This window comes from Nocardia sp. Root136, assembly GCF_001427185.1.
In the GTDB taxonomy this organism is placed as follows: Bacteria; Actinomycetota; Actinomycetes; order Mycobacteriales; family Mycobacteriaceae; genus Nocardia; species Nocardia salmonicida.
This window is the reverse complement of the sequence record NZ_LMFE01000009.1, coordinates 226,982-342,324: the sequence shown is the minus strand read 5'-3', so window position 1 is coordinate 342,324 and position 115,343 is coordinate 226,982. Positions and strand designations below refer to the sequence as shown.

The following is a 115,343-nucleotide window of genomic DNA, read 5'->3' as shown; positions in this document are numbered from 1 at the left end:
GTGTTGTTCACCATCGACGGGCGCGACCGGTGGGTGCGGGTCGATCGGGCCTCGACCATGCCGGTGTCGAACGACCCGAACGCACCGACCTGGGCATCGCTGATCCTCGAGGCGTACGCGGCCGCGGTGATCGCCGCCGACGAGCCGACGCTGCCCGGTTATCCCGAACCAGTGACTCCGCCCGCGATGGCGATTCCCGCCGCGCTCGCCGTGCCGTGGGCCGACGTGTCGGGTCGGCGCTGGGTGTTCCGACCTGGGACGAAGGTCGCGGTGCGGCGGGACCCGGCGACCGATCAGCTCATGATGCGCTCGCCCGGCGCTGACGAGCAGTGGCAACCGGCCGCCGAGGAAGCCTTCACCGAAGCGGTCCCCGTCCTGCGCACGGTCGACACTCCGCTGTTCGGGCCGACCATCGACGCGGCCGACGTGCGACAGGGCCGGGCAGGCACCTGCTATCTGCTCGCCGACCTGATCAGCCTCGCGAACACCAACCCGCAGTGGATTGCCCGCATGATCACCGAACTGCCCGATAACGCCGGGTTCGCGGTGCGATTCACCGAACCGGACGGATCAACCACGACAATCGTCGTCGACCGGCAGTTCTACACCTTCGTCGACGCCAACGGCACCGAGTCGGCCTACGCCGCGACCGATCGCGCGCTGTGGCCGGCGGTCATCGAGAAGGCGTGGGCGGTCTACCGGGGCGCCGGGCACGGCTACGCGGGCATCTATGGCGGTCAGCCGGGCGCCGCCGCCGCTGCCTTGCGACCGCCACAACCGGTCGGTGAGCGCACGGGCCGGGCGCAAACGATCCGCGCCGTCGACGACCACTACTTCGCCCATCCGATGACCATGAGCCTCGACGCGCTGACCGACCTGCTCGGCGACCATGACGCGGCGCGCGCGATCCTGGGATGGGAATCGGACTGGCGGACAATGCTTCCCACCCAGCCGGAGCTGGCGACATCGGCGGGATTCGTCGCATTCCTCGGCGAGCGGTTGGCCGAGCACCAGGTGTCCGGCATCGTGCTCGCCACGCTCGCGCGGGCGATGGACAACTGGGAATCGACTGCTCCACAAAAAGATTCGGTGCTCACTCGATGGGTTGGCGATCGGATAGCTGCCCTCTTCGCACCTTCCGATACTCGACTCGTCCCCGGCGACACCCGGTTCCTCGACGCCGACGCGGTCCTGCACTCCGGCGACATTCTCACCGTGCAGACCAAGCCGATCCCGGTCGGCCAGGAGCGCCTGCTCGGCTGGTTGCGCGGATCGCACGCGTACGCGGTCGCCGGTGTGACCGTCGAGGACATCGACGGCACACCGGTGGTCACCTATGTGCGGCTGATCGACCCGCACGACGGTGCCGCGATCGAGGTCAGGGCGGCCTACTTCAACAGTTTCCGCGCGATCGGCTCGGCCGGCTCGCGGACCGCGTTCGTCATGGGCGCCGACGACGCGCCGATCCCGCCGACCTACCCACCGGCCACCGGTCTCACCGCGACAACCCCGACACCCGGGACGGCGTTCCCGCGACTCACCGCGGCGCAGCGTGACGCCTACCGAATCGTCGTCGGCGCCGACGGATTGCTGCGCCGAGCCGGCGACAAAGGACTTTTCGACACCACCTGGGGCGCCCGGCCGGGCGAGGGGCGAACCACGACGGGCAACGCGCAGTGGCATCAGGACCCGGCGAACCGGCGGGCGCTGTTCGTGGTCGACGTCTTCGGCTCGATGTACGCCGTGCCCGAGTCCGCGCAATCGGGCCCGCACCGGATCACCCACGCCTCGCTGCTCGACGGCGGGGCCGCCGTGGCAGCGGCCGAGATCGAGGTGCTCGCGGGCAAGGTGCGCACGCTCGTCGATCGCGGTGGCGAATACGCCGCGGACCCGACGATGAACGCGCGATTCCTCGTCGACGATCTCTCCGCCTCCTTCCGCCGGACCACCGACCCCGACCACTTCGCGCACCTGCGGCCGCGTCCCGGTGTCGCGTCGGAGGACGAAGCGGTGGGCCTGCCGAAGGTGACCGGCGATGACCAGCTTGCCGTCGTGGCGGCGGCGATCACCGCACCCGTCGTGGTCGACCCGCCGGTCGCACTCGTACCAACCGGGACCGTGACGTACGCGCCGGCGCGCCGGGTCGCGCTGCTCGGCCGTCGTGTCATCGCACCGGCGACCACCCTGCTCACCGACACCGGTGTCGAACTGCGCCCGATCTCCGGTGGCCTGTTCAACCATGTGCCGGGCGAGGCGACGATCCGGCAGGCCGCTGGTCACGCCTGGCGCTGGGTGAGTGGCGCGAACGGAACCGGGTGGGTGGCCGAAACAGCGCTGTCCGCCGCCGGTTTCGAATTGCGGGCCGACATCGGCAGATTCGCGCAGCTCGTCGATGTGACCCCCGCCACCGGGGGAGTCATGCGGGTGTACGCGGCCGAAAGGTTGCGGGTCAGTTGGCTCGACGCGTCGTCGCTGTGGGTCGAACGCCCGAACGGGGTGAGCTTTGTGCTCACGCCGGCCGAAGCGGCAAGGCACGGCCTCGCTCCGGTATCGGCGCTGACCGGCATGCTCTTCGCGCCGACCGGACCGAACGTGGCCGACCTGCCGGACCTGCCCGACTCGGCGCCCCTGCGTCAGCTGCGCCGACTCATCGCCGATCCGGCGGGCCGGCGAGCCATTGTCGCGATGGTGCGTCACGTGGGCGACGAGATCGATGTGCACCTGATGGTCGACGGCAGCCCGACCTGGGTCCGGGTGCCACGTGCGACCGACCTGCCTGCGCCGTCGTGGGCGGACTCCTGGCACGGTGTCCCCGCGTGGGCCGCCGCGATTCTCGAAGCGCATGCGGCGACCAATGGTCAGCGCGAGGACGAGGCGCTCGCCTTCTCCGACGCGGAAGTCGCCATCGGCACCAACCGGCCGCTACCGAGCTACCCCGACCCTGCCCGCTATCGAACTATTTCCAACCGAATCACACAGTGGCAAAACGATATTCGTGATGCCGGTGTGCGCGCCGAGACCACGACGGATAGCGACGCGCCGACGATTCCCGCCCAGCCGGTTGCCCGGCCGAGGGTATGGGACGAGGAAGGCACCCCTGCCGTCAACCACCGCGCCGCCATGGAACCGACACCGCTCGCCCTGGTCGGTGCCCGACAGTTCGACGCGGGGGAGCAGGTGCTACTCGGCGACGCGACGCACCACCACTACACCGTCCGGATCAACGCGACCGGGTCAGCGATCGAGGTTGTCGACCACAACGATGTCGCCGTCGCGATCGGCTCCGAGGGGATCGACGGCTTCCTCCGCCTGCGGGCACTCACCGTCGCCTGGGTCGCGAACCCTCGCTACGACACCGAATCGAGCGCTGACGAGGACTCCTCGCTCGACGAGACCAGCGTCGCACCCACCGCGCCCCCGCCCATCCCACGCGCAACAAGGCCGAACCCGCTCACCGGGTGGCGAGAGACGCAGGTGCTCGCCCTCGCCGGGACTTCGGTTCACTCCGCGGCGGATTCGCCCTTCGTCGCGGGCGCGATGTCCAGCCGACTGGTCAGTGCGGCAACAGGTATTACCGTCCATGCGGCGGCCGGGCCGACCACGCATGTGCTGCCGGGGACAAGGACCGAGCCGCCGGCGCAGTTGCCGGTCTCGATGCCGACCGCCGTGGTGAGTGCGCCACGGGGGCGCCTTGTCGTCAGCACCGAGTCGGGGGCGCTCGCCACGATCGACGTCGGCAAGTCCATCCCGGTCAGCCAGACGTGGACCGATCTGCAGGGTACCTGGTACGAAATCGAGTCTTTTCCAGGATATTTCGCCACGATCTCCGCCTCGATGCTCGCCGCGGCGTTCACCGAGAACAACCGAGGCGGTAAACGCTTACTGCGGGCGAAGGTGGACGGGCTCGTTGTAGCGACGGTCGAGGGCGCCGCGCATCTGGCTCCCGGCTCACGAATTCCGTTGCGGCTCAACCCAACTGACCCCAACGTGTTCGAGATCGACCCCGGCGACGGTCGATGGCTGCGCTCGAGGAACCCGTTCCCGCTCAATATCGGGTCCGCGCGCGCGACGGGACCACTCTTCGCCATCGATGGCCGCGTGCTGCCGACCGATGTCAAGCAGGGCGCGGTCGGCGACTGCTATCTCATGTCCGCCCTGATCAACCTCGCGACACACAGTCCGGACATGATCGCGGACATGGTCACCGAGACCGTCGGCGCCGACGGCGCGCGGACCTTCTCGGTGCGGTTCAACGACCCCGAGCAGGGGTGGGTGTGGGTCAAGGTCGACGACACCTTCTACACCGACAACGCGGGCGCGATGAAGTACGCCGCGCACACCTCGGGTCAGCCGCTGTGGCCCGCGGTGATCGAGAAGGCGTGGGCCGCTTACCACGGCCGCGACCACGGGTATCACGGCGCCGAGGTCGGCCTGCCGGGTGCGACCGCGGGGAAGTTGCGGCCGAGCACTATCGTCGGCGAGTCCGGCCGTGCCCAACCGACGCGCAGTGTCGATGAGATGGTTTTCGCCTGGCCGTTGCAGTTCGACCAGGACCTGCTCGCCGAGCTGATCGGCGACCATGATGTGGCGCACTGGCTGCTCGCGTCGGCGCAGGCGCCGTCGTCGACGAACACGACCGTGCCCTTGCTCGACCGGGTGCGCGCGGCGGCTGCGGCCGCCGTCACGGCAGTCACCGAAGTGATTGCACGCGAGGGACTTTCGCAGACCATCACGCTGACAGCAGCCGAGGTGACGGACCTTTTCGATGCCGCCGGCCTCACTCGTATCGTCACCTCGGCTCAGACCGCATGGCAGGCCGATCCGCACGGCCACACCACCTTCGCGGCTTTCGTCGCCGACTACCTGGACACCGCGCTGACAGCGCTCGAAGACCAAGTCCGTGCATGGCGTTCGGGCAGGACGATGCGCGACATAACAGTGGCCCGCTGGCTCGGCAAACGCGCCCAATACCTGATCGAGCGAGGCGACACTGTCACCGCGAACACCAAATCCACGCTGCCCCGCAACCCGATAGCGAATACGTTGTTCCCCAAGCACGCGTATTCCGTGGTGCGCGTTGTGTGGTCGGGTGGTGTCGAGCGTAGTGGGTCGCCGACGGGGCTTGTCGTTGTCGACCCCTACTCGCCCGCCACGCAACTGACCATCCCGCTCGCGAACCTCAACCTGTTCTCGGCAATGAGCTCATCGGGGCCGGGCACGCACGGCGCGTTCGGCGTGACACCGCAGCTCACGGCGCCGATGGCCGAACCGGTCGCGAACTGGGATTCCGACAGCGATTCGAGCTGGCACGCGGGCCCGATCGGCGGATTCGACAACTACGCCGTCCATTCCGAGATCGGCTCGGTCTATTCCCTCGACGAGGTCACCGAACCAAGCCTTCCTCTGCCACTACCGATCGGTCCGATCGCACTCGCGCCGATCGGCACGTGGACGAGCGCCACCTTGACCCCGACGGCGCGCACAGTCCACCTGTCGGCCCCGCTTTCGGTCACCACGATGCCGAGGCAGGAACCTTTCGGCCTCGCCACGATCACCGTGACCGAGCTGGTCGAGCTGCCGGCGGGCACGTCGGTGCTGCTCAGCCCTGATCCCGAGAACGCCGGCCAGCTGCTGGTCGCCAGTGATACCCAGGTGTACGTGCTGCCGACCGCGCAGGCGTCGACGGGCCTGCTCCGATCGGTCGGGGGCCTCATCACCGCACCCCAGGGCGCGCGAGCTGAGGATCTGGAGCCGTTCCGGCGCAGCGCGGCCCTGCGCGCGCTCGGGTTGACCGAGGCCATCGAGCAGTTGGCCGAGTTGGCCGATCAGCCGGCGCACCTTCTGAATTCGATGATCCAGTCCTTCGACGACGGCAGCATCTACGTTCTGCTCTCGGTGTCGGGCCGGGCCACCTGGGTGCGGGTCGATGGCATGACCGGACTGCCGATCGACCTGCCGCTCTCCGCCCCGATCTGGCCACTGCTCTTCCTGCACGCCCAACAGCTGGCCGACATGGACTCGGCGAGTGCAGCCGTATTCGACAATGCCGTCGCCTGGCGGTCACTGCGCGCGGCCACCGACCACGGATCCGACCTCACCCAACTGTTCGCCGAGGTACCGTCACCAGGTCCGCGGCACACCGTCACCCTCGGAACCACGAACGCGCCGGTCCCGCCCGAGCGAACCGAGGACGTGGACGAGCTCCCCGGTATCTTGCCCGACAATGACCCGGCCGATATGACGATGTCGGACGACGCCGTAGCCGACCTGCGGGTCGTCATCGGGCCGGATGGACTGCTGTACCGGGCAACCGACGGCACCCTGCTCGACACCACAGCCGATCTCGGCGGACGCGCGCGGATGGTGATGGACCCACGCGCCAACATCTACGTCTCGGGAATCTCGGCGGCGACGGTCACGGTGACCCCCGCGACGATCCTGCGCGGTGAGGCCGCGGCGGCGGTGGCCGAAATCGAGGTCGTCGCGGGAGCGTTGCGCCTGATGGCCGACGATTCGACCGAATACGGCAGGCCGGTCCCGAGGATCAACGACAGCTCGCTGCACTACCTCATTACCGAGCTCGGTCTTGTGGTCAGCGACGATTTCGTGCAGATCGGGGGACACTCGACCGTCGTCGCCCATGACACCAACGGCCAGGTGACGACCGTGCCTGCGGGCATGCTCACCATCCCGGCGGCGGGTCTGACCTTCGTCTCGGCAGGCCGGTCGGTGTCGTTCGCGGGTGGGGCGATCGTCGCGGTCCGGCTCGATCAGGCCCGCCCGGGCGAGGTGGCGCTCGCCGAGCCGACCGGCGCGTGGCATTGGGTCGGTGCCGACCTGCTCGTGGCCAACCGTCTGCCGGTGCTCGGGCTGGTCGAGGTCGACAACCCGCTGTTCGGGGCAACGGGGCGTCCGCGACCGGGCGATGTCGTCCAGGGCGCGGCCGGAACCTGCGCGGTCCTCGCCGTGCTGATCGGCGTCGCGCAGACACATCCGGAAATGATCGAGCGCATGATCCGCGTCGAAGGTGACGGCTACGCGGTCCGATTCTTCGACAACGGGCAGGAGAAACCGACGAGCCACCGCGAGGTCTGGGTTGCGGTCGATCGGAATTTCTACACCTTCAACGGCACGTCGGCCTATGCCGCGCACCGGCAGGGGCATCCGCTGTGGCCCGCGCTGATCGAGAAGGCATGGGCGCTCTATCAAGGAAAGGAACGCGGATACGCCGGGGTCTACGGCAACGACGAACAGCGGGTAGCCGGCGCGATCTGGCCACGGACCGTGATCGGACGCTGGACGGGCCGTGCGCAGGGAGTGCAAGCGGTCGGTGATCCGTCCTTCGCCCATCCCATGACCCTCGGCGTCGACGCGCTCACCGAGCTCCTCGGCAACGCCGCTCTCGCACGCCGGATCGCCGGGTTCGAGAACCGGTGGTCGGGATGGACCGATTCGTGGCGCGACGCGAGTAGCTGGAAACGCGCGACGGACGAACTCGCGCGGTTGCGCGCCGATCAGTCGGTCACCGACCCCACCCTCGCTCTCACCGCGTGGTTGAAGACGCAGAACGCGTCGACGTGGACCGGGTTGTCCGCGATGCTCGTTTCCGCCCTCGGCGTCGAGGCAGTGAGCACCATGGGCGCTGGTTTGACCAAGGCCGAACGCGCCGCGTTGGTCGAGCAGCTCGGTGCTGCCGAATTCGCCGCCATCACACCGGCACTCGAACCGCTGCGGATCGCGATGGAGCAGTGGGCCTCGACCGACCCGTTGACCGACACGGTGATCGCGCGCTGGGTCGGCGAGCGGATCGCCCGCCTGCTCAGCCACGGCGACACTGTCACCCTCAGCACCCGCGCGACCGCGCCGGGGCTCGACTACCTGCCGCACACGATGCTCCGCGGCCACCACGCGCACACCGTCGTCGGCGTCGAACGCGACGCTGTCACCGGCGAGGTGGTCGCGGTGTTGCTCGCTGATCCACACGGTTCGCGCGGGGTGCACCCGGGCGCGATCGTCGTGCCACTGCGTCATCTCAATCAATTCGCGCGACTCGCCTCGGCGGGAACGGGCACGCGCGCCGCCTACGGCAAGGACGCGCCACGCGTTCAAGAGATCATGACCTACGCGCCGGCCAAGGGCGTCGGGCCGGACAAACGCGGTGCCGACGATGAGCCGACACCGGAGCCGTCGGCGAAACGTCAGCGCGGCATCGAACTTCCGTCCTGGCACGAGAGCGCGCGCTTCGACCTCGGTCTGGCCGCGCGGCTCGCCACACCGGCCGAGGTGCTGGCCGGGCATTTCCCGGCCGGTACCCAGATCGCGTTCGGCACCGGAAACAGCTATCTGGTCGCCACCTCGCAACCCGAGGGGATTGTGCTGCGGTCGCGACTCGACCCGACGCCGGTCACGCTGCCACTCGACGAGTTCGTCGCGTTGCTCGACGTCGACGGCCAGGAATTCGTCGTTGTCGGTGATACCGAACCGGTGGGTTGGGGTCAGACCGGCACCGATATCGGGCCCGATGTCTGGGGCCCAGACGGCATTCCCGGCGGCCGTGGCGATGTCGGCGCCCTCGTCTCGCTCGGCGCCATGACGGTGAATCAGCGCGTGTTCCTACGCACTCAGCAGTTGCGCGCGATCGAGGTCGACGCCGACGGTGACTGCTTCTATCGCGCTGTCGTGCGTGCCATGCCGGCGCACCTGCGTCCGGCCGGTGATGAAGCCATCGCCATCACCGCGTTGCGGCAGCGGCTCGCCGAGGTGGCCCGCACCTCGCTGCGAGCCCTGCCCCAGGGGGAGAACTACACCGACGCTGACGTCGAGCGCATCGCCGTCGATCTCGCCACCCCCGGACGGTGGGCCGTCGACGCGGGCGACCTCGCGCCGATCCTGGTAGCCATCGCCTACGACATGCGGGTATTCGTAGTCACCGAGCAGGGCGTGCCACGGCAAGCCCATCAGCAGGACAGCGTCGGGGTAGCCGGGCTGTGGTTGTTGCGCACCGGCGAGAACCATTACCGCAATCTCGTCCGTGAGAGCCAGTCCTTCATCATCCCGAATATCATCGAGATGACCGATGATTCGAGTGACGACGATGTCGAGATGGCGAGCCGGTCCACTCAGCGCGGCGATGCGCCGTTCTCCGTGGCCGATGCCCCCGCTGACACCGCGCCGGCCGCAATCGACGACACGGCGTCGGCCGCGATCGATGAAGCCGCATCGGCGATCGATGACACCGCGTCGACCGCGACCGACGACACCGCCTCATCGGTTGGCGAGGACATCGGACCCGTCCTGGTCCGAGCGACGTCGACCACGTTCCCCCACCTCGCCGACCGCGCCGACGCCCGCGTGGTCGTCGGCGCGGACGGGCTCTTGCGCTACACGACGACCGGCGATCTCGTCGACACGACGGCAGCGCCTACGGGGTGGTTGCCGATCGTCACCGACCGGCTCTCGGTGACCTTCGTGCCAACCCTCGAACAAGCCGGGGATGCCTCACATGCCGCCCTGCTCGACGGCGGCGCGGCGAACGCGGCCGCCGAGATCATGGTCGACAAGGGCGTTCTGGTCGCGCTCTCGGATCGTGGCGGCGAATACCCGATCACGGCCGAGCACAATGACGCGCTGCTCGCCGAATTGCGCAGGGCCGGCCTGCGGCTGGCCGACGATTTCGAACAACTCACCCCCGATCCGGCAGACCCGTCCTTCGACGTCGACCGCACGCGACCGCCGACTGACCCCGACCCCGTGCGTGCCACCGGCCCACGCTCACGAGTCACGTTCTCGCGCTTCGCGCTCGCCACCATCGACGGCGTCGCCCTGCGCCCACACCAGGACGGCTCGCTCACCCACGAGCCGGGCCCGACCTCACGACGCCTCGTCGACGGCGCCGAGCAGGTGTTCGTGCGTGGCGCGCGCGGTTCGGGCTGGGTGTGGCTCAACTCCTTGCGCGCCAACGGATATCACACAGATCCCGAGGGCACGGTCCTGCACCGCACGGTCGAGCTGCCGGTGAACAGCCCCGAGACCGGGCCGACCGTGCTCACCCTGCGTGGATCCGACCTTGTCACGATCGAGGCGACCCCGCACTACGAAGCTGATGAGCCCTACCTCCGGCTGACCCACGTGGGGCGCGACTGGCTCGTCCGGCTCGATCTGTGCGAGATGTTCGGGCTGCGCGCACCCAACTATCTGCGTGGCCGACCATGGAATACCGACGGCCCGGTCGCCGCCGACCTGGACGACCTGCCCTACTCGCCCGACCTGGCCGCCCTGCGCGCCCTGGTCGAGCAGGACCCGGTGGCGATCCGGCGCATGGTTCGACCCGACTACGACACCATGACCTACGACGTCCACCTGCTCGTCGACGGCGTCGCGCGCTGGCTTCGCGTCGAACGCCTGACCAGCCTGCCCTGGACCGACGAAGACGCCGTGATCTGGCCCGCGATCGTCCTCGAAGCCATGGCCGCGGCTGCCGCGCTCACCCGAGAAGCCGGAAATGGCAACAACTTCGGGCTCGTCGCGCCGGTGCAGGCGCCGCCGCGGCCAGTGGTTCCCGCGGCGGCGATGCCCATCCGCTCACGGGCCGGGGTCGTGGGCGAGCGCTTCCCGCTGATGTTGGCACCCCCGCTACCGGCACCGATCGCCAACCCCGTTGTCTACCCATCGGGCCGTGGTCCGCTGCCCGACATCCGCGTTCCCTCGATGCCGATCGTGTGGGAGGGCAACGCCTATGTCGCGTTGTCGAACGCGCAGGTGGTCACCGACCGCGGCCAGGTGCTGCGACCGATGGACGATGAGACCTTCGGTCACAACGAAGGCCAAGACGCCTCGCACACCGGGCCCGACGGAACGTGGCTCTATGTCACCGGTGCGAACGGGTCGGGTTGGGTCCGCGAGGACGACCTCTACGACGCGGGCTTCACCAGTTACTCGCCCGAGAATCAGGAATTCCAGCGCCGCTGGCTGCCGGCAGGCGCGCCCGACGGCTTCGACGACGGCGATGCGATCTACCTCGACCCCACCGCGCGCCACCCAACCCAGCCCGACCAACTCCTCGTGCACCGACCGGAGAACCACGAGCTGGCCCGCCAGGCGGCGTTCTGGGTCGACGCGCACGACGCGGCCCGCGCGGGCCTCTACCGACCGCGCCCGCTGACCGGCCCGCTGTGGCACGCGAACGGCCCATCGGTCGAGGACCTCATCGAATTCCCCGCAACACCAGCGGTCGCCGCGCTGCGCGAGCTGGTCGGCACCGATCCCGCCGCGATTCGCGCGATGATCCGGGTGACCGACGCGACCGACACGTCGCCGACTCGGATCGACGTGCTGCTCGCGGTACAGGGTGGGCCGCGCTGGGTGCGGGTCGAGCCGTACTACGACGGCGAACTCGAATGGCCGAGCACCCAGGCCAGCTGGCCCCTGCTCATCCTGTTGGCCAACCGCGCCGCCACCGACTACATGGTCGACCAGGCGGACGCGAGCCGCGCCGAGGACGGCGGCACCGAAGTGTTCTGGAACGGCCGCACCGAGATCATCGACGGCGTCGACCACTACGACGTCCGCGACCCGGCCGACCCCCGCACACGACGTCTGGTCGATGATGTGTGGCTCGCCGAGTTCAACGCGCGTTTGGTCGAGGAGACCGCACTGCCCGACTACGCCGCTACCGGCAACGATCAACTCCAGCTCGCCGGTGCGCCCGTCTACGCGTCGGGCGTGATCCCCGCTGGACCGCTGTGGCTGACCGCGAGCGACGTCGACCCGGCCGACCCGGTGATCGACCTGTCGACGGTGCTGGTCGATGGGGCGTGGCGGCTCGGCCATCCGCTGTGGGGGTCGAGCGGGCCGCTCCCGCTGGCGCGCACCGGTCAGGAGGGCGCGGTGTTCGCCGAGCACCGCGACGCCGCCGCGCAACTCAGCGCGCTCGCGGCCGAGAGGCCGGAGATCATCAGGGCCTCGCTGCGGGAAACCCCGGACAACCGGGCGACCGACACCGTCGAGGTCCGCCTGGTAGTCGACGGGCGGCCTCGCTGGGTTCGGGTCAATCGAGTGAGCGGGCAGTGGCCGATCGCCCTGTCGACGTCCTCGACCCCGACCCCCGTGTGGGCGCATTTCGTCATCGCCGCGCAGGCGGCGGTGTTGCGCATGGAATTACCTGTGGCACAACCGATTACGAATATCGTTTCCCTGGCCGGGTATTCCGGCTCCGCTGTGCTGAGTCACGCGTGGCTCGCCGAACACCACGACCTCGTCCAGCCGCAGGCCGATGTCGCGCCTCCGAGCTATCGCCCCGACCACGTCGGCTCGTCGTCGCCGCATCGCGCGCCGACTCAGGTCGGCCTCGGCGTCGCGCGCGGCGAGCTGTACAACGGATCGACGCCGCGACCGACCGATGTCCGACAAGGCGGGGTCGCCGACTGCTACCTCCTGGCCAACCTCATCGGCCTCGCCGAGGACAACCCGACCCTGATCACCGACATGATCACCGAGGACCGCACCGACGGCGAGCGCACCTTCACCGTCCGCTTTCACGATCCACGCACGGGCGGCCCGACCTGGGTCACCGTCGACGACACCTTCCCCGTCGACGCCGACGGCCAGATGATCTATGCCGCGCACGACGAGCACACGCCGCTGTGGGCGGCCGTGATCGAGAAGGCGTGGGCCCAGTTGCGCGGCGACGGGCGCGGTTACGCGGGCATCGCCATGGGCGCGCTCGGCGATGCCGCCGAGTGGTTGCGGCCACCGTTCGCCGAAGGCGCGGGCGGACGGCTTCAGCCGACCAGGGCGATCGACGCGCCCCTCGCGGCCACGGCCCTGCACCTCGATCTCGATACCATGACCGAGCTCATCGGCAGCGCCGGCGTCGCGCGCATCGTGGCGAACTGGTCGACCGGCACACTCGCCGAGCTGACGGTGATCCGTGACGCGGCTGCGGTGGGCGCGGTGCTCGACGCGGCGATGGGCGCTGTCGTGACCGGCGTGACCGAAGCGATGCGCACGCGGGATCTGGCACCCGACGCCATCACCGGGCTCGATCGGGCCGCGCTCATCGAACTGTTCGGCGACGAGGCGGTCGCCGAGGCCATCGCCGAGCTCCTCCCGGTCTGGTCGACGCACCCGCGTGCCAACGACCTCCCGACGTTCGCCGCCTTACTGTCCGAGCGATGGGGTGCGGCGACCGCGAAGCTGGTCGCCGAGCTGGCCGCGTGGGAGTCGACCGAGGCGCTGAGCGCCGATCCGACCAAGCGCTGGCTCGCCGACCGCATCGACTACCTGCTCGACCGTGGTGACACGGTCAACCTCGGCACCAAAGCCGTTCTCCCCGAAAAGCTCGCGAACGAACTCGGGCTGCGCCCCGCGCACGGTTATTCGGTCGCCGCGGTGTTGCGAACCGGTGGTCGGCACAGCGAGCCGGTCGCCATTGTCCTGCGCGACCCCCTCGGCGGATCCGAGATCACCGTCGCGATGGACCGCGCGAACCTGTTCAGTGTGCTCGGGACGGCGGGCCCGGGCACTCTCGCCGCTTTCGGGTCCACGCCCGCACTCGGCGCACCCGCCCCGATCCAGGTCGGCTCGATCGCCGCCCGCCTGAGTCGAGCGCTCCGCCGACTACGCCCGGCCCCCGTCCAGGTTTCCGCTGAAGCGGAACTGGCCCAGCATGATTCGCGACGCTTCGGCTTCCGTCGCTGGTGGCGACGGTCGACGCGCAGCACCCAACCGATAGTGGCCGCGCCGCACACCGAACCGACAAGCGGCGCTCAACCGGTTGCCGACACCGTCGCGATTCAACCCGCACCGACAACGCAGTCGGCGATCCCGTTGGTCATCGACGGTTCGGTCCCGCTCACCCGACACGACCCGGACACCACCGAGGTGCTCGACACCGGTGTCGTGGCAACCACCCCGACCACCCCGGCGACCGATTGGATCACCGCCTACGACCTCGACGGCCTCGCCCGTGGTCTCGCCGGGGAATTCCCCATCGCGGCGGTCGGCATCTGGGCGCTCAACCGGCACCTCGCCGAACGCTGGGGCTGGCTCAGGCCAACCGCTGTGCCCACGCAGGCACCAGGTCTCGGGATGAGCATCGCCGCGGCGATCGGCGGCCACGAACTCCTCGCCGTGATCAACAGTCCCTATCCGGTCTCGGCTGTGCGCAAGTGGGCCGCCCGACAGGACATCGCCGAGCTGAAACATGCTGTGCGCGGCCTTCTTCAGGCGGTCGAGCGCGGCGAATTCGGTCCGTCGGCAGCGAACACAGCACCGGCGTCCGCGCTGCGCGCACTCGCCGCGAACCCTGTCCCACAGGCGCTGTTGAGCGACACGATGGTGACCGAATTGGCCGCGTGGCTGGGTCGACAGACGGCGGGTGAGATCGCCACCGCCGTGAAGAGCCGAGTGCGCGGCACGCGGACGCGAGTGCTCGCCCCCGGTGCGAACTCCGCGCCGATGGACGGCGCGCTCGCGCATCCGAGCGCCCGGCAAGCCACCCGCACCGAAGCGCTCGTCAACGAGATCGGTATCGCGGTCGCCGACCTCGACCAGCTCGTCGGCACACCTGAGTGGCTCGCCCGCATCCCCGAACCCCTCGACCTCGACGGGCTCGCGCGTGCGGTGACCGGCAACTACCCGGTCGGTTCCGTCGCGGCGTGGGCTGTGCGCCGATACCTGTGGGAATGGGCGAGTTGGGCCGCCGACAAGGCACTAGGCCGCACGGCCGCCGACCCCGGCATCGGCGCGCTCGCCATCGAGCGGATCGGCGGCCCCGAGTTGTCCGCCGCTGTGAATGGACCGACCCCGGTGAGCTCGGTACGGGACTGGGCGGGCGCGCAGGACCCCGCGACGCTGCGGCGGAAGGTGTCGGGCTTCCTGGCCGACGTGGAGGCGGGAACCTTCGCCTTCCCGGTGTCCGACCATTCACTCACCGAACGGGCGCTGCGTTACGTCTCGGCGCACGACCTGTCGAAAGCGCTACTGAGCGACACGGTTTTCCTGAAATCGGCTGCGTGGGTGACTCGCCGACTCGCCACGGAATTCGGCGCCGGGCCGACCGTGTTCGGGCCTCGCCCGCGGCACGCCGGGGTGCAGCACGACGGGGCGGTCAACCGAACGGTGGTCCCAGCCACCGTCGTCGCGAACCCGCCGGTCACCGAAACCCCAAGGACCCCGATCCTCGCCGAATACGATATCGACGGCCTCGCGAAGGCGCTGTTCAGTGACTACCCGGTGAGTTCCGTCGCGTCGTGGGCCTTGTGGCAGTACGGAAAGTACTTGGCACAGTGGGCTTTTGCGGACAACGCCATACCAGTGGACGAATCGCTCTCGTCAAGAGTGGTTCTCGTCGAACTCATCCGTCGCGTCGGCGGCGATGACCTGCTCGCCGCGCTCGCCGGTCAGCACCCGGTGACCGACGTTCGCGACTGGGCGCTGCGCCAAGACGTGACGACCCTGCGCACCCGGCTTGCCGCCGTACTGCGTGCGGTACGCACCGGTGAATTCGCTCTGCCGACCGGCGTGCCAACCGAACTCGCGGCAGCGGTCGCCGGACACCAGATCACCAAAGCCCTGGTCAGCCCGCTCCCGGTCACTCGCCTCGCGGGCTTCGTCGTCGGCCAGGTCACCAAGGAACTCGGCGGCTCTATCTGGCGTCGAGTTTTCGGCGGCGCGAGCAGCCCGACCACCGACGGCAGCAGGCCCCATCCGGCGGCGACCGTCGCGAACACTGCGCGAACGAGATCGCGACACACCGTGCACCGTGAGCAGTGGGGCGAACACGTCACCGTCGAGATCATCGAGCACGACGACCCGGTAATGCCGCCCGCGCGCACGATGCCGGGACAGTTCGCGCAAGCGAGTCAGCGGGTGTTCGCCAATCCTGTGTTCGACGATGTCATCGGTCCCGCCGATGTGCGACCGGGCCCGCCCGGCCGGTCCGCACTGCTCAGGGCACTGCAGGACGCGGCAGCCACGCGACCCGACCAGGTCAGGGAGCTGATCACCGTCCTCGGCGGCGACACCTTCGAAGTTCGGTTCATCGCCGCCGACGGCACCGCTGAGTACATCACCGTCAACCGCGCCTTCCACACTGAACCCACGACAGGTGAGCCCCTCTACGCCGCCATCGACGACGACCAACCCCTGTGGGCCGCCATCATCGAGAAAGCATGGGCGAGCTACCTCGGCAGCTACGCCGCCGCCTACGACGCGGAAACCACCGTCGACCCCGCGACCGCGCTCGGCCTGGCATGAGCATCCACATCCCACCCGACCTGCGCTGGCTCGGTTGGCTCGTCGGCGTCGACCCGCCCCTCGGCGACGAGGACGTGCTCTTCCACATGGGCCGAGCCTGGCACCACGCCGCGAAGGAGATTGCCGCGCAGGTAGATCCGTTGACCCAGGTGCGGCGGACCGCTAGCGGTTCCTACCGCAGCGGGGCGGGTGCCCAAACCATCGACGCGCTGTTCACCGCCTTGCTCGACGGCGACAGCTCGCTGGCCGACCTGGCCGCGAGCTTCGACGAAGTCGGCAATGCCGCTTTCGATTTCGGCACCACCGTGCAAGCGACCAAACTGATGATGATCGTCTCCTACGCGCTGCTGCTCGCCGAGATCACCTGGGCGTGGATGTTCCCGCCGACCGCGCCCGCGCTCGAGGCGGCCGCTGTCTCGGGTACGCGGTCGAGTCTGCGCGCGCTCGAGGACGCGGTGGTCGGCCGGATCGAGCAGGCGATCCTGAAGGCGGTCGGCGCGGCCGGGCAACGGGCGTGGACCAAACTCGTGGTCAAGAATCTGGCGACCTACACCGTCAAGGCGAGCGTGTCCGGCGGGCAGGCGCTGATCATCGACGGATTGGTGCAGGGCGGACAGCTCGCGGCAGGCACCCGCCGCCACTTCGACGGCAATCAGGCGGCGCTCTCGCTCGGGTCGTCCATGCTCGGCGGCGTGTTCGGGCGCGCCGCCGGACATTGGGGCGGAATCGGTTTCGACGCGTCGATCGGGCGGTTGACCAATGGGCTCGGACCCGTCGCCGGGGTCGCGCGCGGTGTGGCGATCGGTGCGTTCGCCGGTGAGGTGAGCACGCTCGGCGGTGCGATGGCCACGGCGCTGAACACCGGCGACTGGCCGGGCGCGTTCAGCGGGAGCGGGTTCGCGGCCTCGCTGGTCGGCGGCGGGGTGCGCGGCGGGGTCGCCGGTGGCGCGCGCGGGCTGTTCCAGCTGAATCGGGTGCCGAAGGGATCGGCCGCCACCGGCTTCCTCCGGCATTTTCAGCTCGACGCCGAAGGCAACGTGTACGTGCCGGCGAACAGACTGGCCGCTGTGGGTGGTGCACCACGCGAACCCATTCCGAAACCGGCCCCGGTCGCTCGCCCGTCGGGTGCCGCCGATGCCGATCCGGCCACTCGCCAACGCGCGGCGCGCGCCTTCGATCGACAAGACGCTGCCAACCTGCGCGACCACAACCGGCAGGTACGCGAAGCCCAACCCCGGCTGCGCGGCACCGCCGACCCCACGGCCCCTGACCAACAACGTGCCCGCGCACTCGGTCGCCCCGACGCTGACCAGGCAGACGATCGGCAGCCGCCATGGGCGCGCCGGATGGGCGACCGCGCGCACGCCATGCACGAGCGCGCCGAGTCGACCCAGCAGCGCGCCGACCAGTGGCAGGCCCGCGCCGACACCGCCCAGCAGCGCGCGACCGTCCAACAGACACGCGCCGCGACCGAGCACGCGAACGTGGTACAGGCTCGGTCCGCGAGCGGCAACGCCGAGGCCCGAGTTCGGTCAGCGGAAGCGGAATTCACGCGCGTTCGAGAGGAATCGACGCCGAACCCGCAACGTCTCGCGGCGACCGAGCAGGCACTGGCCCGAGCCCGTACCTCGCACACCGAAGCGGTGCACGAGCTCGTGACCGCCCGCGAACGGGCGAGCACGCACCAGATCCGCGCCGACGAACACCAGACCAAAGCCGACGACCTGCAACGCAAGGCCGACGGCGCGCAAACCCGCGCCGTCGAGGTCCGCATGGTCCGCGTCGACCGCGACGCGATCGACCGCAAGGCCGACAGCGAGGCCCGCAAGGTCACCCAACCCGGCACCGACGAGAACACCTGGTGGAAGCGCGCGCTGATGCGCAGCGAACGCATCGGCAAGGAGTACGGACAGGGCGGCGAGGGCACCGACCGCTACCAGAGCAAAGGCACCGACCTACGCGGCAAGACCCGCTCCAAAATCGACAAACATCACAACGAACCCATCCCCACATACCACGCCCCCACCGCCCCACCCCCCGACGCCTGGGACCAACCAACCCCCACTCCCACAACCCCGCCCGACCCCGGCGACCCCAGCGAACCCCGCCGACCTGGCGACCCACGCGCACCCGGCGACCCGAGACTGCCTGGCGACCCACGACTGCCCGGCGACCCGCGCGAGCCGGGTGACCGAAGGCTGCCGGGTGACCCCAGGTTCGCAGGTGACCCGCGCGAGCCGCACGACCGGAGGCTGCCGGGTGACCCCAGGTTCGCAGGTGACCCGCGCGAGCCGCACGACCCGCGGCTGCCGGGTGACTCGCGGCTGCCGGGTGACTCGCGGCTGCCTGGCGATCCTGCGTGACCCGGTGATTCTGAGGTCCGGACATCTGACTGCGCATCCCGTTATGAGGTGAAGCGAAATACGTTCTGAACCAACAGAATTAGCATATCGAGACGCGAGTTAACGGAATGTTTCCGTGGTGGCGGCTCGGGTGTTCGAACCTGGCCGACCGTGCCGACCACAATCAACTCCGCACACACCGTGACGGAGGGGGAAACCGATGGTGCAGCGCATCATTGTCGACTCGACAAGCGAATTGCACGCGGCGGCGACGGCCATGGATGAGGTGGCGGCGGCGGTTGGCGACGCGGTGAATACCCTGATTCGCACCCTGTCCGTGGCGGGGGATCCGTTCGCGGTCAACGACAGTGGCGCTACGGCACCCGAGGTGGTGAGTGGGTCGTCGGACAACCCGCCATGGGGCACCGACTCCTACGGTAAGTCCTTCGCCACGGGCGCCAACGGCTATGTGGGGATGCGAACGAATCTGCTGCAGGGCGGCCTCGATGTAGCGCGCACCCTCGCCGAGTTCGCCCACGGCATGCACCGCGCGGCAGGGGGCCTCGAGGCGACCGAGGAAGACTCGCGCGCCGGCTTCCGCTGAGCGCGCTCACATGCTGATCGGTCCCGCCATCGACAACTCGGCGAACGCGCCCGCGACATCGTGCCCGGGGTCGGCGAAGCACCTCTCGACCAGCTCGCGAGTCACCGTGCCCGCTTCGGCCGCCGCGATCACGTCGAGCATCGCGGCGCGCGGCGGCTGCGCCGCATCGGGATAGGCAACCGCGCACATCACCTCGGCGACATCGGCGACCGTCCACACCCCTGGTACGGCCGCGCTCACCGCGGCCGCACCGGGCGACTGCCCGCGATACCAGCTCCCGCCCTCCCACCAGTAGCAAAACGAGAGCAGTCCCGTACTCGCGCGCGGATTGAGGACCTGATCGGTCACCCACGCGGGCGCACCCGCGTACAGATCGGGATAGGGCGTGCCATCGTTGTAGGCGGCATCGAGCTCGGGCGCGTTCCACACCCCGCCCGAGAGCACCGCCCGTCGACCGGGCAGCACGTGCAGCGTCGACCCGCTGCGACCGGCCCCTTCGAAGACCCCGAGCGCAGGCAGGATTCGCGGCCCGTACTCCGACCCGACTGCCACGAACGCGGCCGCGATAGTGGCCCACCGCGCGAAGAACATCCCGAGCGGCGGGAACTCGTCCGGCACCGAGACAGCTGGCCGCTCAGCAGCATCAGCGGCGGCCCGCGCACTGCGTAGCTGCCACGTGTTGTGGAATACATAGGCCGACAACCACACTGGTACACGCGAGCGTGGATGGGTGTGCAGGTCGAACAGATACGCCTCGGGGGTGAACAGGTGCTCGGGCGGAAACGGCTCATCACCGTGGTCGTAGTCGACCTCGTACTCACCGGCGACGCCGGCCGTCAACGCGACCCGCCACCACGGCCCTCGCTCCTCGCCGGCCGACTGCTCCCGTAGCCTCCGTGCCGCCTCCAGCATCGCCGCCGAAGCGTCGATACTGGTGTGCCTTTCCTCGGCGTCGAAGTAGCTCACCGACCCGACCGCGGCGACAACGGTGATCGCGAAAGACGCGGTAAACCGTTGCCAGCCAACGGGACCCGGCTCACCGATCGCCTCGATCAACGCGAGGGCGGGATCGGTCGGCACGATCGCCGACGTCAGCGCGAACCCGATGTCGGGCGACTCGGCCCCCTGCTGTGCGAACTCAACCATCGGCATGTGCCCTTCTCGCGCTCAACGCCGGTCACACCGGCGGCAATTGACAGACCTGCACGAGCTCACGCCCGTGGGTGCGCGAGACCAGAAGTCCCCGTCCAGGCGGATGTTGGGCCGGTCGCACGTCACCGAGAATCACGCCCTCGTCCTTGGGTGTGCTCATCAGGAAGCCGTCGACGGACATGTCCTTCAACGGGCCGAGCACCGGATCATAGAGCGCGCGCGAGGCACCACCGGCCCGGCGGGCGATGATCAGGTGGAGGCCGATGTCGCGAGCCTGGGGGAGGAGGTCGACCAGGGGCAGCAGCGGGTTGTTCGACGCGATCATGTCGTAGTCATCGACGATCACATACACCTCGGGCCCCGTCCACCAACTGCGATCGCGCAATTGCGCGGGCGTGATGTCGGTACCCGGCATGCGCTGGGAGACGAACCCGGCGACTTCCTTCATGGTCGGCACCGAGGTCTGTGCCGAGGTCGAGTACCCGGCCAGGTGCGGGCCCTCGATCGCCCCGAGCATGGTCCTGCGGTAGTCGACCAGGATCACCCGCGCCTCGTCGGGCTGCGAGTTGGCAACGATGCCCTGCGCGATATTGCGCAGCAGGGTCGTCTTCCCGCAGCCGATATCGCCGAAGACGAGCAGATGCGGCTGTTGCTCGAAGTCGAGCACCACCGGGGTCAGTTCGGACTCACCGAGCCCGATCACGATCCGCCGATGGTCCAGGCCGATGCCGTGTGCCTCGACCTCGGCGAGGACCTGCCCACGGTCGAGCTCGAGGGGCAGCTGCCGCACCGCCGGCGCGCGTCGATCGCCGTAGAACTCGGTCAACTCGCGTTTGGCGGTCGCGACGCCCTCGGACAGGCTCGCCGGATCGACCACACTGTCGAGGCGGGGCAAGGCGATGAGCATGTGCAACTTGTCCTTGGTCATGCCCCGGCCCGGCCGGTTCATCGGCACTCCGACCGCGGCCCTGCGGTCCATGTCCGAATCCGACGGATCACCTAGGCGCAGTTCGATTCTGGTGCCGATCTGGTCCTTGACCCCGGGCCGGATCTCGGCCCACCGGTTCGCGCCGAGCATGAGGTGAATTCCGTAGGAGAGTCCGCGCGCGGCGAGCGCGAGGACCTGCGACTCGAGCATGTCGAAGTCCTCGCGGAACGCGGCCCAGCCGTCGATGACAAGGAACACGTCACCGAAGAGGTCGGCGGAGAGGGGATGGGCCTGACGTTCCTCGGCGGGCGATTCGGCCAATTGCGCGGCGAGTCTACGGAAGTCGCGCATGTTCTCGATGCCGAGGTCTAGGAAGCGACGTTCGCGCTGGCGCAGCAGCGTCGAAAGTTCGGCGACGGTGCGTCGCACCCGGTCGCCCTCCAACCGACCCGCCGCCGACCCGACCTGCGGCAGTCCGGCCAGTGCCGACAGAGTGCCGCCACCGAAGTCGAGGCAATAGAACTGCACCTGTTCAGGTGTGTGCGTCGCCGCGGCGGCCATGATGATGGTGCGCAAAGTGGTCGACTTGCCCGACTGCGGTCCGCCGACCACCGCGACGTTGCCCTGCGCGCCCGCCAGGTCGATGGTCAGCACATCGCGTTTCTGCTCATAGGGCTTGTCGACGATGCCGATGGGTAGCCACAGATTCCCATGGCGATTGCCCTGGTCACGCCAATCCTGTTCGGGCAGCATCATGTCCACGCTCGGCGAGATGTCGAGCGGTGGCAACCACACCTCGTGCGCGGGTCGGCCGTGCCCGGTCAGCCGTTCGACGACGACCTGCAGCAGTGAGCGTTCCTGCTGCGGCGCGGTGGCAGGCTCCGCACCGAGCAATTCGGAAAGATCGGGGAGCTCGACGGGCACTGGGTCGCGGGAGACCGCACGGGCCTGCGCCGGTGCGGCGGTGAACAGGCCGACCTCGCCGGCGGCCGTCGTCGCGCCTCGGCGGCTTCCGTCGCCGGCCACCGGTGGCACATAGGTGCCCGATACGTATGTCGCGTTGAACCGCAACGGATCTGACGCGTCGCTCTTGAGGTAGCCGGCGCCTGGTTGACCGGGCAGGTGGTAGGCGTCGGTGATCCCGAGCACCTGCCGTGACTCGCCGGCCGAGAAGGTCCGCAGGCCGATCCGATAGGACAGGTGCGAGTCGAGCCCACGCAGCCGGTTCTCCTCGAGCCGCTGCGAAGCGAGCAGCAGATGCACCCGCAGCGACCGGCCCAGGCGCCCGATCATCACGAACAGTTCGGCGAAATCAGGCTTCTGCGAGAGCAATTCGGAGAATTCGTCGACGATGATGAACAGCGCGGGCAGTGGGTCGAGCTGAGCGCCGTTGGTCCGGGCCTTCTCGTACTCGGTCACGTTCGCGAAATTGCCCGCCGCCCTGAGCAATTCCTGGCGACGATTCAGCTCACCGGCCAACGCGTCGCGCATGCGGTCGACCATGGAGAGTTCTTCCTCGAGGTTGGTGATCACCGCCGAGACGTGGGGGAGCGGGTCGAGGCCGAGGAAGGTCGCGCCGCCCTTGAAGTCGACGAGAACGAGATTGAGCAGGTCGGGCGAATGGGTGGTCACCATCGAAAGCACCAGTGTGCGGAGGAATTCCGACTTGCCGGAACCGGTCGCGCCGATGCAGAGCCCGTGCGGGCCCATGCCGTTCTCGGCCGACTCCTTGATATCGATATCGACCGGCGTGCCATCCAGGGTGACCCCGATCGGCACTCGCAACCGCTCGCGCGCCGAGCGCGGTCGCCACGCCGCGTCCGGTTCGATCGTCGCCGCGTCGGCGACGCCCAGCAACGTCATCAAGCCGGGGTCGCCGCTGGTCTCCTCGCCGAGGTTGACGATCTGCGCCGTCGTGGCGATCCGGTAACGTGCCATCGTCCGCCCGAAAGTCGCCGCCACCTCGTGCGATACCCGGTCCGGCCCGGCGAAGTTCTCCACCGAGCCGCCGGTGCGCGCGCCGATCCGCTCAGCGCCGACCACCAGCTGCAGGCCGCGCCGCACCGCGAGCCCGGTTTGCGGGGCGGTCAGGTCGAGCACGGTCACCGAGTCGAGTCCGGCGTCGCTGATAGTGCGTTCCGAACTGCTCACGTAGCCGTCGTCGATCACCACGACCACATGCAACCGGCCGGGTGTCGGCGCGGCGTTGCGCAGGAATCGGCCACGCTCGAGCAACTCCTCCGACAGTGCCGTCTCCAGCTCGGAAAGCGACTGGTACAGCATCCGACTCGTGCCATGGCCGTCGGTATCACGTGGATGTTGCAGATGTGGAAGCCATTTCGTCCACCGCCACGCCTGCCCATCGGGTTCGGCCGTGGCGATCGCGAAGATCATCGAGTCGGGGCCGTGGAAAGTGGCGAGCTCCATCAGGATCGAGCGAACGAGCGCTCTGCCATGTTCGCGGTCGCCTTCGATGTTGATCGCCGGGAACGCTCGCAGGGAGATCGCCGTCGGCAAGTCGTGCACGACCGAGTGGGTACGGACGAACCGTCGCAGCGCCACCGTCGCGACCGGCTCGAGATCCTCGAGCGGGCCGGTCTCCGGCCTGGCCAGTTTGGTCGCGACGCGGTGGCTGCCGACACCGACCCGGACGTGTCCGAAGTCGGGATCGGTCGGTCTGCGCTCCCACATGCGCCGGGTACCGACAAGGGCGCCCAGGTCGGCCGGATGCGGGTGACTCCACATCAGCGCCTCGCGCTGCGCGACCCCGGTGCCGCGCACATCGCGGCGCAGTTGGTCGAGGTAGCGGAAGTAGTCCTTGCGCTCCTCGTTGAGCTCGGCCGCCTTCTTGCCGCCGCCGCCGGTACGCCCCGCGAACATGCCGACCATCGACATCAGCATCATCATCGGAAACATCATCGTAAGCGGGTTGGTGAGCATCGCCTTGCCGCTCATCGTGAACATCAACCCCATCATGCCCACCATGGCGACCACCATCACCAGCGGCAGAAGCCGCTGCCACAGGGGTGCTGGGATCGGCGCGGTGATCTCCGGCGGTGCGTTGAGCACCACTTCACCGCCCGGCGGCCGCGGTGGGGCGATGCGGGCGAGTCGAATGAAACCTTGTGTACTCATCGCTGTTCCTTAGTCGTCGCCTGGCAGCACCAGCGGCGCGCGCTGTCTGCGCCGGAAGGGAATCGAGAATGCGAGCACGAGCGCGAGGACCGTCAGGCACGCGGTCGCGCCGCCGATGCTGATCCGGCGCGGCCACGGACTCGCCGGGACGGTCAGGGTCGGGCCCGCTATTGCCTTGGCCGACAAGGGGTTTACGTTTACGGCCGGTAGCACGGCGGTGAGCGCGGCGACCGGGTCGATCATGCCGGCGCCAGTGCGCGCGTCATGGCCGTTGCCTGGCGCGTGCGCGGTCGCGACAATGCGTTCCATCACCTGTCCCGCGCTCAGCCAGGGAAAACGCGCACGCACCAACGCGGCGAGCCCGGCGACGTAGGCGCTGGAGAAACTGGTGCCCGAGACCGGCGCGATCCGACCGTCGGCCTGAGGTGTGCCGTTGACCAGGCCGGTACCCCCCGGTGTCGGATCGAGCGACATCAGGTTGCTGCCCGGCGCGGCGACCGAGATCCACGGCCCGTACAGGGTGAACGGTGATGGCGACCCGTCGAGCTCGACCGAACCGACCGACAACACATACGGCGCGAACCACGCGGGTGTCGCGATCGTGCGTACCGAGTTCCAGCCCGCCGTCCCGTTCTGTTCCTTGCACGCCCCCTGCGATTGCAGATTGCCCGCTGCCGCGACAACAACGACATCGTGGTCGTAGGCGTATTTCAATGCCGCGCCGAGAGCACCGTCGACCGGACTCGTCCCGGCCGATTGACACGACACCTCGGAGATATTGATCACCGTCGCACCGGAACCGACCGCGTGCACGACCGCGTTGGCGAGCGTGGTGACCGTCCCGTACCCACCGGCTGACATGCCACCGGGCTGGTCGTTGGCGGCATAGCTGTTCTTGCCCTGATAGGCGAGGCTGGTCTGGCGGATCGCGAGCACGGTCGCGGCCGGTGCGACGCCGACGAACCCGTCGCCCCCGTCGGGCGCGGGGTGCGCGGCGATGATCCCGGCGACCAGGGTTCCGTGCCCGTCGCAGTCGGCCGTTCCGTCGGAATCGGCGACGTAGTCGCCTGCGGAGTCGACCCGCAGGCGCGGATGTCGGTTGACCCCGGTGTCGATCACCGCGATGACCTGTCCTTCACCACGACTGAACGCGTGCGCGTCAGCGAGCCCGAGCGCCTTCTGCGCCGGTGGCACGCCGACCGGCTGATGCCCGGTCCAGTTCGGCTGCGAACACAGCAGTCGCTGCTGGGCCGGCTCGGGCGGCGCGACGGGAGCGCTGGGGATCAACGCGCCCGGGTCGACAACGGGTGGTTCGATCGCCGCCGCCTCGCCCGCCTGGATCGTCGTCAGCGCCACCGCGACAACGATCGCCCTGAGCGCCTTACCCATTGCGGGCCATCGCGTAGATATCGATGATCCAGAAGACGAGCGGCCCGATCAGGCAGATCATCAAGTACTCCAACAACTCAGCGGCCCGCTGCACCACCGGGGAAATCTCCAGATTGGGTCCGGCCACTCCGATGAGCATCGCCAAGGCGGCGACAACGAGCAGCGCGCCCGCCATGAGCAGCGCTGAGTCTTGCAGACCGATACCGAAGAGCACAGTGGGCACGATCAGCGCGACACACCCGCCGAGCACCATGACCGCAGCCTGCGTCAGATCCGAGAACGCCCGCCCGCGCCTGGCGAGCACGATCCCGACCGCGACTGCCAAAAGTCCTGTCTGCCAGAGATGTTCGGTCGCCGAGGCGACGACCATGATCGTCGAGAACACCGTCGCGACGACGATGCCGACCACCATCCCGGTCTGATAGTCATTGGCGAGTCGCGACCGCTCGCCGAGTCCCGCGGCCGACGGAATCGCCGTCGCGCCGATCGCGCCGATGCCCTCGATGGTCGGTCGCGGTTCGTGATCGCGCGGATCGATCACCCCACCGGCGGTCGGCACCGGCGGCACCGGCAATCGCGCCGCCGCCACCGCCATGCGGGGCACGAGGGTGATCCCGAGCAGCGCGAAGAAGATAACGCCCGCAGCCACTTTCGCCGGTGCTACCGACCACACCGTCGAAACACCGGTCGCCGCGGTACCGAACGACGCGAAGGTGATGACCGAGGTGAACATGGTCGGCCGCACCGCGAGCAGCCGCATCGTGATCACCGACAGCAGTACGACCGCGGCGCAGCCGAGCAGCACATGCGCCGCTCCGAGGGGGCCGGGGACAAGCGCGACGGCCCCCGTCCCCGCGAGCGCGAGCCCGCAGAAGGCGAGCACGGTCGCGGGCAGAGTCGCCGCGTAGAAGCGCGCGACAAGGCCGGCACCGACCAGGGTCAGCAATCCCACGCTCAGCCCGCTCACACCCGCGACGACGCCGAGCCCGTCCCCGGCGGCGACAAGTAGGAGCAGGCACGCACCGAGCACCGCCCCGATCGTGCCGGCGAGCCCGACCCGACCGGCCGTCGCGGCGGTCCAGCTGGCGAAGGCGTTGTCGGTCAGGCGGGCGACCGCGTCGATGACATCGTCGAAAAGTGCCGGCGCCTCGACCGAATCGACCGCACGCAGCACGAGCAGGTCGCCGTCGAACACCTCGGCCTCGGTCAGCGTGCGGACCGGGTCGATCGCGGTGTGACCGAGCCGCGACAGCGTCCAGTGCTGCGCGGCGAGCGGTCCGTCTTCCTCGTTCTCCGACAGGTCGGGATTGCGCGAGGCAACCAGATCGACAACGTCGGGAATGAAATTGGCGATCGGGACCGTCGCAGGCAGCACCACATCGACCTGGGTGTTTCCGCCGATGATCGAGACCCGGCACAGTTGCGGCTCGATCGCCGTTGACTCCATCACGTGACGACTCCCGAATTCCCTGGTTACGACGTTCGGACCGTAGCAACGCACAGTTGGCGCGGCAGGTCGCGACGGAGGTGTTCGTCTCGTCGTAACCGTCGACCAGAGCGCGACATGCGGTTTCGTAAAAAGTGTCGGCCGTGGCACGTGAACTGCCGATGAACCCGGGGTGGTTGAGATCAGCGTGCAGGTGCCACCGGCCGGTACTGGGGCTAGGTTCGCGTGCATGTCAGCGATTCGGCAAGCACAACAGATCTTCGACGCGGGCGTCCTCTCGCTCGGTCTGCCTGTCGATGGGCAGCAGGCCGCCAAGAACCTCGACTACGCCAAGGTCGCCTTCCGGCGGGCGACCGAACTCGACCCCGACATGTGCGACGCCTGGCTCGGCCGGGTAGCGGCCGGCGAAATGACCCAGGAAACCCTGCGCCACCTGCACCGCACCTCGACCACCTCCCTCCTGCGCGAGCAGCGTCGCCTCGGCCTCCCGCCGCGCCAACTCGCCGGTCGGTTCCACATCGGCCAGTTCATCGACTACCCGGTGGCCGGCCTCACCGAAATCTGGCTCGCGCAAGCGATGCGGCTCATCGACGACAAGGAGTTCGACGAGGCCGAGGAACTGCTCACCGAACTGGACAAGCGCCGCGCCGCCCTCGCCGATGATCCCGATCGCGTCGTCGACGACCGGGTCTGCGCCTACGCGCGCGGCGTCCTGTATTTCACCGCCCAACTGTGGCCCGATGTGATGGCCGTGCTCGCCGGCTCGGCCGAATGGCAAGACCAGTACATGGCCGCCGGCGCGCACGTCATGGTCGGCACCGCCTGCGCGCACCTCGGCCTGTTCGGTGAGGCGACGCGCCGCCTCGAACTGGCCGAACGCGGCCCGATCCCGTCCGCCCGTACCGCCGCGATGTATTGCCGGGGGCTGGCGCTGCGCGAACAGGGCAATGAGGACGAGGCGCGCGCCCTGTTCGAGACGGTGTACACCCAGGTCCCCGGCTTCGCCGCGAACGCCCAGGCGATGTCGGACCCCAAGTTCCGCATCCTGGTCACCAACCGCGAGCAGATCGAGGCGCGAACCAACCGCTGGGACCCCGCATCGGCGCCCTCGCTCGAGGAAGCAGCCGAAGAGGAACAGCACCACAGAGCCGAGACGATCCTGGCGTCCGCCCGCGCTGAATTGACCGCGCAAATCGGTCTCGCCGCGGTGAAAGTACAGGTCGCCAAGCTGCAATCGTCGGCGACCATGGCCAAGATCCGCGCCGACAAGGGCCTCAACAGCATGCCGCGCGGCCAGCACCTGGCCTTCACCGGCCCGCCGGGCACCGGCAAGACGACCATCGCCCGCGTCGTCGCCAAGATCTACTGCGGCCTCGGCCTTCTCAAAACCGACAAGGTCGTCGAAGCCAAACGCGCCGACTTCGTCGGTCAGCACCTCGGCTCGACCGCCATCAAAGCCAACGCGCTCATCGACTCGGCGATGGACGGCGTCTTGTTCGTCGACGAGGCATACACCCTGATCCAAAGCGGTCTCTCCGGCGGTGACGCGTTCGGTCGCGAAGCTGTCGACACATTGCTGGCCCGCATGGAAAACGATCGCGACCGCCTGGTGGTGATCATCGCGGGCTACGACGGCGAGATCGACCGGTTCCTCGCCAGCAACGACGGCCTGGCTTCCCGCTTCGCCAAACGCGTCAAATTCGACTCCTACTCACCTGACGAGCTCTGCGAAATCGGCCGCTTCATCGCCAACAAACGCGACTCGACCACCTCCGACGACGCCATCGACCTCCTACGCACCGCGTGCACCGACCTCTACACCGCCGAGGACACCGATCAAAGCGGCCTACCCCGCCGCGGCATCGACCTCGCGGGCAACGGCCGCTTCATCCGCAACATCATCGAAGCGGCTGAGGAAGAACGCGAATACCGTCTAGCCATGAACGAGTCCCTCGACCCGTACGCCCTGGACGAGGCAACCCTCATGCGCATCGAAGCCGAAGACATGCGCAAAGCCCTGGAAATAGTCCTTGCCACCCTCACCGCCTGCTAACCGTCCCTACAGACCCCGAACGGGCTGTGGCCCCCGCCAATTCCAGGCGGTCGAAGCTGACGAGCAGAATGATTCGTACGTGGATGCCGGCAACGGGTTGCCGCGCAGGACGGCAGGATTACCTTCATCGGTTGTACAAGGACACGTGACTGTAGTCGGAGGTTGCACGGGGGTTGGATCTGTACCACTTCAAGGCGGTGGTCAATCCCGCACTGGCTGCGGGTAGCCAGCATCCTTGCCTCTACATCGATGAGCTTGCGCCAGAAGCCTGGGATCGGTTGGACAACTGGCGGGCACACTGTCTCGAGTTGAGTCGGACTTGCCCGCAGCGGAGACCTCGATCGCGTCAGGGACATGTACCTGTTGTTCACCACTGCCCGCCGCGATCCGGGGTGGCGCTCAACTGCGGGCCACCCCCGCCGCGGGTGCCTGCCGTGCCCGGGTTGACGCCGATCGCGAGATACCACCGGCGCGACCACACATCGAGTGCTTGCCAGATCTGGCCATGCCGGTGCTACTGATCACCGGCGCCGACGATGTGGAGTACTTTCGCGTCATCGCCTAGAGCGTTGCGGCGATGGTTCCCGACGTTCGCTGTCCAGCCAGGATCGCGACGACAGCTGAGTCGACCGGGTGTTGGTCGGGGCGCTTCGGGAGCGGTCGCGATGATGGCTATGGCGACTGCATCTTGGCGCCCCCGAGGGCGTCTTGGCTATGTGCCCCATGATCACCTTGTACCACCCGATGGCGGTATCCTGGAGGGTCGCGGCCCACACGGTCGGACGTGGGTCACGGACGGGTCTTCCAGTCGAGCGGACGAGGGGCTTGGTCGTTTCTCATCCTGCCGCCCGAAGGCCCGTCCCCTTCGGCTCACCCCTTCGCCAGCGTCAGCAACATCATGACCCGCAACAGTTAGCCAGCCGTTTTCGCGACTGCCGCCCTGTGAAGGCCCACAAGAACCGACCGACGCGAGCAGGTCTGGCGTCGCTGCGCCGGTCGGACGTTTGGTGCTCAGTCGAGCTTGGGGTCCGGAGTAGGGCTCTGGTGTGGCCGTGACGAGCTGGATGTGCTTGGAGGCGATGCTGTCGGTCGGTGACAGCTGGTAGGAGTCCACTGGGGTCGGTGCCGTGTGCGTGCAACAGGCACCGCGAGTCGCGGCTGCGGGAGACGTTTACGCTCGCTGCCCACAGTCGTTGAGCTTCCCTGTTCGGGGCCGGTGCGGCAACGAGTTCTTTTGCCTGTGCCGACGTCCGGTGCTTGCCGAGTGCGGCTTTCAACATTGCGACCGTCCAAGAACGTTCGCTGTCGGGATCGGCGAGGATGGTTTGCTGTGCTCGCTGAACATCCATACCGGTATCGATCCCATGTCATCGATGCAGTTCAGGGCATTGGCGAACAAGTCGTTGCGCGACAATACATTCGACATCGGGTCGATGTATGCGGCCAGGATGCCTCGGGCCTGGAGGCGCTAGAGGTTGACCGCCAATGAGGGATCGGCTCGCACGCAGGCTCGCAGGTAGGTACGAACTTCCGCTGCCGGTCAGGCGACGAACGCGAGCCAGTAGAAGACCCAGCAGGACACCGCGGTCAAGGTCATGTCGATCGCCGCGACCTTGGCCCACCGCCGGTGCCACGCGGCGTGCGCGCCCGGGTGCGGCGGATTGCCGAAATTGCGCACCGCCCGCACGATCACCACCGGCCACAACAGCACCGAGGTGACCGCGAACACCAGGTGGATCACCAGCGATATCCACACCGCGGTGGACGCCGTGCCGCCCACGACTCCCGCGGAGCGCTCCTGCCAGCCATTGAAGCGCACATCCAGCTCGAACAGCACGACGGCAACCAGCAGCGCGACACCCAGCCCGAGCTGGACTCCGCGGTGCAGCCGGAACCGCCGGCCGACCTTGACCTGGTACACACTCCATCCGAGGGCGAGCACCACCAGCACCATCAACGTCACCATCATGTCCATCGAGAACGATGCCCTCGTGCCGAGGAAGCCGTCGATCCCACTAAAGTCGTTCATCGAAGTAACTCCGTGTCGTCGGGTGCGCGGCGCAGATCTGACCAGGTTCGGGCCGCACACGAACCCATCTTGGAGACAGGGTGTCTCTAAGAGCTCGACGGCACGTTAGCACGCACCCGAACTGGAACAGACACGGGGAAAGGAAGCAGCCGAAGTCCATGCCCAAGATCAATGCGGACAGCGTCCGCGCGCATCGCGCCCAAGTACTCGCGGCGCTGATCGACAGCGCCGAATTCCTCCTGACCCAGGACAGCGGCACCACCCTGACCGCCGGCGCGGTGGCGGCCCGCGCGGGAATCGCCCGCAACAGCATCTACCGCTACGTCGACTCGATCGACGATCTGATCGAGATGGTGGCCACCCGCGGCTTTCCGCGTTGGACGGGCGCGGTCCGCGACGCGGTCGAGGCCGCGCCGACACCGGCCGCAGGCGTGGTGGCGTACGTGCGCGCCAACGTCGAGCAGGCCGTCGACGGGGATCATGCCTGGCGCACCGCGCTCTCGCGGATGAACCTCTCGGCGCCCGCGCGGGCGAGGGTGATCGCACTGCACACCGAACTGGCCGACCTCCTGCGCGTGGAGCTGTCCGCAGCGGCGGTGACGAATCCCGCCTTGGTGACGGCGTCGCTACAGGCGCTGGTCGACGCGTGCGTGCGCCGGGTCGACGCGGGAGACGACCCGGCCGCGGTCATCGACTACGCGGGCCGCGTCGCCACGATCCTCGTCAGCGAGGCAACGGCCGCACCGTAGCCGACTGCGCATGCAGGCGGTTGAAGGTCGACGCGGGTCGGGCTTAGGGCTGCTAACAGGTTCTGGCAGGTAACGACGAGTTCTGTTGTAGTGCAGGATATTGCGTCGTGGCAGCGCCGTGGATCATGGACGACCAGCTGTGGTCAGTGATCGAACCGCTACTACCGGTCAAGGCGGCGGGAACACCGGGACCGGCACGGATGAACGATCGGCTTGTCCTGCAAGGGATCTTGTTCGTGCTGATCACCGGCATCGGGTGAGAGGATCTGCCCCGAGAACTGGGATTCGGGTCCGGGATGACCTGCTGGCGTCGGCTACGCGACTGGCAGGCCGCCGGGGTATTCGAGGCCATGTACACCATGATCTCGCGCACTACCACCGCGCGGGATTGATCGATTTCGACCGCGTCATTCCCGACGGCTCGCACGTGCGGGCCAAAAAGGGGCGCCGACACCGGCCCAGCCCGGTCGACCGCCGCAAAACATCACATCCCATATCTGCTTGGTAAGCTGGGAATTCTGGAAAGAGAGCTGAATCCAGATAGCCCCGCTATTCGCAGTTTTGGGAGACAGTTGGAGCATTCCGGGATTCTCGATATTGAAACGATGAGTGAATTGCGGACAACTCGTGCGATGCGGAATCGTATTGTGCACGGCCAAGAAAATTCTTACTCGCTCGCCGATATCGAGAATGCGACAGATCGGCTGGCTGACTTTACGACACGCCTCGTTCAACAAGTTGATGGGCGAAGGCCGCCGGAAGACACAGGAGAGCCCGAAGCTGATTCAGATGCGGAGCTCTAACTGAGGAAGGAGCAGTTGAATGTCTCCTTTTTGGTATCGGCTGGTACCGCATCTCTACACCATGTTCAGCCCGGATCTCCGGACAACTGGAACCCGCGACAGGTGGTGGCCTGTCGAAATCCCGTCAACCCGACACTGAAACCACTCTGACCTCGGGTGGAGGGCTTTCTGTGCCCGGAAACTTGGCGTGTTCTGCCCGATATGGTCGTGAGCAGTTCGCGGCACTGGTCGGAGTTCGGCAGCGCGTCGGTGCGGATGCGCACGGCCAGCTTCTCTGTGTCACTCCCTGCAGTGCGGCCACCACAGCCACGGTCGGGTCGAGCTGTCCCTGACCGTGAAGTAGCCACCGCGCTTCGATCCGCGCGAGGGCGCCTTCTACCGCGGGGCGATGAGGGTGGTCATCGTGGGGCGGTAGGGGAAATCCGCGACTGAGCACTGATTCGGCGAGAGGTGTGCGGCGGTCATTCTGGAGTCCGTTCGATCGACCGACGAACGGCTTTCACTACCTGAGAAGGGTTGGACCGCAATGCTTCACGACGCCGCGTTCTTGCTCGCCGACCCCGACTACTTCCAGCCCGTCGAGCGCACCGATCCTGGTCGGCGATATGCCCCCACAGTGCCACCGGCTGGGTGGGCGCGGGGGGAATCGGGGGTGTGGACCTATTGGCTGCCGCCCGAGGTTGTACTGCCTGATCAGGGCTGGAAGGTTCACGTCTCCAGTTCGCTGGACAACACCCATCTGGTGTTGGACGTCGTCGCGGGTGTGTGTGGCGAGCTCGGGGTGCCGTTCAAGCATCTGACCGGGCGGACCTTCTTCGGGTGGTTGCACAGCAAGCACGGCAGTCGGGTGCAGAGCGGGAAATTCTGTGCGCTCTATCCGCCGACACCGCAGTGTGCGCACGAGGTGCTGGTGCGGCTGGAGCGGGAACTCGCCGGCATCGCCGGACCGTATGTGCTGACCGACCGCCGGTTCGGGAGCTCACAGTGTGTGTCCTATCGGTTCGGTGCGTTCCGCCCGAGCTATCGGCTGCAGGCCGACGGTTCCACGTTGCCCACGTTGCGGGGTGTCGACGGTACGGAGGTCCCCGACGAGCGACGTCCCGAATTCTTTTTGCCTGCCGGGGTGGTGGATCCGTTCGCGTCGTCGCCGGAGCCGCTCGACGAGGAGCCCGAGGTCAGCTTTCACGGTTACACCTTCGAGGCGGTGCTGCGCCACAGCAATGCGGGCGGCGCCTATCGGGCCCGTGATCTGGAGGGGGCAGCCTGTTTCGTCAAGGAGGCCCGCGGCCACAACGGCTACGTAGGCGTGCAGGATGCGCGGCGACGTCTCGAGCAGGAGTACCTGACGTTGCGCGCGCTGCACGCGGCGGCGCCCGGACTGGCGCCGCGACCCGTCGAGTTGTTCACCGAGTGGGAGCACACCTACCTCGTCACCGAGTTCGTGCCGGGCCGCACGCTCACCAGCTGGATGGTCGCCACGACACCGCTGATCCACGCGGGCGCGAACGCGACGACGATCGCCGCCTACTACCAGCGGTGCCGCCATATTCTCGACCAGGTCACCGCGCAGATCGCCACCTTGCACCGGCTCGGCTACGCCTTCGTCGACATCAGCCCGGGCAACGTGCTCGTCGCCGACGACGACACCGTGCGGCTGATCGACGTGGAAGCTGTTCAGCGACTGGATCATCCACTCGGACTCCTGTCCACCCCGGGCTTCATGCCGCCGGAGTTGCGAACGACCGCGGGGCGCTCGAAGGCCGACCCACGCTATGTCGATTCCTATGGGTTGGCCGCGCTCGCGCAGATGCTCATCTTCCCGATGCACGAAGTGGCCGAGCGGTCACCGCAGTGCTTGGACCATCTCCTCGCCGATCTCACTGAACTGGCGGCACCACCGCGGCAGCTGTGGGACGCGGTAGTGCGCTATCGGGGCAGCGAACACGGGCCGAGTCTGCCGGATCCGGGTGCTGTACGGGCCGACCCCGTTGCCGCGCTGCACTGGCTGCGCGACCGCACCGCTGATGCGCTGGTTCAGACGTCCGATCTGTATCCCTTCGGGCCGGAGGGACACAGGACCAATACGCGCGGTATCGCCCACGGTACGGCAGGCGTGCTGCACGCATTGCGACTGGCGGGATGCGCCATCGACCCGGCGGTGGTCACGCGATTGCGCGATGAATCCCTGGCCGCCCGCGGCGACACCTGCCCCGGCCTGCTGTTCGGCAATGCCGGAATCGCCTGGGTCCTCGACGATCTCGGTGAACGCGAGGCAGGCTTGGCCTTGCTCGCTGCCGCGAGCGAGCATCGATTGAGTACCGAATCTGCCACTTGGGGCGGAGGTGCGGCCGGTGTTGCCATGGCGCACTTGGCGTTTCACCATCGAACCGGCGACTTCGCCCACCTCGAACACGCCCACCGACTGCTGAGCGGGTTGCCCGAGGATCTGGTTCCCCTGCTGGGCGCCGACAATGCTTCCGGGCTGGTGCACGGTAGACCCGGTGTCGCGTTGGCGCTGTACTACCTGGCCGCGTTCACCGGCGAGCAGCACCACTTCGAGCGCGGCCTGCGGTTGCTGCGCGACGAACTCGTCCATGCGGAGCCGATCCCGTTGGACGCCCTGGGTTTTCGCGCCTCGGAGCGCGACCTCCGCGTGATGCCCTACCTCGCATCCGGGAGCGCAGGCTATGCGCAGGTGCTCGCTCGGTATCTGAACAACTACGACGAGCCGGAGCTGGCGGACAGCTTGCGCGGTTGCCTGCGAGCGCTGAGTATCCGCTTCACGGCCGCTCCTGGACTCTTCCATGGGCAAGCGGGAATGGCTCTGGTACAAGCGGATTCGGCATTTCGAGCCGACCTCTCGGCCGGTGCGGTGTCGCGATTGACCGCACTGTTCAAATACGCGATCCCCGGCGAGACCGGCGTGCGCTGGCTCGGCGGACACGGTCAACGACTCAGTGCCGACCTGGCGACCGGATCCGCGGGTGTCCTACTGGCCCTGCACCACGCCCTGACCGGCTTCCCTGATCCGTTGTTCACCCTCGACGCGGCCGTGCCTGCACCAGTAGCCCAGCCCGTCGAGCGGTAGACGACCACCAGACCACACACCCCACCACATCCCAGAGGAGGTGAACATCATGATCCAGATCCTGAAGCTGCAGGCCGAGACCGCCAAGAACGACGGCGAAGACGCCGGCTGGAGCACCCTCAGCATGGCCAACTGCACCAACGGCCACGAAATGCAGTGAGCCCCGGACGATCCGAATACACCTGAAGGGAGGTGATCACCATGGTCGAGATCTTGAAGCTGCAAGCCGCGACCGCCAAGAACGAGGGCGAGGACGGCGGCTGGAGCACCTGGAGTGTCCAGAACTGCACCAATGTTCACGAAATGTAGTGAGCACCAGTAATTCGAAGGGAGGTGAACACCATGACCCAGATCCTGAAACTGCAGGCCGAGACCGCCAAGAACGACGGCGAGGACGCCGGCTGGAGCACCCTCAGCATGCAGAACTGCACCAACGCCGTCGAGGCGTAGAGGCACGAAACATCCACTGGGCGCGGGCCTTCCAAGGCCCGCGCCCAGTGATTCTCCGTTATCCGGCAAGGAACCGACCATGGGCGATCTACTCTCGACACGACAGATTTCGGATCTGCGGCGCTATACCGTCGCCCAGGTCGCCTCGACCTTCGGAAGCGCGCTGACCAGCACCACGGTCTCCGTTACCGCTGTCGCTGTCCTCGGTGCAGGGCCGCGCGAGGTGTCATTGGTGGTCGCCGCGTCGGCGATGCCGCCACTGGTACTCGGACCTTTCGCCGGCGTCCTGCTCGACCGAGTGAGCCGGCCACGAAGGTTGCTGATCGTCGCTGATCTGATCGCGGCTTCGGCGATCGCGGTCTGTGCGGTGGCGGCGTTCGCTCGCGTACTGACCGTGACCACTCTGATCGGTCTGTCCCTGACGCTCGGGGTGACCGGGGTTGCGCGAGCGGGACTGTACTTTTCGCACTTGAGCACCCTCGGTGTGCGGGATCTGAGCACCACACGAGCACGACTGCAATCGAATTCGCTGCTCGCGCGCTCGGCCGGGGCCTCGGTGGCGGGGCCGTTGCTCACCGCCGTCGGCGCGGCGGTGATGTTCAGCTGCGATGTGCTGACGTATCTGTTCAGCGCCTTTTGCCTCGCGGGCCTGTCGACACCCGATCACCGGGAGACCGCTCAACGAGGCGGCATCGCCCGCGAATTCGCCGATGGGGTCCGTGTGCTGCGCGACTCGAAGGTGCTGGCCGCTTTGGCGCTGTATCTGCTGATCGGCGGCGCGGCGTCCGGCGGTGTGGCTGCCATGCGTGCGGTGTTCCTGCTCAACGACATGCGAATCCCGGTATCCGCGTACGGTATTCCCGCTGTCGCCGCCACCTTGTCCGCGGCTCTCGGCGCGCTTGCGGCACCACGCATCCTCGCTGCCGGGATCTCGGCCGACCGAGTGCTGCGAGCGACCGTTCTCGCCGCGGCGGCCTGCGCGCTCGCGTTACCCCTGACCACCGGTTCATTCCCGCTCGCCCTGCTGATCGTGTGCGCGAGTACCGCACTGCCGACGTTCTTCGGCGCGATCATGAACATCGCCCTGATCACGGTGATGGGCACCGACGTGGGTGACCGCTACTTCGCGCGCGTGGGGGCACTGCTCGGCACCGGCACCACCGCGGCCAACCTGGCGGGCGCGCTACTCGGCGGCGTGCTGGGCGAACACTTCGGCGTCCGCACAGGGATCTGGGTGTTCGTTCTCGCCGACCTGTTGGCCGCCGTCGCCTTCGCTTCGGTGTTCGCCCGGCGTCACCGTGCAGCCTCTGCGAGTTCGCGCACGCAGATGGCGAAGGCATAGCCCCGAATACCCTGTCGTGGGACACTTCTGCCCATGACAGCACGCACTTTCGTAGTCGTGTACGCAGTGGACGAAGGTGGCGCCACCGGCCTGCCGGTCGGCCGGGCGACTCTGCTCGAGCGGGAATTCGCCCTCGCGCACCCGCCGTTGGCCGCGTGCCTCGCTGAGCGAGAAACGCCACTGCGGCTCGGAGTGTTCAGCGCGGCGCACGAATACGGCGAAGTGGTCGATGTCTCGGCGACGATTGTCGTGCCGGAAGCGCCGGACATCGTGCTGCTCCAACTGGCCGAAATCTCGGCGGCACCGCCACGCGGGGTTCCGGTCACTCTCGGTGAGATCGACGGCGGGCTGGCCGAACCGAGTCGCGACGACGTCATCGCGGCCGTGCGCAAGGTACTCACCGAGGTCGCCGCCGCGACCCCGCCGCCGGCGATGTCTATCGGCAACCCACTGACCTGGGTATGGAAGCTCCTTGGCGGTGGCTGAACTCGGCCCCGAGACCACACGGCTACGCCGCCTCGCCGACGTCGCACTGGTCGTCGCTGTCGGTGGTATCGATCTGGCGGCGTGGGGTGGCGATCGTCAGCTCATCGGCGGCGGTTCGCTACCGTTGTGGGTGGTGCCGACCGCGGCTGTCCTGCTGTGTACGACGCTGCTGGCGCGCGGACGTTTTCCGATCGCGGTGTGGGCGGTGGCCTGGGGATTCACCGCGGTGAATTTCGTTGTGCCGACGTATTTCCCGGTCGGTTATCTGCTCGTCGCCACTTTCGCGGCTGCCTGCCGGGTGTCCGCGTCCGCGGCTCGACTGATCCTCGCCGGGTCCGCGCTCTCGCTCGGACTGTTCACCTATCACAACGGGCTGGCCGGAGCCGCTGGGCCGGAGCTGAGTCACTACCTCGTCGCCGGAACGATGTGGGCATTGGCACTCGGTGTCGTGTGGGGTGTGGGCCGCCTGCTCTATCTGCGCGAGCACCGCGCGCTGGCGACGCAGGCGCGCCTGGCCGCCGAGGCCGAGGCCGCATTGGCGGCGCAACGGCTGCGGCTGGCGCACGAGCTGCACGACAGCCTGTCCGGTGCGGTGGCCGCGATGATCCTGCACGCCGCGGCCGCCCGCGCGTTCACCCCCGACGGTCATCCGAAGGTAGCCGAAGCCTTGGCGGTTATCGAACGAGCAGGGACACAGGCGATGGGCGAACTACACGACCTGCTCGGACTGTTGCGCGCCCCCATCGACGTCTCGCGCGCGGCGCACTCCCGTGGCAGCGCACCGGCCACACTCGAGAGCCTGATCGAGCTGAATCGCGCCGGTGGGCTGCGTATTCGCCTCGACACCGATGGCACCCGTCCACCGAACGTCGACCCCGACATCGACCTGGCGGCCTACCGGCTCGTGCAGGAATCGCTGACCAACGTCGCCAAACACGCCGGCGCCGGTGCGACCGTCGATATCAGCATCGGCTGGCATCGCACCAGTGTGACCGTCGCGGTGCGCAGTACGGGCGGGGACGGCCCCGTCCCGCAGGTCGATCGACTGTCCACTCACCAGGGCTTGGCCGGGCTGACTCAACGATTGCAAACACTTAGTGGCACCGTCGAATACGGCCCAGACGGCACCGGCTGGTCCGTGGTCTCGGAGATACCGTTGAGCCCCACCGCAATCCAGGAGAGCGCCTCGTGACGATCAGTGTGATCATCGCCGAAGACGAAGCCCTGGTGCGCGCCGGTGTCGTATTGCTACTCGGCGGCATCTCCGACATCGAGGTGGTGGGTGAGGCAAGTGACGGCACCACGGCGATCGAACTCGCCGCGGCAGTCCAGCCCGATGTGGTTCTGATGGACCTGCGCATGCCGGGGACCGATGGAATCAGCGCCACCCGAAAAATCTGCGAATCCATCGACGCACCAGCAGTTCTCGTGCTCACTACCTTCAACGAACAGCAGGCTGTGCAACAAGCCCTCGCCGCGGGTGCCAGCGGATTTCTCCTCAAGCACGCGGCACCCGCAGACCTCGCCGAGGCGATTCGCGCCTGCGCCGCGGGGGAAGGCTGGCTCGATCCCGCCGTGGTCAGCGGCGTCCTGACCGCACTGAGATCGGCTACCCCGCCTACCTCCGCTACACCAGGAACCGTGGCCGGGCTGACCAACCGGGAGCGTGAGGTGCTGGTGTTGATGGCGATGGGATACGCGAATGCCGAGATCAGCGCTCGTTTGTTCATCAGCGAAGCCACCACCCGCACCCACGTCTCCCACGTCATCGCCAAAACCGGTTCTCGCGACCGCACCCAGGCGGTGGTGCTCGCCTACCGCAGCGGCCTGATGTGCTGAGGCGGGGCGGGAGTCCGCCCGGATGCGCTGTCAGTTGAGCTGGGGCGAAAGAAGCTGTCCGCGAAGGTCTCTAGCCGGGAAACGCTGCGGCTGGTGCCCCGGACTCGCTGAAGCATCCACATCTTTGGTCCCCAGTGCCGCTGCCACGGTAGCCAGCGACGCGAGGGTCGCGATGGATGCTCCGGCCATCGCGAGATAGCCGCCGGCGAGCGTGATCTGATCCCACGACAAGATCATTGTCGCGATGAAGGCGATCGTCACGACGGCGTCGATCGCGACGACTCCCACGATCCATCCCCCCTCGCCGACCTCGCGGCTGCCCCACGCCGTGACGAACGCGGCGACGAGGCACAGTGCTCCGATGAGGTACAACATCGGGGTCGACAGGCCGTCGTCGAGTTTCCAGATGTCTGCCGCGAGCGCGAATGACGCTATGCCGGAAGCTGCGTTCGCCGCCGCGGCGACCTGGATGACACTTCGGTTCAACAACGGCGGCCTGCTCGCGGTGTTGCTCGGGCTCTGTTCCTTGGTGGACATACGAGGCTCCTGATCAGTAGGAGAAACGGAGGTTCGCGGTCGTGACCGGTCGTGGGTTTCGTGCGGGAGTGGTTCAGGACAGGGTGGCTGTTCACGTGGCGATGCGGTCGGCGATCGCCGAGCTATGGCTTTCCGGTGCGCGCCATGCCCCGGAAACACCTGAGCGGAGCCGCGAATGAGTGATCCGCGGCCCCGCTCAGGGGCGCGGTTATGCCTGTTGCGGTGAAGGCTCCGGCTCGGCGATGGCCTCGGCGATCGGTGTCGAAACGGTCGGACCCATCGGAAGCGCGGCCAGGACTACGGGGATGCACCCGATGGCGCTGAACCAGAACACCGTTTGCAGTCCGTCGAGCCAGCCGGTGGTGACCGACGTGGTGATCGCGGCGAAGGCCGCGATGCCCAGGCCACCGCCCATCTGGCGCGCGGTGGTGCTCATGCCGTAGCCAGAGGCGAACTTCTCCTCCGGCACCGAGGTCGCGGCGGCGCTGGACACTGCCGTCATCACCAGGCCGATGCCGAGGCCGAGAAGCAGGCCGACCGGGAACCACACCGCCCAGAAGCGCGGCGTTTCATCGAGCAGGAGCGCGAACAGAACCGCCGAGACGCCGAAGCAGATGGTGCCCGCGATTGTCGCGAGGCGCGCGATGTCGGGGTGCTTGGACTTGCCGACGATGGCCGCACCGACCGCCGCGGTGAAGGCGCCGGGAGTGTTGGCCAGACCGGTTTCCCAGACGGAGTAGTCCCAGATGAGCAGGGTCCACAGCGGGGTCGCCAGCAGCCAGGCGAACATCACGATGCCGAACAGGAAGGAGACGGCGCTCGCCGAGGCGAAGGTGCGATTGCGCCACAGGTCGACCTCGAAGGTCGGCACCGGCGTGCGCATCGAGCGCAGGATGCCCAGTGCGAGGAGCACGAGCCCGCCGATGGTGCAGCCGAGGAAGGCCGGACTGGTCCAACCCCATGAGCCGCCCTGGGTCAACCCGACTACGGCCGCGCCGACGCCGACCGCGACCAGGATGGCGCCGATCGGATCGGGCCGTACCGAGGAGGGAACCTTGATCTCGGGCAGCCAGGCGCGGCCCGCGATCAGGGCGAAGATTCCGACGGGGACGTTGATGAGGAAGATGGCGGGCCAATCGAAGGCCGACACCAGGAAGCCGCCGACCGCGGGACCGAACGCCGCGGACACCGATGCGGCGCCTGCCCACGCCGCGACCGCCGCGACCCGCTTCTCCGGCGGATACGCGCCGAGAACCAGGCCGAGCGCGGCGGGAATCATGCCACCCGCCGCCATACCTTGCAGTGCGCGAGCGCCGATGAGAACTTCGATGGTCGGCGCCGCGGCGCACAACGCGGACGCGACGGTGAACCCGAGCAGCGACCACAGGAACACTGTCTTGCGGCCGATCAGGTCGGCATAGCGGCCGACCGGGGTGAGTACCGCCGCGAAGAACACGGCGTAGCCGCTCACCACCCAGGACAGCGTGGAGAGCGACGTGTCCGAGAAGTCCTCGGCGATGCTGCGGAACGCGACGTTCACCACGGACATGTCGAGGAACGCGACAAAGGTGGCCAGCGCGGTGATCAGTAGAACGCGACGGGGCTCCACCGCGGACGGCGCTTCGGTCGTGGTCTTGTCGGTCATCGTTTACCTGTCCGATCGTCGCACCGTCCGCGCGGGTGCGCGGTGGAGGGGAAAACGTTCATGACGACCTCTCAGTCTTATGTTGAACCGAACGTTCGTACGCATCCATTAACGCACGGGCACCCTGGACATGCAAGAGATGTTGGCTCGGCCGCCGCAAGGTGCTCTAACTGGCCGCACGATTGTTCGGCTATCGTGGGTGATGGGTACGCCACGACAAACGGGCGTATCGGACTTTTGTCAGGAAAGGAGTTCGGGTCGATGAGCGATATCCAGACCGCGCGTGGGCAGGACACCCGCCGTGCCATCCTGCGAGAAGCGGTCCAGGTCGGTGCGGTCGAGGGGCTGGACCGGCTCACGATCGGGCGTCTGGCAACCTCGCTGGGTGCCAGCAAGAGCGGCGTTTTCGGGCTCTTCGGTTCCAAGGAGGAATTGCAGCTGGCGGCGATCGAGGAGGCGAAGGCCGAGTTCATCGCGTCGGTGATCAGCCCCGCGTTGCGCCAGCCGTCCGGCCTCGTCCGGTTGCGCACCCTCTGCGATGCGTGGATCGACCATCTCAACGAGGACATCGGTTCGGGTGGCGCGTGTTTCTTCCTGTCGGTCGGCGCGGAATACGGCGCACGGCCGGGACGGGTACGCGACGCGATCGTGGCGGTCTGGCAGCAGTGGCACGAGTTTCACCGCCAGACCGTGATCGAGGCCAAGCAACTGGGTGAGATCTCGGCCGAGACCGACCCGGCCCAGCTGGCGTTCGAACTGGCCGCGATCGAGCGTGCTGCCGCGTCCGACATGATCTTGCTCGGCGACCCGGACGTCTTCGATCGGGCGCGCGCCACAATGCTGCGGTTGCTGCGTGAATGCGCCACCGGCGGGGAACGCGCGCCGGCCCTGATCGGCTAAGCGGTGTTGGCCTGCTGCGGAATATGGGCCGCGAGCGCCTTGACGGCTTCGGCGGCGAGTACGGCGTGGCCCGACATGTTGAAGTGGATCCGGTCGTTGCTCATCACGTCGGGGCGATGCCCGACCGAGTGATGCCACAGGTCGATGAGGATCGCGTCGTGCTCGGCGGCGATGCCGCGCACCAGTTCGTTGAGCCGCGCCAAGCTGCTCCGAAAGCGCACCATCGCCGCGTCGGGAAAAGCGTCGGCCAGGGTCATTGTCATCGTCTGCGCGCCGATGCTCTTGCCTGCCTCGAACAGTTCGGTGAGATTGGCCGCGATCGCGGCGTAGTCCGGGGTCTCGGCCATCAGGTCGTTGCCGCCGCACGAGATCATCACCAGATCGGGCTTGAACGCCACCATCAGGTCTTTCTGCTCCTCGACGACCTGACGTGAAGTTGCCCACGGGGTGCCGAGGTTCATGTAGTTGATCGGACCGACCGCCATCGCCAACGTATCGGCCATCCGGGCGAACGATGTCAGCCTGCGGTAGCCCCTATAGGGTGCGCCGAGACCTATCGCGGTGCTGTCGCCGATGACGGCGAGCCGCCGCCACGGGGCACCGTCGAGCATCGCCGCGGCGCTGGCGTCGTCGATGCAGTCGGGGTCGGTCTCTTCTGTCCAAGTCTGCGAGGTCATTTCCGGCCCTATCTCCCCTTGGCGTCCGATGGCGATCTTCTGTCCTCTGAACGAACGATCGTTCTTATTTACGCACGCAATGTGGGGGCCGTCAAGTCGTCACGCCGAGACGAACGCTACCCCGGTAGACGGCAGGTAGCCATCCGAACGGTTGTGCGGCAAGTAGGGGATTAGCTAGGGGTTCCAGCGAGTGCTGGGTCCGTTGACGATGGGTGATGTTGGCCGCCGGAGTAATCGACGGCGAACACGCCAGCCGGAGTGCGATCCACGCGAAGTCGCGTCGGAATCGGCGAACCGCGAATCACATCGTTCATCGGAGGAAACGCGCAATGGCGACCGAAGAGGAGCTTCGGGCATACCTGAAGCGAGCCGCAATCGACTTGCATCGCACCCGGCAGCGTCTGCAGGAGGTGGAAAACCGGTCGAGCGAGCCCATCGCTGTGATCGGCATGGGTTGCCGGTATCCCGGCGGCGTCAAATCTGCCGAGGACCTGTGGCAGATGGTTGCCGACGGGCGTGACGTGATCTCGGAGTTTCCGACCGATCGCGGTTGGGACGTCGACGGTCTCTATCACCCCGACCCCGACCACGAAGGGACGTCGTACTCTTCGCACGGCGGCTTCCTGGACAGCGCTGCCGATTTCGACGCTGCCTTCTTCGGTATCAGCCCGCGTGAAGCGCTGGCGATGGAACCGCAGCAGCGGCACATGCTCGAAGTCGCCTGGGAGGCGCTCGAACGCGCGGGCATTGACCCGAATACTTTGCGCGGCACCGATACCGGTGTGTTCGCGGGCATCATCGAGGTCGAATACGGCCCGACCATCATGGAAGACCGCAGTGGTCTGGCGGGCTGGTTGCTGATCGGCCGGACCTCCAGCGTCGCGTCGGGCCGAGTGGCGTACTCACTCGGCCTCGAGGGCCCCGCGGTCTCGCTGGACACCGCGTGCTCGTCGTCGCTGGTGGCGATTCATCAGGCAGCGAATTCGCTGCGGTCGGGCGAATGTTCGTTGGCACTGGCCGGCGGCGCGACGATCATGCCGACGCCGGAGGCGTTCATCGCCTTCTCCCGTCAGCGCGTGATCTCGGCGGACGGGCGGGCCAAGGCGTTCGCGGCCGCCGCCGACGGCACCACCTGGTCCGAAGGTGTCGGACTGCTTGTCCTGGAACGACTCTCGGACGCGCAGAAGAACGGCCACCCCGTCCTGGCCGTGTTGCGCGGCTCCGCGGTGAACCAGGACGGTGCGTCCAACGGTCTGACCGCACCGAACGGCCCGTCGCAGCGGCGGGTCATCGAAGCCGCGCTGCGCAACGCCAAGATTCCGGCGTCCGGCGTCGATGTCGTCGAGGCGCACGGCACCGGTACCCCACTGGGTGACCCGATCGAGGCGAACGCGCTGCTGGCCACCTACGGCCAGGACCGCACGACGCCGCTGCTGCTCGGCTCGATCAAGTCGAACATCGGGCACAGTAGTGCCGCGGCCGGTGTGGCCGGCGCGATCAAGATGATCATGGCGATGCGGCACGGGACGGTGCCGCCGACCCTGCACGTCGACGAGCCGTCGCACCAGGTCGACTGGGACGCGGGCGCGGTGGAACTGGTGACCGAGGCCACGCAGTGGCCCGAGGTCGACCGTCCGCGCCGGGCGGCGGTGTCCGCCTTCGGTATCAGCGGCACCAACTCGCACGTCATCTTCGAACAGGCGCCCGCGCCCACCACCGAGGCGAGCGGGCCCGAGGAAACCGGTGTCCAGGTCGAGCCCGCGGCGACGGCATGGGTCGTCTCCGCGGCCACCGCGCCCGCGCTGTCGGATCAGATCGCCCGGTTGAGCACCTTCCTCGACGATCATCCTGAACATTCGCCCGCCGACATCGGGTATTCGCTGGCCACCCAGCGAGCCAGGTTCGCTCATCGCGCGGTGGTGCTCGGTAGCACCCGCGAGGAACTGATCGCGGCGCTGAAGACGGCCGGTGCGATTGTCGAAGACGCCGCGACGGCCGATTCCGGGGCCAACGTCGCGGTCGGTGTGGCGGGCAGCTCGGCCAAGACCGCAGTGATGTTCCCCGGCCAGGGCGCGCAACGCGTCGGCATGGGACGCGCGCTGTACGAGCGGTATCCGGTGTATGCCGACGCCTTCGACGAGGTGTGCGCGCGGCTCGACCCCGCACTGGGGCGGTCGCTGCGCGAGGTCGTCTTCGCCGAGCCCGACACCGACGCGGCGGCGCTGCTCGACCACACCGCCTTCACCCAGGCCGCGTTGTTCGCCGTCGAGGTGGCGCTGTTCCGGCTGGCCGAGAGTTTCGGTGTGCGACCGGATCTGGTGCTCGGACACTCGATCGGCGAGATCTCGGCAGCCCATGTCGCCGGCGTGCTGTCGCTGGACGACGCGGCCACCCTGGTCGCCGCGCGTGGCCGACTCATGCAGGCACTGCCCGAGGGTGGCGCGATGCTGTCGGTGCGCGCGGACGAGCAGACGGTGCTGCCACTGCTGTCCGGCCGCGAGAGCAACGTGGCCATCGCCGCGATCAACAGCCCGTCGGCGCTGACGATCTCGGGGGTGGCCGAGGTCGTCGACGACATCGCGGCAGAGCTGCGCTCGCTCGGGCACACGGTCAAACCGCTGCGGGTGAGCCATGCGTTCCACTCGCCGCTCATGGAGCCGATGCTCGCCGAGTTCGCCGCGGTCGCCGCGTCACTCACCTACCAGCGGCCGGCTATCCCGATCATCTCCAATGTCACCGGTGCGGTCGCCGAGCCCGAGCAGCTGTGCACCCCGGAATACTGGGTGCGCCATGTCCGCGAGGCGGTCCGCTTCGCCGACGGCGTGCGCGCCGCGCATGATTTCGGCGCGACGGTGTTCCTCGAGGTCGGCCCCGGCGCGAGTTCGACCACCCTGGTCGACGAGGTGCTCAACGACGGTGTCGACGAGGCAGTCGCCGTGGCGACCTCATTGCTGAGACCCAAGCACGACGAGCCGATCGCGTTCTACGCGGGTCTGGCCGCCGCGCACGCTGCGGGCACCGCGGTCGACTGGACGCAGGGTATCGATGTGCGCGCGGTCGCGCAGGTCGACCTGCCGACTTACGCGTTCCAGCACCGGCGTTACTGGCTGGACAAGCCGACCGGGACCGGCGATGTCGCCGGTGTCGGCCTCGGCGTGGTCGATCACCCGCTGCTCGGCGCGAAGATCACGCAGGCGAGCGGCGGCGACGATGTGCTGGTGACCGGTCTGTTGTCGACTCGGGCCCAGCCGTGGCTGGCCGATCACGTGGTCGGCGGCTCGATCCTGGTGCCGGGCACCGCGTTCGTGGAGATCGCCCTGCTGGCGGGTGGCCAGGTCGGTGTCCCTCGGATCGGTGAACTGGTGCTGCAGGCGCCGCTGGTGTTGCCAGAGCGGGGCGGTGTCGAGGTGCAGGCCGTCGTCGGTGGTTCCGGCGACGATCGGCCCATCACCATCTACTCGCGGCCACAGCAGCTCGACGACGAGGGTGAGCAGGCGGAGTGGACAGTGCACGCCACCGGCTCGCTGGTCGTCGATGATGTCCCCGCGGTCGTGACGGCGGAGCTGGCCACCTGGCCCGTGTCCGGCGCCACCGCGGTCGAGATCGGTGATCCCTACGCCGAACTCGCCGACGCGGGCTATGGCTACGGCCCGGTGTTCCAGGGTCTGCGCGCCGTCTGGCGACGCGGCGAGGAATTGTTCGCCGAGGTGGAACTGCCGGAGCAGGCGCGCGGCGCGGCAGGAGCCTTCGGGATCCACCCGGCGCTGCTCGACGCGGCGTTGCACGCGATGGCCGTCGCCGGGGGCGATACCGACGGCGACCAGATCCGGTTGCCGTTCGCGTGGGAGGGCGTCACCCTGCACGCGGTCGGCGCCACGGCGGTGCGCGTTCGACTCGCCGCCACCGGCACGGATCGGATGTCGATCACCGCGGTCGACGCGGCGGGCGCACCGGTCGTCACGGTGGACGGACTGTCGCTGCGGGCAATGTCACGTGACGCGCTCGGCGGGTCCACGAAGGCAGCGGCTGCCGAGGGTCTGTACGCCCTCACCTGGGTGCCGCAGCCGGTGATCGAAGCGGCACAGGGGAACTGGGAGCCCTACGCCGACGTCGAGAACGAGTACGAAGAGGTGGTCACCACCGGCAGCGACAAGGCCGTGGTGCTGCGCTTCGGCAGCGACACCGCCGAAGTGCCCGGCCCGGACGCGGTGCGCACCACGGTGACCACGGTGCTGCGGCGGGTACAGGACGTGCTCGCCGACGAGCGCAACGCCGACGCCACCCTCGTGGTGGTCACCAGCCACGCGGTCTCGATCGAAGGAGCCGAGGCGATCGGCGACCTTGCGGTGGCACCGGTGTGGGGCTTGCTGCGCAGCGCACAGGCCGAGCAGCCCGACCGCATCCAGCTCGTCGACGTCGACGACGCGGACGACTACCGCGCCGCCGTCGCCGCGACGCTCGGCGGTTCCGAGGGGCAGGTCGCGTTCCGGCGCGGCGTGCCGCACGTCCCCCGCCTCGCCCGTCCCGGCGCGGACAGCGCGGCCGGGTCCGCCCTGGTCGGGACCCAACCATGGCTGCTGACCTCGCTCGGCAAGGGCACGCTGCACGGCGACAACATCGTGCTGGTCGAGAGTTCCGACAGCGAGCCCTTGCAGCCGGGTGAGGTGCGGGTGCAACTGCGTGCCTCCGGCATGAACTTCCGCGACGTGCTGATCGTGCTCGGCATGTACCCGGATCCGGACGCGCCGATCGGCGGTGAAGGCGCGGGCATCATCGTCGACGTCGCCGCCGATGTCACCGAGTTCGCCATCGGCGACAAGGTGATGGGCCTGTTCTCCGGGCTCGGTTCCACCGTCGTTTCCGATCAGCGCATGGTGGCCGCGATGCCCGAAGGGTGGACCTACGCGCAAGCGGCGGCCGTTCCCGCGGTCTTCGGTACCGCCTACTACTCGCTGGTCGACCTGGCCGGCGTGCAGGCAGGGGAGTCGCTGCTCATCCACGCCGCCACCGGTGGTGTCGGTATGGCGGCGACCCAGCTGGCCAGGCACCTCGGGCTCGAGGTCTACGCGACGGCCAGCGAGCCGAAGTGGAAGACCCTGCGCGAGATCGGCTACGACGACGCCCACATCGGAAACTCGCGCACCCTCGACTTCGAGCAGAAGTTCTTGGCCGCGACCGACGGGCGCGGCGTGGACGTGGTGCTCGACTCGCTGGCAGGCGATTTCGTCGACGCGTCCCTGCGGCTGCTGCCGCGCGGCGGTCGGTTCATCGAGATGGGCCAGACCGACGTGCGTGATCCGGAGAAGATAGCGCAGGAGTATCCCGGTGTCGCCTACCGCGGATTCGTGCTGATGGAAGCCGGCCCCGACCGGCTGCACGAGATCCTCACCGAACTGGTGGCGCTGTTCGCTAGCGGTGCGCTGCAGCCACTTCCGGTCACCACCTGGGATGTGCGCCGGGCACCGGAGGCGTTCCGCTTCCTCAGCCAGGCCAGGCACGTCGGCAAGAACGTGCTGACGATTCCGGCCCTGCTCGATCCCGAAGGCACGGTGCTCGTCACCGGCGGTACGGGCGTGCTCGGCGGGGAGATCGCTCGCCACCTGGTGCAGGCCAGGGGCATGCGTCACCTGGTGCTGACCAGCCGCAGTGGTTCGGCGGCGGCGGGTGCGAGCGAGCTGCGCGAGGAATTGATCGCGCTCGGTGCCGAAGTCGAGATCGCCGCGTGTGATGTCGCCGACCGCGACGCACTGGCAGCGCTGCTGGCCGACATCCCGCAGGCACACCCGCTGACCGCGGTCGTGCACACGGCGGGCGTGACCGACGACGCGGTGTTCGGGGCACAGACCCCGAAGAGCCTGGAGACCGCGCTGCGGCCGAAGGTCGATGCCGCGTGGAACCTCCACGAGGCCACCCAGGATCTGGCGTTGGCGGAGTTCGTGCTCTATTCCTCGGTAGCCGGTGTGCTCGGTGGTCCGGGTCAGGCGAACTACGCCGCGGCCAACGTCTACCTCGACGCGCTGGCCCAGCACCGGCAGCGACTCGGATTGCCCGCGGCCTCGATCGCGTGGGGACTGTGGGCGCAGGCCAGCGGCATCACCGCCGAACTGTCGGACATCGACCGGGCACGCATGCGTCGCGACGGCATGATCGGCATCGACACCACCGACGGTGTGGTCATGTTCGACAACGCGCTGTCGATGGGTGCGGCGCTCACAGTGGCCGCGCGACTCGATCTCGCGGCGATCAGGGCCGCGGGTGCCGACGACCCGACGCTGTTGCCACCGCCGCTGCGTGGTCTGCTGCGGGCCGCACCTCGGCGTGCCGGTGGTGGCGCGGGGGAGGCGGGCGAGTCCTCGTCGCTGGCGAAGAGCCTGCTCGCGATGAGTCCGGTGGATCAGGAGCGCACGATGCTCAACCTGATCAGGCTGCATGCCGCCGCGGTGCTCGGGCACGATTCGCCCGACGAGATCGGGCCCGGCCAGGCGTTCACCGACCTCGGCTTCGACTCCCTCGGCGCGGTGGAGTTCCGTAACCGACTCAAGTCGGCGACCGGGCTCAAACTGACCACGACGGTGGTGTTCGACTACCCGACGCCGGCCATCCTGGCGCAGTACATGTGCGAGGAGATCGTCCCGGCCGACGCGGCCGCGGCGCGCATCCTCGCCGAGATCGACACCGTCGCTTCGGGTTTCGCGGCAGCGGCACTGAGCAGTGCCGAACGGGTGGACATCGCCGACCGCCTCGACGAGCTCCTTCGCGCGGTGCGGGGCGAGGAAGACGATGCCGTGATCTCCGAACTCGGCAGCGCCGCCGACGACGAACTGTTCGAGTTCTTCGACAACGACCCCGCGAGCCTGGGGTAGGTCGGCCGCCGCCGCATCCCGGGCACCGCAGCGGGCGGCGGCGGCACAGTTCGTCATTTCATCCCTGACCCGGCGCCGTCGAAGAGACGGCGCCGGGTCGTCAGAAAGGAAATACCTACCTCATGCGAATGCGACATCATGGTGCCGCCGGAGTGATGCGCACTGCACCGGGAGTGCGGCGTCGACGGCTGACAGTGCCCGGAACTCTCCTGATGTCCGCGTTGGCGGTCGTCGCCCACGTTGTGGCGTCACCGATCGCCGGTGCGAAGCCGGGGGTGCCGGTCGCGAGCGACCGGTGTACCGCCGAACAGCGCACGGAGTCGCTGCGAGCCGACCAGCAGCGCGTGTTCGACCTGCTCGGTCCGCTGCGGACGCTGAACGGCCCGGAGGACCTGGTGCCGCTGGCGGCCGCGGGCACCTACGGTCCCGACTCGCACGGCTGGGTGCAGTACGAGCGGATGGGTGTGGCGCTGCTCGACCTGAACCAGGCGCTGCAGATCATCGGCAAGCAGATGCCCGGCATGAACCCCGGCCGCGACACCGTGGTCAGCGGCAAGCCCGCGGGGTTGTTCTATCGCTCCCGACAGACCGGCTTCGACTACCACGACGCCGTGACGCCGGCGTTCCCGTACGACCTGGTCGGCTGGTTCTACGCCGGTGTCTACACCCCCGGTGAGACCCCGAACGAGGTGGGACTGTGCATGTTCCGCGGCGACTGGGCCTTCCATGAGCGTGGCGTGCACACCTTCCCCAAGTTCGACATGTACATGATGCCGCCGCAGGAGGACTATCTCGGCCAGAAGCGGGGCGACACCCCACTGCCGGGTGGGTCGACACCGTCCGGGCTGGTCCATCCGCGCGGCTGGGACGTACACATTTTCCTCGACCCTTCGAACCCCACGACGCCGGTGGCCACGGACCTGAGCCCGTTCGGCGACATTCCCGGTGTGGTCGGCGGCATGGATACCGCGTTCCCGTACCCGGTCTGGCCCGACGAGCTCGAGGCCGGTGCCGATCCGCATCCGGTCACACCCGGTATGGCCGCCGGGCACAGCCACAATTGATCGGAGCGCACCAATGACACAGCCGGACAACGTCACCGTACTGATCGTCGGTGCGGGCGGGTGTGGGTTGTCCACGTCGATCTTCCTCTCCAATCTCGGCGTGGATCACCTGCTGATCGAGCAACGTGGCGAGACGTCGCGGCTGCCGAAGGCCCATTACCTGAGCCAGCGGACGATGGAGCTGTACCGCCAGCACGGGGTCGCCGACGCGATCACCGCGGTCGGCGCGCCACTGGACAAGTTCGGCAAGGTGGTGTGGCAGACCTCGCTGACCGGCCGAGGTCCCTACGACGGCAAGGTGCTCTACGAACTCGACGCCTTCGGGGCGGGCTCGCTGAGCGAACGCTACGCGGGCGACAGCCCGGTCGATTCGACCAACCTGCCACAGATCAGGCTGGAGCCGATCCTGCGTGACCTGGCGGAGCAGCGTGCGCCCGGTCGCGTCCGGTACGGGTGCGAACTGCTCGACTGGGTCGACGAGGGATCGACGATCGTGGCCCGACTCCGCGACGCCGACGGCGTGGAGTCGACGGTGCGGGCCAAGTACCTGATCGCCGCCGACGGCGGTCGCACCGTGGGGCCGCGGCTGAAGGTGAAGATGGAGGGGTGGCCGAAGTTCCACCAGGTCACGACGGCGCATTTCTCGGCCGACCTGTCGCGCTGGCAGCACGACGGCGCCCTGATCACCTTCTTCATCAACCCCGAACAGGCCGAGTTGTCCGGCGCGATGCTGGTGCAGATGGGCCCCACCTGGGGCAAGTTCTCCGAGGAATGGGGTCTGCATTTCACCGCGGACGCCGACGATCCGGCCCGTACCCGCAAAGACGCGCTGCTGCAACGGATTCGCGATGTGCTCAAGGCGCCGGACCTGCCGATCACCCTGCACAAGGTGAGCAGTTGGACCGTCGACGCGGTGCTCGCGGCGAAGTACCGGGTGGGCAATGTGTTCCTGGCCGGCGACGCGGCGCACCGCATGCCACCGGCCGCGGGTCTCGGCCTGAACACCGCCATCCAGGACGGACACAATCTGGCCTGGAAGATCGCGGCCGTAGAGTCGGGGCGGTCGGAGGTCACCCTGCTCGACAGCTACGAATCCGAGCGGCGCCCGATCGGTCGGGACAATCTGGACTGGGCGCTGGGCATCCTGAAGAACACCGAGCTGATCACCGAGAACGCGCTCGGCTTCGGTCCCCAGGTGCCGCGGCTGGTGCGGCCCGCGTTCTTCCACGTGTACTTCGAGGATTCCCGTCGTGGCGCGACGACCAGGGCGCGCGCCGGTGAGGTGTTCCGCACCCACCGGGTCGACTGCCAGGCGCACGACATGGAACTCGGCCTGGCCTACGCCGAGGGCGCCCTCACCCCCGATGGCACCACGGCCCCGCCCCGCGAGCCGATGGGCGATATCTACCACCCCACCACGCGGCCGGGGCACCGGTTGCCGCACGCGTGGGTGGAAAAGGACGGCACCCGGCTCTCGACATTGGACCTGGTTCCCCGCGACCGCCCGGTGCTGCTGGTCGGTCCCGCGGGGCAGCCGTGGCTCGACGCCGCGCGTGAGCTCAGCGCCGATCCTGCTGCCCCGTTCGTGGTCGCCACCATCGGCGACGACCACAGCGCGGCCACCTATCGCGAAAACGGCGCCTGGTCGCGGGTTCGCGAGATCGCCGACGACGGGGCGATCCTGGTCCGCCCCGACCACCATGTGTGCTGGCGCAGCCTGGGCACGAACGACAATCCGGCGGCCGCGTTGCGCGCCGCCTTCGCGAACATAGGAGCAAGTGGATGGCGATGACGCGCCGACGCAACCGGGCCAACTGGCGAGTGCTGGCGATAGTTCCGCTGTTCGCGGGGTTCGTCGCGGTCACCGGTGGGTCTGCCGGGTCGGCTCCGGGCGGTGGTTGCGGGGGAGACCACTGGGTGGCGACCTGGATGGCCGCGCCGTCGGATTCGGCGTCGCTGGCGGACTTCTCGTTCAATCCGATCACGTCGGTGGGTGACCAGACCTACCGCATGGTGATCACCCCGCATCGGGCGGGCGCGACCCTGCGCGTGCACCTGACCAACCGGCTCAGCCCCGCCGAGGTGACCTTCACCTCGGTGACGGTCGGCAAACAGGCCGGGGGACCGCAGGTCTCGTCCGACTCGCTGCGGACGGTGACCTTCGACGGTGCGTCGTCGGTGACGGTCCCGGCGGGCGGCGACGTGGTCAGTGACCCGGTCTCCCTGTCGTTCGGTTCGTTCGAACCGCTGGCGGTGAGCGTGTACGTTCCCGGCAGCTCACGCGCGCCGACCGAACACCTGCAGGGCATGGCGACCAGCTACTACGGTTCGCCCGGCACCGGTGACCAGACCCACGAGCTCGGCGGCGGATCGCTGGACCGCACAACGACTTCGGTGCTGTATGTCTCCGGTGTCGACGTGCTCGCCCCGGCTTCTGCGTCGACGCTGGTGGCCTTCGGCGATTCGATCACCGAGGGTTTCGTCGGCAGCGGCTACTCCGAGGTGCCGCAGTCACCGGCGGCCGTCGACCAGAATCTGCGCCCGACCGACTTCCTGCAACATCGACTCGACGCGGCGGGTATCCCGGTCTCGGTGGTCAACTCGGGTATTTGGGGCAATCGGCTGCTCGACGATCCGTTGCGTACCCTGCCGCAACTCGGACCCCGTGGCCTGACCCGGATCCAGCCCGACGTGCTCGAGGTGGCCGGAGTCACCGACGCGATCGTCATGTTCGGCGCCAACGACTTCGCGATCCCCGAGTGGGCGACGACCGCGGAGATGATCGCCGGCTACACCGAGGCCGTGTACCGGTTGCAGGCCGCGGGCATCCGGGTGGTGCTCGGCACCAATCCGCCGCTGAAGTACTCGCTGCTGGCGGGCAACTTCGCACCGTTCTCCGATCAGCGCCGGGTCGAACTCAACGACTGGGTGCGCACGCAGCAGATCGCTGACGGCGTCGTCGACTACGACGCGTTGCTGGCCGACCCGAACGCTGACGCGATCATCCTGTCGCAGTACCGGGGCCTGGACAACCACGTCGGTCCCGCGGGTTACGCCGCCATGGCCGACCTCATCGATATCGCCGCGCTGCGTGGCAGCGGCTGCGGCCGCAACTAGGAGCCGTAGCCATGACGCCACACGACAACGAACTGGTCGAAGCGCTCCGTAGTTCGCTGCTGGAAGGCGATCAGCTACGCAAGCGCAACGATCAGCTCAGTGCCCAGCTGTCCGAACCGATCGCCATTGTGGGCATGGCCTGCCGACTACCCGGCGGCGCCGATTCGCCGGACCGGTGGTGGACGCAGTTGCTCGAAGGCGCGGACAGCATCGGCGACTTCCCCGGTGACCGGGGCTGGGCCGACGAACCGGACGCGCCGCCGTATCCCCATCTCGGTGGATTCCTGTACGACGCCATGGATTTCGATCCGGCGTTCTTCGGGATCTCGCCGCGTGAGGCGCTCGCGATGGACCCCCAGCAGCGGCTGCTGCTGGAGGTCGGGTGGGAGGCGATCGAGAGCGCGGGTATCGATCCGGTCAGCCTGCGCGGCAGCGAGACCGGTGTGTACGCGGGGGTGATGTACCACGATTACGCCGATCGCCTGCACGCCGTGCCCAAGCAGGTGGAGGGTCATCTGCGCACGGGCAGTCTGGCCAGTGTCGTGTCCGGCCGGGTCGCCTTCGCACTCGGGCTCACGGGTCCGGCGGTGACCATCGACACGGCGTGTTCGTCGTCGTTGGTGGCGTTGCATACTGCGGCGCAGGAGCTGCGTCGTGGTGGCTGTTCGATGGCACTGGTCGGCGGCGTCACGGTGATGTCGACGCCGAAGGTGTTCGCCGAGTTCGCGATGCAGGGCGGGCTGGCCACCGACGGCCGGTGCAAGTCCTATGCCGCGGCCGCCGATGGGACCGGATGGTCCGAGGGCGCGGCGGTGCTGCTGGTCGAAAAGCTCTCGGACGCACGCCGTCTCGGCCACGAAGTCCTCGCCGTGTTGCGCGGCAGTGCGGTGAATCAGGACGGTGCGTCGAACGGTTTGACCGCGCCGAGCCGACCGGCGCAGGAACGGGTGATCGGGCGGGCGCTGGCGGCCGCGGGCCTGACCGCCGACGACATCGACCTCGTCGAAGGGCACGGCACGGGCACCCGGCTGGGCGATCCGATCGAGGTGCAGGCACTGCTGGCCACCTACGGGCAGGGGCGGACCCGTCCGCTGCTGCTCGGATCGGCGAAATCGAACATCGGCCACACCCAGGCCGCCGCGGGCGTGGCCGGGGTGATCAAGGCTGTGCTTGCGATGCGTGGCGGAGTCGTCCCGCCCACGCTGCACGTCGATGACCGCACGCCGCACGCGGATTGGGACAGCGGCGCGATCGAACTCGTCACTACGGCCCGGCCGTGGCCCGAGACCGGCAGGCCCCGGCGCGCGGCGGTGTCGTCGTTCGGCATCAGCGGCACCAACGCGCACGTGATCCTCGAATCCGACACAGTCGGCGCCATGGTCGGCGAACCGCTGACGGTTACCCCGGTCGACGCACCGCTGACACCGTGGATCCTGTCCGCCAAGACTTCGGCGGCGTTGCGCGCCAACGCCACCCGGCTCGCCGAGGCGCTCGCCGAGCATCCCGAACACGCGGCCGCCGATGTGGGCTTCAGCGCGGCGGTGAGCCGTTCCCGGTTCAGTCACCGAGCCGTCATCCTGGGCCACGGTCGCGACGAGCTCGAATCCGGGCTGGCGGCGCTGGCGGCGGGCACCGAGTCCAGCGCGGTCCACCTCGGCTCGGCGGACTCCTCGGCCCGCGTGGCGATGCTGTTCCCTGGCCAGGGTGCCCAGCGGGTCGGTATGGGCGCGACGCTCGCCGCGCGCTATCCGGTCTTCGCCGCTGCCTTCGACGAGGTGTGCGCCCACCTGGACGACACACTGGGTCGATCCCTGCGCGAGCTCGTCATCGACGGCGCGGGCGAGCCGGGACTGCTCGACCGCACCGGCTACGCCCAGGCCGCGCTGTTCGCGACCGAGGTGGCACTGTTCCGGTTGCTCGAATCATTCGGTGTGCGACCGGATTTCCTCGTCGGACACTCCATCGGCGAGGTGAGCGCGGCGTATCTGGCCGGGGTCTGGTCGTTGGCCGACGCCACCCGCTTGGTCGCGGCGCGCGGCACCCTGATGCAGTCGCTGCCCGAAGGTGGGGCGATGCTGTCGATCGCCAGCGACGAGCAGACCGTCGCGGCGCTGATCGCCGAGGGGTCCACCCAGGTGAGCATCGCCGCGGTGAACGCGCGCCGGTCGGTGGTGATCTCGGGTGCCGACGCTGCCGTCGCCGAGATCGCCGCGCACTTCGACGAGGCGTCGGTGAAACGCCTGCGGGTGAGCCATGCGTTCCATTCGCCGTTGATGGCGCCGATGCTCGCCGAGTTCGCCGCCGTGTGCGCCGATCTCACCTATCACGCGCCGAAGATTCCGGTGGTGTCCAACCGCACCGGCGCACGCGCCACCGCGGCGGAGCTGTGCTCGCCCGAGTACTGGGTGGGCCATGTCAGCGACCCGGTGCGCTTCGCCGATGGGTTGAGTTGGTTGCGTGGATCCGGTCGGGTGGGCGTTTTCCTGGAGGTCGGGCCGGGTGCGGCGCTGTCGTCGCTGGTCCTGGCCGACGACGACGGTTCGTCGAACGCGGTTGTCGCGCCGTTGCTGCGCCCCGCGCAGGACGAGGAGCTCTCGGTGTACACCGCGCTGGCCCGCGCCTATTCGGCCGGCGTCGCAGTGAATTGGGCCGGACTGCCCGCGCTGGCGAGCGGTCGACGAATCACGTTGCCTACCTACGCTTTCGAGCACCAGCGTTTCTGGTTGACGGCCGAGGCCGGTGCCGGTGATGTCACGGCCTCGGGTCTGGACGCGGCGGCGCATCCCCTGCTCGGGGCGGAGATCTCGGTCGCCGACAGCGGTCGCGTCGTCCTGACCGGCGTGTTGTCGACGCGGACGCACCCGTGGCTGGCCGATCACCGGATCGACGGCCAGATCGTGGTGGCGGGCACGGTGTTCGTCGAATTGTTGTTGCGAGCGGCCGACAGTGTCGGTTGTGACCGCGTCGACGACCTCATCGTCGTCGCCCCGCTGACGCTGAGTGGCACCGATGACGTGCGCGTCCAACTCATCGTCGATGTACCGCAGGACGGCCGTTACCCGGTGACGGTGCACTCCAGCGAGGGTGCGGGCTGGCGCCGCCATGCCGAAGCCACCCTCAGCTCGGGCGGCGAACTCGGCGAGCGCGCCGCGACCGACACCGGCTCGGCGGCGCCGTGGCCGCCCGAAGGCGCGGTGCCGGTCGAGACCGCCGACTTCTATCAGCGGCTCGAGCGACTCGGCTATCAGTACGGACCGTTGTTCCGGTGTGTTCGCCAGTTGTGGCGCCGTGGGGACGACGTGTTCGCCACCGTCACCGCGCCAGACCACCTCGACACCACCGCGTTCCACCTGCACCCCGCGTTGCTCGACGCCGCGCTGCACGGCATGGTCGACACCGAACCCGGTGCGCCCCTGCGGTTGCCGTTCAGCTGGGAGGGCGTGCGGCTGCACGCGGTGGGTGCGTCGGTTCTGCGCGTCTCGCTCACGGCGACGGCGCCCGATCGTCTCCGGGTCACCGCCGACGACACCGCGGGCCGACCGGTGCTGTCGGTGGACGCCCTGCTGCTGCGCGAGTCGGGGGGATCCGACGAGCGGACCCGATCCAGCGCGCATCCGCTCTACGCGGTGGAGTGGATTCCACTGCCCGGCGTAGCGCTGCCGAGTGCGCCCTCGGCGCCCGTGCCGAGCATCGCCGACCTCGAGGGCACGCAGAGCGCACCCGAGCACGCGGTCCTGGTCGTCGCATCACACGGCACCGACGAGCCCTCGGACGTGCGCGCCACCACGGCGCTGGTCCTGGACCAGGTCCAGCGATTCCTCGCGACCGAACGCCTGACCGACACCACGCTGGTCGTGGTGACGCGCGGTGCGGTGGCGGTCGAGGTGACCGATACCGTCGATCTGCGCGGTGCGGCGATCTGGGGACTGCTGCGGTCGGCCCAGACCGAGAACCCGGATCGGCTGCTGCTGCTCGACCTCGGCCCCGACACCGTGCTCGATGACGCTGTCGTCGCGACTGTCGCGGCCGGCGAGCCGCAGGTGGCCTGGCGCGGAGCGAGTGCCTCGGTGCCGAGAATGATCCGCCACGACATACACGACGTGGCCGACCCGATCCGTGATCCGCACTGGCGGTTGACGATCGGAGAGAAGGGCACGCTGACCACGATCGGTCTGACCCGCCTCGCCGAGGATCCCGTTCCCGTGTTGGCCCCGGGCCGGGTACGGGTGCGGATGCGGGCGGCCGGCATCAATTTCCGCGACGTGCTGATCAGCATCGGCATGTATCCGAATCCGGACGCCGTACTCGGCGGCGAGGGCGCCGGTGTGGTCGTCGACGTGGCGCCCGACGTCACCGACTTCGCGCCCGGCGATCGAGTGATGGGTCTGTTCGACGGTGTGGGGTCGACGGTGGTCACCGACCACCGCACGATCGTGCGGATTCCGGAGGGCTGGTCGTTCCATCAGGCCGCCTCGGTACCGGTGGTGTACCTGACCGCGTACTACGGTCTGCTCGACCTGGCGAACCTGCGCGCGGGCCAATCCCTGCTGATCCACGCCGCGACCGGTGGCGTCGGTACCGCCGCTCGGCAATTGGCGAAGCACTGGGGTGCGCGGGTCTACGCGACCGCTAGTCCGGGCAAGCAGAACGTGCTGGTCGCGGACGGGTTGGCGCTCGAGCGGATCGCCAATTCGCGGACCCTGGACTTCGAGGAACAGTTCCGTGTCGCGACCGACGGCGACGGTGTCGACGTCGTCCTCGATTCGCTGGCAGGCGAATTCGTCGACGCGTCGCTACGGCTGCTGCCGCGCGGCGGGCAGTTCGTCGAGATGGGCATGACCGATCGCCGTGATCCCGCCGCGATCGCCGGCCGGTATCCGGGCGTCGGCTACCACTCGTTCCTCATCACCGAGGTCGCGCCCGACCGGATCGCGCAGATGCTGGCCGAGATCGTGGCCCTGTTCGACGCGGGCGCGCTCACCCCACCGCCGGTCACCACCTGGGACGTCCGGCAGGCCACCAGCGCCCTGCGGTTCGTGAGCCAGGCCCGCCAGGTCGGCAAGGTGGTCCTCACCGTGCCGCCGCCGCTGGACCCGAGCCGCACCGTCATGATCACCGGCGGTGTCGGCACGATCGGTGCCGCGCTCGCCCGACATGTCGTGGCCGAGTACGGAGTTCAGCGCGTGCTGCTGACCTCCCGACGCGGTGCCGAGACGCCGGGCGCGGCGGAACTCGTCGCCGAGCTGCGCGAGGGCGGCGCCGACGCCACGGTCGCCGCGTGCGATGTCGCCGACCGGGCCGCGTTGGCGGCCCTGCTCGCCGGTATCGATCCCGAGCGCCCGCTCGGCGCTGTCATCCACTGCGCGGGCACTGTGAGCGACGCGGCGTTCGAGAAGTTGACCGTCGAGGATCTGGACCGGGTGCTGCCCGCGAAGGTCGACGCCGCCTGGAACCTGTACGAGCAGACCCGCGACCTCGACCTGTCGGCGCTGGTCCTGTTCTCCTCGGCGGCAGGCGTTCTCGGCAACGCGGGCCAGGCCAACTACGCGGCGGGCAACGCCTACCTGGACGGGCTCGCGGTGCGCGCCGCCCGATCCGCGGTGCCCGCGACATCGTTGGCGTGGGGGCTGTGGGCACAGCGAAGCGGCGTGAGTGGACATCTGGCGCAGCGAGATCTGGACCGGATGGCCCGCAACGGGTTCACGCCACTGTCCACCGCGGAGGCGTTGGGGCTGTTCGACGCGGCGCTGACGTCGGGCACGCCGGCATCGGTGCCGATGCGCATCGACGTCGCGGCGGCGAGGGCCTCGGCCACGGCCGGGTCGCCGGTACCCACGATGTTGAGTACGATCGTTCGTATGCGTCGCAATGCGCAGTCGGCGTCGGTGTCGGAGAACACCGCGCTGCTGCTCGTGGGGCGCAGTGGCGCCGACCAGCGTCGCGTCGTGTCGGAGCTACTGGCACGACATGTGGCCACCGTGCTCGGTCGGGTGGCCGATGAAGCACTCGATCCACAACAGAGATTCGTAGACATGGGGTTCGACTCGTTGACAACGGTCGAGCTCCGTAACCACCTGAAGAAATCGATGGGCGTCATGCTGTCGACGACAGTGATGTTCGACTATCCGACACCGTATGCGCTCACCGAACACCTGTGTGGCCTGCTGGCATCCGATGCCGACTCGGTCGCGCCACTGCTCGGCGAATTGACCGCTCTGCTCGACAGATTGGGCGGGGCCGATCCGTCGGACGCCGAACGCGATCGTGCCGTCGCCGGACTGCTCGAGGCCGCGCAACGACTGCGTGGCCCACAACAACCCGACGTCGTCGGTGATCGGATCGATCTGGCCGACGACACCGCGATTTTCGAGTTCATCGACAGCAACCCCGCGTCGGCATGACCCCGGCGCGTCGTTCCACCCTGAGCGAAGGAGCTTGCCTTGCCTGTTACCAGCCGTGAATGGCGTTTGATCGCCCGTCCAGACGGAACCCCCTCGCTCGCCGATGTCGAACTGGCCACGGTGACGCTGGCCGATCCCGCCCCCGGCCAGGCACTGATCCGCAACGACTGGATGTCGGTCGACCCGTATATGCGCAGCCGGATGAACGCGGGCGTCGGCTATCTGCCGCCGTTCGATCTCGACGTCGCGCTGACCGGTGCCGCCGTCGGTACGGTGATCGCCTCGGCCAACGACGCTCTTCCGGTCGGCGCGGTAGTCAGCCACTTCGACGGCTGGCGCGAGTACACCCTGGCGGCCTGGGCGCAGCCCCTCGACGTGACCTCCGTTGCGCCCCAGGCGTATCTGGGCGTGCTCGGCACGACCGGGCTCACCGCGTACGTCGGGCTCACCGAGGTGGCGAAGGTGAGCGAGGGTGACGTGGTGTTCATCTCGGCGGCGGCGGGCGCTGTCGGTTCGGTGGCCGGTCAGCTGGCGCGCAAGCTCGGGGCCAAGCTGGTGATCGGGTCGGCGGGTGGACCGGAGAAGACCCGAAAGCTGGTGGAGGAGTTCGGGTTCGACGCGGCGATCGACTACCGCGCAGGCGATGTGGCGGGCCAGTTGGCCGCTGCCGCACCGGGCGGAATCGACGTCTACTTCGACAATGTCGGCGGCGAGCAGCTCGATGCCGCGCTCGGCGCGATCAAACCCCACGGCCGCGTGGTCCTGTCCGGCTCGCTCGCGACCATCGACGCCGACACCGACTCGCTGCCCCCCGGCCCGAAGAACCTGCCATTGATCATCGGCAAGCGAGTGTCGCTGTTCAGCATGAACGCCGCCGACTACTTCGCGGTCCTGCCCGACTACCTTGCCCAGGCGAAGGGCTGGCTGGCCGACGGCTCGCTGAAGGCCGAGGAGACGGTGTTCGACGGGATCGAGAACGCGTTCGAGGCGTATTCGGCGATGATCCGCGGCGAGAACATCGGCAAGACCGTGGTGTCGCTGTCCGAGTCGGCCGAGGGCTGAGATGGCTGACCCGGCGCCCGGATCGATGTCCGGGCGCACTGTCGTCATCACCGGTTCGACCAGCGGTATCGGCTACGCGGCCGCGGCGGCCCTCGGCGGCGCGGGCGCGACAGTGGTCGTGCACGGGCGTGATCGGCGGCGGACAGCGACCGCGGCGCAGCAGCTGGGCGCCGCGGGCGCGGGGCGTTTCGTTCCGGTCGCCGCCGATCTCGGCTCGTTGAGCGGGGTGCGCGCGTTCGCCGAACAGGTGGGGAGGGCCGCGCCCGGCGGTGTGCACGTGTTGCTCAACAACGCGGGCGGCGGTTTCGCCGACCGTGAGCTCTCACCGGACGGGGTGGAGCGGTCGTTCGCCCTCAACCACATCGCCGTCGCGGCGGTGACGCACCGGCTGTTCGACGGACTGCGTACCGGCGCCGACTCGGCCGGGGTGCCGTCGCGGGTGATCGTGACATCATCGTTCATGGAGAAACGCGGCAACCCGAACCTGGACGACTGGTCCTACGACCGGAAGTTCCGCCAGGTCGCGGCGTACTGTGACGCGAAGTTGGCTGCCCTCGCCTACAGCTACGCGCTCGCGCTGCGGTGGCAGGGCTCCGGGGTCACCGTGAACGCGGCCGATCCGGGCGCGGTGGCGACCCAGTTCGGCGTGGCGGCAGGCGGATTGTTCCGGGTGATCCAGACCGTGGGGCGCCCGTTCATGACCAGTGCGCACAGCGGGGCGGCCCCGCTCGTCCGGTTGGCCACCGACCCGGAGTTGGCACACGACAGTGGCGGCTACTACGACAAGAACGGACCTGCCCGTTCGTCGTCGGCGTCGCGGGACCCCGCGTTCGGCGCCCGCGTTGTCGAACGCACCGCCGCTGTCGTCGGTGTGGACTGATCTCCTGGTACCGATACGAGAAACGGGGCCTGTCACCAGGCCCCGTTTCTCGTATCAGTGGGAATCTATCGTGGGCAGGTAGGCGCCCTGGTGGATGAGATGTTTCTGGACCGCGCCGACGGCGAGCGCCGTTGTGCGGTCGGCGTAGACCGCCGCGGCGATGCCCGCGGCGTGTCCGGTGGCGAACGCGGTGCCCATCACCCGCAGTGACGCCCCCGCGAGGCGGTCGGCGTCGACGACGCGGCCGGCGGCGAACAGGTTGACGGTGTCGATGCTCTGGAGCACGCCGAACGGGATGTCGTAGAAGCCGTCGTCGTCGATGAACTCCCACTGCGGAAGGACACCGGCGCCGGGGTGGTATTCGATCGGCCAGGCGCCGAGGGCGATGACGTCCTCGGACCGGGCGCCGCTGCGGACCTGGTCCACTGTCAGCTGATAGGTGCCGACGACGTGGCGTGACTCCCTGGTACCGATCTCGGGGCCGGTGCTCACGATGTAGGCGCGCTCCCATCCCGGGATGGCGCGCAGCGCGGTGAGATAGTCGCGCGCCTGGATCCGCGCGTGGGTCTGCGCGCGCGCCAGCTGCCCCACGTCGCGGGCGTCGTATGCTTCGTCGACCACATAGGTGATGACGTCACCCGACACCGGCAGGCGCGCGACGAGTCCGCGTTCGGCCAGCAGCGGAGCGCCGCCGGATTTGGCGGCCCGGATGGCCGCCGACAGTGTGTCGCGGGCGATGTCGGCGTCCGCCGCGATACCACCGAATCGGACACCGAGCGTGCCGTTCTGGACGATTCCGTCGTTGCCGTAGCGCACCGTGGCGCCGCTGAACGTCGCCAGATCGGCCTCGCCGGTCGCATCGACGAACGCGGCCGCGCTGATCTGGCGAACACCCTGATGATCGGCGACGCGAATCGACATGATCTCGCCGGCGCCACGATCGGCGGCGACGAGCTGGCTGTCGAGATGGACTTCGACGCCCGCCTCCGCGCAGATCTTGTCGAGGACGACTTTCACCGCTTCCGGATCGAAAACGACGGCGACCGAAGTGAATCGGGTCGGCGGGGTCACCGCGTCCATCGCCCGTAGGCCGGCCAACACCTCGTCGGCGATGCCGAACACCACCTGCTGCGGCGGGTCCGACCTGGTGTAGATCCCGCAGTAGGTGAGCACATTGCGCAGCGTGGCCGCCCCGCCGAGGCACGGACCGCGTTCCACCAGCAGTGTTCGAGCGCCCGCCCGGCTGGCGCCGACGGCGGCGGCAACCCCGGCGGATCCGCCACCGACCACGACGACGTCGTATTCCTGATCGTTCACGCTACGGTCCTGTCGTTGTCGCCGCGAGCCATCCGGATCAGCTCGGCCGCCGACATCGCCGCGATCGCGGCGGTGCCGGGGTCGGCCACTTCGGCGAAGCGGTCGGGGGCGGTCGGTTCGTGGCTCGCCGGTTCGTCGGCCAGCCGCAACACCGAATCGAGCAATCCGACCTCGCGTAGTCGCTGGATCGGAATCCGTGCCAGTGTCGCGCGCACGGCATCGTCGGAAAGTCCTGTTGTGGAAGGGATCTCGGCCTCGAGACGTTCCTCGAGATGAGCGGCCACGTCATCCGGTGTCGGATAGTCGAAGACCAGGGTGGCGGGCAGGCGCAAGCCGGTCGCCGCACCCAACCGGGTGCGCAACTCCATTCCGGTGAGCGAGTCGAAACCGAGTTCCTTGAACGAGCGGTCGGCGTCGACAGTCGAGTCCGCGGCGTGGCCGAGGACGGTCGCGATGGTGTCGCGCACCAGATCTCGCACGTATTCGCGGCGGCTGTCGGTGTCCATCACAGCGATTCGGGCGGACAAGGCGGTCGGATCGGTGGCGCCGGTGTCGAGGCGCCGGGTGGCGCCCGCGCCGATATCGGTGCGCCGACGCGGGCGGATCAGGTCGCGCAACGGCGGTGGCGCACCGGCCGGATCGAGCGCGCCGGCCTCGAGTGCGACCGCGGCCAGGAAGGTCTCCTCGCGCTCGCACGCCGCGTCGAACAGGCGCAGCCCCTCGGTGTCGGACAGCGCGACGATGCCGGTGCGCGCCAGACGGGCGTGATCGGTGGCGTCGAGGTGGCCGGTGATGCCGGTCTGACGGGCCCACAGACCCCAGGCCAGCGCCGTCGCGGGCAGCCCTTCGGCGCGGCGTTGACCGGCGAGGGCGTCCAGGTAGGCGTTCGCGGCGGCGTAGTTGCCCTGACCGGCCGCGCCCAGGACGCTCGCGACCGAGGAGAACAGCACGAACGCGGTCAGATTCAGCTCGCGGGTGGCGTTGTGCAGGTTCCATGCTCCGTCCACCTTGGGACGCAGCACCCGCTCGAACTGCTCGGGGGTCAGCGTGTCGACCACACCGTCGTCGACCACACCGGCCGCGTGCACCACCGCGATGAGCGGGTGCTCGGCCGGGACCGTCGCGATCGCCTCCGCCAGGGCGGCACTGTCGGTGACGTCGCAGGCAGCCGTGGTGACCTGGACCCCGCGGGCCGTCAGCTCGGCGGTGTCGATGGCGCCGCGGCTCACCAGCAGCAGATGCCGGACCCCGTGCTCGTCGGCGAGGTGTCGTGCGACCAGCCCACCGAGGCCGCCGCTCGCACCGGTGATGAGCACGGTTCCCTCGGGGTTCCATACTGATGCGCGCTGGTCGGACTCGGCCGTGCGCCGCTGCGCGGGAACCAGTCGTGGCGCGAGGAATCGGTCGGCGCGGACCGCGATCTGGGGTTCGCCGTAGGGCAGGGTGGCCGGTTCGCCGTCCAGCACGTCGACCAGGACGAACCGGCCAGGATGCTCGGTCTGCGCCGAGCGCACCAGGCCCCAGACCGCCGCGCCGCCCGGATCGCCCACGGTCTCCGAGCCGACGGCGACAGCGCCGCGGGTACGGATGGTCAGGACGGCGGATTCCTCCTCGGCCAGCCATGATCGCAGCCGGTCCAGGGTCGCGGTCAGCGCGACGCGAACCCCGGCGGGCGTCGGGTCGCTCGCGGGCACATCGAACCAGGTCGGCGCCGCGCCGGTGATGTCGGCGGTGCGTCCCTGCGCCGGGCGCGCGGTACCGGGCAGTTCCACCCAGGAGAGCCCGAACAGCGAGTCGACGGTGCGTCCGTTCACCGACCCGGCCTCGAGCATCTTCGGGTCGACGGTCCGCAGCACCAGTGCCGCCGCCGACAGCACCGGGCGATCGGCGGTGTCGAGGATTTCGACGGTCGAATGATCGTCGACGATGCTCAGCCGGGCACGCAGCGGACCTGGCCCCGGCACGCGATGCAGTCGAATACCCCGCCAGGAGAAGGGAAGTCGCGTTCGCTCGGCGTCCACCGAGGCGAGCGGGTGCAGTGCGGCATCCAGGATCGCCGGATGGACGCGGTGTCCGTCGCTGTCCAGCTCGGGTGCGAGCACCACGTCGGCGAACAGGTCGTCACCGCGCGTGAACAGCGCGGTGGCGCGGAAGGTCGACCCGTAGTGGAAACCGGCCGCCGCGAGTTCCCGGTAGCGCGCGTCGACGTCGATCGGCACCGCGCCCGTGGGCGGCCAATCGCGCACCGCTGTGGGACCGGTCGAATCGTGTACCGGGCCGTCGGCGCCGAGGGTGGCCTCCACGTGGCGCGTCCACGGATCCGCCGCGTCGTCGCCGACGCGGGAGTGGATGGTCAGCGATCGGGTGCCGTCGGGCTCGGGCGCACCGACCACGGCCTGCAACGACAGCGTCGCGTGCGCGGGCACGATCAACGGCGCCACCACCGTGAGTTCGTCGACGGAGCCGAGCTCGTCCTGGCCGCACCAGCTCGCGGCGAACAGCGCCATGTCGACGAAGGCGGTCGCGGGCAGCAGCGCGGCGCCGTGGATGACGTGGTCGTCGATCCACGGGCAGCCCTCGCGCGACAACGACCCGGAGAACAACACCGCGTCGTCGGCCAGCGTCATCGCGCGGTCGAGCAGCCGGTGCCCGGTGCTGGTGGCGCCGGGCAGCTCGTCCGAGCCCGCGTCGAGCCAGTACCGGCGACGTTGGAAAGCGTGCGTCGGCAGCGGCACCGGCTCGGCGCCGGTGGGTTCGGGGTACCAGTCGACCGGTGTTCCGGCCGCGAAGACGGTCGCGAGGCCGGCGATCACCGCGTCGGTCTCGTCGCGACGTCCCGGCAGCAGCGGCGCTGTGGTCACGCCGGTCTGTCCGGTGAACGCTTCCCTGGCCAGTGCCGTCAGGGTGGTTCCCGGTCCGATCTCGAGGAACATGCGCACGTCGCGATCGGCATGCAGGCCGGTGATCCCGTCGTAGAAGCGCACCGGCTGACGAACCTGCGCGGCCCAATACTCGGGCGTGCACAGCACCTCCGGATCGGCCACCGCGCCGGTCACGTCGGACACGAGGGGGATCCGGGGCGGGTGGTATTCGAGGCGACGGCACACCTCGGTGAACTCGGCGAGCATCGGATCCATCAGCGGTGAATGGAACGCGTGCGCCACCTGGAGTCGTTTCGTGCGGCGGCCCAAGGTCTCCAAGGTGGCCGCGATCTCGTCCACCGCCGTGTCGGTGCCGGAGAGCACCACCGCGGCCGTGCCGTTGATCGCCGCCACCGACACCGCGTGTTCGCGGCCGACCAGCAGCGGCGCCACCTTGTGTTCCCCGGCCGCCACCGCGAGCATCGCGCCGCGGCCGGGCAAGCGGTCCATCATGTGCCCGCGCGCGACCACCAGCTCTGCCGCGTCGGCCAGGCTCCACACGCCGGCCAGATAGGCGGCGGTCAGTTCGCCGATGGAATGGCCGATCAGGAAATCGGGTCGCAGACCGAAGGATTCGGCCAACCGGTAGAGCGCCACTTCCACTGTGAACAGTGCGGCCTGGGTGTAGCTGGTGCGGTCGAGGCGCTGCGCGGCCGCGGTGCCGGGCTCGGCGAAGATCACCTCGGCCAGCCCGAAGCCGTCGAAGCGCCGATCGAATTCGGCGCATATCTCGTCGAAAGCCGCTGCGTAGGTAGGACTTGTCGCATAGAGCGTGCGAGTCATGCCGTTGCGCTGGGCGCCCTGGCCCGGGAACATCACCGCGATCCGACCTTCGTGGGCGACGCCGCACACGACACTGGGGGATTCGCCGCCGACCGCCAAGGTGTCCAAGCCGGCCAGCAACTCGCCGCGGTCGCGTCCGAAGATCACGGCGCGGTGGGCGAATATCGACCGGGTGGCGGTGAGTGCGCGCCCGGTCGGGGTGGGGGCGAGGTCAGGTCGCGCGCGGACCCACTGCGCGAGCCGTCCCGCCTGGTCGGCGAGGGCGGCGTCGGACTTGGCCGACACGACCCACGTCGCCAGCGGCGAGGCTTGCTCCCGTGCGGCCGGTGTCGAATTCGACTGTGCCGGTTCGGTTTCCGGGGCCTGCTCCACGATGACGTGGGCGTTGGTCCCGCTGATCCCGAACGACGACACCCCACCGCGCCGTGGTCTGCCGGTCTGCGGCCACGCCCGGCTCTCGGTGATGGGCTGTACGGCGCCATCCGCCCAGTCGACGTGCGGTGTCGGGGCGTCGACGTGCAGCGTGGCGGGCACTGTCGCGTGCTGGATCGCCATGATGGTCTTGATCACGCCCGCGACGCCCGCTGCCGCCTGGGTGTGTCCGAGGTTCGATTTCACAGATCCCAGCCACAGCGGCTCGGCGTCGCGTTCCCCGCCGAACACGTCGAGTAGGGCGCGGACCTCGATGGGATCGCCGAGGGTGGTACCGGTGCCGTGTCCGTCGAGCATGTCGATGTCGCCGGGCTGTATCCCCGCGGCGCTCAGCGCCTGCCGGATCACGCGCTGCTGAGCGGCCCCGTTCGGCACCGTGAGTCCGGTGGAGGCGCCGTCGGAATTCACCGCGGATCCGCGCAACACCGCCCGTACCTGATGGCCGTTGCGGATCGCGTCGGAAAGACGTTCCAGGACCAGGATGCCGACACCTTCGGAGAATCCGGTGCCGTCCGCGCCTGCCGCGTACGCCTTGCAGCGACCGTCACGGGCGAGGCCCCGCTGGCGACTGAACTCTACGAAGCTCGACGGGCTCGACATCACGGTCACCCCGCCCGCCAGTGCCAGTTCGCACTCGCCGCCGCGCAACGCCCCGATCGCCTGGTGCATCGCCACCAGCGACGAGGAGCACGCCGTGTCCACTGTCACCGTGGGCCCGGTGAACCCGTAGACGTAGGACAGCCGACCCGACAACACACCGCTCGCGCTACCGGTGCCGAGTTGGGCTTCCAGTTCGACGGGCACGGTGCGTAGCCTGCTGGCGTAATCGTGGTACATCGCGCCGACGTACACACCGCATTCGCTGCCGCGCAGCTGCGTCGGGTCGAGGCCCGCGTGTTCGAGCGCTTCCCACGACACCTCGAGCAGCAGCCGTTGCTGCGGATCCATCGCCAGTGCCTCGCGTGGTGCGATGCCGAAGAAGTCGGCGTCGAAATCAAGCGCGTCGTCGAGGAATCCGCCGGTGCGGGCATAGACGGTGCCGGGATGATCGGGATCGTCGTCGAACAGCGAATCCAGTCGCCAGCCGCGGTCATCGGGGAAATCCGACACCACATCGGCGCCGGAGTTCACCAAGTCCCACAGGTCGTCCGGCGATTGGATGCCACCGGGATAGCGGCAGCCGATGCCGACGACGGCGATCGGTTCGCTGCGTGCGGCTTCCAACCGGTGCAGGTCGTTTCTGGTCTGCAGTAGTGCGCTGGCAGTGCGCCGCAGATAGTGCCGCAGCGTTGTCTCGTCGGTCATCGACAGGTACCTCTCAGGCCGGGATCGGGGTACTCAGACCGATCCGAGTTCAGCGTCGAGCAGGGTGAACAATTCGGAATCGGATGCTTCGGCTACGGGGTCTGGTCGGGTCATCGTGGCTTCGGTCGTCGCGAGACGATTGAGCGAACTACGCAGCCGGGTGCGAAGTTCGGTGCGCAGCGCGTCACTCGGCGGGTCCTGCCGGACCACCCGCTCGAACTCGGTCAGGTGCTCGAGGGCAGGGAAGCGGCGGACTTCGGCGGCCAGTTGGGTGTGCAGGTGCTTCACCAGGGCGCCGACCGTCGCGTGGTCGAAGACCACAGTGGTCGGCAGACGCCGACCCAGCGCGACGCCGAGCCCACGGCTCAGCTCGACCGCCGCGAGTGAACTCAACCCGAGGTCGTCGAAGCGGTCCTGTGCCGTGAGCGTGGCGGGCGCGGCGTGCATGGTGCGGGCGATGCTCGCGGTCACCAGATCGAAGACCGCCCGGCGCTGCTCGTCGGGCGGCAGGGAAGTCAGGGTTCGCAATCCGCCCGCGCGCGGCTCCGCTGCGGTGCCGGCTGTTCGCGCGGGCCCGCCCGCTGCCGCTTCGCTGAAGCGGTGTTCGTCGCCATCGGCCAGCACGGCGCGAATATCGACCTTGTCGATCTTGCCCATCGCGTTGCGGGGGATCTTTTCGGTGTGCACCACGCGGGTCGGCAGTTTGTACCGAGCCAGCTCTGTCCGTGCGAAGCGGCGCAGTTCGACCAAGCTCGGCTCGATCCCTTTCTGGCACAGCACGATCGCGACGACACTCTCGCCCTCGTGCGGGTCGGGCACGCCGACCACCGCCACATCGACGATGCCGGGGAAGCGGGCGAGCACCTGCTCGACTTCGGCGGAGTACACGTTGTCCCCGCCCACGATGATCATGTCCTTGAGCCGGTCGACGAGGTAGAGGCAGCCGTCGTCGTCGAGATAACCCACGTCACCGGTGTGGAACCAGCCATCCGCGTCGAACGAGGCGGCGGTGGCGACATCGTTGTTGCGGTAGCCCCCTGCCACGGTTGGACCGCGCAGGCACACCTCGCCGCGGGCGCCCGGCTCGTCGAGAACATTTCGGCTCGCCGGGTCGATCACCCGGATCTCGGTGTAGGGCAACGGCAGTCCTGCCGAGGCAGGCGCCGTCGCGGCCTGCTGGGCGGGCAGACAGGTCGCGAACAAGGTCTCGGTCAGGCCGTATGCCTGTTGCAGGGTCACGCCGCGGTCGAGGTAGCGGCCGATGAGTTCGGCGTGTGCCGGGGCTCCTGCGGTGACAGCGGTGCGCAGCGCCGACAGGTCGGCGTCGGCGAATTCGGGTACCGCGGCCGCCGCCGCGAACATCGCGGGTACCGCGAACACCGTGTTGACCCGGTAGTCGACGAGGTCTGCCAGCAGATGCGTCGGCTCGAAGTCGCGGCGCAGCACCACCGTTCCGCCGCGCAGCAGGGTGCGCAAGGTGAAGCAGCCGAACGGCGCGGTGTGGAACAGCGGTGCCACCACCAAGGTGATGTCCCCAGGCATCGCGGGTGCGACCATGTCCAGGTTCACGCCGTTCCACCAGAGGTTGCCGTGGGTGAGTTCCACGCCCTTGGGACGGCCGGTGGTGCCCGAGGTGTAGGTGAGCATCGCGACCCGGTCCGCGTCGCAGCGCAGTGGGGTCGACCGGTCGTCGGCGAACTCCTCGGAGGGTGTGCGGTCGGCGAAGGCGGGGGAAGTGGCCGGTCCGTCGAGAACCGGATCGCCGGGCGCCCACAGCAGCCGCACCCGGTCGTTATCTGTCTCGGCCAGTGCTTCGGCCACGATCTGGCGATGGCCGGGCTCCACGATCAGCGCATGTGGGGCGCAGTCATCGAGAATCAGCGCGAGCTCCGGCGATGTCAGCCGCGAGTTCACCGGCACGAAAACCGCACCGATCCGAGCCGCGGCCAGGAAGGTGGTCAGAAAGGCGAGGCTGTTGCCGCCGAGATAGCCGATCCGCTCGCCTTCCACCGCACCGCTGTCCGACAGCGTGGCGGCCAATCGCCTGGACTGTGCCGCGACCACGGCATAGCTGTAGGTAGCGCCCTCGTACACCACCGCGACCTGCTTGCCACGATTCCTGGCCAGCTCGTCGACGCGCGCGGCCGGACTCAGATCGCTGCTGAACGGTGACCCGTGAAATGGCATCACTATCTCCTTCGTCGGTCTCGGCTCAGGCCGAATCGAGCAGCGTCGTAAAAACATCCACCGGAAAGCCCGCCGCGGGGCCGCCCACCCGCGCCGCGAACTCGGCGATACCGGCGAGGTGTCGTGGGCCGAGTCCGAAGTCGAGTGCGTCGGTGTAGTACCGGCGCAGGGTGGAGGCGTCGAACTCCTCCCAGTGAGCCAGGCGTTCGCAGAGCTCGTCCATCTCTGACATGGCGATGTCGCGGGCGGCGAGCAGGTCGGCGTGGACGCGGCGCACGGTTTCTGGTTCCCGCTCGACGAAGTCGCGCCGGGCCGCGATCACCGCGAACACGAAGGGCAGTCCGGTCCAGTCCCGCCACATCTGCCCGAGGTCGTGCACCAGCAGTCCCGCGGCGGGAGCGTCGAACAGCGCGGCGCGTAAGGCCATGTCACCGATCAGCACCGCCGCGGGCGCCTGTGCCAGCATTGTTTCCAGGTTCGGCGGACTCACGAAATACTCGGGCTGGACCCCGATATGTTCCGAGAGGAGTAGTTTCGTCAGCCGCACCGAGGTCCTGCTGGTGGAGGTGAGCGCGACGCGTTCGCCGTCGAGCTGATCGAGCGGAATCTTGCTCACGATCAGACAGGACATGACCGGGCCGTCGCAGCCGATCGCGATGTCGGGCAACATCACGAGTTGGTCGGAGTGGCTCAGGAACTCCATCAGGCTGATGGGACCCATGTCGAGATCGTCGGCGACCAGTGCGTCGCTGAGGTTCTCCGGCGTGTCGCGGACTAGATCCAGATCGATGAGATTGCCTGTGCGAGCGAGCCCCCAGAGGATCGGCAGCCAGTTCAGGAACTCGATGTGCCCGACTCGTGGCCGTCGCTGACCGGGGGATCGACGGCGGGGGGACCGGTTTGTCGAGCCGGCACCGGAGATTGTGCGCATGACCTCACTGTCGCGTCATCGGTGATGCGTGCAAACCCCTATGCGTCCCCTAATGGGCTTGTTACCGGTCCTAGCTGGCTTCCGATTCGATCGTCCACTGCGCCGGATCACCCAGCACCATCATCAGATCGGCGCGTCGATGCACTCCGACTTTGCGGTAGATCCGGGTCAGGTGTTGTTCGACTGTGCTCTGCGTGATGTGCAGCTCGCGCGCCACGTCGCGGTTGCGGCTGCCCGTCGCGACCAGCCTGGCGACCTTGAGTTCGGCCGGGCTGAGCGTCTCGGTGGTCCGGTCCGTGCGTTCGGTCTCGAGGAGCGGACCCGGGCCGTTTGTCGTCCCGGCCAATCGACGTTGCAGGGGTTCGGCGCCGCACTGCTCGGCCAGGAGCTGTGCGCGTCGCGTCGCGGCCCGCGCCCGGTCACGCTCGCCGAGCGAGCGATAGGTCTGCGCGAGATCGGCCAGCGCCGTCGCCAGTTCGAAGGTGTCGTTGCCCGCCGACGCGAGATCGACGGAGAGGCGTCGCAATTCCAGGTGCCGTTCGCACAGGTCGGTGGCGGCGATCAGCCGCAGCGACACCCCGCCGCTCGAATGCTTGGTGACGGACCCGAGGTGCGTCAAGTGCGCCAGCGCCCAATAGTGGGCGCCATGGCGGTCGCCCTGTGCCAGCGAGACCATGGCCAGGTCGTTACGCCAGGCCATCAGACCGGGGATGTCCATGTTCCATCGCTGCATCCGACCGCCGCAGGCCGCGAAGTCCGCGTAGGCCTGTTCGTAGTTGTTCGTGGCCAGCATGTACTGGCCACGCGCGCGCAGCCACGGCAGCGCGACCCGTGAGTTCAGGACGGTCTCCGGTAGTTCGATGTCGAGGTAGCCTGCCGCTTCCTGATAGCGGCCCGCCGCGGTCAACGCGGAGACCAGCGCGGCCACTGCCAGGCCGACATAGTTGCCCAGGTTCTCGTCGCGCACCCGAACCAGCGCGCCGTCGCCGAGCGCGATCGTCGCCTCCAGCTTGCCTTCTCGCAGCAGGATCGCCGACCGCCAGATCGCGAAGATGGAACGCCAGGCAGGTGCCCGCCGCGCGGTCGCCTCCAGCATCAACGCCTCGCACCAATACCCGGCCACATCGAGCCGATCGATGTAGATCAGCGCATCCAGGGCCATCAGCAACGCGCCCAATGTCGTGTCGTCGAGCCGGTGTTCGCGGATCAGCCGCTCCGCCCGCGCGACGATGGAGTCGGACGCGCCGTTCGCGAAGACATCGAGCAGCAGCCGAGCTGCTTCCTCGTCGGGTTCGGCCCAACCCTGCTGCGGGAACAGCGCGGAGTCTTCCTGGAACTGCGCGCGCAGCAGAACCGCGGGCGAATCCGCAGAGTGGTTGTCGCGGATCTCGAGCAGCCCCGGATAGTTGCACGACAGCCATTCCTGCATGGCGCCGCGCGCCGCGACGCCGGATTCCTCACCTGCGGAGGCCGCGTCGTCGAGCATCCGCAGAGCGATGCGGGCTTCACCGAGTCGGCCGTGCCAGAGCAGATAGCGCGCGGTTGTCGGGAGACACTGCACCGGGATCGCCCCGTTACGCAGTGCGGTGACAAGCCGCGCGAAGCTGCGGTTCGCCGTAGACGGATTCAGCCGCCAGCGTACGACCGCGATGATCAGCAGGATTACCGCGCCCTCGCTCCCGTCGCGGGTCAGTCGCCAGGCGAGCTCGAGGTAGTCGATCGCCTTGGAGACTTGGTCCTCGGCGATGGCGGCCGCGGCCGCTCGACGCAGAACCGGTACGGCCCAAGGGAATCGGATGTCGTCGGCGCCCAGTAACTGGTCGGCGACCCGCACATCCGGCGCTTCGCGATCGTGCAGCACCTCCGCCGCTCGGTGGCGTAGCCGCTTCCGTGTCGACAACGGTGTCTCACGGAGCACCGCTTCGCGCAAATCGCGGCGCCGAAACTCTGTGTAGGCAATGAGTTTCGCGTCGGTCAGCTCACCGATGACCGCGCGTAGTGACTCGATGTCGATGGCGAGGATCTGAGCCAGGATCGGCAATGAGACGGCCTCGTCGAGTACTGCGAGTAACTGGGCGACTTGAAATTGTCGCGGTCCGCCTTTTCGTAGTTCTGCCAATACGGCTGCCGCTGGTCGCGGCCACTGCACCGAACTTTCCCCTGGGTCTTTCGATGTTGACCCTGCGCTGCTTCCGATAACACTCAACGTGGCGACCCCCGATAGCTGTTCATGAGCCTTGCTCACGAAAATCGATCTCGAACCATCGTGGACAACATCGTCCCTTGGATGACGATAGCGGCACCCGGGGGCTTTTGTTAACGGAGGATCCGGCGGCGGTGGTATGTGAGCGAAAGTAACCACAGAGTGAAAGCTCTTGTCTCCCAACACTTCCCGGGATCGGCCGAGGTGTGATTCACGCCGCTCCGGCGGGCATGTGAGGCGCCTGCGTTCTATCGTGATGGTTCAGCTACATCGACCACGACATACGGACGCGCTGACTATGGCAGGTACACGAAGTATCGACAGTTTGTGGATTCGTCGCTACCGGGAGGCTGATGGTGGTGCGCCACAACTGATCTGTCTGCCGCACGCGGGCGGCAGTGCGCCCTACTACCTCCCGATGGCCCGCGCGTTGGCGCCGCGGCACGAGGTCATGGCTATCCAATATCCCGGCCGCCAGGACCGCTTCCGCGAGCCCGGCCTCGAGACCGTCGACGACCTCGCTGACCAGATCTTTCCGGTGCTACAGCGCAACGTCACAGACGATTTCGCCTTATTCGGACACAGTTTGGGCGCGACCCTCGCCTTCGAGCTGGCCCGTCGCTTCCATGCGGCGGGCATGATTCCACGTGTGACGTTCGTCTCAGGGCGGCCGGCGCCCTCTCGGCATCGGTTCGGTTGCACCGTTCATCTCGCGTCAGCGGCCGGAATCGTCGCCGAGGTCCGCTCGCTCAGCGGGACCGACGATCAGATCCTCGACGACCCCGAGGTGCTGGCCATGGCGCTACCCGCCCTCCGTAGCGACTACAAGGCCGCCGAGACTTACGATTACCGCCCCGGTCCCGCACTGACCTCTCCGATCCACGCGATGATCGGGGACACGGACCCGATGGTGACCGAGGATGAGGCGCGGGCGTGGGCCGACCACACCACCGCACCGTTCACCCTTGACGTCTACCGCGGCGGCCACTTCTACCTCGCCGAGCATGGCAGCCAGATCATGCGCACGATCGCCGACCGTCTCAGCGGCCACCACCCCGTCGTCGCAGACTGAGAAACCTCGGCACCACCCGCGGCCATCAACGATGTGAATGCAGTAAGCGCCCGTTCAGCAATACTCCAGGTTCCGCTCGCGACAACTACTTCCCGCCGTTAGGCGCCGGCGAACATGTCGACGCCGATACCGAGGATCGACTCGGGATCGTAACGACGCTTGCGGGCGACCAGTTCGGGCCAGCGGTCGCCGTATTCGGCCGCCCAGTCCGCCGTGGTGAAGTCTTGGGAGTCGGCCGCGTATCGGACGCCGCCGAGTGCGCGTGCCCGCTCGTACATCTGGCGATTGCGGGTCAGCCAGTACTCGACGTAGGCGGGGTCGGGGCCCGGATGCAGCGAGGTCCGCAGCACGCTCAGCGTGTGGTAGATATCGCTGCCGTCCGGGTCGGGCAGCCGGAACATCGGATTGGACACTCGGGATCGCCGCACCGTTTTCAGGTCGATCACGCCGAGACCCATGATCTCGGGTGTCCATTCGGGAAATTCCGCGGCGATGAATTCCGCGGCGACCGAGTCGGGCAGCATCACGTCGAACCAGGGCTTGAGCAGCTGGTCGTAGCCGAGGTTCGAGAATGGATCCACCAGGGCGTCGCTGCGGAGCAGATACGGCAACCAGTCGTAGTCCTCCTGGATCGCGAGCACACCGGGGACGGTCCCGCCGCGCAGATAATGTCCGCCATCGGGTTCGGCACCGGGTTCGAAGTACTTCGCGACCGTCACCAGCCGCACCGGGCCCGTGGACCCCGGCAGCCATTCCGAGTGCACCTCGTCGAGCTCACCGCGCAGGGTGAACAGGCGGGTGTCGGTGACATGATCGGCGTTGGAGATGTAGTTGAATCGCCACTCCCGCACCCGCGTCGGCGCGGGGATCAGCGGGATGGTGGCGCGAACGATCACGCCGAACTGACCCAGACCGCCCAGCACCGCCTCGAACAGGTCCCGGTTCCGGGTCGCGGAACAGGTGCGCAGGGTGCCGGTGCCGTCGACGATGTCGAGCTCGAGCACGTTGTCGGTCTGCAGCCCGAAATGGACGTTGGCGCCCGCGCCACCGACCGAGAGGGTGCCACCCACAGTCAATTTGGTGATCGTGGTGATCACCGGCGGCGTGCGTCGACGCGCGTTGTACGTCGCGACGGCCAGGTCGCCCCAGAAGATCCCCGGATCCACGACGACGTGGTCGTCGGACATTTCGTGAATCGCGGTCAACGAACGGGTCTCGATCGCGAGCCCGTCGGTCAGGGACTGGCCGTGGGTGGCGTGGCCGTCACCGCGCGCGCTCACCGGGATCCCCCGCTGACAGCAGAACTGGATCATCTTCTGGATGTCTGTGGCCGAGCCGGGACGCAGGACGGCCGCGGGTATCCTGGTGACGATCTGGCCGCGGTCGGTGGACATACTGGCGCGAGCGCCGTTGTCCAGGAGAAGTTCGCCGTCCAGCTCCGGCACATTGTCGAACGGGGATTGCGCCGCGGCGGTGCCGTGGGTGATCCACTGGCCCGCCACGATGTCGAAGCCGATCACCGCGGCGGTGACCGCGAGCATACGACGTCGACTCATACCGCTACGGTCGGGATTCGGTTCGGTCGAGTAAATCTCGGACAATCCAGCTCTCCGTATCGCGAATACGTTGCCTACCAACGTGATACGGACATCACAGGCGACAGCCGATGCCGTCGCCACCCCTAGCCGACCCCTACCTCGGCTCACCTCCCGATGGCGGGTCCGGACAAGTGGAACCCGGGCCAAGTGGTCGCAGGTGAGGGCTACGGCTGGTGGTGGATGGGGTCGATCCAATGCACGGCTTCGGGCTTCTCGATCGGCTCGATCTCGAGATTGACAACCACGGCTTCGCTGTCGCTGCGCACCAGTACGCATTCCAGGGTGTTCGGATCGAGCGGATCCGCCTTGATCACGCGGACACCGTTGTGCCGCCAGTCTTCGCCAGTCATGGGTGCGCTCTTCCACTTCGGTCGTTAGCGTTCGGAATGATATCGACGATTTTGTCGAGCAGTATCGAGTAGTAGTCGATGATCGTCTTCCTGCCTTCCGATCGGCCGTACTCGCCGTAGTCGGGAACTCTGTGTTCGGTGAAAAGGTCGGCCAGGCTCTCCCAGTTCTGATCGTTCAGATGGTGATGGAACGACGTACGCAACGCCGTGAGTTCTGTGTGAGTTCGATGAGTTGGAGCCAGTTGATCGCAGGGGAAACCGCGATCATGAACAGTAGCGTCGGATCTTGGGCAGCGGGCGCGCTACCGCGGCGAAGGGTGCCCTACTCCGAAGGCGACTGTCGCACATTCGAGAAGGGAGTCTGCCACGCAGTCGGGTCCACAACGGGAAACCGGCGACCGGTCACCACGGTGGGTACGAGTCGAATGAAGAAGTCCTTCGCCCCGGCCTGCCACGGAAAGAGTGGGAGATCTACGGTATCCATCACATCGCCGATCTCACGGATCCCTTCGGCACGACCTTTGACTACCACGCTCCAGGCTTCGTGAGATCCAGAAATGTAGCCGTCGACTTCCAGCGCGACGGGTGCGTCCGACAACGCGGCCGACATCTTGGTACCCCGCGCGGATCGAAACACAATGGTTCCGTGATCGACCGCGTAATTGAGGGGGAAAATGTCCGGATGGTCCTCCACCCACACCGCGAGGCGACCTACCTCCCCGTCGCGGAGTAACGCCCAGCACTCGTTGACAGCGAGTTCCTTGACACTCGGATCGTCGATCCCCATGTTTCCGCCTTCCTGTCAGCGTTGTTTCGCGCATCCTCGTGGACTGGTCCACAGACTGAAATTCTTCGAGCTACACCGGGATCGGACCGCAGCGTACATCGAATCGTGTGTGCACAGTGTCCAGGGTTTGCCGGAGGTGCTCGCGTCCGCGGCGATGGGTGAGCAGGAACCGCGTCGTTCCGATCATGCGGCGCGGCAGCGGGTACCAGCGATCGAGGTCGAATCCGCAATCGAGGAACACTGTGTTCGGGACGCTGTCGACGACGAGGCTGAGGTTGTGCATGGCCAGGGAGCCGAGCACATACGGAAGTGCCGCACTCGACTTCGTCCGTAGGTCCAGTGCGTCGAGTTCGTACAGCGGGACTTCCCTGAGCTTGTCCAAGAACAGTAGGTGGGTCAAGAAGTAACCCATGTAGGACGTCAGATGGAATGTGGCGGAGCGCGGCTGCACCGAGACGACCGCACCGCTGTCGGAAACGTAAGGCTCGTAGGGCGGTGGTGGGTCGCCGCGCAGCAGATATCCGGTGCAGTTCACTATCCAGCTGCCCGGTTGAATCTTCTTCGCCGATCCGCTGCGGAACACCAAGTCGATATCGCCGTCGCGGTCGACGGCATCGACGACGTGATCCATGATCACCTCGTTCAGGCCGTCGGCAATCGTCTTGTTCTCCGATTCCGACAGCAAGCCCAGCAGGTAGTTGCCTGTGGTGGGGGTCAACCACGTGCCGTAGGTCGTGCGAAACCAGGTCGCGACATCGGTCTCGTTGGTCCCGTCGAAGCGCCGACCCAACTCCCGGAAAACGCCGGATGCCAGCGCGCCGCCCCACCATCGTCGGCCGCCGACAGGGAACAAGCGGTCACGGTCGGAAAAGAACGTGCCCGAACCTGCCACGAGGTTCACTTCCCGACCGGGATATTCCGTGATCAGCGTGTGAGCGGTGTCCATCGCGGTCTTCCCCCCGCCCACGATCCACACGGGGGCGTCGCTCGCCCGCATCTCGTCCCTCCGCATATCGCAGAAGTCGGGTGACACCGACACGATGCGTGCGCTGGAAATCTCGAGCGGGCTGTTGGGCACAATCCCGAATCCGATTGCTTTGATCAGTCGCTTCGCCTCGACAACCATGAGCCGGCCATCCGAGGACTTGCAGGTGAGGCGAACAATTCCGGCGGACTCCTCCTGCGAATCCAACGCCCAGCCGAAGTACTCCTCCACCTGAACTCGTTGTCTGACAATCTCGAGGCAGTGTTCGAAGTGGGCGAGCACCTCGTCCTTGGTTGCCAGGTAGGAGCGATCCTGGTCAAGTGTCCACTTGATGTTTCCGGCGGTGAAAAGGCCATGCGGTTGGTGCAGTCGAACGTAGGCATAGGTGTCGACCCACATACCGCCGGAACGATCGCGGCGATCGACCAGGATGATCTTCTGCGAGCGAGACAGGTATCGACTGGCGACGAACAGGGCATTCACCCCGGCGATGCCGGCTCCGACAATGCAGACATCGCAGCGCTCTACCCGAACGGACGTCTCGGCTGACACGACGCCATCTGTCACCGCAACCTCCTTGTGGCGTCACGCTCCAGCGCGTCTTGGTTGCGACCAGTTGGTCCTCTGTCGATCTTCCTCGCAGCCGGCATGATTGTCACCGATGGTTCGCTGTCCTAAGAGCTTCTCTCGGGTGTCGGTCGATGCGCCTGACGCTCGACCCGCCAACTTCGCCGGAGCCGTTGGACAGGCTCGTCAAGCGTCTTCGAAAGAGGTTCAGCGCAGGACGCGCGTGAACAAATCAGCCAATTCGGTCCAGTGCCGGGCGTCTGCCACGGCGTTGTAGACGTCGGTGTCGGATTGGGTGAAGCCGTGGTGGGCGCCGGGATACACCTCGGTCCGGAAGGTGGTGCCCGAAGCGGTGAAGGCCGCGTCGAGTCGGTCGATCTGTTCCGGTGGGAGTCCGGGGTCCGCGTCGGCGTGCGCGAGGTAGACCTCAGCGGAGATTCGGTCGACCACGGTGTGTGGACTGGTGGGGTCCTCGGTGGCCAGTCTGCCGCCGTGGAAGCCGGCCACCGCGGCTACGCGGTCGGGGTAGGCGGCGGCGGTGTGCAGTGCGTTGCGCACGCCCATGCAGTATCCGGACAGGCCCACCGGATTGCCGGTGGTCAAGGGGGAATCGGCCAGCCACGACAGATACGCCTCGGCGTCCGCGACAACGAGTTCGGGTGTCAACGCGGTCAGCAGCGGGCGCAGTGCGCCGAAGATCTCGCCGCGTCGGTCGGCCCCGATGAAGTCGGGAAGCTCGATTACCGGTGCGGAACCGTTGCGGTAGAACACATTCGGAACGAGCACGGTGAAGCCGAGGGCCGCGAGGCGTTCGGCGTCACGGCGGACCACCGGCCGCAGCCCGAACGCGTCGGAGAACACCAGAACCGCGGGGTGGGGAGCGTTGTCGTCGGGGTAGGCGAGGAAGGCATCGGCCTTGCCGTCGGCCGTAGCCACATTGAGGGTGAGCGTGTGCACCGCCACGGCGGAACCTCCTGAGCGCATCGAGTTGGGCACACCCTACTTTTCGCACGGCAGTGATTCGGCGCTCGAGCCGGTCGGGACCGGCATCTGCGCACGCAGCGAATTCGGCGCAGCGCAAGCACATCGCGGTGGAGACCGAGCGGAATCCGGCACTCAATGATTTTCATCGAGGTCGATGGCGCGCTGATCGACGTGACAGAGAGGTCGGCGAAGATGGCGGAATGTCTGGTGTGAAGTTCGTGCGCCGCGTCGATGGGTTGACCTATGAGTTCGTTCGCGAGGGGGACGCGTACGGCTTCCCGTCGTATAGGCGGGTCGACCACGACCTTTGGTGTCGCCGACTGCCCGACTTCGGTTGGGTGGTGTGCAACGCGGCCGATGAGGTATCGAGTCGCCCGTTCGACGAGCCCGGGCAAGGCGAGTTTCCTCCCGAAGGCGTGTGGGTGAGCCGCAAGGGCGCACAATCCTATGTTTATGACCTCGTGCGCGCCGACCCTCGAGCGGCAACCGGTTCCGGAATTCGGTAGGGCTGCTTGGTTTTCGGCATCGCGTAGAGAACGTCGCAGCGGTGCCGGGCCAGGCAGCTCAGCACTGTGTATGCCCAGTTCCGCTTAGTGGCCAGGCACAACACACTTCGAAGATCAACGGCCAGAAGCCATCTCGGTCCATTGGCTTCCGCTCGGAACGCCGCTGGCCCTCATGCCGGTGGATCAACCGGAGGCTGCTGGATCGGCCGTATGGCGACGGCGGTGCCGTAGGCCGCCACCTCGCTCAGCGAGCCGGCAATCCCATTGCAATCGAACCGCATCGCGATGATCGCGTTGGCGCCGAAGGCCATGCCGTGCTGGCACATGCGCATGATCGCCTCGTATCGAGCCTGGTACAGCAGTTGCGTGTATTCGGGGACCTCACCACCGCCGATCGAGCGGAATCCGGCCGAAAAGCTGTTCCCGATACCGAGGCTGCGCACAGTCAACCCGGCGACTTCACCGAATACCCGCACCACCTCGTGGCCCGGCACGTCGTTCATCGTCGACACCAGAATCGGAAACTGTGGTCCGGGCTGTTGCTGCGGTACGCCCTGGGCCGGCATCGGCTGTGATGAATACGGCGGCGGTGGCTGGTTCATGGGCCGCAGCATATCTACGCAGTTCGCACGGAGGCCGACGCTTGTAGGGCGAGATGGGTGCCTTCCCAGCGGCTGCGCAGTCGCCGGTCGTGGCTGACTACCACGATGGCTCCCGGGAAATGGGCGAGCGCGGTTTCCAACTCCTCGACCAGACCTGGCGACAGGTGGTTGGTCGGCTCGTCGAGGAGCAGCACGTCGACGGGTTCGGTGACCAGGCGCGCCAAAGCGAGGCGCTGGCGCTGGCCGGTGGACAGGTCTTCGACACGCGTCGTGAACTGGGAGACGTCGAACAGGCCGAGTGAGAGCAGTTGGTTGCCGTGGAATTCTGGGTCACCCGGGCGATCGCGGGCGAAGGCGACGAACATCATGCGTCCGCGGACGGCCGGCGGTGGTTCCTGCGCGAGGTAGCCGATCTTGCCGGACCGGGCGACGGTGCCGGTGTCGGGTGCGAGTTGACCGGCCAGCACGCGGAGCAGGGTGGTCTTGCCCGCACCGTTCGGGCCCGTGATCAGCAGGCGGTCGCCCGCGGCGAGCGTCACGCTGATCGGCTCGAGTCTGCCCGCGACGGAGATGTCGGTGGCCTCGAGCCCGGTCCCAGCGCCGCCGGCGGTCGCCAGGGTGGGCGCGAATCGTAGGGGTTGCGGCGGTGCAGGCACCGGGTCGGCGAGCAGGCGCCGCAGCCGTTCCTGCGCGTTGCGAACCCGGCTGGCCACTGATTGCTGCACCCGTCCACCGGCTCGGCTGTAAGCCATCTTGTTGTTGTCGGCCATTGCCCGGCCCGGTGCGACCCTGCGGGCGGTGGTGTCGGCGGCCTCGCGGAATCGTTCGGTATCGGCCAGCCACTGCGCGTGCGCCTGCACCCATCGCGCTCGCTCGGCCGCCTTTTCCGCCAGGAATCCTGGGTAACCGTCGCTGTAGCGGACGACGCGCTGCCGGTCCGCGTCGACCTCCAGCAGGCTGGTTGTCACCCGTTCGAGGAAGGCCCGGTCATGGGAGACCGCAACCGTCGTGCCGCGCCGGGCGATCAGGTGGTCTTCGAGCCAGGTCAGGGCGACGTCGTCGAGGTGGTTGGTCGGTTCGTCCAGCAACAGCAGTTCCGGAGCTGCCGCCAGCACCGCGGCCAGGCGCAGTCGGACCTGCTCGCCGCCCGACAGCTCGCCGATCGTGCGGTCGCGATCTACCAGGCTCAATCCCAGTCCGTGGAAGGCCTGTTCCACTCGCGCGTCGGCGTCGTAGCCGCCGTGATGTTCGAAAAGTAGTGTCAGATCACCGTATTCGTCGATTCCGGACTCGTCGCCGTCGGCCATCGCGATCTCGAGGCGGCGCATCTGGGCTTCGACCGCTCGCAGCTCGGTGAGGGCTCGGTCGATGAGCTGCTGCACAGTGAGGTGCTGGGGGAGTTGCTCGTCTTGCGCGAGGTAGCCGATGCCACCCTCGGCGTGGACGATGATCTCGCCGCTGTCGGGCTGCACCCGCCCGGCGAACAACCGCAGCAGGGTGGTCTTGCCGGAGCCGTTTTCGCCGATGATCCCGGTGCGCTCGCCGACGTCGAGCGAACATGTCACATCCGTGAGAACGGGATCGCCGTCGAACGACTTACTGACCGCGAGCGCGGTGATCTGGGTTGGCATGGCACTCTCCGAAGCATTCGAGGACGACGCGGTCAGGGGACTGCGTGGCCGGGTGAAAAGCTCGGAAGAACAATCGGGCAACCTCGCTCGCGTACGACAACTGTCGCACCACGGTAGCAAGACGACTATGGCCTGATCACGGCGAACCCAAAAGGTTGCGAGTGCTCGCTATCTAAGTTAGCGTGCAGGGAATCTATGACGGAGGTCACATGAACGCTCACCTCTTCGACGTGATCATCAGCGGTGGCACGGTGTACGACGGGAGTGGCGGCCCCGGCGTCGTGGGCCACGTGGGGATTCGCGACGGTGTCGTCTGTGCCCTCTCCGCGGAACCTCTCGATTCCTCCGCTGCCGGGGAAGTGATCGATGCGACAGGCCAGTGGGTGATGCCCGGCTTCGTGGACGTCCACACTCATTACGACGCCGAGGTTCTCGTCAGCCCCGGGCTCAAAGAGTCTGTCCGACACGGTGTTACCACCGTCATGCTCGGCAACTGCTCGCTGTCGACCATCTACAGCACCGCCGTGGACATCGCCGATCTGTTCTCACGCGTGGAGGCGTTGCCGCGAGATCACGTCCTCAAAGCTGTGGATACCGCGAAAACATGGTCCGGGCCGCAGGAGTACATCGAATCCCTCGAGCGTCTGCCGCTGGGACCGAATGTCGCCTTGCTCGTGGGGCACTCCGACTTGCGGGCGCATGTCATGGGACTCGATCGGTCGACCGATCGTCGCCAGCAGCCCACCGGTGCGGAATCTCGGGCGATGGCCGAGGCATTGAGCGAAGCCCTGGACGCGGGAATGCTCGGTATGTCGACGATGACCAATCCATGGGACAAGCTGGACGGTGATCGATATCGTTCGAGGTCGCTGCCGTCGGCTTATGCCAGATGGAGCGAGTTCCGTCGGTTGCACAAGATCCTGCGCAAGCGAGGACGACTGTTGCAGAGCATCCCGAATCTCAACACCAAATACGACATGATCTTCTTCCTCGGTGCCGCAACAGGTCTCGGACGCAAGTCGTTGAAGGTGTCGTTGTTGGCCGCGGCCGATCCCAAGGCGTCGCCGTGGATCCACCGGATCTTCGGACCGATCGCGGCCGCTGTCAACGGCCCTGGCCGAGGTCAGTTCCGATGGCAGCATCTGCCCACGCCGTTCGACGTCTACTCCGACGGCATCGACCTCGTGGTGTTCGAAGAATTCGGCTCCGGACGGGCGGCACTGCACCTGCGCGACGAGTTGGAGCGCAACGAACTTCTGTCCGACGAAGCGTATCGACGATGGTTCCGCGCCGACTTCGAAAAGAAGTTCAGCTCACGGGTCTGGCACCGCGACTTCGCGGATGTGCAGATAACCGAATGCCCCGACGGTTCGCTCGTGGGCAAGACGGTCGCCGATATCGCGAAATCTCGTGATATCCACGTCGTCGATGCCTTCCTCGATCTGGTGGTCGAGCATGGACGCGCATTGCGCTGGCACACCACCATCGCCAACTATCGGCCCCGAACCATGGACCGACTGATCAACGCGCCCGGAGTAACCGTGGGATTCTCCGACGCGGGTGCGCATCTGCGCAATATGGCGTTCTACAACTTCGGTATCCGGCTGCTCCACCGTGTGAAAAGCGCGCGAGGTGAACGGAATCCGTTCATGAGCGTGGAGAAGGCGGTGCACAAGCTCACCGGTGAGCTCGGCGATTTCTACGGCGTCGACGCCGGGCATCTGCGGCTCGGTGGACGTGCCGATGTGGTGATCATCGATCCCGCGGGCCTCGATGACGACGTCACCGCTTATCACGAGGAGATCATGCCCGAGTTCGGCGGCCTCAGCCGCATGGTCAACCGCAATGATCGAGCGGTGACGGCGACGTTGATAGCCGGCAAGATCGCCTATCGACAGGGGCAGTTCGCGCCGTGGTTCGGCGTGTCCGAACGTGCCGGTCGATACCTGCGGGCCGGCGCCGACGACTCCATCGCCGCCACGGTGAACACGTGAGTCGAACCCAGCAGCAACGCCGCACCGAAACCATCGGCAATCTGATCGACGCCACTATCGATTCGCTGTGCGAAAAAGGTTATGCCGCAACGACAGTCAGCGAGATCGTCGCGCGGGCAGGGGTGTCCTCCGGGGCGCTGTTCCGCCATTTCCCCACGCGACTCGACCTTTTGGTGGCAGCAGCAGAAGAGGTCCGTTCTCGGCAGTTCACCGAATTCCGCGCCGGACTGAGCGGACTCGGCACCGATTCCATCGACCACTGCCTCACACTGCTGCGAGCGGCATGCCGTGCCCCGATCAACGGGGCGTGGTACGAGCTACTCATCGCCGCCCGCAGCGACCCCGCGCTCCGGGAACGGCTGACGCCCTTTACCATTCAGTACCACGAGCAGATCGCACAGTTGGCGAGGACATTGCCGTTCGCGGCCACCATCGCTGCGGAGCGCTTGGATACCGTCATCTTCAGCGTGGTCTACCTCCTCGACGGAGAAGCCCTCGCCGCCGTGGTCCATCCTGACCCCGAGCAAGACGAGCTGCGGCTCACGGTGATCGTGAATCTGCTCCGGGTCGAGGCCGCGAATCAGGAATTCGTCAGAGCGTGACACGGTGGACAGTGCGAACCGATGGCGCCACGATCGCCGTTTTCGAATACGGGAATCCGGACGCCGAGAACACCGTGCTGCTCGTGCACGGGTACCCGGATGATCATCGACTGTTCCTGCCGATGATCGATGCTCTCGGCGATCGGGTGCGGATCATCGCCTACGACACGCGAGGCGGCGGCGATACCGTGGTCGACGATCCCGACTCCCTGCGCTCGTTCACCCTGCCGCGACTGGCCGAAGATGTCTTTGCCGTGGTGGATTCGATTCCGGCCCAACGAACTCCGATCCACGTCTTTGCCCACGACTGGGGCTCTGTGCAGATGTGGGAGGCGATGTCCGCACCTCGCGCGGCATCGACCTTCGCTTCGTATACCTCAGTCTCCGGGCCGAGCCTGGATCATCTACGTCAGCTGGCGAGGGCCCGCGCTGTCGTGCTGTCCCGCTGGCCATCGGTGATTTCGCAGCTCGCGCGTTCCTGGTATATCTGGGGCTTCCATGTTCCCGTTCTTTCGCGGCGAATCCCCAGACTGCTCGCGGCTGCCGGGTACTTCGAGGACGCACCGCCGCGATCACCGGAGAATCAGCGACGGGGCATCGCGCTCTACCGTGCGAACGTCGTCGCACGGCTTGTGGGTGGACCCGCAGCGGTCTGCGTTGTCCCCACTACGATCGTGGCCCCACGCCGGGATCGATTCCTGGCTCCAGATCTCACTGACGCTGTGCACGATTGGGTCAGTGAGGTCGAGGTCGTAGCTGTGGATGCGGGACATTGGTGGCCCTACGCCCACCCGGGCGAAGCGACGCAATTGCTGCTGTCGCGCATGTGACGCCCGCTCGGGGAATCCTTCGTCCTATCGCCGCCGTCACGGTCTGGTTCGGATCCTGCCGGTACTGGAATCGATGCTTGCGGGATTATTGCGAGACTGCGGAAGGGTGCTCGAGCGGTCGCCTCTCATGCCGACCGAATTGGTCGCAGTCCCATTTCGGCTGGGGTATTTTCGCGCCATGCCGCTGGACCGAAGGTCGATTTGCTGAAGGTGTGCTGTGTGTATCCTTTGCGCGTCCTGGTCGACAGAGACGAGCGAGTGACCGTTCGTCTCATGAGGGTCGGAGGTTTGTGCATACATGGTTCGGCATCGCTCGGTTCCGCGTCCGAAAGTACTCACGCCCGGCGCCGCAACATCACATTTCCTTCCCGTGCTGCTCGATGCGTCGAGCCCGGAAGGACTGCGTGATCTGGAAGCGTTGGCAGCGTCGAGTTCTGTGAGTGCCGTGCACGACACGATCGAAGAACAGCTCGACGAACTGATCCGCTGCGAGGAGCCTGCGGTCGCGCATTCGACGGGTTCGCTGGCGGCGGCGCGTCGTCGGATCTGTGGTGGGACTCCGCTGTGGCAGTGGGGAACGTGGGTGTTCTATCCGTGGAACGGCCGGTTGGTACATGTGCTGCCGCGCGAGGGTTTCCAGCGGGTGCGGACCGATCGGAATCGCAACAAGATCGACCGAGCGCAGCAGCGAGACCTGCGCGAGCGGCGGATCGGGGTGGTCGGGCTGTCGGTGGGCAACAGTGCGGCAGTGACGCTGGCGATGGAAGGGGTCGGCGGATCGTTCCGATTGGCCGACTTCGACAACGTCGGGCTGTCGAATCTGAACCGGCTGCGGGCCGGGGTAGGTGATCTCGGGGTTTCCAAGGCTGTGCTGGCGGCGCGTCAGATGTTCGAGATCGACCCCTATCTCGACATCGAGGTGTTCACGGACGGGTTGACCGAGGAGTCGATCGGATCGTTCTTCGACGGCGTGGGCGGCACCCGGCCGCTGGATCTGGTGGTGGAGGAATGCGACACGGTCTGGGCGAAAGTCGCTGTCCGTGAGTACGCGCGGCGCCGAGCTGTCCCGGTACTGATGGACACCAACGATCGCGGCTTGCTCGATGTGGAGCGTTTCGATCGCGAACCCCATCGCCCGCTGTTCCACGGCCGCACCGGCGGGTCGACTTCCGCCGATGTCGCCGGGATGAACCGGGGCGAGCGGCTGTCGTTTCTGCTGGCAGTGGTCGATGAGCCGCGGCTGAGTCCGGCGATGCGCGACGCTGTCGGTGAGATCGGCCGGAGCCTGTCCAGCTGGCCTCAACTCGCCTCCGGGGTGATGCTCGGCGGCGCCTTGGTGGCGGACACGGCTCGCCGGATCCTGCTCGGCGAGCTGATCCCGTCGGGGCGAACCTATGTCGACCTCGACGAGCTCATACCCGCGGTAGGGCCACGGGTTGCTCCGGCATGCGTGCGGGCGATGGAGGAAGTCCGTTGACGATCGACCTGCGCAACGTGGAACTGGTCGGCGCGCGGCTGCGGTTGCGTGATCTGCGTGCCGGTGATCTCGGCGTCTATCAGCGGATTTTCACCGACCCGCACCTGACCCGATATATGGGCACCGACAGCATGGGTGTCCGGGCGGCCGCGACGTCGTTCGATGCCGCCCTGCGCTCCCGCGGCGAGAGTCCGCGGCGCAGGTACACGCTGGCGATCACCGCACCCGGTGAGGACGCCATGGTCGGCACCATCGGTCTGCTGGTAGAGGATTTCGGCAGCAACGCGATGATCGGCGGTCTGGTCGTGGTTCCGGAAGGGGCGCTGCGGGCGGGTGGTATCGAGGCGGGGCGGCTCTTGGCGGCATTCGCCTTCGGGCCGCTCGGGATTCACCGGGTATGGGCGGGGCACCGGCACGATCATCCGGTGATGGACACGGTGATGTCGGGAGTGGGCTTGACGCCGGAGGCGCGGCTGCGGCAGCTCTACCGAACCCAGGGTCGGTGGCGCGATGTGTGCACCTATGCGGCTTTGCGGCCGGAATGGGCTGCGACGGCGACACCCGCCGAACGTCGAATCCTGACGTTACGGCCTACCGCGGCAAAGGAACACGTCATCGTGGGTCGGTGAAGTCGGTGCGCAATCCCTACCGAATCGGGCTCCGGGCGCGCCAGAGCGCGATAACATCGCCGACTACGAACCCACGCAAGCGCTTTGCCTGAATTTCCACCACCCGAAACGCGTAGCGGCCGGCGACGGGAGGGGCTCCACCGCCGGCGAGAATCCGAAGTAGAGATCACAAATGGCAGTGCTGATCGACTCCGACTTCTTCACGCCGGCGGACCGGCGGGAGGCGGTCACCGCAATCCTGCAGGAAGCCGAAATCGGGGCGAACCTGCAGATGTTGGACTCGCCGGCCGAGGTGGTCAGCCGACATCAGGCCTGGATGCTGGGTCCGATCGCGCTGACCCGCTCGGAGGTATCCGGTCACCAGGTCTGCCGAACCAGTCGCCATGAGCGAGCCACGCCCAGCGACACGTTGACGGTTACCGTTCAGAACGGACAGGTCCGCAAGCACGAACAGTTCGGTGCGCAAACGCTGATCGAACCCGGCGCCTGCGAAGTGATCGATTTGGCCACCGCGTTCGCCTCCGGCTGGCACGGTCTCGGCGGAACCTTGTGCCTGCAGCTGTCCAGGGAGCGCCTCGGCATTTCCGCGGAGACGGTCGTCGCGGCTCATGGGCGGCTGGCGGCATCGCCGCTGTACCCGATGGTCACGGCGCAGATCCAGCATCTCGTCGGAATCGCCGACCAGCTCGAAGCTGATCCGGCCGCCGCCTCTGTGGGTGAGTCGTGTCTGGAAATGGTTCGGGCGCTATTGATCTCGGCGGCCGGCCGAGGACCGGGTGACGGAGCCGCCATACCTGAGCAACTGCTGATCGAGCAGATCCTCGGGTATGTGCGGACAAACCTGTCCGATTCGACCTTGAAGATTCCCGGTATCGCCGCCGCCAACAACATCTCCGTGCGGCACCTGTACAAGGTATGCGCGCAGTCGGGTATCAGCCTCGAGCAGTGGATCATCGAACAACGCCTGGTCAGGGCCCGTGACATGCTGATCGACATCGGCTACGCGCACCGGTCCATCGCGTCGGTGGCCGGCGCCGTGGGTTTCCGCGATGCCGCCCACTTCGCCCGGCGATTCCGCGAAGCATTCGGCATGACACCTCGTGACTGGCGCCGCAGCGCCACCGCTGCGGACAACCCACCGAAATAGCCGGGAGTTGTGCGCCCGACGGCGCGCAAATTTTGTGCGTGCACAGTCAGCTGCCGTGCAGTCACAGTCTCCTTCGAAGGCCGATTCACCGATATCTTTCGAATGTGGCTGCGCGAGACCACATCAGCAGTACGAGTGTTCGCCCACGGGGCACTCGCACCGATGGGGTCCGTGCTGAGGGCATCGAGAGAGAGGGGAGACCATGTCCACGACGATCGGCAAAGCTATTCGGGCGGCGAGGATGGCCTCCGGATTCACCCAGGCGGAGTTGGCCGACTGGATCGGAATCGCGGACGGAAACCAGATCAGCCGTTGGGAACGTGATGTGGTGACACCCAGTGCAAACAATGTCGGCGAATTATCGCGAGTTCTGGGAGTGCGGCTCGGCAACTCGGTCGGAGATGCAGTGTCGTGCTGATCTGAAAGCCGTTGTGTCGGCTCGATGCAGGTCGAGCCGACACAACGGGCTACGAAACTACCTGGGAGCTCAGGTAGTTCAGGAGGATTTGGACGTCGTCGCGGTAGTCGATATGGGCGTCGGAGGCGTAGAAGTTGGCAACGTCCACACCTTGGCGGCCCAGCTGGACGAGCTCGTCGACAGTGTCGGGGTCGGTGATGCTGAGCAGGGTTCGGGTGGTTGCGTGGAGGTCGGCTCGGATGCCCGCGGCGAGGGGGCCGAGTACTGAGCCGGTGAGGTCGGCGCCGGTGGCGGCCAGGGTCGCCAGGTCTGCGGCGGCGGCGAGTGGGTCGTTGCGATCGAGGGATTCGACCGCACGCCACAGGATTTCCTGAATTCGGCCGACATTGTCGGCGATACTCAGAAAATCGATGTCCATGAGAGCGTCGGCGATCACGCTGAGGCCTGCGGTCCGACCAGAGGGGTCGACGGCGGCGGCTGCGCGGATCACCTGGGCGACCAGGACTCGGTCTACACCCGCGGCGGCCTGAACCAAGGGGGCAAGGTCAACGTTGACCGCACGCGCGCTCCGGTGCGCACCGCGAATGTCACCGGCCGCGAGGAACTCCGGGAGGCGTGTGAGGTTGTCGAGAATGGTGGGCAGGTTCGCCGCGGTGGCGGTCCAGCCGGCGCCCATGGTGACGGCTTGAGTGATCAGGCTGCTGGGATCGGTCGTAGCGGGGACGAGGTTCGCGATCGGTGTGGGATCACCGCTCAGGACCCTGCCCAACACGGCGAGGAACGGGGAGGTGGCGGCATCGAGGGAGCAGTACAGATCGCCGTCGGCACACAGGGTGCGAACCCGCTCGGTCAACGCACCGAAATCCCGGCTCCGTGTTCCGGCGATGCCGCGACCGGGCTGCGTATTTCCCAAGGAGAGTGTGGTATTCGGGTCGCGATGCGGATCCGACAGTAGCCCGACCCCGACCACTCGATCGGCACCGATGGGACCGTCGCCATTGCCGATCTCGGTGGCGAGATCGCCGATGCCGTCCGCGCCCTGGCTGTAGCCGGCGAGGATGACCCGCGTCGAGCCGCACAGGCCACGCAGCATCTGGCCCAAGCGGGATTCCAGGGTGCTCAGGGACTCCGCGTAGGTCAGACCCTGGTCGAAAGCGCTTGCGGCATAAGGGGTGTAGAGGATTGTGATGTCGCGACCGAACTGCCGTTGCAGTCCGTCGCCGACGGGCCCGAGCATGCCGACGGGCACCTCGGGATCGGCGCCCGGCGTGGTCTCCCAGGTCCCCGGCCCGAAAATTGCGGTGTACGGGGTGCAGGGCTGCGCGCCAGGCGTTTCCGCTCCTGCGACGCCGACCGCCGCGGTCCCGGCCGCGACGACGGCGGCAACCAATGTCGCCGCGGCGGATCTCGACAACCTGTTCATCGTCCAATACCTCTGTTGCCGAAGGGGATTCGAGACGGTACGGCAGGTGTGCTGAATCGTGTCGAACCGTCGGGCCAATTCTCGCCACTCGCCGTCGGTTTCGTAGACACTTTCAGACACATTTTCATTTCAGATTAGGTGCGTGGGCGCGCCAGCGGCTTCGCTTCATCAACAAAGTGACGTCCGGTTCTGGAGTCATGCGACTTCTGTAGCGGCTTGTCGGATGTTGACAGGGCACTTCCCGTGACTCTATGTTAATCACAATTCTCGCAGGGTGTCGGCTGTGTGAGAAACATGTCCGGAGACGTCCTGAGCCGGTGCCGCCCTGCTCATCACCTCGGCGCTCCGCGCTGAGGAGGCCTGACCCCGTTCGAGGAGAACATGTCCGAGCAAGACGCGATCGATGCTGGTGCCGTTCTCACGCGGACCGATCTGACAGCGCTGACCACCTGGATGGATACCCGTGGCCTCGGATCGGGGCCGCTGGTGTCGGTCGAGCCGGTGACCGGCGGGACCCAGAACGTGATGGTCCGATTCGAGCGCGAAGGCCGCGGCTACATCCTGCGTCGCGGTCCGCGCCACCTCCGTCCGCGCAGCAACGATGTCATCCGGCGCGAGTTCAGCATCCTGGATGCCCTGGCGAAAACCGATGTCCCGCATGCGGGTTTGATCGCCGCGTGTGGCGACGAGTCGGTCCTCGGTGGCGCGGTCTTCTATCTCATGGAACCGGTCGCCGGGTTCAATGCCGGGGTCGAACTGCCCGACCTGCACGCGAGCGATGTCGCCGTGCGCCGAGAAATGTGCTTCAGCCTCATCGACGCGCAGGCCAGGCTCGGTGCGGTCGACCACATCGCGGTCGGGCTCGGCGATCTCGGTCGACCGGACGGTTTCCTCGAACGTCAAGTGCCTCGATGGCTCGCCGAACTCGACTCCTACTCGGCATTCGCGGAATATCCTGGCCCGGACATCGGGTCGGTCGCCGAGGTCGCGCGCTGGCTCGACGAGCACCGACCCACGTCGTATTCACCGGGCATCCTGCACGGCGACTTCCATGCGTCGAATGTGATGTTCTCCCGGAACGGGCCCGACGTGGTGGCCGTGGTCGATTGGGAGATGTGCACGATCGGTGACCCGCTGCTCGACCTCGGTTGGCTCCTGGCGACCTGGCAGCTACCCGGTGCGCCGAACGAGTTCGCCGGCGAATTGACCCGGATGGGCGGCCTGCCCACGGCCCGAGAACTGGTCGCCCGCTACGCCGAGCAGTCCGATCGCGATGTCGCGGCGATCGATTGGTACACCGTGCTGGCCTGTTTCAAACTCGGCATCGTGCTCGAGGGCAGCTATGCCAGGGCGCTGGCGGGCAAGGCGCCGATGAGTCTCGGTGAGCGACTGCACATGACAACTCTGCGCCTGTTCGAACGTGCGCAATCCTTGATGAGTGGAGAGTGATGATCGACTTCGAAATCCCTGCCGAGCTTGCTGAACTGGGTGCCCGGGTACGGAGGTTCGTCGAAACCGAAGTTGTTCCGTACGAACGCGACCCGCGCGTCACCTCGCACGGCCCGACCGACGAGCTGCGCAGCGAGCTGGTAGCGAAGGCGAAGGCGGCCGGTCTGCTGACCATCCAGCAGCGGCCCGAGGGGATGTCGCATCTGGAGCAGGCGGTGGTCTTCGAGGCCGCCGGGTGGTCGACGCTCGGTCCGGTCGCAATGAACTGTGCCGCGCCCGACGAGGGCAACATGTTCCTGCTGTCGAAGGTCGCCTCTCCCGAGCAAGCCACCGAGTACCTGCAGCCCGTCATCGACGGCACGCGGCGTTCGGTGTTCGCGATGACCGAACCCGATGGCGCGGGTTCGGATCCCAGCCAGTTGACGACGACAGCGGTCCGCGACGGCGGCAAGTTCGTGATCAACGGCCGTAAGTGGCTGATCACCGGCGCGATCAACGCCGACACCTGGATCATCATGGCCGATGTTCCCGATGAAGGCGCGACGCTGTTCCTGTGTCACGGGAATACGCCGGGCATCGTCATCGAGCGAGTCATGAACACGATGGATCGCAATTATGTCGAAGGGCATTGCGTCGTCAGGTTCGAAGATCTGGTGTTGCCGGAATCGGCGATCCTTGGCTCGGTCGGGGAGGCGTTCCGCTACGCGCAGCTGAGGCTGGCCCCGGCTCGCCTCACGCACTGCATGCGCTGGCTCGGGGCGGCTTCCCGTGCGCAGGCGATCGCCATCGAACACGCGAAGACCCGCACGTCGTTCGGCAAGCCGATCGGTGAGCACCAGGGTGTCGGTTTCATGTTGGCCGACAACGAGATCGCGCTGCAGCAATGCCGACTGATGATCTGGTGGGCTTGCTGGACTCTGGACAAGGGCGGCAAGGGCCGCCACGAGTCCTCGATGGTGAAGTCGATGGTCTCCGAGGAACTGTTCAAGGTCGCCGATCGCTGCGTGCAGGTACTCGGCGGAATCGGAATCAGTGACGAGACTCCGGTCTCGGCGATCTTCACCGATATCCGCGCCTTCCGGCTCTACGACGGTCCGACCGAGGTACACAAGTACGCCATCTCACGCCAACTGCTGCGAGATGTCGCGAAGTAGAAAAGCAGTCTCGTCGCCGAGCGCCACCGTGTGCGCCCGGCGACGGTGACCGCGTCAGGTGACCAAGCCTTGGGTGCTTTCCGAACGCGGGTCCTTTGACCGTGTGGTCGCTGTCGTCGACTCGACGCCGAGCAGAATCCGGTCGCGGTAAATGCGCAGGGCCGCGATCACGGCGAACAGCGCGGTGAGTGCTCCCAGCGCCACACGCACTGTGTGCGCGACCTCGATTTCCTGTGCCGTGCGGTGCAATTCGTCGACCGTGTGCAGCGCGCGATCATCGAACAGAATCGTCCACCGCGGCCACAGGTACAGCGCCGACAGCAGGAACAGTCCTGAGACCAACGAGAGCATCGAGGCGAGCGTCCAGATTCTCGACGTTTTCGACCAGAGGGTTGCTCCGACAGCGACGACGCCGGTCAGCATCAGGACGGCGCCCAGCGGACGCATCACGCTGCCGACCGAGACGACGGCGGTGAATTCGTCGGCCACGATCAGTGACGCCGGAATATCGTGAAAGTAGTTCGGGTACAGGAAGACAGTCTCGGAAATCATGGTGCAGAACACCAAGACCGCCAGTGCCGCGTACACAGTGGTGGCCGCGAGTGCCGCAGTGAGTTTTCGCAAGGAACGCCCCTTCTGAAGTTCTGCAGTAGACGGTAGGCAGGCTCCGAGTCGATGACATCCGGCGTAAGCCCGGAAAACCACATCAGGGAACTCCCTGACTCCACCGTCGGTGAGAGGTCCTTCTGGCCTCGAGGCGTCGGAGCCACCGTCCTAATTCGTCCCCTCGACGGCCCGGCGGCGGGGTAGGTTTTTAACCACACGTGGTCGAAACTGTTTGCGGCACTGTCGATCACGGGCCGCAGACCCTGGTATTGAGGAGATCGTCATGGAACCGATCGTGCTGGATACGACCGGTGCCGACATCCAAGGTGAGTCGGCGCGCATTCAGCAGCGTGGCCCGGTGGCGCTGGTCGAGCTGCCCGGCGGCGTGCCCGCCTGGTCGGTCACCGATCAGGCCGTACTCCGGAGCCTGCTCGCCGATCCTCGGGTGTCGAAGGACCCCAGGCAGCACTGGATGTCGTTCATCAACGGCGAGATCACCGAGGCGTGGCCGTTGCTGCCATGGGTGGCCGTAGACAGCATGTTCACCGCCTACGGCGCCGATCACCGCAGGTTGCGCCGACTGGTCGCCCCGGCTTTCAGTCATCGCCGCAGTACCGCGCTGCGTCCGCGGATCGCCGAGATCACCGAGAACCTGCTCGACGCACTGGCGGCCGCCCCTGTCGGCGAGCCGGTCGATCTGCGCGACGGCTTCGCCTACCCGGTTCCGATCCGGGTCATCACCGAATTGGTCGGTGTTCCTGAAGGTTTCGGGCCTGCGCTGCACAAGTGCGTGGACGGGTTCTTCGACGGCTCGTTCACCGCCGAGCAGGCGCAGGCCAACTACCTCGAAATGTATGGATTGGTCGGCGAACTCGTTGCCTACCGGCGTGCGCATCCCGGTGACGACGTCACCAGCGTGCTGATCGCCACGCGCGACGAGGACGACTCCCAGCTGTCCGAGAAGGAGCTCGTCGACACCTTGATGCTGGTCATCAACGCCGGCCACGAGACCACGGTCAATTTGCTCGACCAAGCGATCGTCGCCCTGCTCACCCATCCCGAGCAGCGCGCCGCGGTAGCCGCAGGCCAGGTGTCGTGGACAGACGTGGTCGAGGAGACGCTGCGCTTCCAGGCACCGGTGGCACACCTGCCCCTGCGGTACGCGGTCGAGGATATTCACATCGCCGGGGAGTACCGGATCGCCAAGGGCGAGGCCATCTTGGCCTCCTACGCCGGCGCAAGCCGTGACCCGAAAGTGCACGGCGCCGACACCGCGGAGTTCGACCCCACCCGCGCCACCCGCGAGCAGCACCTCGCGTTCGGCTACGGGGCGCACCACTGCATCGGCGCATCACTGGCCCGTCTGGAAGCGGCCGTTGCGCTGCCCGCGCTGTTCGATCGGTTTCCACAGATGCGCCTGGCCACCAGCCAGGCCGAGTTGGCGCCGGTACCGAGCTTCATCTCCAACGGACACGCGACTGTTCCGGTGTATCTGCACGCCGACTAGTTCGATTTCGCCGCCTCCGCGTAGACCTACGGAGGCGGCGAGGTGATCGGGCCTGGTTGGCAGCGCTGATCGCCGACACTCTCACACTCGCCGAACAGACCGTGAAACCCACATGGGTCGGATTCTCGACAAGCTCAGGCCGAAGTATCGACGGCAAATTCTCGGCAATGGTATGTCGATGTTAGGTAGGGGAGCTGGTCCGACGGTCTGATCAGCGGGATGCGCGCACGTCCCTCGTGAAGCGGTGCGGGGCTTGACACGGTGCCGGACACGGCTTTGACTGATTCATAAACCGGTGTTACCTCCTACGACAGTGTTCTGAGAGGTCGGCTATGGCCAACACTTGGACAGTGAGCTCGGGACGTCGGCGTGGATCGGTCGCCCGCCGCGGATCCCTCTCGGCACTGGCACTGATCGGTGCGTGCCTGCTCTCCTTGACGGCTACCCAGACGGTCTCCGGGCAACCCATGGCAAACCCCTCGGACACCGGATTCGCGATCCCCTTCGCCGGTGCGCCCGCCTACGAATACGTGGCACCGCCGCTGATGACGAGTCCGGAGCAGCTCAACCAGCCGCTCGGTCAGGCGCGGGCCGACACGATCGCCGGTCAGATAGGTCTCGACAGAGCCGACGCGCTGACCGAGCAGCAGTATCGCGACCTCAGCACCGGCGGCGGTGTCGGCGGCAGCCGCGAGGCGGCCGAGGTGATCGTCGCCTGCGTAGAGATCCTCACCAATACGGTCGGCAACCCTCTCTATTCCGAGGTCAACGGGCAGAGCACGCCCTCGGTGCTGGGCAGCTACGGACTGTTTGTGAACCCCGGTGGGCTATTGGAGAGCCCGGCCAACACGGACGCGCCGACCAGGCAGGTGAACACCTTGCTCGCGCCCGGCGGTTACATCGGCACCTGGTTGCGCGACAACGGTGCGGTTCGAACGCTGGCCGCGCTCTACCGGTCGGCCTACACGGTGCAGGCTGCCTACGGCTTCGCGGCACAGCAGATTTCGGGCGAGGCTCAACTGGTGCCCAACACCAAGGGGGGCCTGAGCACCGTGGTCGGCATGTCGATGGCCCCGCCGCTGTGGATTGTGAACTTCGCCCTGATCTACATCTTGAACCCGGCCCTGGCGGCCGAGATGCCGGCCTACTGGGCTCCGATACCCGCGCAGGTCGTCGATGCCATCAATGCGAGCCCGACCGGCCAGGTTCCTTTCGGCGACTACGCGGCCTACTTCGGCTGATCGAGCGCATCAGTGGGTCAGGGCTGGCCGCTGACGGCGGCGGTGACGGCGTCGAGGAAGGGCTGGCCGCCCATGGCGTAACCGCCGGCGATGGCGCCGAGGACCAGGCCGACAGGGCCGGTGATGATGCTGAGGAAACCGAAGCCGAGGACTGTGCCGATGAGGCCGCCGAGGATGCCGCCCGCGACGACGCCGACCACGTTGCGGTTGATCTCGTTCGTCAGCTGCGACATGGGGCTGATGGCCTGCATCTCGCCGATCTCTGCGGTGCGCGCCCGCGGGGCGAGGACGAGGTGGTGGCCGTCGTCGGAGATCGTCTGCGCCACCCGCATCTCCTTGCCGGAGATCTGATAGATGAGCGGGATACGGGTGACGACGGCGCCGGAGTCGGCGACGAGGGTCACCGCGGTGTTGTCGTCGGTGGCGGCAAAGGTGCCACCGGCGACAGTGGTGGTCAGCACCCGGGAGAACTCGGTGAGGGTGGCCTCGTAGCGCACGGACTGGTCGACTCCGGACGTGGTGGCCTGGGGGGTCGGTGCGACCGGCTGCGCGGCGGTGGTTCCCGCGCTGATCCAGACGGTGGCGCCGACAAGGAGCGTGGCAGCGGGGAGGTAACCGAGCTTCATCAGGGAATTCCTTTACGCATCACGAATAATTGCGCGGCAGAACGGCGTGCTCCTGTAGGGGCACGAACCATGTTGTCCGCCAGAGAGATCGGGCAGACCCTAGCACCCTTTTCCGGCCGTTGGTCAACCCTGCCGAATTGGGCAGCGGACCAGGATTTCTCATTGTTAAAAGACGTGGATTCACAATTAGACACGTTCGTGTGTGCCGTGTAAGAACTGTCAGCGAGTGGGACGTCTGTCGGGGACGTCCAGCGGATGAGTAGGGACAACGCAGATGGCGCGTCGGAAAAACCTAGCCTTACTCGGCGTGTCCGTGGGGGCGGTGTTTGCCCTCGCAGGCGCCTTCTACCTGGCGCTTTCCGTCGTCGTGGGGTTCGCCGCGGAAGACTCCGAACAGCCTGACAATGCCGCTGCCGCAGAAACTTTGCCGACAGAGGTTTCAGCGACTCAACCAGTGGGAACTAATAATGATTTCTATGGCGGTGTCGCGTCCACATTGACCAAGTCCGCGACGCAGATTCCCTGGGTGGAACTCAGTGTCGGCGATTGTGTGGATTTGAATGCGAATTCGGCCGATATTCGGCAGGTCGCGTGCGGCGAAGCCAACTCCCGCTACCGGGTGACGGAATTGGCGTCCACGGGCAGTCGCTGCCCGGGCGATGTCGACCGCGCACAACCTCGGACGCTGCCGGGCGGCGTGGACCAGACCGTCTGCCTGGATATCGACTGGACCGTCGGCGAATGCCTCGACCTGGAGGGTGACGCGGTCAGGCACGTGGACTGCGCCGCCGACGTCCCCGGTCGGGTCCGCGTCCTCGAGGTCCGCCATGACACGACGGATGTGAACGTCTGCACGATCGGCGACCGCGGTGTCGTCTACGACCAGCGCCGCTACGTGGTCTGCGTGAGCACCCGCTGATCCGACGCGATCGGAAGTCGGCCGCCCCATGTGGACTCAGGAATCGCCAGGATCCGCCGTGAGGCCGGGAAGGATGTAGAGGCGCACGTGCCGCAGCACCGCCGCCCTGTCATCGGGGTCGATGGTGTCACCAGGGATCGTGCCCAGGCTGATCAGCACGCGCGCCACCCACTCGGAGACCTGAGCGAGGTCGTGACCGGGGTGAATCTCGCCGCGCGCTGCCGCGGCCTCGACGTAGGGACGCCAGAAGGACGCCAGATCGGGGATCAGGCCGGAAACGCCCGCGTCGGTGCACAGGGCGAATTCCTCGGGCTCGTCGGTTCGTAGCCGAATGAGCAATGCGCCGGGATCGTCGTATGCCCCTCTGCCGATGCGGACCCCCGCCGCGAGTTGTTCGCCGAAGGTGTCGATCGCATCGAGTTGTCCCCGCGCATCGGTCCAGAAAACGTCGGTCAGCCGCACGAGCGCCGCGCCGAGCAGTGTCGTCTTGTCGGGGAAGTGCCGGTAGAGCCAGGCTCGCGAGACTCCGGCCTCCTCGGCGACTTCGCTGACCGTCGTGGCCCGGATTCCCTTGGTTGCCAACAACTTCTGTGCGGCGTGGAGTAGCCGATCCACGACCGTCGCCGTCGGGGCTTCGGTCACGCTCCTCGCTTTCCGGGATCGTCGTTCACGCGGGAACGACTTCGGGTTTTCCGAAACCCTAGCAAGCAGTGGACAGATCTGAGAATGTGACAACTGCGAGTAGACACTCTTGTGAATCTGTCTACGGATCGGCTCGGAGGGATCGGGATATGTATCAACCGCGGACCGCGGTCATCGGCGCCGGTATCAGCGGCCTCACCGCGGGCAAGATGCTCAACGACTACGGTGTGCCCTATACCTGCTTCGAGTCCTCGGACCGGGTGGGCGGCAATTGGGCCTTCGGCAATCCGAACGGGCACAGCAGCGCCTATCGGTCGCTGCACATCGACACCTCGAAACATCAGTTGTCGTTCCGGGATTTCCCCATGCCCGAGCACTACCCGGACTTCCCGCACCACACGCAGATCAAGCAGTACCTCGACGATTACAGCACCGCCTTCGAGCTGACCGAGCACATCGAATTCGAGAACGGCGTCGAACACGCGCGCCGCCTGCCCGACGGTGGCTGGGAGCTGCGCACCCAACGCACCGGGACGCGGTATTTCGATCTGCTCGTCGTCGCGAACGGACACCACTGGGATCCGCGGTATCCCCAGTTTCCCGGTGAGTTCGCGGGCGCCACCCTGCACGCGCACCAGTACGTCGACCTACGCACACCGATGGACTTCTCGAACCAGCGGATTCTCGTGGTCGGACTCGGCAACAGCGCGGCCGATATCGCCGTGGAACTGTCGTCGAAAGCCCTGGGCAACACCCTGACTTTGTCGACCCGCTCCGGCGGGTGGATCGTGCCCAAATACATCGCGGGCCGACCGGCGGACAAGTACTACCGGACCAGCCCCCACATCCCCTACTCGTGGCAGCGCAAGATCGCGCAGTGGGGCCAGCCGCTCATCTCGGGACGCCCGGAGAGCTACGGACTGCCGACGCCCAATCACAAGTTCTTCGAGGCACATCCGACCCAATCGGTCGAACTCCCGTTGCGCCTCGGATCCGGTGATGTGATCCCGAAACCCGATGTCGCGCGGTTCGATGGGCACACGGTGCACTTCGCCGACGGCACCAGCGACGATTTCGACATCGTCATCTATGCCACCGGCTACAACATCACCTTCCCGTTCTTCGATCCGGAGTTCCTCAGCGCACCCGACAATCGGATCGATCTGTACAAGCGGATGTTCGTGCCGGGCATCGACGACCTGGTCTTCGCCGGATTCGCCCAGTCGACGCCCACCCTGTTCCCCTTCGTGGAATCCCAGGCGCGGCTGGTCGGGGCGTACGCGGTCGGACGGTACCGGCTGCCCGAGCCGCAGCGGATGCGCGAAGTGATCGTCGCCGATCAGCAGCGCTATACCGGGCACATGCTCGACCGCCCCCGCCACACCCAGCAGGTCGACTACTTCCTCTACGAACACGATATGCGGACACGCGAACTGCCGGCGGGAGCGGAACGGGCTCGGGTCCACGGGCCGCCGCCGTGGGCCCGGGTGGCCGACACCGACACCACGACCGTAGGAGCGCCCCGATGACCGACGAGTACCGGCAGATCTCCTTTCTCTCCCAGGGAACCACCTGCGATGCCTGGTTCTTTCCTCCGGCATCGGACGGTTCTCTCACCGGGCCGACCGGCTCGCCCGCCGTGGTCATGGCGCACGGATTCGGCGGCACCAAGGATTCCGGTCTCGCTCCGTTCGCGCAGCACCTCGCCGACTCCGGCCTGGCCGTTCTGGCTTTCGACTACCGCGGCTTCGGCGCCTCCGACGGTGAACCGCGCCAACGGGTCTCGATGGCCGCTCAAGTCCAGGACTATCACGCCGCGATCGCCGCGGCGATCGCGCAGCCCGGCGTCGATCCGGCGCGGACAGTGTTGTGGGGCATCTCCCAGTCCGCGGGCCACGTGTTGAGCGTGGCCGCCGAGCGGACCGACATCCGCGCGGTGATCGCGATGGCGCCCATGATCGACGGCATCTCAGCGGGTCGCAACGCCCTGAGCCAGGTGGGCGTCGGCGCGGTCACCCGCTCCGCGATGACCGGTGTGCGCAGCGCGATCGCGGGGCGCCTGGGCGCCACGCCGATCATGATGCCGCTGGTCGGCAAACCCGGCGAGCGGGCCGCATTGACCGCCGAGGGCTATTTCGAGTCCTACACCGCGTTGGCCGGGCCGACCTGGCGCAACGAAGTCGACGCCGCCGTCGGACTAGAGCTCGGCGGCTATCGGGCCGATCGGCACGCGGACCGCATCACCGCCGCGGTCCTCGTGCAGATCGCCGATTTCGACCGTGCCGCGCCCCCACACGCCGCGGCCAAGGCGGCGTTCAAGGCCCGCGCCGAGGTCAGGCACTACCCGTGCGACCATTTCGACCTCTTCGCGGGTAACCCGTGGTTCGAGACCGCCGTCGCCCACCAGGTGCATTTCTTACGACGACATCTGCTCGACGCAGCGCACAGCCAGGTTCGGACCACGGAGGGAACAGCATGATCGGCGATCGACGTTCGGCACTGGTGATCGGCGGTGCGTCCGGAATCGGCCTGGCAACCGCACGCACCTTGGCAGCCGAGGGGCACCGGGTGACCATCGCCGACATCGACGACGGTGCGGCCCGTGACGCCGCGGCGCTGCTCGGCGGCGATGTCACGGCGATCGGAATGGATGTCACCGACGAGGACTCGGTGGCGACAGGATTCGAGTCCGCGCACGGTGTGCACACCGTGGTGAACTGTGCCGGGCTCTCGATTCCGGGCGCGATCACCGAACTCGACCTGGCGCACTGGCAGACCACCATCGATGTCTGCCTGACCGGAACCTTCCTGGTCCTCAAACACGCGGGTCGCCACACCACCGAGGGCGGCAGCATCATCTGCATCGCCTCACTCAACGGTCGCCAACCAGGGACAGGTATGGCCTCCTATTGCTCGGCCAAAGCCGGTGTGCTCATGCTGGTCGAGGTCGCCGCGTTGGAACTGGCCGAGCGTGGCATTCGCGTCAACGCGATCTCTCCCGGCCTGGTCGACACCCCACTGGTCGCCGGGATCTCGTTGGTGCCGGGGTTGACCGAGGAGTACCTCGACAACACGCCGCTCGGCCGCAGCGGACGACCGGAGGAGATCGCCGAAGCGGTCGCCTTCCTCGCCTCCGACCGCGCGAGTTGGATGACCGGAGCGGCGATCGATCTCAACGGCGGCGCACATCTGCGTCGCTATCCGGATGTGCTCGGCCGGGTACGGGCGATGGCGGTGAACCCGGAGCAGCCGTAAGTCGTTGCCGCACCGGCTTTCTCCGCCGCGATCGCACCGAGTATCGGGTTCAGCGCAGTGCGCCCGGTACGAGGTCGTCGATCGCGGCGGCGCTGCGCGTGAGCATCGTGTGGAACATCTGGTCGCCGCGTGGCGTGGGAGCGGCCGCACCGCAACCGAATACGACGATCAGCGGTGCGTGGATCAGCGACGACACGTAGTCGGCCCAACACTGCTCCGCGCTGTAGCCGGTGACGCCGTGCCGGGTGAGTTCCCGGTGGTAGTCGGCGACGATGGCGCGCTCGTGCAGGCGGCGGTCCTCGATTGTGAGGCTCGTCGAGAGCAGGAAGGCGATATCGCGCAGCGGTTGCCCAGGGGTGATCGTCTGCCAGTCCAGCACCGTCACCGTGCCGTCCGGCGCGAACATCACATTGTCGACGCGGAGATCCCCGTGCAGCAGCGCGAAATGCCGCAGCGGGGCGATCAGCCACTCACCGGCAGACGCGACGAGCCACGCGACGGCGGCCCGTTCGAGGTCGGTGAGCCGATCGTCGAAACGCTCGACGAAGGCATCGGCCATCGGACCGAGCACCGAGTCCATCAGGTCGCGATCGTCGGCAGTGGGCAGCGACAGGCCCGGTACCTGGAACAACGTGTCGTCACACCAGCGCGGGCCGTGCAGCCCCGCGGCGGCGACGGCGACCGCGCGCGCCTGTTCGACGGTGCACCCCGCGATCTGGTCACCCTGCACCGCCGGCGCGAGATCATCGAGTAGCAGCACGAATTCGCTGCCGGATTCCGAGACGACCGCGGCGTGACAGCCCGGCACCGGGGTTCGCAGCGTCGACGCCAGGTCGCGGTAGAAGCGCACCTCGTTGCGGAAGGCGCCCGCTCCGAACCGGCGATGCTCCTCGGAGCCGATGGCGAGTTTGGCGATCATGCTCACCGGCAAGCTGGTGTTGTCGCGATAGCGCAGCAGCAGCCGGTACGAGCCGGCCATCTGACCCGAACCCACCGGCGTCACGGTCACGCTGTCGACCTCCACGGCGTGCCCGTGCGCCCGTAGTATCGCGGTGAGCCAGGCAGGGCTGAGCGAATCCGGATCGGTCGGGATGTCCTCCGACACCGTTCCGGGAGGGGTGTATTCGGCGGTCATGCGACAACTCCTGACGAGACCGGAAGCGCGACCGAGCCCGGGTTGGCCGGCAGTGCGCGCCGGGTCGAGCGGATCGCCCGGTAGGCCTCGACGACCGGGACCAGTTCGGTGGGGGTGGCGCCGTGCATGATCACCGAGTCGACGCCGAGTTCGAATTGGCGGTCGACCGCCGCGGCGCAGGCGTTCGGGGAACCGGTCGCGCAGTCGCTCACCCATTCCCGGGGAATCACCGCGGCGAGTTCGGCGAGTTCGGCGGCATCGGCAGTCGCGTCGATCGCGCCACGCGCCGAAGTGAAGGCCGTGCTCGCCCGCACCCGGTCGAGATCGTCGCCGCGCCAGCCGTTGGCTCGCATCAGAATCTCGGGATAGCCCTGCAGGTAGGTGGCCAGGCGGCCGTAGAGACGCCGCAGTTGATCCTGCTCGTCGAGGTCGTCGCCGACAGTGGCCACGACCGACCAGATCCGCACCGAGGCAGGATCGCGCCCCGCGCGTTCGGCGGCCTCGCGCACCGTCGACACCGCGGTCGCGGTGGCTTCGGCGCTGAGGAAGGTGTGCAGGACGACCGCGTCCGCGATGCGGCCCGCCAATTGCAGAGTCCGTGGGCTCATGGTGACCAGCAGCACCGGCGGTGGCGAATCGAGTGCCACGCCGAGATGCAGAACCGGATAGGAACCGATCGCGCCGTCGTGGCCGATGACCGTCTCCCCGCGCCACAACCTGCGCACGATGTCGGTGATCTCGGCCAGTTGCGCACCGGTCACGTTCGGTACCCCGAGAACCTGCCACAGTGGCGCGATTCCGCGTCCGAGGCCGAGTGCGAAACGTCCGCCACTGAGTTCGGCGAGGGTCGCGCCCATGTTCGCGGTGACGATCGGATGACGCGTGTTGTGGTTGGTCGCCGCGGTGGCGATACCCAGCCTGGTCGACACAGCGGCGAGGGCGCCCGACAGGACCGCGGCGTCTTTGATGTTGAACCGCTCGGAGACGAAGGCGGTGCCCAGCCCGATCCGGTCGGCCAGCACCGCCTCGGCCGCGAGATCGGCGGGGGTGACGGGATGCCGCGACAGCGCGTAATAGCCGAGTTCGGTCAGCTGTGGCGGGAGCTGTTCATCTGCTGACATCGGCAGGCACCTCCGGTGCGTCGATTTCGTAAGTGGTCGAGCGTGATTCGCGTCGCCAGAGGGTGCCCTCGCCTGCCGTGGCCCCCTGCTCGACGAGCCTGCGTTTGAGGATCTTGTTGGTGGCCGTCGTCGGCAGGTCGGCGGCCAGGCGCACGAAGCGCGGCCAGGCCTTGGGGGAGAGGTCGAGTTGCTCGCCGAGGAACGCGGTGAGCTCGCCCGGATCGAGAGAGGCGTTGTCGCGCAGGACGATCGCGGCCATGACGGCGTCGCCGACCCGGTCGTCGGGGACGGCGTAGACGGCGACCCGGCTGACCGCGTCGAGCCGTTGCAGGATCCGTTCGATCGGACCCGCGGCGAGGTTCTCACCGTCGACACGCATCCAGTCGGCGGTGCGACCGGCGAGATAGAGGAAGCCGTCCGCGTCCTTGTAGGCCAGATCGCCCGACCAGTAGAGACCACCGCGAGTCCGCTCGGCGGTGGCTTCCTCGTCGCCGTAATAGCCCATGAACAGACCGGTCCCGTCGGCGTTGACGAGTTCGCCGACGGCCTCGTCCGGATTGGCCAGGGCGCCGTGTTCGTCGAAGACGGCGCACGGGCATTCGGTGACCGTTGCCGAGTTGTACACGGCCACGCCGGGATAACCCTTGCCGATGGAACCCGGCGGGGTACCTGGTTCCCTGGTGATGATGATCGCCAGTTCGGTTGAGCCGAATCCGTCCCACACCGTGCACCCGAAGCGCCGGGTGAACTCGTCGATATCGCGGTCGGTCGCCTCGTTGCCGAAGGCGACGCGCAGCGGATTGTCGGCGTCGTCGGGCTGCTGTTCGGTAGCGAGAATGTAGGACAGCGGTTTGCCGACGTAGTTCATATACGTCGCGCCGCTTCGCCGGATATCGGCGAGGAATGTCGAGGCCGAGAATTTGGCGGGCGCCATGGCTGCCCCGCTGGCGAGGGCCACGCAGTAGCCGCCGAGTATCGCGGCCGAATGGAACAGCGGCATCGACAGGTAGCAGATGTCGTCGGCGCCGAGGCCGAACCGGTCGACGAGCGGCGGTCCCGCGAACGGCACCATCATGTGCGCGAGCCGCACGGGCTTCGGGTTCCCGCTCGTGCCCGAGGTGAAGATGAGCATGAAGGTATCCATCGCGCCCGGCACGCTGTGCGGCATCAATTCTGCTGCACTGTGCAGCAATTCGGCCCAGCGTGGCAGCGAGACGTCGAAGACGGTGACGCCGTCGAGGTCGAGTCCGTCGAGCAGTGCCCGGTGCTCGGCGTCGGTGAGCAGAATCTGGACATCGCCGCGCCGGATGTCGTCGGCGAGGGCCGCGCCGCGCCGGGTGTTGTTGATGCCGACCGTGACGTATCCGCCGAGCGCGCCTGCGGCGAGGCTGGTGAGCATCTCGGCAGTGTTGCCCAGCAGTGTTCCCACGTGCATCGGACGGGCGGGATCGGCGACGGACAGTATCGTCGCGGCCTGGCGTCGTGCCTCGGCGATGTGCTCGCGCCACGTCCAGGTCCGACCGGGGCAGGTGATCGCGAGGGAATCGTCCTCGGCTCGCGCGAGCAGAAGTTCGGTGACCGTTGCAGCCATGGGCCGAATTTAGAACACGTTATCCCCGGCTGTATACAGATTTCAAAAATTGTCTACTCGCCGGATCGGCCGCGCACGGGAGGGATGGTCATTGCCATTCGAGTGCCCCTCATGCTAGCGTCCAGACAAGTGTCCAGGTGAGTGTCCAACGATAGTCCCTTCTCGCCTGTCGTGTCGAAGATTCGGTCGGGTGCTCGGCATCGACACCTCGAAGACCTAGTTGAGGAGATCGACATGGCGATTGTGCAAGCGCTGCCGCAGGCGGCGGATGGTCGACGTCGTCTCGGGTTGAGCAGTCCGGTGCACGGGGGAGCGGTCGGCGACATCGTGGTGAGCACGGCCGAAGAGGTCGGGCAAGCGGTCGCTCGTGCCCGGGTCGCCCAGGTGGCGTGGGCGGCACGTCCGGTGCGCGACCGCGCTGCCATCATCCGTGCGGCCGTCGAGGTCTTGATCGCCCGGCAGGACGAAGTCGTCGACACTCTTCGGGCCGAATCCGGCAAGCCGCGCGTCGAAGCCTTGGCGATCGAAATCTTGGCCTCGTGCGACTTTCTGAACTATTGGAGCCGGCGAGCCAAGCGGGATCTCGCCGATCATCGTGAACGCTTGCACGGCTATATCCGGCCGTTCAAGAAGCTCACCGTGCACTACCGCCCGTTGGGCGTGATCGGCGTGATCACGCCGTGGAACGCACCCTTCGTGCTGTCGATGAATCCGGTGGCGCAGGCGCTGTTGGCGGGCAACGCCGTAGTGCTCAAGCCCTCGGAAGTCACGCCGCATTCGGGCGGTTGGGTGGTGAAGATCCTGCACGAAGCCGGTGTTCCGGCGGATGTGCTGCAGTTGCTTCATGGCGACGGCGAGACGGGCGCTGCTCTCGTCGACGCCGGGGTGGACAAGATCTCGTTCACGGGCAGTGTCGTCACCGGCCGAAAGGTCGCCGAAGCCTGTGCGCGGCAGCTGATTCCGTGCACCTTGGAACTGGGCGGCAAGGACGCCATGATCGTCTGCGACGACGCCGACATCGAACGGGCCGCGGAAGGGGCGGTGTACCTGTCGATGTTCAACAGCGGCCAGGTATGTCTGAGCGTGGAGCGCATCTATGTCGTGGACAGCGTTGCCGACGAGTTCATCCGGCTGGTCCAGCAGAAGGCGAAGTCGCTGACCTACGGTGCCGGTGACGGCACCGATATGGGTCCGATGTGCTGGGATCGCCAGGTGGCGATCGTCACCCGCCACCTCGAAGACGCGAAACGCCGGGGCGCCGTGCTGCTGGTCGGAGGGGAAGCCGACACCGCCGGTGGCCTGTTCTTCGAGCCGACGGTCGCGGTCGAGGTCACCCATGACATGGAACTGATGCGGGAGGAGACTTTCGGCCCCGTCGCGGCGATCATGCGGGTCGCGGACGAGGAGGAAGCGATCCGATTGGCCAACGACTGTCAGTACGGGCTCAGCGGCAGCGTCTTCACCAAGGACACAGCGAAAGCGCTGCGTATCGCCAAGCGTCTCGACACCGGATCGGTTGTCCACAACGACGCCGCCGTGATCTACGGAGTGCCGGAGGCGCCGTTCGGCGGCCGCAAACGCAGCGGCCTCGGGCAGACGAACGGGCGCCACGGCCTGCGCGGATTCACCCACGCTCAGCCGATTCTGCTCGATCGGTGGCAGTTGAAGCGGGAGCGGATCTGGTATCCGTACACCGAGGAGTCGGTCGCGATGATCGCAGGCACTCTGAAGTACGGGTTCGGCAGCGCGATCGCGCGACGCTTGATGTCCTGACGGCAACTCGGATTTACGGCAGGAATTCTTCTGGACCACAGCGCGATTCGATGCGGTGTGGATGTGGTCGACGTGAGTGGAGAACGGGATGAACGGCGAGCGATCGTTGAGTGGGCGCGGGGCGGTCGTGGTCGGCGGCAGTCGGGGGATCGGCTTCGCTGTTGCCGCACTGCTGGCCAAAAACGGTGCGGGGGTGGTGATCAACGGGCGTGACGAGGCGGCCGTCGACAGGGCGGCCAAGGCGATCACGCACTCCGGACATTCGGCTGTGGGAGTGGCGGGATCCGCGGCCGATGTGGCCGTAGCGACCCGAGCGATCGATGTCTGTGTCGAAAATTTCGGCGCCATAGACATTCTCGTCAACTGCGCGGGAATCGCCGAACCGCCCGCCTCGTCGATTCTGGATGCGAAGCCATGGGATTGGCGGGCCCTGCTGGATTCGCATCTCACCACGGTGTTCAACACCTGCCGCGCCGCCGCGCCCCGGATGGTCGAGCAGGGGCGCGGTTCGATGATCAATACGAGCTCTTTCGCCTACCTCGGAGACTACGGCGGGACGGGATACCCAGCGGGCAAAGGAGCGGTGACCAGCCTGACGTTGGCGATCGCGGCGGAGCTGAAAGAGCACGGAGTTCGGGCGAACGTGGTGTGCCCCGGCGCGAAGACGCGCCTTTCCTCCGGATTTGCCTACGAGGCCAAGATTCTCGAACTCTATCGGCGGCAGATGCTCGACGAGATAACGATGCGCAGTTCGCTCGACGCGCCTCCCGCGGACTACGTGGCGCCGCTCTATCAGTTCTTGGCCAGCGATATCGCGGCCGATATCACCGGTGAAATCTACATCGCGGCAGGCGGATTCGTCGGCCGCTTCGAACGCCCCACCCCCACCATCGTGGGCTACCGGGACCATCGGGACGCACCGCCGTGGACCATGGCGGAGTTGCGTCAGATGATCCCCGACCGTGGGGCGGATCGCTCGCAAGCCGCGGGCTGACCCTGTCCGATCTACCGTCCATGGAAGGTGTGCTCATGGCCTTTGTCATCACCCAGCGATGCTGCAACGACGCGAGTTGCGTCGCGGAGTGTCCGGTCGACTGCATCCGGCCGCGACCCGGCGATCCCGATTTCGCGAACGCCGAGATGCTGCATATCGATCCCGATACCTGCATCGACTGCGGCGCCTGCATGGACGCCTGTCCCGTGGACTCGATCTACGACGCCGACGACCTGCCGGTGAACCTGCTGCGCTACGCCGAGATCAATGCCGCCTACTTCCAGCACCGCCCGCTCGACACCGATATCGCCGTCGACGCCGCGCCCGCCCGACTGTCGCGTGCGGCGGGCCGGTTGCGCGTGGCGATCGTGGGCACCGGGCCCGCGGCCTGCTACGCCGCCGAGCATCTGCTCGGCCGGGGCGATGTGGAGGTCGAGATGTTCGATCGTCTGCCGACGCCGTGGGGACTGGCTCGGTACGGAGTCGCTCCCGACCATCCCGAGACCCGCGGCGTCACCACGATGTTCGCGTCGGCGTTCAAACGCGACTCGGTCCGGTTCCACCTCAATGTCGAAGTCGGACGCGATATTTCGCACGCCGAACTGCTGGAGCACTGCCACGCGGTGATCTACGCGGTCGGCGCCTCCGCGGACGGGCGACTGCACATACCCGGCGAGGATCTGCCGGGCAGTCATTCGGCCACCGAATTCGTGGCCTGGTACAACGGGCACCCCGATTACGCCGACCACCGTTTCGACCTGTCCGGTGAGCGGGCGGTCATCGTCGGCAACGGCAATGTGGCGCTGGACATCGCGCGAGTTCTGACCACTGCTCCCGATCAGCTCGCGGGCACCGATATCGCCGATCACGCGGTGGAAGCGTTGCGCCACAGCAATATCCGCCAGGTCCTGCTGCTGGGCAGACGTGGCCTTCGTCAGGCCGCCTACACCGGACCGGAATTCCTCGCGCTCGGGCACTCGTCCGGTACCGATGTCGTCATCGATCCCGCCGATATCGATGACGACGTGGTCGCCGCACTGTCGGATCCTGCCATCGATCCGACGACCCGCCTCAAACTGACCCTGGCGCACGAATACAGCACGCGGGGTATCACCGGCGCACCTCGGCTCGTCGACTTCCGGTTCCGTGTCACCCCTGTCGCGCTGACCGGCGAAGGCCGGGTCGAATCACTTCAGCTGGCACACAACGAGATTCACGGCGGCCCCCAGGGGCCGGTGGCCGTGGCGACCGACCGTGTGGAAACCATCGATACCTCCCTTGTGCTACGTGCCGTCGGCTACCGCGGCAGGCAGGTACCCGGTGTGCCGTTCGACTCGGCCAAGGGCATCATCCCCAACGACGGCGGCCGGGTGCTCGACAGTGCGGGCGCGGTACTACCCGGTGCCTATGCCGCCGGGTGGATCAAGCGCGGGGCGCGAGGCGTGATCGGCACCAACCGTGGCGACGCGGAGCAGACCGTCGCCGGGATCGTCGAGGACTTCACCGCCGGACGCCTGGCCACACCAGCGGGCGACCGGGAAGACCTGCTGGCGCTGCTGTCACGGCGTTGCCCGAATCTCGTCGACCGGGACGGATGGGCGCTGATCGACGCCGCGGAGCGCGCCAACGGCGCTGCGGCGGGCCGTCCTCGGGTCAAGTTCACCCGGGTCGAGGACATGGTCGACACCGCACGTGCGCGATAGCGAGATGCGGGCCGGGCTTGTAGTAGCCCGGCCCGCATCTCGGGGCTCTGTTCTCGGGTCAGAGCCCGGTCAGATCGGCGAGTTTCGCCGCGAGCCGGTCGAGATAGTGCAGCACCTCGGTCTCGGTGCGGTCAGGTAGCCCGTACAGCACGTCGGTGACCCCGGCCCCGGCCCACAGCGCCAACTTGGCCGGGTCGGGTTTGAAGTCCAGTGCGACCACGCGTGGTCGGTCACTGCGCCCCGCGTCGGCCCAGATCTTGTGCAGCAGCGCCAATCGTGCGGTGATATCGGTTTCGGTCGGCGTGGTGATCCAGCCGTCCGCGTTGCGGGTGATCCACTCGAAGGTGCGCTCGGTGCCTGCCGCGCCGATGAGTACCGGGACATGGCGCTGGACAGGTTTGGGCCACGCCCAACTCGGTCCGAACGACACGTAGTCACCCTGATAGCCGGCTTCCTCCTCGGTCCACAGCGCTCGCATCGCTTCGATGTACTCGCGCAGCACCGTGCGCCGCTTGTTCGGCGGCACCCCGTGGTCGGCGAGTTCATCGGTGTTCCAACCGAATCCGGCTCCGAGCGTCACCCGCCCGTCGGACAGATGATCCAGGGTCGCGATCGTTTTGGCCAAGGTGATCGGGTCGTGCTCGACGGGCAGCGCCACGGCGGTGGACAGCTCGATCCGCTCGGTGACCGCCGCCGCCATGGCCAACGACACCCAGGGATCGAGGGTTCGGGTGTAGCGGTCATCGGGCAGCGACGCGTCGCCGGTCGACGGGTGGGCCGCCTCCCGCTTGATGGGTATATGGGTGTGCTCGGGCACGAAGAACGAAGCGAAGCCGCGCTCCTCCGCCGCCCGGGCGGCTACCGCGGGCCGAATGCCGCGGTCGCTGGTGAACAGGACGATCCCGAATTTCATCAGTGTCAACTCTTTCCAGTTCACCACGTCACCACGGAGCGCAGTACGCGGCCGGATTTCATGGTCTCGAAGGCCTTTTCGACGTCGGCCAGGCCGATGCGTTCGGTGACGAACAGGTCGAGGGGCAGGCGCTGTTGGCGATACAGTTCGATCAGCGTCGGGAAATCGCGCTCCGGGAGGCAGTCGCCGTACCAGGAGGATTTCAGCGCGCCGCCGTGGGAGAAGAAGTCCAGCAGCGGCATCTCCAGCCGCATCTGCGGCGTCGGTACGCCGACGAGGACGACAGTTCCGGCCAGATCGCGGGCGTAGAACGCCTGCTTCCACGTCTCGGGGCGGCCCACCGCATCGATCACGACGTCGGCGCCGAAACCGTTGGTGAGCGCACGGATTCGCTGGATGGGATCCTCGGTTCCGGCATCGACGGTGTGGGTCGCACCCAGTGCGGTCGCGCCGGTCAGTTTGGCCGGATCACGGTCCACGGCAACGATGGTGCTCGCTCCCGCCAAGCGCGCCCCGGCGATCGCGGCCGCACCCACGCCGCCACAGCCGATCACGGCGACCGAGTCGCCACGGCTGACGTTTCCGGTGTTGAGAGCGGCCCCCAACCCGGCCATGACGCCGCAGCCGAGCAGGCCGGCCACGGCGGGGTCGGTGGTGGAATCGATTACGGTGCACTGCTTTTCGTGTACCAGCGTTTTGTCCGCGAAGGCCCCGATCCCGAGCGCGGGGGTGAGCGGTGACCCGTCGCCGAGTGTCATCTTCTGCTCGGCGTTGAAGGTATCGAAGCAGTACCAGGGGCGGCCGCGACGGCACGCGCGGCAACTCCCGCAGACCGCACGCCAGTTCAGAATCACGAAATCGCCTACGGCGACATGGGTTACGGCGGTGCCGATCCGATCGACGACCCCGGCTGCTTCGTGGCCGAGCAGGAACGGGAACTCGTCGTTGATCCCGCCTTCGCGGTAGGTGAGGTCGGTGTGGCAGACCCCGCAGGCCAGCACCTTGACGACGACATCATGGGGTCCTGGCTCGGGGATGATGATGTCGACCATCTCCACCTCGGCACCGGCTCGGCGCGCGATAACGCCCCGCACTGTTTCAGTCATCGCGTTCACCACAGGGGGACCGGAGAGGTGCCCAGGCGGTACCAGCCGGGCAGCTTGCCTTTGGAGTTCACTACGCGCTCGATGCGCTTGTTCACGCCGGCGGGCAGGTCGTCGTTGGTGATCATCTCGGTGAACAGCACGGTGAGGTTGCCGTAGTCGAAGAAGTCGCGCTGCCACTTCCATTGGAAGCCGCCGCCGTATTTGAACCAGCTGCCCTGAATGCCGTCGAGGGCGTAGTTCGTGCCGTCGGCGCGTTTGACCTCGCAGACCTGCTTCCACAGGCCGAGCATGTCGCCGGTCTTCTCGTCGGTGACCCAGGCCTGATAGGGGTAGGTCCAGCCATCGAGGCCGTCCATTTCCAGGCCGATCGCGTAATCGCGGATCTCGGTGCGCCCGATCGCCATGAAGTCGTGTTTGGGCCCGTAGTTCCAGCCGTAGGTGGCGTCTTCGGTATAGAACTCCGCCAGTGGCCGCCAGTCACCTGCCTGCTCGCACTCGATGTTCGCCTGCAACCACCGTTGGATCATTTCGTCGAGTTCGGCGCGGGGAAACGACATGAACATTGCTCCGATCTGTACAGCGGACTCCGCACCGCATGGCACCGAGTCCGAGAGATAGCATGTACGGTACACAGGGTGTGAACAAGTGTATAGACACATGTCCAATTTGATGTCCATATTTTGATGGC

70 protein-coding genes (1 of these 70 cut by a window edge) are annotated in these 115,343 nt (G+C 67.4%); 39 read left to right on the top strand and 31 right to left on the bottom strand.

Features of this window, described 5'->3' with window-relative positions; genetic code table 11:
• The 3 genes from ASD42_RS24715 to ASD42_RS24705 all read left to right on the top strand — a co-directional run.
• On the top strand, positions 1–16,257 hold the 3' portion of the coding sequence (locus ASD42_RS24715; protein WP_056820894.1) for a C2 family cysteine protease. The gene continues 12,990 nt to the left of window position 1, outside the view; only the last 16,257 of its 29,247 coding nucleotides appear in the window; its start codon lies beyond the left edge, outside the window; its stop codon occupies positions 16,255–16,257.
• Positions 16,254–18,620: a WXG100-like domain-containing protein gene (locus tag ASD42_RS34970; RefSeq protein ID WP_056820893.1), complete on the top strand. Its 2,367-nt coding sequence runs from the start codon at positions 16,254–16,256 to the stop codon at positions 18,618–18,620. The genes ASD42_RS24715 and ASD42_RS34970 overlap by 4 nt, the downstream gene beginning before the upstream one ends.
• Positions 18,621–18,819: 199 nt before the next feature.
• Positions 18,820–19,203: a hypothetical protein gene (locus tag ASD42_RS24705; protein WP_056820891.1), complete on the top strand. Its 384-nt coding sequence runs from the start codon at positions 18,820–18,822 to the stop codon at positions 19,201–19,203.
• Positions 19,204–19,209: 6 nt separating this feature from the next.
• Here ASD42_RS24705 and ASD42_RS24700 read toward each other — a convergent pair whose 3' ends face one another.
• From ASD42_RS24700 to eccD, 4 genes are read right to left on the bottom strand one after another with little or no spacing between them, the layout of a single operon-like run.
• On the bottom strand, positions 19,210–20,349 hold the full coding sequence (locus tag ASD42_RS24700) for a hypothetical protein (protein WP_156677571.1): 1,140 nt from the start codon (positions 20,347–20,349) through the stop codon (positions 19,210–19,212).
• A 31-nt stretch (positions 20,350–20,380) separates the two neighbouring features.
• Positions 20,381–24,418: a type VII secretion protein EccCa gene (eccCa, locus tag ASD42_RS24695; protein ID WP_056820889.1), complete on the bottom strand. Its 4,038-nt coding sequence runs from the start codon at positions 24,416–24,418 to the stop codon at positions 20,381–20,383.
• Positions 24,419–24,427: 9 nt separating this feature from the next.
• The gene (gene mycP, locus ASD42_RS24690) at positions 24,428–25,807 is read right to left on the bottom strand and encodes a type VII secretion-associated serine protease mycosin (RefSeq protein ID WP_056820888.1); all 1,380 of its coding nucleotides are present in this window, start codon (positions 25,805–25,807) and stop codon (positions 24,428–24,430) included.
• Positions 25,800–27,254, bottom strand: coding sequence for a type VII secretion integral membrane protein EccD (eccD, locus tag ASD42_RS24685; RefSeq protein ID WP_063893733.1), 1,455 nt, complete (start codon positions 27,252–27,254; stop codon positions 25,800–25,802). The genes mycP and eccD overlap by 8 nt, the downstream gene beginning before the upstream one ends.
• 229 nt (positions 27,255–27,483) lie before the next feature.
• Here eccD and eccA point away from each other — a divergent pair, with 229 nt between their 5' ends.
• The gene (gene eccA, locus ASD42_RS24680) at positions 27,484–29,307 is read left to right on the top strand and encodes a type VII secretion AAA-ATPase EccA (protein WP_056820887.1); all 1,824 of its coding nucleotides are present in this window, start codon (positions 27,484–27,486) and stop codon (positions 29,305–29,307) included.
• Positions 29,308–30,847: 1,540 nt separating this feature from the next.
• Here the strand turns inward: eccA and ASD42_RS24675 are convergent.
• Positions 30,848–31,336 carry a DUF420 domain-containing protein gene (locus ASD42_RS24675; RefSeq protein ID WP_063893732.1) on the bottom strand — a complete coding sequence of 163 codons (489 nt, stop codon included), beginning with the start codon at positions 31,334–31,336 and terminating at the stop codon, positions 30,848–30,850.
• 158 nt (positions 31,337–31,494) lie between these two features.
• On the opposite strand from ASD42_RS24675, the gene ASD42_RS24670 reads away from it, so the two are divergent.
• The 7 genes from ASD42_RS24670 to ASD42_RS24640 all read left to right on the top strand — a co-directional run bounded on the left by ASD42_RS24670 (position 31,495) and on the right by ASD42_RS24640 (position 40,093).
• On the top strand, positions 31,495–32,085 hold the full coding sequence (locus tag ASD42_RS24670) for a TetR/AcrR family transcriptional regulator (protein WP_056820884.1): 591 nt from the start codon (positions 31,495–31,497) through the stop codon (positions 32,083–32,085).
• Positions 32,086–32,192: 107 nt separating this feature from the next.
• The gene (locus ASD42_RS35905) at positions 32,193–32,345 is read left to right on the top strand and encodes a transposase (RefSeq protein WP_084787291.1); all 153 of its coding nucleotides are present in this window, start codon (positions 32,193–32,195) and stop codon (positions 32,343–32,345) included.
• 1,069 nt (positions 32,346–33,414) lie between these two features.
• Positions 33,415–35,976, top strand: a complete 2,562-nt coding sequence (gene lanKC, locus ASD42_RS24660) for a class III lanthionine synthetase LanKC (RefSeq protein WP_056820883.1) — start codon at positions 33,415–33,417, stop codon at positions 35,974–35,976.
• Between the two features lie 529 nt (positions 35,977–36,505).
• Entirely contained in the window at positions 36,506–37,768 is a 1,263-nt protein-coding gene (locus ASD42_RS24655; protein ID WP_056820881.1) for an MFS transporter, read from the top strand.
• 33 nt (positions 37,769–37,801) lie between these two features.
• Positions 37,802–38,254 (top strand): hypothetical protein, encoded by a 453-nt coding sequence (locus ASD42_RS24650; protein ID WP_156677570.1) that lies wholly within the window; start codon positions 37,802–37,804, stop codon positions 38,252–38,254.
• A complete protein-coding gene (locus tag ASD42_RS24645; protein WP_235569816.1) occupies positions 38,247–39,446 on the top strand; it encodes a sensor histidine kinase in 1,200 nt (399 codons plus the stop codon). The genes ASD42_RS24650 and ASD42_RS24645 overlap by 8 nt, the downstream gene beginning before the upstream one ends.
• Positions 39,443–40,093, top strand: coding sequence for a response regulator (locus ASD42_RS24640; RefSeq protein ID WP_056820878.1), 651 nt, complete (start codon positions 39,443–39,445; stop codon positions 40,091–40,093). The genes ASD42_RS24645 and ASD42_RS24640 overlap by 4 nt, the downstream gene beginning before the upstream one ends.
• Before the next feature lie 30 nt (positions 40,094–40,123).
• Here the strand turns inward: ASD42_RS24640 and ASD42_RS24635 are convergent, their stop codons facing one another.
• Entirely contained in the window at positions 40,124–40,630 is a 507-nt protein-coding gene (locus tag ASD42_RS24635; RefSeq protein ID WP_056820877.1) for a hypothetical protein, read from the bottom strand.
• 208 nt (positions 40,631–40,838) lie between these two features.
• A complete protein-coding gene (locus ASD42_RS24630) occupies positions 40,839–42,275 on the bottom strand; it encodes a DHA2 family efflux MFS transporter permease subunit (RefSeq protein ID WP_056820876.1) in 1,437 nt (478 codons plus the stop codon).
• A 261-nt stretch (positions 42,276–42,536) separates the two neighbouring features.
• Here ASD42_RS24630 and ASD42_RS24625 point away from each other — a divergent pair, with 261 nt between their 5' ends.
• Positions 42,537–43,175, top strand: a complete 639-nt coding sequence (locus ASD42_RS24625; protein WP_063893731.1) for a TetR/AcrR family transcriptional regulator — start codon at positions 42,537–42,539, stop codon at positions 43,173–43,175.
• Here ASD42_RS24625 and ASD42_RS24620 read toward each other — a convergent pair.
• Positions 43,172–43,852 carry an SGNH/GDSL hydrolase family protein gene (locus ASD42_RS24620; RefSeq protein WP_056820874.1) on the bottom strand — a complete coding sequence of 227 codons (681 nt, stop codon included), beginning with the start codon at positions 43,850–43,852 and terminating at the stop codon, positions 43,172–43,174. The genes ASD42_RS24625 and ASD42_RS24620 overlap by 4 nt on opposite strands.
• Positions 43,853–44,181: 329 nt before the next feature.
• Here ASD42_RS24620 and ASD42_RS24615 point away from each other — a divergent pair, with 329 nt between their 5' ends.
• The 7 genes from ASD42_RS24615 (at position 44,182) to ASD42_RS24585 (ending at position 63,239) form a co-directional block, all read left to right on the top strand.
• Positions 44,182–50,715, top strand: coding sequence for a type I polyketide synthase (locus tag ASD42_RS24615; protein WP_056820873.1), 6,534 nt, complete (start codon positions 44,182–44,184; stop codon positions 50,713–50,715).
• Positions 50,716–50,927: 212 nt separating this feature from the next.
• On the top strand, positions 50,928–51,779 hold the full coding sequence (locus tag ASD42_RS24610; RefSeq protein ID WP_056820872.1) for a hypothetical protein: 852 nt from the start codon (positions 50,928–50,930) through the stop codon (positions 51,777–51,779).
• A gap of 13 nt (positions 51,780–51,792) precedes the next feature.
• Positions 51,793–53,571, top strand: a complete 1,779-nt coding sequence (locus tag ASD42_RS24605) for an FAD-dependent monooxygenase (protein WP_056820871.1) — start codon at positions 51,793–51,795, stop codon at positions 53,569–53,571.
• Positions 53,562–54,896: a GDSL-type esterase/lipase family protein gene (locus tag ASD42_RS24600; RefSeq protein ID WP_235569812.1), complete on the top strand. Its 1,335-nt coding sequence runs from the start codon at positions 53,562–53,564 to the stop codon at positions 54,894–54,896. The genes ASD42_RS24605 and ASD42_RS24600 overlap by 10 nt, the downstream gene beginning before the upstream one ends.
• Before the next feature lie 11 nt (positions 54,897–54,907).
• On the top strand, positions 54,908–61,297 hold the full coding sequence (locus ASD42_RS24595; RefSeq protein WP_056820869.1) for a type I polyketide synthase: 6,390 nt from the start codon (positions 54,908–54,910) through the stop codon (positions 61,295–61,297).
• 39 nt (positions 61,298–61,336) lie between these two features.
• A complete protein-coding gene (locus ASD42_RS24590; protein ID WP_056820868.1) occupies positions 61,337–62,359 on the top strand; it encodes an NADP-dependent oxidoreductase in 1,023 nt (340 codons plus the stop codon).
• A gap of 1 nt (position 62,360) precedes the next feature.
• Positions 62,361–63,239, top strand: coding sequence for an SDR family NAD(P)-dependent oxidoreductase (locus ASD42_RS24585; RefSeq protein ID WP_056820866.1), 879 nt, complete (start codon positions 62,361–62,363; stop codon positions 63,237–63,239).
• Between the two features lie 54 nt (positions 63,240–63,293).
• On the opposite strand, the gene ASD42_RS24580 is transcribed toward ASD42_RS24585, so the two are convergent.
• The 5 genes from ASD42_RS24580 to ASD42_RS24560 all read right to left on the bottom strand — a co-directional run bounded on the left by ASD42_RS24580 (position 63,294) and on the right by ASD42_RS24560 (position 75,156).
• The gene (locus tag ASD42_RS24580) at positions 63,294–64,556 is read right to left on the bottom strand and encodes an FAD-dependent oxidoreductase (RefSeq protein WP_056820865.1); all 1,263 of its coding nucleotides are present in this window, start codon (positions 64,554–64,556) and stop codon (positions 63,294–63,296) included.
• Positions 64,553–69,997, bottom strand: coding sequence for a type I polyketide synthase (locus ASD42_RS24575; RefSeq protein ID WP_056820864.1), 5,445 nt, complete (start codon positions 69,995–69,997; stop codon positions 64,553–64,555). The genes ASD42_RS24580 and ASD42_RS24575 overlap by 4 nt, the downstream gene beginning before the upstream one ends.
• Positions 69,998–70,030: 33 nt before the next feature.
• On the bottom strand, positions 70,031–72,184 hold the full coding sequence (locus ASD42_RS24570; RefSeq protein ID WP_063893730.1) for an AMP-binding protein: 2,154 nt from the start codon (positions 72,182–72,184) through the stop codon (positions 70,031–70,033).
• A gap of 25 nt (positions 72,185–72,209) precedes the next feature.
• Positions 72,210–73,115 (bottom strand): menaquinone biosynthetic enzyme MqnA/MqnD family protein, encoded by a 906-nt coding sequence (locus ASD42_RS24565; protein WP_056820862.1) that lies wholly within the window; start codon positions 73,113–73,115, stop codon positions 72,210–72,212.
• A 70-nt stretch (positions 73,116–73,185) separates the two neighbouring features.
• Positions 73,186–75,156 (bottom strand): helix-turn-helix transcriptional regulator, encoded by a 1,971-nt coding sequence (locus ASD42_RS24560; protein ID WP_056820861.1) that lies wholly within the window; start codon positions 75,154–75,156, stop codon positions 73,186–73,188.
• A gap of 460 nt (positions 75,157–75,616) precedes the next feature.
• Between ASD42_RS24560 and ASD42_RS24555 the strand changes: the two genes are divergently transcribed.
• On the top strand, positions 75,617–76,390 hold the full coding sequence (locus tag ASD42_RS24555; RefSeq protein WP_056820860.1) for a thioesterase II family protein: 774 nt from the start codon (positions 75,617–75,619) through the stop codon (positions 76,388–76,390).
• Positions 76,391–76,488: 98 nt separating this feature from the next.
• Here ASD42_RS24555 and ASD42_RS24550 read toward each other — a convergent pair whose 3' ends face one another.
• The 6 genes from ASD42_RS24550 to ASD42_RS24525 all read right to left on the bottom strand — a co-directional run bounded on the left by ASD42_RS24550 (position 76,489) and on the right by ASD42_RS24525 (position 81,640).
• Positions 76,489–77,946 carry an FAD-binding protein gene (locus tag ASD42_RS24550; RefSeq protein WP_063893729.1) on the bottom strand — a complete coding sequence of 486 codons (1,458 nt, stop codon included), beginning with the start codon at positions 77,944–77,946 and terminating at the stop codon, positions 76,489–76,491.
• Positions 77,947–78,152: 206 nt separating this feature from the next.
• Positions 78,153–78,338, bottom strand: a complete 186-nt coding sequence (locus ASD42_RS34555; protein ID WP_056820857.1) for a hypothetical protein — start codon at positions 78,336–78,338, stop codon at positions 78,153–78,155.
• On the bottom strand, positions 78,335–78,580 hold the full coding sequence (locus ASD42_RS35900; protein WP_084787288.1) for a nuclear transport factor 2 family protein: 246 nt from the start codon (positions 78,578–78,580) through the stop codon (positions 78,335–78,337). Before ASD42_RS35900 ends, ASD42_RS34555 begins: the two co-directional genes overlap by 4 nt.
• Before the next feature lie 80 nt (positions 78,581–78,660).
• Positions 78,661–79,125 (bottom strand): pyridoxamine 5'-phosphate oxidase family protein, encoded by a 465-nt coding sequence (locus ASD42_RS24535; RefSeq protein ID WP_056820855.1) that lies wholly within the window; start codon positions 79,123–79,125, stop codon positions 78,661–78,663.
• A gap of 70 nt (positions 79,126–79,195) precedes the next feature.
• The gene (locus ASD42_RS24530) at positions 79,196–80,677 is read right to left on the bottom strand and encodes an FAD-dependent oxidoreductase (RefSeq protein WP_156677568.1); all 1,482 of its coding nucleotides are present in this window, start codon (positions 80,675–80,677) and stop codon (positions 79,196–79,198) included.
• 207 nt (positions 80,678–80,884) lie between these two features.
• Positions 80,885–81,640, bottom strand: a complete 756-nt coding sequence (locus ASD42_RS24525; RefSeq protein WP_235569811.1) for a dienelactone hydrolase family protein — start codon at positions 81,638–81,640, stop codon at positions 80,885–80,887.
• Positions 81,641–81,768: 128 nt separating this feature from the next.
• Here ASD42_RS24525 and ASD42_RS24520 point away from each other — a divergent pair, with 128 nt between their 5' ends.
• On the top strand, positions 81,769–82,167 hold the full coding sequence (locus ASD42_RS24520; RefSeq protein WP_200950514.1) for a hypothetical protein: 399 nt from the start codon (positions 81,769–81,771) through the stop codon (positions 82,165–82,167).
• A gap of 170 nt (positions 82,168–82,337) precedes the next feature.
• On the opposite strand, the gene ASD42_RS24515 is transcribed toward ASD42_RS24520, so the two are convergent.
• Positions 82,338–82,769 carry a YbjQ family protein gene (locus ASD42_RS24515; protein ID WP_235569810.1) on the bottom strand — a complete coding sequence of 144 codons (432 nt, stop codon included), beginning with the start codon at positions 82,767–82,769 and terminating at the stop codon, positions 82,338–82,340.
• 14 nt (positions 82,770–82,783) lie between these two features.
• On the bottom strand, positions 82,784–84,400 hold the full coding sequence (locus tag ASD42_RS24510; RefSeq protein WP_056820851.1) for an ABC-F family ATP-binding cassette domain-containing protein: 1,617 nt from the start codon (positions 84,398–84,400) through the stop codon (positions 82,784–82,786).
• 209 nt (positions 84,401–84,609) lie between these two features.
• Here ASD42_RS24510 and ASD42_RS24505 point away from each other — a divergent pair, with 209 nt between their 5' ends.
• From ASD42_RS24505 to ASD42_RS35895, 7 genes are all read left to right on the top strand, one after another.
• On the top strand, positions 84,610–86,394 hold the full coding sequence (locus ASD42_RS24505; protein ID WP_056820850.1) for an N-acyl-D-amino-acid deacylase family protein: 1,785 nt from the start codon (positions 84,610–84,612) through the stop codon (positions 86,392–86,394).
• Positions 86,391–86,996, top strand: a complete 606-nt coding sequence (locus ASD42_RS24500; RefSeq protein WP_056820849.1) for a TetR/AcrR family transcriptional regulator — start codon at positions 86,391–86,393, stop codon at positions 86,994–86,996. Before ASD42_RS24505 ends, ASD42_RS24500 begins: the two co-directional genes overlap by 4 nt.
• A gap of 11 nt (positions 86,997–87,007) precedes the next feature.
• Positions 87,008–87,826 (top strand): alpha/beta fold hydrolase, encoded by an 819-nt coding sequence (locus ASD42_RS24495; RefSeq protein ID WP_162256231.1) that lies wholly within the window; start codon positions 87,008–87,010, stop codon positions 87,824–87,826.
• A 298-nt stretch (positions 87,827–88,124) separates the two neighbouring features.
• Positions 88,125–89,303: a ThiF family adenylyltransferase gene (locus ASD42_RS24490; RefSeq protein ID WP_200950506.1), complete on the top strand. Its 1,179-nt coding sequence runs from the start codon at positions 88,125–88,127 to the stop codon at positions 89,301–89,303.
• Entirely contained in the window at positions 89,300–89,932 is a 633-nt protein-coding gene (locus tag ASD42_RS24485) for a GNAT family N-acetyltransferase (protein ID WP_063893728.1), read from the top strand. The genes ASD42_RS24490 and ASD42_RS24485 overlap by 4 nt, the downstream gene beginning before the upstream one ends.
• Positions 89,933–90,104: 172 nt before the next feature.
• Positions 90,105–91,079 carry a helix-turn-helix domain-containing protein gene (locus tag ASD42_RS24480; protein ID WP_056820844.1) on the top strand — a complete coding sequence of 325 codons (975 nt, stop codon included), beginning with the start codon at positions 90,105–90,107 and terminating at the stop codon, positions 91,077–91,079.
• A 202-nt stretch (positions 91,080–91,281) separates the two neighbouring features.
• On the top strand, positions 91,282–91,497 hold the full coding sequence (locus tag ASD42_RS35895; RefSeq protein ID WP_056820842.1) for a helix-turn-helix domain-containing protein: 216 nt from the start codon (positions 91,282–91,284) through the stop codon (positions 91,495–91,497).
• Positions 91,498–91,546: 49 nt separating this feature from the next.
• On the opposite strand, the gene ASD42_RS24470 is transcribed toward ASD42_RS35895, so the two are convergent.
• Complete coding sequence (locus tag ASD42_RS24470; RefSeq protein ID WP_056820840.1) at positions 91,547–92,920, bottom strand: cutinase family protein; 1,374 nt, start codon at positions 92,918–92,920, stop codon at positions 91,547–91,549.
• Between the two features lie 381 nt (positions 92,921–93,301).
• On the opposite strand from ASD42_RS24470, the gene ASD42_RS24465 reads away from it, so the two are divergent.
• Both ASD42_RS24465 and ASD42_RS24460 read left to right on the top strand, forming a co-directional pair.
• Positions 93,302–94,369, top strand: a complete 1,068-nt coding sequence (locus ASD42_RS24465; RefSeq protein WP_056820839.1) for a phosphotransferase family protein — start codon at positions 93,302–93,304, stop codon at positions 94,367–94,369.
• On the top strand, positions 94,369–95,523 hold the full coding sequence (locus tag ASD42_RS24460; RefSeq protein WP_056820837.1) for an acyl-CoA dehydrogenase family protein: 1,155 nt from the start codon (positions 94,369–94,371) through the stop codon (positions 95,521–95,523). The genes ASD42_RS24465 and ASD42_RS24460 overlap by 1 nt, the downstream gene beginning before the upstream one ends.
• Positions 95,524–95,577: 54 nt before the next feature.
• Here the strand turns inward: ASD42_RS24460 and ASD42_RS24455 are convergent, their stop codons facing one another.
• Entirely contained in the window at positions 95,578–96,147 is a 570-nt protein-coding gene (locus ASD42_RS24455) for a hypothetical protein (RefSeq protein WP_063893727.1), read from the bottom strand.
• Between the two features lie 265 nt (positions 96,148–96,412).
• Between ASD42_RS24455 and ASD42_RS24450 the strand changes: the two genes are divergently transcribed.
• Together ASD42_RS24450 and ASD42_RS24445 are read left to right on the top strand one after the other, a co-directional pair.
• Positions 96,413–97,636, top strand: a complete 1,224-nt coding sequence (locus ASD42_RS24450) for a cytochrome P450 family protein (protein ID WP_056820836.1) — start codon at positions 96,413–96,415, stop codon at positions 97,634–97,636.
• Between the two features lie 467 nt (positions 97,637–98,103).
• Positions 98,104–98,877 carry a hypothetical protein gene (locus ASD42_RS24445; RefSeq protein ID WP_442938666.1) on the top strand — a complete coding sequence of 258 codons (774 nt, stop codon included), beginning with the start codon at positions 98,104–98,106 and terminating at the stop codon, positions 98,875–98,877.
• A 17-nt stretch (positions 98,878–98,894) separates the two neighbouring features.
• Here ASD42_RS24445 and ASD42_RS24440 read toward each other — a convergent pair whose 3' ends face one another.
• Positions 98,895–99,503 carry a hypothetical protein gene (locus ASD42_RS24440; protein WP_056820834.1) on the bottom strand — a complete coding sequence of 203 codons (609 nt, stop codon included), beginning with the start codon at positions 99,501–99,503 and terminating at the stop codon, positions 98,895–98,897.
• 307 nt (positions 99,504–99,810) lie between these two features.
• Here ASD42_RS24440 and ASD42_RS34550 point away from each other — a divergent pair, with 307 nt between their 5' ends.
• On the top strand, positions 99,811–100,422 hold the full coding sequence (locus ASD42_RS34550) for an LppU/SCO3897 family protein (RefSeq protein WP_131816549.1): 612 nt from the start codon (positions 99,811–99,813) through the stop codon (positions 100,420–100,422).
• A 36-nt stretch (positions 100,423–100,458) separates the two neighbouring features.
• Here ASD42_RS34550 and ASD42_RS24430 read toward each other — a convergent pair whose 3' ends face one another.
• On the bottom strand, positions 100,459–101,064 hold the full coding sequence (locus ASD42_RS24430; RefSeq protein WP_056820831.1) for a TetR/AcrR family transcriptional regulator: 606 nt from the start codon (positions 101,062–101,064) through the stop codon (positions 100,459–100,461).
• A gap of 149 nt (positions 101,065–101,213) precedes the next feature.
• Between ASD42_RS24430 and ASD42_RS24425 the strand changes: the two genes are divergently transcribed.
• From ASD42_RS24425 to ASD42_RS24415, 3 genes are read left to right on the top strand one after another with little or no spacing between them, the layout of a single operon-like run.
• Positions 101,214–102,593, top strand: a complete 1,380-nt coding sequence (locus ASD42_RS24425) for a flavin-containing monooxygenase (RefSeq protein WP_056820830.1) — start codon at positions 101,214–101,216, stop codon at positions 102,591–102,593.
• Positions 102,590–103,543, top strand: a complete 954-nt coding sequence (locus tag ASD42_RS24420; protein WP_056820829.1) for an alpha/beta hydrolase — start codon at positions 102,590–102,592, stop codon at positions 103,541–103,543. Before ASD42_RS24425 ends, ASD42_RS24420 begins: the two co-directional genes overlap by 4 nt.
• Positions 103,540–104,319 (top strand): SDR family NAD(P)-dependent oxidoreductase, encoded by a 780-nt coding sequence (locus ASD42_RS24415; protein ID WP_200950505.1) that lies wholly within the window; start codon positions 103,540–103,542, stop codon positions 104,317–104,319. Before ASD42_RS24420 ends, ASD42_RS24415 begins: the two co-directional genes overlap by 4 nt.
• 49 nt (positions 104,320–104,368) lie before the next feature.
• Here the strand turns inward: ASD42_RS24415 and ASD42_RS24410 are convergent, their stop codons facing one another.
• Genes ASD42_RS24410 through fadD1 form a run of 3 tightly spaced genes read right to left on the bottom strand, consistent with a single transcriptional unit; the run spans position 104,369 to position 108,166 of the window.
• The gene (locus ASD42_RS24410) at positions 104,369–105,454 is read right to left on the bottom strand and encodes a phosphotransferase (RefSeq protein WP_056820828.1); all 1,086 of its coding nucleotides are present in this window, start codon (positions 105,452–105,454) and stop codon (positions 104,369–104,371) included.
• Positions 105,451–106,575: a TIGR03857 family LLM class F420-dependent oxidoreductase gene (locus ASD42_RS24405; protein WP_056820827.1), complete on the bottom strand. Its 1,125-nt coding sequence runs from the start codon at positions 106,573–106,575 to the stop codon at positions 105,451–105,453. Before ASD42_RS24405 ends, ASD42_RS24410 begins: the two co-directional genes overlap by 4 nt.
• Positions 106,562–108,166 carry a fatty-acid--CoA ligase FadD1 gene (gene fadD1 / locus ASD42_RS24400; RefSeq protein WP_056820825.1) on the bottom strand — a complete coding sequence of 535 codons (1,605 nt, stop codon included), beginning with the start codon at positions 108,164–108,166 and terminating at the stop codon, positions 106,562–106,564. The genes ASD42_RS24405 and fadD1 overlap by 14 nt, the downstream gene beginning before the upstream one ends.
• A 234-nt stretch (positions 108,167–108,400) precedes the next feature.
• Here fadD1 and ASD42_RS24395 point away from each other — a divergent pair, with 234 nt between their 5' ends.
• The 3 genes from ASD42_RS24395 to ASD42_RS24385 all read left to right on the top strand — a co-directional run bounded on the left by ASD42_RS24395 (position 108,401) and on the right by ASD42_RS24385 (position 112,636).
• A complete protein-coding gene (locus ASD42_RS24395; protein WP_056820824.1) occupies positions 108,401–109,939 on the top strand; it encodes an aldehyde dehydrogenase family protein in 1,539 nt (512 codons plus the stop codon).
• An 88-nt stretch (positions 109,940–110,027) separates the two neighbouring features.
• Positions 110,028–110,933: an SDR family NAD(P)-dependent oxidoreductase gene (locus ASD42_RS24390; RefSeq protein WP_056821007.1), complete on the top strand. Its 906-nt coding sequence runs from the start codon at positions 110,028–110,030 to the stop codon at positions 110,931–110,933.
• 35 nt (positions 110,934–110,968) lie between these two features.
• The gene (locus ASD42_RS24385) at positions 110,969–112,636 is read left to right on the top strand and encodes an FAD-dependent oxidoreductase (protein ID WP_056821005.1); all 1,668 of its coding nucleotides are present in this window, start codon (positions 110,969–110,971) and stop codon (positions 112,634–112,636) included.
• Positions 112,637–112,694: 58 nt separating this feature from the next.
• Here ASD42_RS24385 and ASD42_RS24380 read toward each other — a convergent pair whose 3' ends face one another.
• From ASD42_RS24380 to ASD42_RS24370, 3 genes are read right to left on the bottom strand one after another with little or no spacing between them, the layout of a single operon-like run.
• Positions 112,695–113,549, bottom strand: a complete 855-nt coding sequence (locus ASD42_RS24380) for an LLM class F420-dependent oxidoreductase (RefSeq protein ID WP_056821002.1) — start codon at positions 113,547–113,549, stop codon at positions 112,695–112,697.
• Between the two features lie 20 nt (positions 113,550–113,569).
• Positions 113,570–114,655: an S-(hydroxymethyl)mycothiol dehydrogenase gene (locus tag ASD42_RS24375; protein WP_056821000.1), complete on the bottom strand. Its 1,086-nt coding sequence runs from the start codon at positions 114,653–114,655 to the stop codon at positions 113,570–113,572.
• 5 nt (positions 114,656–114,660) lie between these two features.
• Positions 114,661–115,212: a hypothetical protein gene (locus ASD42_RS24370; RefSeq protein ID WP_056820998.1), complete on the bottom strand. Its 552-nt coding sequence runs from the start codon at positions 115,210–115,212 to the stop codon at positions 114,661–114,663.
• Positions 115,213–115,343 lie beyond the last annotated feature (131 nt).

What these genes read in the sequence shown, in the direction of transcription:
- ASD42_RS24395 (WP_056820824.1), top strand. Translation starts at nt 108,401, where the DNA reads ATGGCGATTGTGCAAGCGCTGCCGCAGGCGGCGGATGGTCGACGTCGT.
- ASD42_RS24675 (WP_063893732.1), bottom strand. Translation starts at nt 31,336, where the DNA reads ATGAACGACTTTAGTGGGATCGACGGCTTCCTCGGCACGAGGGCATCG.
- ASD42_RS24515 (WP_235569810.1), bottom strand. Translation starts at nt 82,769, where the DNA reads ATGAACCAGCCACCGCCGCCGTATTCATCACAGCCGATGCCGGCCCAG.
- ASD42_RS24550 (WP_063893729.1), bottom strand. Translation starts at nt 77,946, where the DNA reads ATGAGTCGACGTCGTATGCTCGCGGTCACCGCCGCGGTGATCGGCTTC.
- ASD42_RS24670 (WP_056820884.1), top strand. Translation starts at nt 31,495, where the DNA reads ATGCCCAAGATCAATGCGGACAGCGTCCGCGCGCATCGCGCCCAAGTA.
- ASD42_RS24380 (WP_056821002.1), bottom strand. Translation starts at nt 113,549, where the DNA reads ATGAAATTCGGGATCGTCCTGTTCACCAGCGACCGCGGCATTCGGCCC.
- ASD42_RS24420 (WP_056820829.1), top strand. Translation starts at nt 102,590, where the DNA reads ATGACCGACGAGTACCGGCAGATCTCCTTTCTCTCCCAGGGAACCACC.
- ASD42_RS34555 (WP_056820857.1), bottom strand. Translation starts at nt 78,338, where the DNA reads ATGACTGGCGAAGACTGGCGGCACAACGGTGTCCGCGTGATCAAGGCG.
- ASD42_RS24415 (WP_200950505.1), top strand. Translation starts at nt 103,540, where the DNA reads ATGATCGGCGATCGACGTTCGGCACTGGTGATCGGCGGTGCGTCCGGA.
- ASD42_RS24425 (WP_056820830.1), top strand. Translation starts at nt 101,214, where the DNA reads ATGTATCAACCGCGGACCGCGGTCATCGGCGCCGGTATCAGCGGCCTC.
- ASD42_RS24625 (WP_063893731.1), top strand. Translation starts at nt 42,537, where the DNA reads ATGAGCGATATCCAGACCGCGCGTGGGCAGGACACCCGCCGTGCCATC.
- fadD1 (WP_056820825.1), bottom strand. Translation starts at nt 108,166, where the DNA reads ATGGCTGCAACGGTCACCGAACTTCTGCTCGCGCGAGCCGAGGACGAT.
- ASD42_RS24615 (WP_056820873.1), top strand. Translation starts at nt 44,182, where the DNA reads ATGGCGACCGAAGAGGAGCTTCGGGCATACCTGAAGCGAGCCGCAATC.
- ASD42_RS24585 (WP_056820866.1), top strand. Translation starts at nt 62,361, where the DNA reads ATGGCTGACCCGGCGCCCGGATCGATGTCCGGGCGCACTGTCGTCATC.
- ASD42_RS24370 (WP_056820998.1), bottom strand. Translation starts at nt 115,212, where the DNA reads ATGTCGTTTCCCCGCGCCGAACTCGACGAAATGATCCAACGGTGGTTG.
- ASD42_RS24705 (WP_056820891.1), top strand. Translation starts at nt 18,820, where the DNA reads ATGGTGCAGCGCATCATTGTCGACTCGACAAGCGAATTGCACGCGGCG.
- ASD42_RS24700 (WP_156677571.1), bottom strand. Translation starts at nt 20,349, where the DNA reads ATGGTTGAGTTCGCACAGCAGGGGGCCGAGTCGCCCGACATCGGGTTC.
- mycP (WP_056820888.1), bottom strand. Translation starts at nt 25,807, where the DNA reads ATGGGTAAGGCGCTCAGGGCGATCGTTGTCGCGGTGGCGCTGACGACG.
- ASD42_RS24505 (WP_056820850.1), top strand. Translation starts at nt 84,610, where the DNA reads ATGAACGCTCACCTCTTCGACGTGATCATCAGCGGTGGCACGGTGTAC.
- eccD (WP_063893733.1), bottom strand. Translation starts at nt 27,254, where the DNA reads ATGGAGTCAACGGCGATCGAGCCGCAACTGTGCCGGGTCTCGATCATC.
- ASD42_RS24445 (WP_442938666.1), top strand. Translation starts at nt 98,104, where the DNA reads ATGGCAAACCCCTCGGACACCGGATTCGCGATCCCCTTCGCCGGTGCG.
- ASD42_RS24650 (WP_156677570.1), top strand. Translation starts at nt 37,802, where the DNA reads ATGACAGCACGCACTTTCGTAGTCGTGTACGCAGTGGACGAAGGTGGC.
- ASD42_RS24635 (WP_056820877.1), bottom strand. Translation starts at nt 40,630, where the DNA reads ATGTCCACCAAGGAACAGAGCCCGAGCAACACCGCGAGCAGGCCGCCG.
- lanKC (WP_056820883.1), top strand. Translation starts at nt 33,415, where the DNA reads ATGCTTCACGACGCCGCGTTCTTGCTCGCCGACCCCGACTACTTCCAG.
- ASD42_RS24535 (WP_056820855.1), bottom strand. Translation starts at nt 79,125, where the DNA reads ATGGGGATCGACGATCCGAGTGTCAAGGAACTCGCTGTCAACGAGTGC.
- ASD42_RS35895 (WP_056820842.1), top strand. Translation starts at nt 91,282, where the DNA reads ATGTCCACGACGATCGGCAAAGCTATTCGGGCGGCGAGGATGGCCTCC.
- ASD42_RS24510 (WP_056820851.1), bottom strand. Translation starts at nt 84,400, where the DNA reads ATGCCAACCCAGATCACCGCGCTCGCGGTCAGTAAGTCGTTCGACGGC.
- ASD42_RS24385 (WP_056821005.1), top strand. Translation starts at nt 110,969, where the DNA reads ATGGCCTTTGTCATCACCCAGCGATGCTGCAACGACGCGAGTTGCGTC.
- ASD42_RS24605 (WP_056820871.1), top strand. Translation starts at nt 51,793, where the DNA reads ATGACACAGCCGGACAACGTCACCGTACTGATCGTCGGTGCGGGCGGG.
- ASD42_RS24610 (WP_056820872.1), top strand. Translation starts at nt 50,928, where the DNA reads ATGTCCGCGTTGGCGGTCGTCGCCCACGTTGTGGCGTCACCGATCGCC.
- ASD42_RS24620 (WP_056820874.1), bottom strand. Translation starts at nt 43,852, where the DNA reads ATGACCTCGCAGACTTGGACAGAAGAGACCGACCCCGACTGCATCGAC.
- ASD42_RS24390 (WP_056821007.1), top strand. Translation starts at nt 110,028, where the DNA reads ATGAACGGCGAGCGATCGTTGAGTGGGCGCGGGGCGGTCGTGGTCGGC.
- ASD42_RS34970 (WP_056820893.1), top strand. Translation starts at nt 16,254, where the DNA reads ATGAGCATCCACATCCCACCCGACCTGCGCTGGCTCGGTTGGCTCGTC.
- ASD42_RS24490 (WP_200950506.1), top strand. Translation starts at nt 88,125, where the DNA reads ATGGTTCGGCATCGCTCGGTTCCGCGTCCGAAAGTACTCACGCCCGGC.
- ASD42_RS24600 (WP_235569812.1), top strand. Translation starts at nt 53,562, where the DNA reads ATGGCGATGACGCGCCGACGCAACCGGGCCAACTGGCGAGTGCTGGCG.
- ASD42_RS24595 (WP_056820869.1), top strand. Translation starts at nt 54,908, where the DNA reads ATGACGCCACACGACAACGAACTGGTCGAAGCGCTCCGTAGTTCGCTG.
- ASD42_RS24630 (WP_056820876.1), bottom strand. Translation starts at nt 42,275, where the DNA reads ATGACCGACAAGACCACGACCGAAGCGCCGTCCGCGGTGGAGCCCCGT.
- eccCa (WP_056820889.1), bottom strand. Translation starts at nt 24,418, where the DNA reads ATGAGTACACAAGGTTTCATTCGACTCGCCCGCATCGCCCCACCGCGG.
- ASD42_RS24470 (WP_056820840.1), bottom strand. Translation starts at nt 92,920, where the DNA reads ATGAACAGGTTGTCGAGATCCGCCGCGGCGACATTGGTTGCCGCCGTC.
- ASD42_RS24480 (WP_056820844.1), top strand. Translation starts at nt 90,105, where the DNA reads ATGGCAGTGCTGATCGACTCCGACTTCTTCACGCCGGCGGACCGGCGG.
- ASD42_RS24410 (WP_056820828.1), bottom strand. Translation starts at nt 105,454, where the DNA reads ATGACCGCCGAATACACCCCTCCCGGAACGGTGTCGGAGGACATCCCG.
- ASD42_RS24460 (WP_056820837.1), top strand. Translation starts at nt 94,369, where the DNA reads ATGATCGACTTCGAAATCCCTGCCGAGCTTGCTGAACTGGGTGCCCGG.
- ASD42_RS24375 (WP_056821000.1), bottom strand. Translation starts at nt 114,655, where the DNA reads ATGACTGAAACAGTGCGGGGCGTTATCGCGCGCCGAGCCGGTGCCGAG.
- ASD42_RS24555 (WP_056820860.1), top strand. Translation starts at nt 75,617, where the DNA reads ATGGCAGGTACACGAAGTATCGACAGTTTGTGGATTCGTCGCTACCGG.
- ASD42_RS24655 (WP_056820881.1), top strand. Translation starts at nt 36,506, where the DNA reads ATGGGCGATCTACTCTCGACACGACAGATTTCGGATCTGCGGCGCTAT.
- ASD42_RS24450 (WP_056820836.1), top strand. Translation starts at nt 96,413, where the DNA reads ATGGAACCGATCGTGCTGGATACGACCGGTGCCGACATCCAAGGTGAG.
- ASD42_RS24565 (WP_056820862.1), bottom strand. Translation starts at nt 73,115, where the DNA reads ATGCGCACAATCTCCGGTGCCGGCTCGACAAACCGGTCCCCCCGCCGT.
- ASD42_RS24465 (WP_056820839.1), top strand. Translation starts at nt 93,302, where the DNA reads ATGTCCGAGCAAGACGCGATCGATGCTGGTGCCGTTCTCACGCGGACC.
- ASD42_RS24405 (WP_056820827.1), bottom strand. Translation starts at nt 106,575, where the DNA reads ATGTCAGCAGATGAACAGCTCCCGCCACAGCTGACCGAACTCGGCTAT.
- ASD42_RS24570 (WP_063893730.1), bottom strand. Translation starts at nt 72,184, where the DNA reads ATGCCATTTCACGGGTCACCGTTCAGCAGCGATCTGAGTCCGGCCGCG.
- eccA (WP_056820887.1), top strand. Translation starts at nt 27,484, where the DNA reads ATGTCAGCGATTCGGCAAGCACAACAGATCTTCGACGCGGGCGTCCTC.
- ASD42_RS24440 (WP_056820834.1), bottom strand. Translation starts at nt 99,503, where the DNA reads ATGAAGCTCGGTTACCTCCCCGCTGCCACGCTCCTTGTCGGCGCCACC.
- ASD42_RS24575 (WP_056820864.1), bottom strand. Translation starts at nt 69,997, where the DNA reads ATGACCGACGAGACAACGCTGCGGCACTATCTGCGGCGCACTGCCAGC.